The 112,016-nt window shown below is 59.7% G+C and carries 119 protein-coding genes and 1 pseudogene (1 of these 120 running past the window's edge); 35 read left to right on the top strand and 85 right to left on the bottom strand.

The annotated features are described in order from the left end of the window. Both groL and LZG00_16805 read right to left on the bottom strand, forming a co-directional pair. On the bottom strand, nt 1-189 hold the start of the coding sequence (groL, locus tag LZG00_16810; GenBank protein ID MCF3595655.1) for a chaperonin GroEL. 1,464 nt of this gene lie to the left of the window's left edge; the window shows 189 of its 1,653 coding nt (coding positions 1-189); the start codon lies at nt 187-189; its stop codon lies beyond the left edge, outside the window. Nucleotides 190-255: 66 nt separating this feature from the next. Further along, entirely contained in the window at nt 256-543 is a 288-nt protein-coding gene (locus tag LZG00_16805) for a co-chaperone GroES (protein ID MCF3595654.1), read from the bottom strand. A 381-nt stretch (nt 544-924) separates the two neighbouring features. Here LZG00_16805 and LZG00_16800 point away from each other — a divergent pair, with 381 nt between their 5' ends. After that, entirely contained in the window at nt 925-1,905 is a 981-nt protein-coding gene (locus LZG00_16800) for a TraB/GumN family protein (GenBank protein MCF3595653.1), read from the top strand. 117 nt (nt 1,906-2,022) lie between these two features. After that, on the top strand, nt 2,023-2,904 hold the full coding sequence (locus LZG00_16795; GenBank protein MCF3595652.1) for an alpha/beta fold hydrolase: 882 nt from the start codon (nt 2,023-2,025) through the stop codon (nt 2,902-2,904). A gap of 10 nt (nt 2,905-2,914) precedes the next feature. Here the strand turns inward: LZG00_16795 and LZG00_16790 are convergent, their stop codons facing one another. Continuing rightward, complete coding sequence (locus tag LZG00_16790; GenBank protein ID MCF3595651.1) at nt 2,915-3,373, bottom strand: PACE efflux transporter; 459 nt, start codon at nt 3,371-3,373, stop codon at nt 2,915-2,917. 124 nt (nt 3,374-3,497) lie between these two features. Next, entirely contained in the window at nt 3,498-4,148 is a 651-nt protein-coding gene (locus LZG00_16785; protein MCF3595650.1) for a DUF2161 family putative PD-(D/E)XK-type phosphodiesterase, read from the bottom strand. Nucleotides 4,149-4,448: 300 nt separating this feature from the next. On the opposite strand from LZG00_16785, the gene LZG00_16780 reads away from it, so the two are divergent. The 7 genes from LZG00_16780 to LZG00_16750 all read left to right on the top strand — a co-directional run bounded on the left by LZG00_16780 (nt 4,449) and on the right by LZG00_16750 (nt 10,307). Next, nucleotides 4,449-5,369, top strand: a complete 921-nt coding sequence (locus LZG00_16780; GenBank protein ID MCF3595649.1) for a manganese-dependent inorganic pyrophosphatase — start codon at nt 4,449-4,451, stop codon at nt 5,367-5,369. Between the two features lie 126 nt (nt 5,370-5,495). After that, a complete protein-coding gene (locus LZG00_16775) occupies nt 5,496-6,194 on the top strand; it encodes an SGNH/GDSL hydrolase family protein (GenBank protein ID MCF3595648.1) in 699 nt (232 codons plus the stop codon). Between the two features lie 98 nt (nt 6,195-6,292). Beyond that, the gene (locus tag LZG00_16770) at nt 6,293-7,168 is read left to right on the top strand and encodes a TIGR01459 family HAD-type hydrolase (GenBank protein MCF3595647.1); all 876 of its coding nucleotides are present in this window, start codon (nt 6,293-6,295) and stop codon (nt 7,166-7,168) included. A gap of 103 nt (nt 7,169-7,271) precedes the next feature. Next, a complete protein-coding gene (locus LZG00_16765) occupies nt 7,272-7,715 on the top strand; it encodes a MaoC family dehydratase (protein MCF3595646.1) in 444 nt (147 codons plus the stop codon). Between the two features lie 82 nt (nt 7,716-7,797). Further along, the gene (locus LZG00_16760; protein MCF3595645.1) at nt 7,798-8,736 is read left to right on the top strand and encodes a bifunctional riboflavin kinase/FAD synthetase; all 939 of its coding nucleotides are present in this window, start codon (nt 7,798-7,800) and stop codon (nt 8,734-8,736) included. Further along, nucleotides 8,733-9,203: a YcgN family cysteine cluster protein gene (locus LZG00_16755; GenBank protein ID MCF3595644.1), complete on the top strand. Its 471-nt coding sequence runs from the start codon at nt 8,733-8,735 to the stop codon at nt 9,201-9,203. The genes LZG00_16760 and LZG00_16755 overlap by 4 nt, the downstream gene beginning before the upstream one ends. Before the next feature lie 57 nt (nt 9,204-9,260). Continuing rightward, nucleotides 9,261-10,307, top strand: coding sequence for a low specificity L-threonine aldolase (locus LZG00_16750; protein MCF3595643.1), 1,047 nt, complete (start codon nt 9,261-9,263; stop codon nt 10,305-10,307). Nucleotides 10,308-10,411: 104 nt separating this feature from the next. Here the strand turns inward: LZG00_16750 and LZG00_16745 are convergent, their stop codons facing one another. Beyond that, nucleotides 10,412-11,260 (bottom strand): alpha/beta hydrolase, encoded by an 849-nt coding sequence (locus LZG00_16745; GenBank protein MCF3595642.1) that lies wholly within the window; start codon nt 11,258-11,260, stop codon nt 10,412-10,414. After that, nucleotides 11,232-11,834 (bottom strand): 2-hydroxychromene-2-carboxylate isomerase, encoded by a 603-nt coding sequence (locus tag LZG00_16740; protein MCF3595641.1) that lies wholly within the window; start codon nt 11,832-11,834, stop codon nt 11,232-11,234. Before LZG00_16740 ends, LZG00_16745 begins: the two co-directional genes overlap by 29 nt. A 131-nt stretch (nt 11,835-11,965) precedes the next feature. Between LZG00_16740 and LZG00_16735 the strand changes: the two genes are divergently transcribed. Then, on the top strand, nt 11,966-12,976 hold the full coding sequence (locus LZG00_16735; protein MCF3595640.1) for a ribose-phosphate pyrophosphokinase: 1,011 nt from the start codon (nt 11,966-11,968) through the stop codon (nt 12,974-12,976). 169 nt (nt 12,977-13,145) lie between these two features. Here the strand turns inward: LZG00_16735 and LZG00_16730 are convergent, their stop codons facing one another. The 6 genes from LZG00_16730 to LZG00_16705 all read right to left on the bottom strand — a co-directional run bounded on the left by LZG00_16730 (nt 13,146) and on the right by LZG00_16705 (nt 18,513). Then, nucleotides 13,146-13,496, bottom strand: coding sequence for an H-type lectin domain-containing protein (locus tag LZG00_16730; protein MCF3595639.1), 351 nt, complete (start codon nt 13,494-13,496; stop codon nt 13,146-13,148). 129 nt (nt 13,497-13,625) lie between these two features. Further along, nucleotides 13,626-14,021: a F0F1 ATP synthase subunit epsilon gene (locus tag LZG00_16725; GenBank protein ID MCF3595638.1), complete on the bottom strand. Its 396-nt coding sequence runs from the start codon at nt 14,019-14,021 to the stop codon at nt 13,626-13,628. Between the two features lie 65 nt (nt 14,022-14,086). Further along, nucleotides 14,087-15,511: a F0F1 ATP synthase subunit beta gene (gene atpD, locus LZG00_16720; protein MCF3595637.1), complete on the bottom strand. Its 1,425-nt coding sequence runs from the start codon at nt 15,509-15,511 to the stop codon at nt 14,087-14,089. 20 nt (nt 15,512-15,531) lie between these two features. Continuing rightward, nucleotides 15,532-16,401, bottom strand: a complete 870-nt coding sequence (locus tag LZG00_16715) for a F0F1 ATP synthase subunit gamma (protein ID MCF3595636.1) — start codon at nt 16,399-16,401, stop codon at nt 15,532-15,534. Nucleotides 16,402-16,413: 12 nt separating this feature from the next. Further along, nucleotides 16,414-17,952: a F0F1 ATP synthase subunit alpha gene (atpA, locus tag LZG00_16710; GenBank protein MCF3595635.1), complete on the bottom strand. Its 1,539-nt coding sequence runs from the start codon at nt 17,950-17,952 to the stop codon at nt 16,414-16,416. Beyond that, nucleotides 17,953-18,513, bottom strand: coding sequence for a F0F1 ATP synthase subunit delta (locus LZG00_16705; protein MCF3595634.1), 561 nt, complete (start codon nt 18,511-18,513; stop codon nt 17,953-17,955). 541 nt (nt 18,514-19,054) lie between these two features. On the opposite strand from LZG00_16705, the gene LZG00_16700 reads away from it, so the two are divergent. Further along, nucleotides 19,055-19,864, top strand: coding sequence for a hypothetical protein (locus tag LZG00_16700; protein ID MCF3595633.1), 810 nt, complete (start codon nt 19,055-19,057; stop codon nt 19,862-19,864). Nucleotides 19,865-19,940: 76 nt separating this feature from the next. Here LZG00_16700 and LZG00_16695 read toward each other — a convergent pair whose 3' ends face one another. Beyond that, a complete protein-coding gene (locus LZG00_16695) occupies nt 19,941-20,678 on the bottom strand; it encodes a class I SAM-dependent methyltransferase (GenBank protein MCF3595632.1) in 738 nt (245 codons plus the stop codon). Between the two features lie 63 nt (nt 20,679-20,741). Here LZG00_16695 and gloB point away from each other — a divergent pair, with 63 nt between their 5' ends. The 4 genes from gloB (at nt 20,742) to LZG00_16675 (ending at nt 25,734) form a co-directional block, all read left to right on the top strand. Continuing rightward, complete coding sequence (gene gloB, locus LZG00_16690; GenBank protein ID MCF3595631.1) at nt 20,742-21,512, top strand: hydroxyacylglutathione hydrolase; 771 nt, start codon at nt 20,742-20,744, stop codon at nt 21,510-21,512. A 7-nt stretch (nt 21,513-21,519) separates the two neighbouring features. Next, complete coding sequence (locus LZG00_16685) at nt 21,520-22,125, top strand: DNA-3-methyladenine glycosylase I (GenBank protein MCF3595630.1); 606 nt, start codon at nt 21,520-21,522, stop codon at nt 22,123-22,125. Nucleotides 22,126-22,331: 206 nt separating this feature from the next. Then, on the top strand, nt 22,332-24,650 hold the full coding sequence (clpA, locus tag LZG00_16680; GenBank protein MCF3595629.1) for an ATP-dependent Clp protease ATP-binding subunit ClpA: 2,319 nt from the start codon (nt 22,332-22,334) through the stop codon (nt 24,648-24,650). Between the two features lie 13 nt (nt 24,651-24,663). Continuing rightward, nucleotides 24,664-25,734 (top strand): M23 family metallopeptidase, encoded by a 1,071-nt coding sequence (locus LZG00_16675; protein MCF3595628.1) that lies wholly within the window; start codon nt 24,664-24,666, stop codon nt 25,732-25,734. 130 nt (nt 25,735-25,864) lie between these two features. Here the strand turns inward: LZG00_16675 and LZG00_16670 are convergent, their stop codons facing one another. The 12 genes from LZG00_16670 to LZG00_16615 all read right to left on the bottom strand — a co-directional run bounded on the left by LZG00_16670 (nt 25,865) and on the right by LZG00_16615 (nt 38,667). Then, nucleotides 25,865-26,644: a methyltransferase domain-containing protein gene (locus tag LZG00_16670; protein MCF3595627.1), complete on the bottom strand. Its 780-nt coding sequence runs from the start codon at nt 26,642-26,644 to the stop codon at nt 25,865-25,867. After that, nucleotides 26,641-28,569 (bottom strand): ATP-dependent zinc metalloprotease FtsH, encoded by a 1,929-nt coding sequence (ftsH, locus tag LZG00_16665; protein ID MCF3595626.1) that lies wholly within the window; start codon nt 28,567-28,569, stop codon nt 26,641-26,643. Before ftsH ends, LZG00_16670 begins: the two co-directional genes overlap by 4 nt. A gap of 79 nt (nt 28,570-28,648) precedes the next feature. Then, nucleotides 28,649-29,896 (bottom strand): tRNA lysidine(34) synthetase TilS, encoded by a 1,248-nt coding sequence (gene tilS, locus LZG00_16660; protein MCF3595625.1) that lies wholly within the window; start codon nt 29,894-29,896, stop codon nt 28,649-28,651. Further along, complete coding sequence (gene ybgF / locus LZG00_16655) at nt 29,893-30,729, bottom strand: tol-pal system protein YbgF (protein ID MCF3595624.1); 837 nt, start codon at nt 30,727-30,729, stop codon at nt 29,893-29,895. The genes tilS and ybgF overlap by 4 nt, the downstream gene beginning before the upstream one ends. Before the next feature lie 24 nt (nt 30,730-30,753). Then, on the bottom strand, nt 30,754-31,266 hold the full coding sequence (pal, locus tag LZG00_16650) for a peptidoglycan-associated lipoprotein Pal (protein MCF3595623.1): 513 nt from the start codon (nt 31,264-31,266) through the stop codon (nt 30,754-30,756). Nucleotides 31,267-31,392: 126 nt separating this feature from the next. Further along, on the bottom strand, nt 31,393-32,715 hold the full coding sequence (gene tolB, locus LZG00_16645) for a Tol-Pal system beta propeller repeat protein TolB (protein ID MCF3595622.1): 1,323 nt from the start codon (nt 32,713-32,715) through the stop codon (nt 31,393-31,395). After that, nucleotides 32,712-33,839 (bottom strand): energy transducer TonB, encoded by a 1,128-nt coding sequence (locus LZG00_16640; protein ID MCF3595621.1) that lies wholly within the window; start codon nt 33,837-33,839, stop codon nt 32,712-32,714. Before LZG00_16640 ends, tolB begins: the two co-directional genes overlap by 4 nt. A 7-nt stretch (nt 33,840-33,846) precedes the next feature. Continuing rightward, the gene (tolR, locus tag LZG00_16635) at nt 33,847-34,326 is read right to left on the bottom strand and encodes a protein TolR (GenBank protein MCF3595620.1); all 480 of its coding nucleotides are present in this window, start codon (nt 34,324-34,326) and stop codon (nt 33,847-33,849) included. A gap of 3 nt (nt 34,327-34,329) precedes the next feature. Beyond that, the gene (gene tolQ / locus LZG00_16630; protein MCF3595619.1) at nt 34,330-35,025 is read right to left on the bottom strand and encodes a protein TolQ; all 696 of its coding nucleotides are present in this window, start codon (nt 35,023-35,025) and stop codon (nt 34,330-34,332) included. A gap of 170 nt (nt 35,026-35,195) precedes the next feature. Further along, the gene (gene ybgC, locus LZG00_16625) at nt 35,196-35,579 is read right to left on the bottom strand and encodes a tol-pal system-associated acyl-CoA thioesterase (protein ID MCF3595618.1); all 384 of its coding nucleotides are present in this window, start codon (nt 35,577-35,579) and stop codon (nt 35,196-35,198) included. A gap of 383 nt (nt 35,580-35,962) precedes the next feature. After that, nucleotides 35,963-38,206: a molybdopterin-dependent oxidoreductase gene (locus LZG00_16620; GenBank protein ID MCF3595617.1), complete on the bottom strand. Its 2,244-nt coding sequence runs from the start codon at nt 38,204-38,206 to the stop codon at nt 35,963-35,965. Then, nucleotides 38,203-38,667: a (2Fe-2S)-binding protein gene (locus tag LZG00_16615; GenBank protein MCF3595616.1), complete on the bottom strand. Its 465-nt coding sequence runs from the start codon at nt 38,665-38,667 to the stop codon at nt 38,203-38,205. The genes LZG00_16620 and LZG00_16615 overlap by 4 nt, the downstream gene beginning before the upstream one ends. Nucleotides 38,668-38,865: 198 nt before the next feature. Between LZG00_16615 and LZG00_16610 the strand changes: the two genes are divergently transcribed. Both LZG00_16610 and LZG00_16605 read left to right on the top strand, forming a co-directional pair. Further along, a complete protein-coding gene (locus LZG00_16610) occupies nt 38,866-39,852 on the top strand; it encodes an AraC family transcriptional regulator (GenBank protein MCF3595615.1) in 987 nt (328 codons plus the stop codon). Then, nucleotides 39,849-40,499, top strand: a complete 651-nt coding sequence (locus LZG00_16605) for a M50 family metallopeptidase (GenBank protein MCF3595614.1) — start codon at nt 39,849-39,851, stop codon at nt 40,497-40,499. The genes LZG00_16610 and LZG00_16605 overlap by 4 nt, the downstream gene beginning before the upstream one ends. A 274-nt stretch (nt 40,500-40,773) precedes the next feature. On the opposite strand, the gene LZG00_16600 is transcribed toward LZG00_16605, so the two are convergent. Together LZG00_16600 and LZG00_16595 are read right to left on the bottom strand one after the other, a co-directional pair. Beyond that, on the bottom strand, nt 40,774-42,024 hold the full coding sequence (locus LZG00_16600; protein MCF3595613.1) for an aminotransferase class V-fold PLP-dependent enzyme: 1,251 nt from the start codon (nt 42,022-42,024) through the stop codon (nt 40,774-40,776). 101 nt (nt 42,025-42,125) lie between these two features. Continuing rightward, on the bottom strand, nt 42,126-43,409 hold the full coding sequence (locus tag LZG00_16595) for a serine hydroxymethyltransferase (GenBank protein MCF3595612.1): 1,284 nt from the start codon (nt 43,407-43,409) through the stop codon (nt 42,126-42,128). Nucleotides 43,410-43,603: 194 nt separating this feature from the next. Here LZG00_16595 and LZG00_16590 point away from each other — a divergent pair, with 194 nt between their 5' ends. Continuing rightward, nucleotides 43,604-44,365 carry an NAD kinase gene (locus LZG00_16590; protein MCF3595611.1) on the top strand — a complete coding sequence of 254 codons (762 nt, stop codon included), beginning with the start codon at nt 43,604-43,606 and terminating at the stop codon, nt 44,363-44,365. A 521-nt stretch (nt 44,366-44,886) separates the two neighbouring features. Here the strand turns inward: LZG00_16590 and LZG00_16585 are convergent. The 3 genes from LZG00_16585 to LZG00_16575 form a co-directional block, all read right to left on the bottom strand. Further along, on the bottom strand, nt 44,887-46,122 hold the full coding sequence (locus LZG00_16585; protein MCF3595610.1) for a hydroxymethylglutaryl-CoA reductase, degradative: 1,236 nt from the start codon (nt 46,120-46,122) through the stop codon (nt 44,887-44,889). A gap of 176 nt (nt 46,123-46,298) precedes the next feature. Next, nucleotides 46,299-48,188 (bottom strand): propionate-CoA ligase PrpE, encoded by a 1,890-nt coding sequence (gene prpE, locus LZG00_16580; GenBank protein ID MCF3595609.1) that lies wholly within the window; start codon nt 48,186-48,188, stop codon nt 46,299-46,301. Nucleotides 48,189-48,414: 226 nt separating this feature from the next. Further along, complete coding sequence (locus tag LZG00_16575; GenBank protein MCF3595608.1) at nt 48,415-50,694, bottom strand: NADP-dependent malic enzyme; 2,280 nt, start codon at nt 50,692-50,694, stop codon at nt 48,415-48,417. A gap of 144 nt (nt 50,695-50,838) precedes the next feature. On the opposite strand from LZG00_16575, the gene LZG00_16570 reads away from it, so the two are divergent. From LZG00_16570 to LZG00_16540, 7 genes are all read left to right on the top strand, one after another. After that, nucleotides 50,839-51,930 carry a cupin domain-containing protein gene (locus tag LZG00_16570; protein ID MCF3595607.1) on the top strand — a complete coding sequence of 364 codons (1,092 nt, stop codon included), beginning with the start codon at nt 50,839-50,841 and terminating at the stop codon, nt 51,928-51,930. Then, entirely contained in the window at nt 51,930-52,337 is a 408-nt protein-coding gene (locus LZG00_16565; protein MCF3595606.1) for a cytidine deaminase, read from the top strand. Before LZG00_16570 ends, LZG00_16565 begins: the two co-directional genes overlap by 1 nt. Then, nucleotides 52,337-53,641 (top strand): thymidine phosphorylase, encoded by a 1,305-nt coding sequence (locus LZG00_16560; GenBank protein ID MCF3595605.1) that lies wholly within the window; start codon nt 52,337-52,339, stop codon nt 53,639-53,641. The genes LZG00_16565 and LZG00_16560 overlap by 1 nt, the downstream gene beginning before the upstream one ends. Next, a complete protein-coding gene (locus LZG00_16555) occupies nt 53,641-54,846 on the top strand; it encodes a phosphopentomutase (GenBank protein MCF3595604.1) in 1,206 nt (401 codons plus the stop codon). The genes LZG00_16560 and LZG00_16555 overlap by 1 nt, the downstream gene beginning before the upstream one ends. Further along, the gene (locus LZG00_16550; GenBank protein MCF3595603.1) at nt 54,843-55,841 is read left to right on the top strand and encodes an adenosine deaminase; all 999 of its coding nucleotides are present in this window, start codon (nt 54,843-54,845) and stop codon (nt 55,839-55,841) included. Before LZG00_16555 ends, LZG00_16550 begins: the two co-directional genes overlap by 4 nt. Nucleotides 55,842-55,849: 8 nt before the next feature. Continuing rightward, a complete protein-coding gene (gene upp / locus LZG00_16545) occupies nt 55,850-56,482 on the top strand; it encodes a uracil phosphoribosyltransferase (GenBank protein ID MCF3595602.1) in 633 nt (210 codons plus the stop codon). A gap of 105 nt (nt 56,483-56,587) precedes the next feature. Further along, nucleotides 56,588-57,994, top strand: coding sequence for an SPOR domain-containing protein (locus tag LZG00_16540; protein MCF3595601.1), 1,407 nt, complete (start codon nt 56,588-56,590; stop codon nt 57,992-57,994). A gap of 94 nt (nt 57,995-58,088) precedes the next feature. Here LZG00_16540 and LZG00_16535 read toward each other — a convergent pair whose 3' ends face one another. Further along, nucleotides 58,089-58,463: a hypothetical protein gene (locus LZG00_16535; GenBank protein MCF3595600.1), complete on the bottom strand. Its 375-nt coding sequence runs from the start codon at nt 58,461-58,463 to the stop codon at nt 58,089-58,091. A gap of 89 nt (nt 58,464-58,552) precedes the next feature. On the opposite strand from LZG00_16535, the gene LZG00_16530 reads away from it, so the two are divergent. Then, a complete protein-coding gene (locus LZG00_16530; GenBank protein MCF3595599.1) occupies nt 58,553-59,314 on the top strand; it encodes an alpha/beta fold hydrolase in 762 nt (253 codons plus the stop codon). A 78-nt stretch (nt 59,315-59,392) separates the two neighbouring features. On the opposite strand, the gene LZG00_16525 is transcribed toward LZG00_16530, so the two are convergent. The 13 genes from LZG00_16525 to LZG00_16465 all read right to left on the bottom strand — a co-directional run bounded on the left by LZG00_16525 (nt 59,393) and on the right by LZG00_16465 (nt 72,660). After that, nucleotides 59,393-59,575 (bottom strand): CTP synthetase, encoded by a 183-nt coding sequence (locus LZG00_16525; protein ID MCF3595598.1) that lies wholly within the window; start codon nt 59,573-59,575, stop codon nt 59,393-59,395. Between the two features lie 132 nt (nt 59,576-59,707). Then, the gene (locus LZG00_16520) at nt 59,708-60,127 is read right to left on the bottom strand and encodes a MarR family transcriptional regulator (GenBank protein ID MCF3595597.1); all 420 of its coding nucleotides are present in this window, start codon (nt 60,125-60,127) and stop codon (nt 59,708-59,710) included. A gap of 2 nt (nt 60,128-60,129) precedes the next feature. Next, nucleotides 60,130-60,831: an ABC transporter ATP-binding protein gene (locus LZG00_16515; GenBank protein MCF3595596.1), complete on the bottom strand. Its 702-nt coding sequence runs from the start codon at nt 60,829-60,831 to the stop codon at nt 60,130-60,132. Then, the gene (locus LZG00_16510) at nt 60,824-61,597 is read right to left on the bottom strand and encodes an ABC transporter ATP-binding protein (protein ID MCF3595595.1); all 774 of its coding nucleotides are present in this window, start codon (nt 61,595-61,597) and stop codon (nt 60,824-60,826) included. The genes LZG00_16515 and LZG00_16510 overlap by 8 nt, the downstream gene beginning before the upstream one ends. Then, on the bottom strand, nt 61,594-63,453 hold the full coding sequence (locus LZG00_16505; GenBank protein MCF3595594.1) for an ABC transporter permease: 1,860 nt from the start codon (nt 63,451-63,453) through the stop codon (nt 61,594-61,596). The genes LZG00_16510 and LZG00_16505 overlap by 4 nt, the downstream gene beginning before the upstream one ends. Nucleotides 63,454-63,549: 96 nt before the next feature. Continuing rightward, nucleotides 63,550-64,764, bottom strand: coding sequence for an ABC transporter substrate-binding protein (locus LZG00_16500; GenBank protein ID MCF3595593.1), 1,215 nt, complete (start codon nt 64,762-64,764; stop codon nt 63,550-63,552). A 109-nt stretch (nt 64,765-64,873) separates the two neighbouring features. Next, entirely contained in the window at nt 64,874-65,458 is a 585-nt protein-coding gene (locus LZG00_16495) for an amino acid synthesis family protein (protein ID MCF3595592.1), read from the bottom strand. Further along, complete coding sequence (locus tag LZG00_16490) at nt 65,455-66,042, bottom strand: amino acid synthesis family protein (GenBank protein MCF3595591.1); 588 nt, start codon at nt 66,040-66,042, stop codon at nt 65,455-65,457. The genes LZG00_16495 and LZG00_16490 overlap by 4 nt, the downstream gene beginning before the upstream one ends. Next, nucleotides 66,035-66,880 carry a UPF0280 family protein gene (locus tag LZG00_16485; protein MCF3595590.1) on the bottom strand — a complete coding sequence of 282 codons (846 nt, stop codon included), beginning with the start codon at nt 66,878-66,880 and terminating at the stop codon, nt 66,035-66,037. Before LZG00_16485 ends, LZG00_16490 begins: the two co-directional genes overlap by 8 nt. Next, nucleotides 66,877-68,361, bottom strand: coding sequence for a 6-hydroxynicotinate reductase (locus LZG00_16480; GenBank protein MCF3595589.1), 1,485 nt, complete (start codon nt 68,359-68,361; stop codon nt 66,877-66,879). The genes LZG00_16485 and LZG00_16480 overlap by 4 nt, the downstream gene beginning before the upstream one ends. 62 nt (nt 68,362-68,423) lie before the next feature. Continuing rightward, on the bottom strand, nt 68,424-71,162 hold the full coding sequence (locus LZG00_16475) for a molybdopterin-dependent oxidoreductase (GenBank protein MCF3595588.1): 2,739 nt from the start codon (nt 71,160-71,162) through the stop codon (nt 68,424-68,426). Continuing rightward, on the bottom strand, nt 71,155-71,982 hold the full coding sequence (locus tag LZG00_16470) for an FAD binding domain-containing protein (GenBank protein ID MCF3595587.1): 828 nt from the start codon (nt 71,980-71,982) through the stop codon (nt 71,155-71,157). The genes LZG00_16475 and LZG00_16470 overlap by 8 nt, the downstream gene beginning before the upstream one ends. Nucleotides 71,983-72,159: 177 nt before the next feature. After that, the gene (locus LZG00_16465; GenBank protein ID MCF3595586.1) at nt 72,160-72,660 is read right to left on the bottom strand and encodes an Lrp/AsnC family transcriptional regulator; all 501 of its coding nucleotides are present in this window, start codon (nt 72,658-72,660) and stop codon (nt 72,160-72,162) included. Between the two features lie 222 nt (nt 72,661-72,882). Between LZG00_16465 and trxB the strand changes: the two genes are divergently transcribed. Further along, complete coding sequence (gene trxB / locus LZG00_16460) at nt 72,883-73,827, top strand: thioredoxin-disulfide reductase (protein MCF3595585.1); 945 nt, start codon at nt 72,883-72,885, stop codon at nt 73,825-73,827. Nucleotides 73,828-74,006: 179 nt separating this feature from the next. Beyond that, the gene (locus tag LZG00_16455) at nt 74,007-76,085 is read left to right on the top strand and encodes a bifunctional sulfate adenylyltransferase/adenylylsulfate kinase (protein ID MCF3595584.1); all 2,079 of its coding nucleotides are present in this window, start codon (nt 74,007-74,009) and stop codon (nt 76,083-76,085) included. Nucleotides 76,086-76,149: 64 nt separating this feature from the next. On the opposite strand, the gene LZG00_16450 is transcribed toward LZG00_16455, so the two are convergent. Then, a complete protein-coding gene (locus LZG00_16450) occupies nt 76,150-77,118 on the bottom strand; it encodes a threonine dehydratase (GenBank protein ID MCF3595583.1) in 969 nt (322 codons plus the stop codon). 290 nt (nt 77,119-77,408) lie between these two features. On the opposite strand from LZG00_16450, the gene gdhA reads away from it, so the two are divergent. Continuing rightward, nucleotides 77,409-78,749: an NADP-specific glutamate dehydrogenase gene (gene gdhA / locus LZG00_16445; GenBank protein ID MCF3595582.1), complete on the top strand. Its 1,341-nt coding sequence runs from the start codon at nt 77,409-77,411 to the stop codon at nt 78,747-78,749. Between the two features lie 76 nt (nt 78,750-78,825). On the opposite strand, the gene LZG00_16440 is transcribed toward gdhA, so the two are convergent. Both LZG00_16440 and LZG00_16435 read right to left on the bottom strand, forming a co-directional pair. Further along, nucleotides 78,826-79,053, bottom strand: coding sequence for a DUF1150 domain-containing protein (locus LZG00_16440; GenBank protein MCF3595581.1), 228 nt, complete (start codon nt 79,051-79,053; stop codon nt 78,826-78,828). A 5-nt stretch (nt 79,054-79,058) separates the two neighbouring features. Beyond that, nucleotides 79,059-79,472 carry an Hsp20 family protein gene (locus LZG00_16435; GenBank protein MCF3595580.1) on the bottom strand — a complete coding sequence of 138 codons (414 nt, stop codon included), beginning with the start codon at nt 79,470-79,472 and terminating at the stop codon, nt 79,059-79,061. A gap of 164 nt (nt 79,473-79,636) precedes the next feature. On the opposite strand from LZG00_16435, the gene LZG00_16430 reads away from it, so the two are divergent. The 4 genes from LZG00_16430 to LZG00_16415 are packed head-to-tail and all read left to right on the top strand — an operon-like array spanning nt 79,637 to nt 82,748. Then, nucleotides 79,637-79,861 (top strand): DUF465 domain-containing protein, encoded by a 225-nt coding sequence (locus tag LZG00_16430; GenBank protein ID MCF3595579.1) that lies wholly within the window; start codon nt 79,637-79,639, stop codon nt 79,859-79,861. A 59-nt stretch (nt 79,862-79,920) separates the two neighbouring features. Next, nucleotides 79,921-80,409 (top strand): 5-(carboxyamino)imidazole ribonucleotide mutase, encoded by a 489-nt coding sequence (purE, locus tag LZG00_16425; GenBank protein MCF3595578.1) that lies wholly within the window; start codon nt 79,921-79,923, stop codon nt 80,407-80,409. Beyond that, the gene (locus LZG00_16420) at nt 80,402-81,478 is read left to right on the top strand and encodes a 5-(carboxyamino)imidazole ribonucleotide synthase (GenBank protein ID MCF3595577.1); all 1,077 of its coding nucleotides are present in this window, start codon (nt 80,402-80,404) and stop codon (nt 81,476-81,478) included. Before purE ends, LZG00_16420 begins: the two co-directional genes overlap by 8 nt. Before the next feature lie 55 nt (nt 81,479-81,533). Next, nucleotides 81,534-82,748 carry a site-specific DNA-methyltransferase gene (locus tag LZG00_16415; GenBank protein ID MCF3595576.1) on the top strand — a complete coding sequence of 405 codons (1,215 nt, stop codon included), beginning with the start codon at nt 81,534-81,536 and terminating at the stop codon, nt 82,746-82,748. Between the two features lie 75 nt (nt 82,749-82,823). Here LZG00_16415 and LZG00_16410 read toward each other — a convergent pair whose 3' ends face one another. From LZG00_16410 to rpmC, 28 genes and pseudogenes are all read right to left on the bottom strand, one after another. Next, entirely contained in the window at nt 82,824-83,573 is a 750-nt protein-coding gene (locus tag LZG00_16410) for an amino acid ABC transporter ATP-binding protein (GenBank protein MCF3595575.1), read from the bottom strand. A gap of 52 nt (nt 83,574-83,625) precedes the next feature. Next, a pseudogene (locus tag LZG00_16405) lies at nt 83,626-84,270 on the bottom strand (amino acid ABC transporter permease). 1,207 nt (nt 84,271-85,477) lie between these two features. Beyond that, the gene (locus LZG00_16400; protein ID MCF3595574.1) at nt 85,478-87,181 is read right to left on the bottom strand and encodes an ABC transporter permease subunit; all 1,704 of its coding nucleotides are present in this window, start codon (nt 87,179-87,181) and stop codon (nt 85,478-85,480) included. Nucleotides 87,182-87,302: 121 nt separating this feature from the next. Further along, on the bottom strand, nt 87,303-88,322 hold the full coding sequence (locus LZG00_16395) for an amino acid ABC transporter substrate-binding protein (protein MCF3595573.1): 1,020 nt from the start codon (nt 88,320-88,322) through the stop codon (nt 87,303-87,305). A gap of 219 nt (nt 88,323-88,541) precedes the next feature. Next, a complete protein-coding gene (locus LZG00_16390) occupies nt 88,542-89,255 on the bottom strand; it encodes an ATPase (GenBank protein ID MCF3595572.1) in 714 nt (237 codons plus the stop codon). Continuing rightward, nucleotides 89,252-89,935, bottom strand: coding sequence for an HAD-IA family hydrolase (locus LZG00_16385; GenBank protein ID MCF3595571.1), 684 nt, complete (start codon nt 89,933-89,935; stop codon nt 89,252-89,254). The genes LZG00_16390 and LZG00_16385 overlap by 4 nt, the downstream gene beginning before the upstream one ends. Beyond that, the gene (locus LZG00_16380; protein MCF3595570.1) at nt 89,932-90,981 is read right to left on the bottom strand and encodes an RluA family pseudouridine synthase; all 1,050 of its coding nucleotides are present in this window, start codon (nt 90,979-90,981) and stop codon (nt 89,932-89,934) included. The genes LZG00_16385 and LZG00_16380 overlap by 4 nt, the downstream gene beginning before the upstream one ends. Beyond that, a complete protein-coding gene (gene crcB, locus LZG00_16375; protein MCF3595569.1) occupies nt 90,978-91,358 on the bottom strand; it encodes a fluoride efflux transporter CrcB in 381 nt (126 codons plus the stop codon). Before crcB ends, LZG00_16380 begins: the two co-directional genes overlap by 4 nt. A gap of 171 nt (nt 91,359-91,529) precedes the next feature. After that, nucleotides 91,530-92,846 (bottom strand): replication-associated recombination protein A, encoded by a 1,317-nt coding sequence (locus LZG00_16370; GenBank protein ID MCF3595568.1) that lies wholly within the window; start codon nt 92,844-92,846, stop codon nt 91,530-91,532. An 87-nt stretch (nt 92,847-92,933) separates the two neighbouring features. Next, a complete protein-coding gene (locus LZG00_16365) occupies nt 92,934-94,316 on the bottom strand; it encodes a trypsin-like peptidase domain-containing protein (GenBank protein ID MCF3595567.1) in 1,383 nt (460 codons plus the stop codon). A 143-nt stretch (nt 94,317-94,459) separates the two neighbouring features. Continuing rightward, nucleotides 94,460-94,888, bottom strand: coding sequence for a 50S ribosomal protein L17 (rplQ, locus tag LZG00_16360; GenBank protein ID MCF3595566.1), 429 nt, complete (start codon nt 94,886-94,888; stop codon nt 94,460-94,462). A 130-nt stretch (nt 94,889-95,018) separates the two neighbouring features. Further along, nucleotides 95,019-96,035 carry a DNA-directed RNA polymerase subunit alpha gene (locus tag LZG00_16355; protein MCF3595565.1) on the bottom strand — a complete coding sequence of 339 codons (1,017 nt, stop codon included), beginning with the start codon at nt 96,033-96,035 and terminating at the stop codon, nt 95,019-95,021. Between the two features lie 113 nt (nt 96,036-96,148). Continuing rightward, the gene (gene rpsK, locus LZG00_16350) at nt 96,149-96,538 is read right to left on the bottom strand and encodes a 30S ribosomal protein S11 (GenBank protein MCF3595564.1); all 390 of its coding nucleotides are present in this window, start codon (nt 96,536-96,538) and stop codon (nt 96,149-96,151) included. A gap of 14 nt (nt 96,539-96,552) precedes the next feature. Next, complete coding sequence (gene rpsM, locus LZG00_16345; protein ID MCF3595563.1) at nt 96,553-96,921, bottom strand: 30S ribosomal protein S13; 369 nt, start codon at nt 96,919-96,921, stop codon at nt 96,553-96,555. Nucleotides 96,922-97,269: 348 nt separating this feature from the next. Then, the gene (locus tag LZG00_16340) at nt 97,270-97,914 is read right to left on the bottom strand and encodes an adenylate kinase (GenBank protein ID MCF3595562.1); all 645 of its coding nucleotides are present in this window, start codon (nt 97,912-97,914) and stop codon (nt 97,270-97,272) included. Further along, entirely contained in the window at nt 97,911-99,272 is a 1,362-nt protein-coding gene (gene secY, locus LZG00_16335; protein MCF3595561.1) for a preprotein translocase subunit SecY, read from the bottom strand. The genes LZG00_16340 and secY overlap by 4 nt, the downstream gene beginning before the upstream one ends. Before the next feature lie 105 nt (nt 99,273-99,377). Next, nucleotides 99,378-99,851 carry a 50S ribosomal protein L15 gene (gene rplO, locus LZG00_16330; GenBank protein ID MCF3595560.1) on the bottom strand — a complete coding sequence of 158 codons (474 nt, stop codon included), beginning with the start codon at nt 99,849-99,851 and terminating at the stop codon, nt 99,378-99,380. Between the two features lie 589 nt (nt 99,852-100,440). Then, nucleotides 100,441-100,629 carry a 50S ribosomal protein L30 gene (rpmD, locus tag LZG00_16325; GenBank protein ID MCF3595559.1) on the bottom strand — a complete coding sequence of 63 codons (189 nt, stop codon included), beginning with the start codon at nt 100,627-100,629 and terminating at the stop codon, nt 100,441-100,443. Nucleotides 100,630-100,641: 12 nt separating this feature from the next. Next, the gene (rpsE, locus tag LZG00_16320) at nt 100,642-101,214 is read right to left on the bottom strand and encodes a 30S ribosomal protein S5 (GenBank protein MCF3595558.1); all 573 of its coding nucleotides are present in this window, start codon (nt 101,212-101,214) and stop codon (nt 100,642-100,644) included. Nucleotides 101,215-101,333: 119 nt separating this feature from the next. Then, nucleotides 101,334-101,693, bottom strand: a complete 360-nt coding sequence (gene rplR / locus LZG00_16315; GenBank protein ID MCF3595557.1) for a 50S ribosomal protein L18 — start codon at nt 101,691-101,693, stop codon at nt 101,334-101,336. A gap of 11 nt (nt 101,694-101,704) precedes the next feature. Then, nucleotides 101,705-102,238, bottom strand: coding sequence for a 50S ribosomal protein L6 (rplF, locus tag LZG00_16310; GenBank protein MCF3595556.1), 534 nt, complete (start codon nt 102,236-102,238; stop codon nt 101,705-101,707). 10 nt (nt 102,239-102,248) lie between these two features. Then, on the bottom strand, nt 102,249-102,641 hold the full coding sequence (gene rpsH, locus LZG00_16305; protein ID MCF3595555.1) for a 30S ribosomal protein S8: 393 nt from the start codon (nt 102,639-102,641) through the stop codon (nt 102,249-102,251). A gap of 10 nt (nt 102,642-102,651) precedes the next feature. Next, nucleotides 102,652-102,957 carry a 30S ribosomal protein S14 gene (gene rpsN / locus LZG00_16300; GenBank protein MCF3595554.1) on the bottom strand — a complete coding sequence of 102 codons (306 nt, stop codon included), beginning with the start codon at nt 102,955-102,957 and terminating at the stop codon, nt 102,652-102,654. Nucleotides 102,958-102,978: 21 nt separating this feature from the next. After that, on the bottom strand, nt 102,979-103,542 hold the full coding sequence (gene rplE, locus LZG00_16295) for a 50S ribosomal protein L5 (GenBank protein ID MCF3595553.1): 564 nt from the start codon (nt 103,540-103,542) through the stop codon (nt 102,979-102,981). Beyond that, complete coding sequence (gene rplX / locus LZG00_16290; protein MCF3595552.1) at nt 103,535-103,846, bottom strand: 50S ribosomal protein L24; 312 nt, start codon at nt 103,844-103,846, stop codon at nt 103,535-103,537. The genes rplE and rplX overlap by 8 nt, the downstream gene beginning before the upstream one ends. A 1-nt stretch (nt 103,847) precedes the next feature. Beyond that, complete coding sequence (gene rplN / locus LZG00_16285; GenBank protein MCF3595551.1) at nt 103,848-104,216, bottom strand: 50S ribosomal protein L14; 369 nt, start codon at nt 104,214-104,216, stop codon at nt 103,848-103,850. A gap of 79 nt (nt 104,217-104,295) precedes the next feature. After that, nucleotides 104,296-104,526, bottom strand: coding sequence for a 30S ribosomal protein S17 (gene rpsQ, locus LZG00_16280; protein MCF3595550.1), 231 nt, complete (start codon nt 104,524-104,526; stop codon nt 104,296-104,298). Nucleotides 104,527-104,538: 12 nt separating this feature from the next. Continuing rightward, on the bottom strand, nt 104,539-104,742 hold the full coding sequence (gene rpmC, locus LZG00_16275; protein ID MCF3595549.1) for a 50S ribosomal protein L29: 204 nt from the start codon (nt 104,740-104,742) through the stop codon (nt 104,539-104,541). Between the two features lie 198 nt (nt 104,743-104,940). On the opposite strand from rpmC, the gene LZG00_16270 reads away from it, so the two are divergent. Both LZG00_16270 and LZG00_16265 read left to right on the top strand, forming a co-directional pair. Next, nucleotides 104,941-105,561, top strand: coding sequence for a 2OG-Fe(II) oxygenase family protein (locus LZG00_16270; protein MCF3595548.1), 621 nt, complete (start codon nt 104,941-104,943; stop codon nt 105,559-105,561). Nucleotides 105,562-105,563: 2 nt separating this feature from the next. Continuing rightward, entirely contained in the window at nt 105,564-106,448 is an 885-nt protein-coding gene (locus LZG00_16265) for a hypothetical protein (protein ID MCF3595547.1), read from the top strand. A 189-nt stretch (nt 106,449-106,637) separates the two neighbouring features. Here LZG00_16265 and rplP read toward each other — a convergent pair whose 3' ends face one another. The 10 genes from rplP to tuf form a co-directional block, all read right to left on the bottom strand. Further along, the gene (rplP, locus tag LZG00_16260; protein ID MCF3595546.1) at nt 106,638-107,051 is read right to left on the bottom strand and encodes a 50S ribosomal protein L16; all 414 of its coding nucleotides are present in this window, start codon (nt 107,049-107,051) and stop codon (nt 106,638-106,640) included. 12 nt (nt 107,052-107,063) lie between these two features. After that, entirely contained in the window at nt 107,064-107,771 is a 708-nt protein-coding gene (rpsC, locus tag LZG00_16255) for a 30S ribosomal protein S3 (GenBank protein MCF3595545.1), read from the bottom strand. Beyond that, nucleotides 107,771-108,151 carry a 50S ribosomal protein L22 gene (gene rplV, locus LZG00_16250; protein ID MCF3595544.1) on the bottom strand — a complete coding sequence of 127 codons (381 nt, stop codon included), beginning with the start codon at nt 108,149-108,151 and terminating at the stop codon, nt 107,771-107,773. The genes rpsC and rplV overlap by 1 nt, the downstream gene beginning before the upstream one ends. Before the next feature lie 3 nt (nt 108,152-108,154). Next, entirely contained in the window at nt 108,155-108,433 is a 279-nt protein-coding gene (rpsS, locus tag LZG00_16245) for a 30S ribosomal protein S19 (GenBank protein ID MCF3595543.1), read from the bottom strand. A gap of 3 nt (nt 108,434-108,436) precedes the next feature. Continuing rightward, nucleotides 108,437-109,279, bottom strand: coding sequence for a 50S ribosomal protein L2 (rplB, locus tag LZG00_16240; protein ID MCF3595542.1), 843 nt, complete (start codon nt 109,277-109,279; stop codon nt 108,437-108,439). A gap of 188 nt (nt 109,280-109,467) precedes the next feature. Beyond that, a complete protein-coding gene (locus tag LZG00_16235) occupies nt 109,468-109,764 on the bottom strand; it encodes a 50S ribosomal protein L23 (protein ID MCF3595541.1) in 297 nt (98 codons plus the stop codon). Beyond that, nucleotides 109,761-110,378 (bottom strand): 50S ribosomal protein L4, encoded by a 618-nt coding sequence (gene rplD / locus LZG00_16230; GenBank protein MCF3595540.1) that lies wholly within the window; start codon nt 110,376-110,378, stop codon nt 109,761-109,763. The genes LZG00_16235 and rplD overlap by 4 nt, the downstream gene beginning before the upstream one ends. After that, nucleotides 110,375-111,241, bottom strand: a complete 867-nt coding sequence (gene rplC, locus LZG00_16225) for a 50S ribosomal protein L3 (GenBank protein ID MCF3595539.1) — start codon at nt 111,239-111,241, stop codon at nt 110,375-110,377. The genes rplD and rplC overlap by 4 nt, the downstream gene beginning before the upstream one ends. A 14-nt stretch (nt 111,242-111,255) precedes the next feature. Then, nucleotides 111,256-111,564 carry a 30S ribosomal protein S10 gene (gene rpsJ, locus LZG00_16220; protein ID MCF3595538.1) on the bottom strand — a complete coding sequence of 103 codons (309 nt, stop codon included), beginning with the start codon at nt 111,562-111,564 and terminating at the stop codon, nt 111,256-111,258. Nucleotides 111,565-111,665: 101 nt separating this feature from the next. Continuing rightward, nucleotides 111,666-112,016: elongation factor Tu (tuf, locus tag LZG00_16215; GenBank protein MCF3595537.1), on the bottom strand; the 351-nt coding region annotated here is incomplete at its 5' end.

The raw sequence follows: 112,016 nt of genomic DNA, 5'->3' as shown, positions 1-112,016 counted from the left end.
TTCAAGCTCGATCTCTTTGGCGACAGTAACACCGTCTTTTGTGATGCGCGGGGCACCGAAGGATTTGTCGATCACCACGTTGCGGCCTTTGGGGCCCAGCGTGACTTTAACCGCGTCGGCGAGAATGTTCACGCCTTTCAGCATACGGTTGCGGGCATCGGTGTCGAATTTGACGTCCTTAGCAGCCATTTTTCTTGCTCCTAACTTGAAATTTCAGATGCGTAAGATGGGCGATTTGCCCACCGTCACAGCAGCTCAGGCAATAATGCCCATGATGTCGGATTCTTTCATGATCAGCAGCTCTTCGCCGTCGATCGTGATCTCCGTGCCCGACCATCTGCCGAACAGAATCCGGTCGCCAGCTTTGACGTCCATTTTTACCCGGTCGCCGTCATCGTCGCGTGCGCCTGCGCCCACAGCAATAACTTCGCCTTCCGCGGGTTTTTCCTTGGCGCTGTCGGGAATGATCAGCCCACCCTTGGTTTTTTCGTCGCCTTCCACGCGGCGGATAAGCACGCGGTCATGAAGCGGTGTAAATGCCATTTTTATGGCTCCTCTGAGACTATCGTTTCTCCCAAGACCTGCCCGCCTGAAAGCACGGGCACGGCCATTAGCACTCAGCAGTCACGAGTGCTAACGGCGTGTAGTTAAGGACCACACCAGAGCGAGTCAAGCGTCGTGCAGCAAGTTTTTCGTCCTTGCCGGACAATCCTCGCTCCTGCACTTCGCGGCCACGGCACGAACGGCCCTGGATTTGCCTGACATAGCCCGCTCAGGCACGACAAAACCCGGGCAAACGTCACCTTCCGTCCTCTTCCGCGACACGAAAGCGCACCCGCCACGCGCCATGCCAACAAATCCGTTGGCCCGCCCCGTGAAACTCACTACCTATACGTCAACACCGTTCATTCGAAAGACCTGCCCTTGCGCTTCCTTACGCTTCTTCTTCTCCTGCTGGCCGCTCCGCTGCACGCGTTTGAGTGCGGCGGCACCAACCTGCTAACCACGTTAGAGCCGACCAAACTCCGCGCGCTTGAACAAAAGGCCGAAAACACCCCGTTTCACACCGGCATCTTCTGGCGCGCCACCAAGGGCGAAACCGAGCTTACCATCTTTGGCACCTACCATTTCCGACACGCCCAAACCGACCAGCAGATCGCCGCGCTGCTGCCCTTTGCCCGCGCCGCCGATACCGTCTGGTTCGAAATGAACCATGATGATCTCAACCGCTTTGAGAAACTCGGCACGAGCGATCCCTCGCTCATGTTCATCACCGATGGCCCGACGATCCCCGAAATAATGGACGAGGCCGATTGGCAACGCCTGCTTACCCGCGCGGCTGCGCTTGGCATTCCCTCCTTCATGGCGGCCAAGTTTAAACCGATCTTCCTCGCCATGATGCTCGGCTCCAGCCCCTGTCAGATGCGCGCCCAGGCATTGGGCGACAAAGGCATCGACGCAAAACTCGCCCGCCTGCTCGATGCCGAAGGGCTCGATACCCGCTCGATCGAAGACGCCACCACCCTGATGACATTGCTCGACAGCTTCAGCCCAGCAGAGCAGGTGGCAATGATCAAACTCTCGCTTGATCTGCCGCAAGACCCGGATGATCTCCAAGCCACGTTGCTCGCCCTCTACCAAGAGGGCAAGGTCGCGCTCCTTTGGGAATATGGCCGCATGCTTTCGCTCGAACATGGCGGGCCATCGGCCGAAAGCGATTTCGACCGTTTTGAGCAAGCCCTGCTCACCGGTCGCAACCGCAACTGGGTCGAAACGGTCACCACCGAAATGACCGGCACACATGCCTTCATCGCCGTCGGCGCCGGGCATCTGCCTGGACATAACGGCCTCTTGAATCTTCTGGCCGAGCATGGCTTTACAATCCAGCGGCTTACGCTCAATTGACCCCAAAAGGTCAAGGCGCATGGCAATCCGTTGTCGCGTCCCTCGACCCCTCCACAGTTTTCCCGATATTCCCGATGGCCTGCCCGCCATCGCGGCGTCTCCCCAAAAGGTAATCTCATGCAAATTCAGGCCAACGGCATCACCCTCGAAGTTCAAGACCACGGCAATCCAGACGATCCCGCGCTGATCCTGATCCGCGGCCTCGGTACGCAATTGGTGCACTGGCCCGGCACCCTGATTCAGGGGCTCGTCAAATCCGGGCTGCGCGTCATCACCTTTGATAACCGTGATGTCGGCCTCAGCCAGCGTTGCCCGGCACCCGATGTGCCCGACGACCCCGATGCGATCAAAACCCGCATCGAGTCCGGCCAAGACATCGCCCCCGCCTATACGCTCGAAGATATGGCGAATGACGTGATCGGCCTGCTGGACGCGCTTGAGATCGTGCGCGCCCATATCTTTGGCATTTCCATGGGCGGCGCCATCGCCCAGATCCTCGCCATCCACCATGGCGACCGCCTGCTTACCGACACCATCGTGATGACCGCCTGCCGCCCGCTCATCGCGCGCGCCAACCGCGCCGCCTTCCTGCCCAGCCTTCTCGCCTACCCCGCAACTCTGGAGCAGGCGCAAGACAACCTCGTCGGGGAATATGCCGCTTTTGGCTCGCCCGCCTACCCCATGCCCGAGAAAGATATCCGTGGCCTTGCCCGTCTCGTCTGGTCGCGCGGCTCGGATGTGGCGGGCGTCAACCGACAGCTTCTGGCCACCATGGCGTCGCCTGACCGACGCCCCGATCTCGGGGCCGTCACCACCCCCTGCCTCGTGATCCACGGCGTCGATGACGCATTGATCCCCGAGGAACACGGCGCCGAAATCGCCGCCCATATCCCCGGTTCCGAATATCACGCGATCAAGGGCATGGGGCACATCATCACGCCGCTTCTCGCGCCCGAGATCATCTCGCTGGTCAGCGATTTCATCCGCCGCCAGAGTTAACCCATCTGCGTTAACCCATCTGCCCTTCGCTGCGCGCGCCATCTTCGGCGCGTGCCTGCGTCGGCACGGGGAAAACCATGTCATACGCCCAGTTATAGACAAACGCATAAACGAAATAGAATACCGCGAAGGACACATCCATCACGAAGGCTGCAAACCACGTAATCTGAAGATACCAGGCGATGAACGGCATCAGAACAAGCAACAGCCCGATCTCAAACAACGCCGCATGAAATACCCGCAACACCAGCGTCTTTCGCACACTCCCGCGCCAGCGCAGCATCGCGCGATCAAACAAGACGTTGAACGCATAATTCCACAAAGTTGCCAGCGTCGCGCTGCCAATGGCCACCACCCCTAGATGCTCAATCGGTGTCTCAAACACCCACGCGCCCAGGGGCATGATGATGATCAACCCGATGATCTCAAACGAAATGGCGTGGCGAATTCGGTCTTTTCTGGTGCGCATGACGGCCCCCTGTAAATCGTCGGGTCGTCCCGCATGCATGGCCCGTATCGGGGGAGGTCGTCCTCACTTGCCCTGAGAAATAGCACCTTCATGGCAAGTTTCAACCACCCGCTTCAAAGACGCGTCAAACCGCCTCTCGCCCTGCCGGGCTCAGGGCGTAAACACCCTTCTCCACCTTCTCGAACCAGCCATAGTGATTGTCGCGCATCATCGTCGTGGCCCGCGCCACCCCCGTCGCCTTGGCCACCGCCGCGCCCCGGCTTGCGCCATGCTCGGCCAGATACACGGCACAGCGCAGCGCGCCCTGTCGATACGCCGTCACAATCGTTTCACGCTTCATCCCGCCCAGGTTCGGATCGCCCTCGCGGCCCGCGAACTCCTTGAGCAACGCCGCCTTGCGCCGCTTTGATTTGCGCGGCTGAAACGGCAGCGGATCGCAATGCGCCTTCACTTCCCCGGTTTTCATCTGCACCGAAAGAACGCCAACCCCAAGCCGCTTGCACAGGCCCACGTTGCCCTTGAAAGCACGCCAACCCGACTTGCCCTTCCAACGCGGCACGGCGACATAGACGGTATCGCTCACCGCTTGGCGCGCCACCGCCTGCTGCAACAGGGTTAGCGAAAAGCCGGTTTTCAACTCGACAATCAACGGCTCTTCGTCACCGCGCAGCGCTACAACATCCGCTGCGCCGACCTCGCCCTTGACGACATAGCCCAGCGTTTCAAGCCAGGCTTTCACCGGCGGATAGAGATCAGTTTCGCTCATACGGCTCATGGCCGCACTCTACCCGGATTTGGCGCTGCGAAAACCCTTGTCGGGCGCATCCCCGACCGCAGCGTTAACCATTTTCGCGCCAAGTCAGCCTGAGTCAGACGGCAGCCGCCCGGCAGACACAAAACAGCCGCGAGTCACCCCCCGATTTTGCACCCCACAGAGGCCTTCATCTGTCTTACCGTTGAGTTAAGGACACAGATGCTGCGCTGCGGCAATTTTGTAGTTTCCGCCGCGTGACAAGCCGTTTCTACGCGCCTATAAGGCGCGCAAACGCCATTTTTTCGAAGGATTAAACCTCTCATGACCTGCCTTGTCTTCGGCCACAAATCACCCGATACCGACAGCACCGGCTCACCCATCATCTGGGCCTGGTATCTCAACGAAATCAAAGGTATAGAAGCCAAACCCGTCCTCCTCGGAGAACCCAATACCGAGGCCGCCTTCATGCTCACCCGCTGGGCGCTGGACAAGCCCGAAATCATTTCCGAGCTGGCCGACGGTCAGGACTGCGTTGTCGTTGATACCAACAATCCCGCCGAGCTCCCGGCCAATATCAACGCCGCAAACGTGATCGAAATCATCGACCACCACAAGCTGGTGGGCGGCTTGGAGACCGCTGGCCCGATCGACATCACCATTCGCCCCCTGGCGTGCACCGCGACCATCATGATTGATAAAATCGGAAGTGATTTCAACAAGATGCCCGACGCCATCAAAGGCGCTGCGCTGACCTGCATCCTCTCGGATACGCTTGAATTCCGCTCGCCCACCACCACCGACCACGACCGCGAAGTGGCCGAAATGCTGGCCGCCGACCTGGAAATCTCGATCCCTGAATTCGCCGCCGAGATGTTCGCCGCCAAATCCGATGTGTCGGCCTTTTCCGATGCCGAACTGCTGCGCATGGACTCCAAGGAATACGCCGTCGGCGCCACCAAATTCCGCGTTTCGGTTCTGGAAACAACCGCCCCCGCAATCATCCTCGATCGCAAGGCCAGCATCATGGACACCATGAGCACCGTCGCCGCCGAAGATGGTGTTGATCAGGTGCTCTTGTTCGTGGTCGATATCCTCAACGAGGAAGCCACCCTTCTGGTGCCAAACGATCTCGTCAAAACCCTTGCAAAAAAGAGCTTTGACGCCGATGCAACGGGCGATACCGTCGTTCTTCCGGGCATCATGTCGCGCAAGAAACAGATCATTCCGAACCTCACCGTCTAAGCGTTCGAACGCTCTCGAAAACCCCAAAGGGCGCCCCGCATTCGGGCGCCCTTTTTTCAATCTTGATACGCCGGGTAAAGCCACGTCACCCCTTTACCCCACCTGCCAAAACAGCACTCTGCCCCGATGGCCATTTCGCTCGACTCCTCTGCCAAGATCGCCCTTGCGCCCCTGCTTCTGGCGCAGGCTTTGCATGTGCGACGCAAAGCCCTGATCCTGCCCGAACCGCCCGGCCCCCGCTCTGGCGAAACCGGCAACGGCCGCCCCCTGCGCCTTCTGATCCTTGGCGACAGTTCCGCCGCCGGCGTCGGCGCCACCCACCAATCCCGCGCCATCTCAGGGCAACTCGTCCGCGCCCTCGCGCCGCGCTTTTCGCTCCACTGGCAACTCGAGGCACGCACCGGCGCCACCTCGGCAAGCACTCGAAAACACCTTGAAAATATGAAAGTTCAGTCTTTCGATGCAGCCATCGTCGTCCTCGGCGTCAACGATGTTACCGGCATGGCACCACTCTCGCGATGGCTCACCGACCGGCGTGCGATCCACACCCATCTGCGCGAAAAACTCGGCGTCACCCGCATCATCGCCTCGGGCGTTCCTCCGATGCGCCACTTCCCTCTCTTGCCGCAACCCCTACGCTGGACTTTGGGCCGCACCGCCGCCCGTTTTGATGCTGCGCTGGCCAAACTCTGCACCTGCGAACCCAACACCCGCCACCTGCCCCTAAACCTGCCCTACGAGCCGCATTTCGTCGCAGAGGACGGCTTTCATCCGTCCGAGGCCGCTTATGCCCAATGGGCCGATTTACTCGCCGCCGAATTCTAAGGCCTGCCGCAGCGCGACGAAAACCCGCCCGCACGTTCACTCTGGCAATTCTTAACACCCCCTGCCATATCCTAAAGATCACCTGCAGGAGCGCGAAAATGACCCGCATCATCGAAAACCTCGCCGAAGTCGCCACCAAATACGACGCACTTTTTATCGATCTCTGGGGCTGTGTGCACGACGGAGTGCGTGCGCTCCCTGAAGCGGTCACGGCATTGCAGACCTACCGCGCCAATGGCGGCAAGGTGGTGTTGGTCACCAACTCGCCCAAACCCCGCGCCGGGGTGGCGACACAGCTCGACAGCTTCGGCGTCGCCCGCGACAGTTGGGACACGATTGCCTCCTCGGGCGATAGCGCGCGCGCCGCTATGTTTCGTGGAGTGGTCGGGCAAAAGGTGCATTTCATGGGCGAATGGGAACGCGACGAGGGGTTCTTTGAACCGATCCATGTCGTTGAAAACCCCGTCAGCATTGAAATCGTGCCCCTGGATCAAGCCGAGGGCATCGTTTGCTGTGGCCCCGATGACCCCCAAGCCGACCCGGAGATGAACCGCCCCGCCTTCCTTTATGCCAAGCAAAAGGGGCTGAAACTGCTCTGCGCCAATCCCGATATCGTGGTCGATCGGGGCGACGTGCGCGAATGGTGCGCCGGCGCTCTGGCCCGGCTTTATACCGAAATGGGCGGTGAAAGCCTCTATTTCGGCAAGCCCCACCCGCCGATCTACGATCTCGCCCGCCGCCGCCTGTCCGAACTTGGCCTGCTGCCCGCAGATTCGCGCATCCTGGCCATAGGCGACGGCCTGCATACCGACATCCAGGGCGCACAGGGCGAAGATATCGATTCCCTCTACATCACCGGCGGCCTTGCGCGCGGCATTACCAAAACCGCACAGCAACCTGACGAAACGGCGCTAAACACCTATCTTCAAAAGGAAATGATCAATCCCACCTATGCCATCGGACAGTTGCGCTGAGATAAATTAGGGCTTGATTTTCTGCACTTGCGAAGTAATAAAGTTGCGAATGACGGCCATTTTACGCCCGATAGTTACCTGATGACTGCCCGAGGAGGGCGAAATGTTGGACAATCTGCCGCGCGGAACCATCACAATTGAAGAGATCGAGATGGGCATGGTGCGCCACCTGCGCAAAGTGATCACCGACGAAGATATCGAGATGTTCGCGAAGGTGTCCACCGACCACAACCCGGTCCATCTTGATGATGATTATGCCCGCGACACCATCTTCGAGGGTCGCATCGCCCATGGCATGTTGACCGCCGGCTTGATTTCCGCGGTGATCGGCGAACAACTTCCCGGCCACGGCACGATCTACATGGGACAGTCGCTCAAATTCCTCGCCCCCGTGCGCCCCGGCGATACCGTGGTGGCCGAGGTCGAGGTAATCGGCATCGAACACGCCAAGCGCCGTGTTCAGCTTGACTGCCGCTGCATGGTGGATGGCAAGAAGGTGCTGGTGGGCGAAGCCACCGTTCTGGCGCCTTCGGGCAAGTTCGACTAGCGCGCGCGCTGCGCAAAAAGTGCAGCTCTCATGTGCCACGTCACGGCTTGCACCCGCGTGCATCGGGCGTTAACCCTGCGAAATGCAAATCATCCGCGACTATCATTTCGTGAACGATGAAGACCGTGGCGCCGCTGCGGCCATCGGTAATTTCGACGGTGTGCATCTCGGCCACCAGTCGGTCATCGACATCGCGCGTCGCGAAGGCGCGCGCATCGGCGCCCCCCTCGGAATCATGACGTTCGAGCCGCACCCGCGTCAGTATTTCGCCCCCACCGCCCCGCCATTTCGCCTGATGAGCGCAAAGGCGCGCGCGCACCGGCTGGAAAAACTCGGCGTCGAGCGTCTCTACGAGTTGAACTTCAACGCTGCGCTATCCGGCCTCACACCCCGTGAATTTGCTCGCAATGTCATTGTCGATGGGCTTGGTCTGCGCCATGTCGTCATCGGGTCCGATTTCTGCTTTGGCAAGGGCCGCGCCGGGTCCGCCGCCGATCTGCAAGACTTTGGTGCCGAAATGGGCTTCGGCGTCTCCATCGCCGAATTGCTGAGCGGCGCTCAGGGCCAGGTCTCCTCTACCGCCATCCGCAACGCCCTCACCGAGGGGCGCCCGCGTGACGCTGCCGCAATGCTGGGTCATTGGCACCGCATCGAATCCTCCGTGATTGGCGGCGATCAGCGCGGACGCGTGCTCGGCTTTCCCACCGCCAACATGAGCATCGACGGGTTGCACCCGCCGAAATTCGGCGTCTACGCCGTGTTGGCCGACGTGTTGGAAGGCCCCCACAAGGGCAGCTATCACGGCGCCGCCTCGATGGGCGTGCGACCGATGTTTGGCGAAAACAAGCCCAACCTCGAAACGTACCTGTTTGATTTCTCCGGCGATCTTTACGGCACGGCAATGTCCGTGGGATTGGTCGCCTACCTGCGCCCGGAAGAGAAATTCGATAGCCTGGATGACCTGATCGTCCAGATGGACGCCGACTGCGCTCGCGCGCGCGAAATCCTCTCGGCACTATGAGCGATCCGATCGACAGATCCGGCCTCGCGCCGCGTTTCTGGGAGACCAAGCCGCTCGACCGGATGACGCGCAAGGAATGGGAGGCGCTCTGCGACGGTTGCGGCAAATGCTGCCTCAACAAGCTTGAGGAGGAAGACAGCGGCGAAGTCGCCCTCACCCGCGTCGCCTGTCGTCTGTTCAACGATGAAACCTGTCGTTGCGCACAGTACGAGATCCGCCACAAGTTCGTCCCCGAATGTATCACGCTCGATCCGACGACCATTGCCAAACACGCCTATTGGCTGCCCCAGACCTGCGCCTATCGCCGCCTCTGGGCCAACGAACCCCTACCCGATTGGCACCCGCTGATCACCGGCAGCGCCCAATCGGTGCACGACGCAGGCGTATCCATGCAGAACCGCACCGTTTCGGAATTCGACATCGACGAAGACGACTGGGAAGACCACATCATCGAGGAACCGATTTGAACGTCGCCAACCAGATGGCCCGACCCGCACGCCCCTTCTGACAGAAAGGCCCCTACCATGTATCTTGCGTCCGACAACGCCGGCCCCGCCCACCCCCGGGTGATCGAAGCATTGAGCAAAGCCAACGAGGGCTATGCCATGGGATATGGCGCCGACCCGATCATGGAGCGCGTGCGCACCCAACTGCGCCAGCTTTTCGAGGCCCCCCAGGCCGAGGTCTTTCTCGTCGCCACTGGCACCGCCGCCAACTCGCTTGCGTTGGCCACGCTGACGCAACCGTGGGAGACGATCTTCTGCACCCCCACCGCGCATATCCACGAAGATGAATGCAACGCCCCCGAATTCTACACCGGCGGCGCCAAGCTCACCCTCGTCGGGCGCGACGACAAGATGACCGCCGAAACCCTGCGCGCCACGATATCCGCCGAAGAAACCCGTGGCTTACACGGCCCCCAGCGTGGCCCGGTATCCATCACCCAGGTTACCGAACGCGGCCAAATCTACACCCTGGATGAGCTTTCTGCCCTCACCACCGCCGCCCATGAATTCGGCCTCAAATGCCATCTCGATGGTGCGCGCTTTGCCAATGCCCTCGTCGAACTTGGCTGCACGCCTGCCGAAATGACCTGGAAACTCGGCATTGACGCACTCTCGTTCGGGGGCACCAAGAATGGCTGCCTCGGGGTCGAAGCGGTGATATTCTTCGATCCTGCCCACGCTTGGGAGTTTGAGTTGCGCCGCAAACGCGGCGGACATCTCTTCTCGAAAAACCGCTTCCTCGCGACCCAGGTCGAGGCTTATCTCTCAGAGGATCTCTGGCTCGACAACGCACGCCGCGCCAACGCGTCCTGCATCCGCCTTGCCGAGGGCCTTCGCGACCTGCCCGGCGTCACGTTTGATTTTGAACCCCAGGCCAATATCATTTTCCTGCACATGCCACGCGCCATGCATCAAAGGCTGCACGCCGGTGGCGCCGTCTATTACGTGCTGGCCGGGGACATGGAAAACGGCGCCCCAGACGCGCCCCTGCCCGCCCGCCTGGTCACGGATTGGTCGATCAGCGAGCATGATATCGACCACTTCATCAAACTCGCCAAAGGCTGAACCTTTCGCTCCCAACCCCTTCATCTTGCCTGAAATATTCCGGGGAGCGCGAGGGGCTGGCCCCTCGTTCCCGTCCTCACCCACTTCAACCCGCGCCGGAAAACCTATTCCGGCACCTCGTCTAGGAACGCCTTGACCTGCGTCGCCACTACCTTGGGGTGGCTGATCGGTGCCATATGCCCAGCCCCCTCAATCGCAACACTGCGCGCGTTCTTCATCCGCCGTGCAATGGCCGCATGGATCGGCTCAACCAAGGATGATGTCTCTGACCCCCGGATCAATAGTGCAGGCACCGCGACCTTCTCGATCATGTGATTTTTCAAAAGACCCGGTTCGTCCTTGAAGACCGTTGCATCATTGGCCTCGATCAGATGAATCCGCTCGGTCAGAAAGGCGCGCTGTTCGACGGGCAAACTGTCCCAGGGCTGCCCGTCTCCCCATTCGCTCATAAACGCCTTTGCCGCCCCCGCATGGTCGTCCCGGCGCACAGCGTCCTGATAGTCCCCCATCAAAGGCGGTTGTCCTTCCAGCAATTCGGGATGGTCGGCCAGTGCCGCCGCCACGAACACGCTTTCAATCATTACCAGGCTGCGCACCAACTCAGGATGTTCAACCGCCAGCCTAAGCGCCACCGTCGCACCAAAGGAATGACCTATAATGTCCATTGGCCCGTCTTCGCCAATCACATCCACAGCCATCTGCATCGACTGTTCCTGAATGTCGCGTTCGCCAGACCAGTCATCACTTCGTCCATGTCCCGGCAAATCGAACGCGCGCATTTGCAAGCGCTCTTCCAACAGCCGCGCCACACCATTCCACGCCCCGGAATGTGCCAGCGAGCAATGGATCAGCAATGCCTTGCGCGCCCCGTTGCCAAACGTGGTCCAATAAGTCGGGTGTCCACCCCGCAAATCCTTGGGCATATCAGGCAGTATCTCCGCCAAGATGCGCATCCAGATCGCCAAGTCGGTCCTGCCCCCAGAACTTCTCGCCATCTTCGCAAACATAGAACGGCGAGCCAAAAACCCCCGCCTCCACAGCCGCATCGGTATTGCGCGCATAGGTTTCGGCCCCAGACAGCATCCCGCTCATGGTCAGACCGGGATCAAACCCCGCCGCGCGCAGGCATTCCTGCACCACCGCTTCATCGGCAATATCCTTTTCCTCGACGAAACAGGCCCTCAGCACCGATTGCACCAATGCGCCCACATCACCACCCCCGGCATCCTGCGCGGCGATGATCGCATAAGACGACGGCGCCGGATTGGTCGGCCAGAAAGCAGGCTTGGGGTTCAGCGGCAGGCCCGTGTTCTTAGCCTGACGGCGCAACTCTTGCGCACGATACTCCATGCGCGAAGGGTGTCGATCACCCGGCGCCGTGCCCCCGGTGCGCGCAAAAAGCGCCATTATGTCCATAGGTTTATAACGAAGCTCTGCGCCGTGGCGCGCCGCGATTTCCTCGGCCCGCTGCCCCGCAAGATAGGCAAAAGGGCTCAGCGTCGAGAAATAATAGTCAATACGTTGCAAAAAGTGCCTCCTTGGGCGCATTCCTTGGCCCGATGTCTTTGCCAGAAACTAGAGAGATGTTAAGCGGTGTCAACGTCACGATTCTGTCATACCAGCGCATGATGGAACATCTCCGGGGGTCCCGCTAAATCATGTCGCAAACCAATGAACCAAAGCTGATTTCTGGCAACGCCAACATGCCTCTCGCCAAGGCCATCGCGCGCCGCATGTCGATTCACCGCGGAATCAACACACAGCTTGTCGACGCCCGTGTCGAACGTTTCAATGATGGCGAGATTTTCGTCGAAGTCTTTGAAAATGTCCGTGGCGAAGACATGTTCATTATTCAGCCGATATCGAACCCGGCTAATGACAACCTGATGGAACTTCTGATCATGGCCGATGCGCTGCGCCGCTCTTCGGCCCGCCGCACCACCGCCGTGATCCCCTATTTCGGCTATGCCCGCCAGGATCGCCGCACCAAAGCACGCACGCCAATTTCTGCCAAACTGGTGGCCAACATGATCGTTGGCTCCGGCATTGAACGGGTGCTGACAATGGATCTACACGCCGCCCAGATTCAAGGCTTCTTCGACATTCCGGTCGATAACCTCTACGCTTCGCCCCTCTTTGCGCTCGACATCAAGAACCAGTTCAAGGAACAAATGAGCGACGTGATGATCATCTCGCCGGATGTCGGCGGCGTGGCACGCGCCCGCGAGTTGGCCAAGCGGATCAACGCGCCGCTTGCCATCGTCGACAAACGCCGCGAAAAACCCGGCGAGATTGCCGAAATGACCATCATCGGCGACGTGAAAGACAAATGCTGTATCATTGTCGATGACATCTGCGATACCGCCGGCACGCTCTGCAAGGCCGCCGAAGTGATCATGGAAAACGGCGCCAAAGAGGTGCACTCCTATATCACCCATGGCGTTTTGTCGGGGCCTGCGGTCGACCGGATCACCAAATCGGTGATGAAATCACTGGTGATCACCGATTCAATCAAACCAACCGATACGGCACAAGCAGCGCCCAACATCCGAATTGTGCCCACCGCCCCGATGTTTGCCCAAGCCATCCTCAACATCTGGAACGGCACGTCCGTATCGTCGCTGTTTGATACCGAAATGCTCGAACCGATTTATGAGGGCATGTTCTGACGCGAACTGGCGGGTTTCATCGAACGCCATTGCCCATCGACCATGGCTACTGCAACGCCGACTTGATCTGTCGTTTCGCAAAAACACCGGTGAGAGATCATTTCAACCCGTAAACGCCGCGACTGGGCCGATCGGTTAAACGAAGGGCTCAAAGGTCCGCGAGGCAGACTCAATAAAGCTCCCAGTCATCCTCGCCCTTTGTCTCGCCAATCGCCATCCAGCCGATACGCACGCGCGCGACCTTGGTGTCACCCCAAGTCCGAAATACCAGGTCAAACCCTTCCGTGCCGATATTCTCGGCCTCGATATCGGCGCGCACGTTGGTGGCGCTGTCTACATCCCACAACGTCATCGAACAATGCACCACGGGCAAGTCGCTAAACGGCTCCTTGAAGGCAACCCATTTGCGGCATTCCCGATGGCCGGTGCCGGTCCACATTTCGCCACCGTCTTCGAAATCCTCGAAAAGCACGTCATTGCCTTGGGCAATCGCGATGGTCTGAGCTGAAAATTTCTTCATGCGTGTATATATATCCGTGCCGGTGTCCGGCCCCCAGAATTCCCGCAATCACCCGAAATTGCAAAAGAAAAAGGCCCGCACAGCATAAACTGCCCGGGCCTTCTTATACCATCATACAGAAGATCACCCTCAGGCGATCACCTCACGCAGCGCCTCAAGGTCGGCCAGCTGCTTGTCAGCCGCGTCGCGCGCCGCGCCAGTGGCTTCCGAAGCCGCCGTCTGCGCCGCTTCGATCATCGGTTCCAGATCGGCCCGTTTGGCATCTGCCACAGGCGTCGCCTTCTCTGCCAGGACCGACGTGCCCTCGGCGTTCACTTCCGCGAAACCGCCGGTGACCAGATAATCCTTCGCGCCTTCCGGCCCGTTGACCTTCAAAATTCCGGGCCGCAACGTGGTGATCACCGGCGCGTGGCCGGGCATCGCCGTCAAGTCGCCATCGGCGCCGGGAATCTGCACTTCGGCCACCTGCATCGAGGCAAGAAGCCGCTCTGGGCTCACCAGATCGAACTGCATCGTATCAGCCATGTTTCTCTCCTTTGTGAGAGCCTAAGCACCCGCCCTCAAGCATGAGAGCGGGCAAGAGGCCGAGATCAAGCGGCTGCGGCAGCCAGTTTTTCGGCCTTGGCAAGCACTTCGTCAATACCGCCAACCATATAGAACGCGCCTTCAGGCAGGTGGTCATACTCACCGGCAACAACCGCCTTGAACGAAGCGATAGTGTCTTCCAGCGAAACCTGCACACCCGGCGAACCGGTGAACACTTCGGCCACGTCGAACGGCTGGCTCAGGAAACGCTGGATTTTCCGGGCACGTGCCACGGCCAGTTTGTCTTCTTCGCTCAATTCGTCCATGCCGAGGATCGCAATGATATCCTGAAGCGATTTGTAACGCTGAAGGATTTCCTGAACGTCCGACGCCACTTTGTAGTGCTCTTCACCCACAACAGCAGGGTCAAGCAGGCGCGAGGTCGAAGCCAGCGGATCAACCGCCGGATAGATGCCCAATTCCGAGATGGCACGGTCAAGAACCGTGGTCGCATCAAGGTGCGCAAACGACGTTGCCGGCGCGGGGTCGGTAAGGTCATCCGCAGGCACATAAACGGCTTGCACCGAAGTAATCGAGCCCGATTTTGTCGAAGTGATCCGCTCCTGCATGGCGCCCATATCGGTAGCCAGCGTCGGCTGATAGCCCACAGCCGAAGGAATACGACCCAGCAGGGCCGAAACTTCCGAACCGGCTTGGGTAAAGCGGAAGATGTTGTCGACGAAGAACAGAACGTCCGCACCGGTTTCGTCGCGGAACTGTTCGGCCAGCGTCAGGCCGGACAAAGCAACCCGCATACGCGCACCCGGAGGCTCGTTCATCTGACCATAAACCAGTGCAATTTTCGATTTCTCCAGATCGTCGGGAACGATAACGCCGGATTCAATCATCTCGTGGTAAAGGTCATTGCCTTCACGGGTCCGCTCGCCGACACCGGCGAACACCGACACACCCGAGTGCACCTTGGCGATGTTGTTGATCAGTTCCATGATGAGAACCGTCTTGCCCACACCGGCACCGCCGAAGAGGCCAATTTTACCGCCCTTGGCATAAGGTGCCAGAAGGTCGATCACCTTGATCCCAGTGGTGAGAACAACCGACTCGGTTGCCTGATCTTCAAAGGCCGGCGCTTCCTGGTGGATGGAACGGCGGGTCTTGGATTTGACCGGTCCCTTTTCATCCACAGGTTCGCCGATCACGTTCATGATCCGCCCCAATGTCGCCGTGCCAACGGGAACCGAAATCGGTTCGCCCATGTCGGTCACTTCCGCGCCACGAACCAGACCTTCGGTCGCGTCCATTGCAACGGTCCGCACGGTGTTTTCCCCGAGGTGCTGCGCAACCTCAAGCACCAGACGGTTGCCATTGTTGTCGGTTTCAAGAGCGTTAAGAATCGCAGGAAGTTCATCTTCGAAGTGAACGTCCACAACGGCCCCAATCACCTGTGTGACCTTGCCTTTTGCATTTGCCATGTTTCGTCTCCGGTTGTCTCTTAGAGCGCCTCAGCGCCCGAAATAATCTCAATCAGCTCGTTGGTGATCACGGCCTGACGCGAGCGGTTGTACTGGATGGTCAACTTGTCGATCATCTCACCCGCGTTGCGCGTTGCGTTGTCCATTGCAGACATCCGCGCACCCTGCTCGCTTGCCCCGTTTTCCAGCAGACCGCTGAAAATCGCCGTGGCGACACCTCCAGGAAGCAACTCGGCCAGAATTTCGTCCTGATCGGGTTCGTAATCATAAACCGTGCCTGCCCCCGCGTCTTCCGGGATCGGCGTCGGAATGATCTGCTGTGCCGTCGGCACTTGGCTGATCACCGATTCAAAGCGCGAGAAGAATATCGTCGCTACATCGAATTCGCCGACGTCAAAGCGCGCTAGAAGATCGTTCGCGATATCCTTGGCGTTGGCATAGCCAAGCCGCTTCACTTCGCTCAGATCGACATGACCAACAGACAGATGCGAATAGTCCCGCTTCAGCTGTTCACGCCCTTTTTTGCCAACCGTGAGAGTTTTCACGGTCTTGCCCTTGGCCTGCAACTCTTCGATCTTGGCTTTCGCCAGTTTCACGATCGACGAGTTGAAGCCACCGCACAAGCCACGTTCAGCCGTCATCACCACCAGAAGGTGGGTCTGATCTTGCCCCGTGCCCTTCAGCAGAAGCGGCGCGTCGTCCGACCCGGCCGCGCTTGAGGCCACAGCCGTCAAGACGGCTGCGAAACGCTCGGTATAGGGGCGGCTTTCCTCAGCCGCCTCCTGAGCGCGGCGTAGCTTTGCCGCGGCGACCATCTGCATGGCCTTGGTGATCTTGCGGGTCGATTTGACCGACTCGATCCTGGTCTTAAGGTCCTTGAGATTGGGCATTGCCTATCTCCCTTATGCGAAGTCAGCGGCGAATTCGTCCAGCGCGGCCTTGATCTTGTCTGCCAGCTCGTCTTTCACCTTGCGGTCGTTCTGGGAGATATCGTCCAGCAGATCTTTGTGCTTGCTGCGCAGATGCGCCAAAAGCCCGTCTTCAAAGCGGCTTACTTCCCGCACCGGCAGCTTGTCGAGATAACCGTTGGTGCCGGCATAGATGACACAGACGATCTCGGCATTGGTCAGCGGCGAATACTGCGGCTGCTTCATCAGTTCCGTCAGACGGGCACCACGCGCCAGCAACTGCTGGGTCGATGCGTCAAGGTCAGAACCAAACTGCGCGAAGGCAGCCATCTCACGATACTGAGCCAGCGACAGTTTAACCGGACCGGCAACAGACGACATCGCCTTGGTTTGTGCCGAAGAGCCAACCCGCGAAACAGACAGACCGGTGTTCACAGCAGGACGGATGCCCTGATAGAACAATTCGGTTTCAAGGAAGATCTGACCGTCGGTGATCGAAATCACGTTAGTCGGAATAAACGCCGAAACGTCGCCACCCTGGGTTTCAATGATCGGCAGAGCCGTCAGCGAGCCCGAGCCGTTGTCTTCGTTCAGCTTGGCCGAACGTTCCAGCAGGCGCGAGTGGAGATAGAAAACGTCACCCGGATAGGCTTCACGTCCCGGCGGACGACGCAGAAGAAGCGACATCTGGCGATACGAAACGGCCTGTTTAGAAAGGTCATCATAGATGATCAGCGCATGGCGACCATTGTCGCGGAAATGCTCGGCCATCGCGGTGGCGGCATAAGGCGCAAGGAACTGCATCGGCGCCGGGTCAGACGCGGTTGCCGCAACGACGATCGAATACTCAATCGCGCCGCTTTCTTCCAGCTTCTTCACCAACTGCGCAACGGTCGAACGTTTCTGACCAATCGCGACATAGACACAATAGAGCTTCTTGCTCTCATCGTCGCCCGCCGCGTCGTTGTAATTCTTCTGGTTCAGAATAGTATCAAGCGCCACAGCGGTTTTACCGGTCTGACGGTCACCAATGATCAACTCACGCTGGCCACGGCCAATCGGGATCATCGAGTCAACGGCCTTGAGGCCAGTCGCCATCGGCTCATGAACCGATTTACGCGGGATGATGCCCGGCGCCTTGACGTCGGCAATGCCGCGGTTCTTGGTTTTGATCGCGCCCTTGCCGTCAATCGGGTTACCCAACCCGTCAACAACACGACCCAGCAGCTCGTCACCGATCGGCACGTCCACGATGGACTTGGTGCGCTTGACGGTGTCGCCTTCCTTGATGTCCCGGTCAGAGCCGAAGATCACGACGCCGACGTTGTCGGCTTCGAGGTTCAGCGCCATGCCGCGGATACCGCCGGGGAACTCGACCATCTCACCAGCCTGACAGTTGTCGAGGCCATGCACACGGGCAATCCCGTCCCCGACGCTGAGCACGCGGCCCACTTCGGCGACTTCGGCGTCCTGACCGAAGTTCTTGATCTGGTCCTTCAGGATCGCAGAAATTTCTGCTGCTTGGATACCCATTTATCCGACCTCTTTCATTGCGTTCTGGAGAGAGTTGAGGCGCGAACGGATCGACGTGTCGATCATCTTCGAACCCACTTTGACAACAAGACCGCCGATGAGGCTTTCATCAACGGTCGCTTTAATTTTCACATCCTTGCCAATACTCGCTTTCAGCGATTTGGCAAGCTTGTCGCTCTGCGCCTTGGTCAGCGCCTTGGCACTCACGACCTCGGCAGTCACCTCGCCCTTGTCATCGGCAACAGCCGCGCGCAGCGCGGTGGTCAGTTGCGGCAGAACAAAGAGGCGGCGCTTGCTCGCCATAAGGCCCAGAGTATTGGCCATCATCGGCGACAGCGCCAATTTTTTGGCAATGGCCGCGATGGCCGTCGCCTGTTCGGCTCGCGAATAGACCGGCGAATGGATCAGAGCGTTGAAATCCGCGCTCTCGGCCATGGCGCCGTCAAGCGCGTCGATATCGGCCTCAAGGGCCTTCACGATCTTGTCTTCCTTGGCCAGGTCAAACACGGCGGTGGCATAGCGCGCAGCAATGCCGGAGGAGATCGAAGCTGGTTCGGACACGTCCACCCTTTCGATTTTTTTGGCCCGGGTGGTCGCAAACCCCTCTCGGCGCAGAAGCGTTAACCGCTTGTGCCGGAGGGGACGGCCCGGGGGCGTGAGGCAGCCTTGCATTCACAAAGCGACGAAAATCGAGGCGGGTGTAGCAGAGCCTCAGCGCCCAAGCAACCTGCTATGAAGAATCAGGCCCAAGATGTATATTGTTATATTTCAACAACTTAGCCCAAGTGCGACCGTTTGCGCCCGCCCTTTTTGCAAAAAAGCCCTCTCCCGACGCGCTTTTTGTCGAATCCTGCGCACCAACCCGGGGTCAACCGTTAACGCTATCACACTGACACACCCCCGGCTGGCCCCGCCAAAAGCCCCCATGACGGCGCATAATTCGGCTCACCTGGCCTCGGACCCGGCGTCACGCATCAACCAGTAGCAGCCTATTTCTTGCCCTTCGACGAATGTGCGTTGCGCGTGTTTCGGATTCGAGTTGTAATCCAACCTGAACTCGGAACGCTTTAGCAAAAGGCGCAATTGGCATGGCCGCAAATACATGACAGATATTCTCGTCTCAGAACAAACCGTGTGTGAAATCCCCGGCTTCGACCCGCTCGAAGACATGCTGGTGATTGCCCTGCCCGAAGACCGCGACGGTGGGTTGGATCACGCGCTGTCGTTTCGTCGCATCGCGGCGCGTCCCGGCGCACAGCCTACACTGGAAGTCGGACTGACGCATACCGCCAGCGGCGCGAAGTTTCGCGTGCAACTGCCCGGCGTGACGCAACTCTCGCCCGACGCCATCGCGGTCTTGTCCCTCTCCGATGCCGGATACATCACTCTGCCTCCTCGCCCCAAGAAAGGCGCCACACTCACCGACCAAAGGCGCTCCCCACCTGAGACATCCCTCGGCACCGCCAAGAAAGGCGCTGCGCGCAAACTCGCTTTCGTGCATGGTCACAACTGGCATTTTGACGGCCCCCCGTCCGAGCGTTTCTTCGACCTGTCAAACCCGGCTTCCGAACTATCTGTTACATTGCACGAAGAAACCGGCGGCCCGATCTATGCCATCCGCCTTACCGAAACCCGCAGGGACAACCCCGACAGCACCGACATTCACCGCTCGATCATTCTGGCCCAGACCGCGCCGGGTACGCCGCGGCTCAAGTCCTCGCTTCTCGGTCAATGGGCCGTCAACCGGCTGGGCAGCGTCCGGTTCCGTGCGATCGCCCGGATCTGGCTCGGCAACGAAGGTCATACGACCGACCCCGCCACCGGTCAGCGCACGCCCTTCGGACAAATCAACCGCAACCCACAGCTTGCCATTCACGGATCTATCGCAGGGTCGGTCGCCATCAAACGCTGACTCCGGCCAAGCAAGCCCACCCTCAAGCCAGACCGCCAAAACACCGACGATGCCATTGTCGGCGCAAGACCCGCACTTACGCCGGGGTCGGTTTGGGCTTGGGCGACAGGATCGAGATCGGCTTGCGCACCCGCACACCCAAACCTCCGGTAGGAGCAGGCACCCGTTTGCTGGCCTCCACCATCAAGACCCCACCCGTCGCGATCACCGGAATGGTGCGCCCCATGCGCTCCCAGAACCCCGCCGTCTTGCGCCAGAAGCGCCGCGCACTCGGGGGTTGAAACAAGGTCGTGCGCTGCTCTTCGGTCAGAAATCCGTGCTGTTTGAGCTGCGCATCAAGCTGGCCAAGCGAATAGGGTCGGCCATATCCAAACGGCGTGGCATCGTTCCGGCTCCAAAGCCCCGCCCGGTTGGGCACTATAAACAACACTTTGCCGCCCGGCCCCAACACCCGGCGGCACTCCTCCAGAACCGCACCCGGCATTTCGCTTGTTTCAAGCCCGTGCAGCACGACCAGCTTGTCGACGCGTCCCGTCTCGATCGGCCACATCGTCTCATCACTGAGAACGCTTACATTCGGCGCCCCTGCGGGCCAGGGCATCACCCCCTGCGGCCCCGGCATCAGCGCAATCACCCGCCGCGCATCGGCAAGATACGGCCTGAGCAACGGCACGGCAAAGCCAAAACCAACCACGGTCTGGCCATGCGCTTCGGGCCACATGGCCAACATCTCGTCGCGGATCACCTTCTGCGCCGCACGCCCCATTGTGCTGCGGTAATAAAAGTTACGAAGGTCCTGCACGTCCAAGTGCATTGCAGCCCGGCTCCCGATCAGTCACTCTGGGGGCGAATAAACAACACTACCTGGGAAAAATCCATGTCTCTTGAACTCGTCACCCTGCCCTGCCTCTCAGATAACTACTGTTTTCTCATGCATTGCGCTGAATCCGGCGATACCGCCGTGATCGACGTGCCCGACGCCGCCCCCGTCGCTGCCGAGTTGAAAAAGCGTGGCTGGGATCTCACCCATGTGCTGCTGACTCATCACCACCCAGATCACATCCAAGGCCTTGAAGACCTTCAAAAAGACTGGCCCGACGCCGTGGTGATCGGTGCCGAAGCCGATGCAGGCCGCCTGCCGCCGCTCGATCTCAAGGTCAAGGAAGGCGCGACCATCACCGTCGGCATCGAATGGGTGCGTGTGCTCGAAGTACCGGGCCATACCGTCGGCCATATCGCCTATCACTTCCCCGAAAGCGAAGTGGTGTTCACCGGCGATAGCCTGATGGCGCTTGGTTGTGGTCGCCTGTTTGAAGGCACCCCGCAACAGATGTTCGAAAGCCTGCAAAAGCTCGCCGCGCTCGCCCCGCAAACGGTGGTTTGCTCGGGCCATGAATACACCGCCGCCAACGCCAACTTCGCGCTCACCATCGAGCCGGGCAACACCGCCCTGCAACAACGCGCCAAGGATACCGAAAACCTGCGCGCCGCCGGAAAATTCACCGTGCCTTCCAAGCTGCAACTCGAACTCGATACCAACCCGTTCCTGCGCAGCCATAGTCCCGAGGTGCAGCAATCGGTCGATCTGCCCGGTGGCGATCCGGTCGCCGTCTTCACCGCCGTGCGCAAGGCCAAGGATAATTTCTGAGGTACAGATGACCCAGACAGCCCCCGGCCCGGACAATAAACCACGCTGCACCTGGTGCATCGGCTATGACCCGTTCATCCCCTATCACGATACCGAATGGGGATTTCCGGTCGCCGATGACATCCGACTGTTCGAAAAGCTCTGCCTCGAATCGTTTCAATCCGGCCTCAGCTGGCGCACCATTCTCGACAAACGCGAAAACTTCCGCACCGCCTTCGCGGGTTTCGATTTCAACATCATGGCCGATTTCACCGAAACCGACGTTGAGCGCCTGTTGCAGAATGCGGGCATCATCCGCCACCGTGGCAAGATCGAAGCGGTGATCAACAACGCCGCCCGCGCGCAAGAAATCATCGCCGAATTCGGCTCTCTCGCCCGCTTCATCTGGAGCTATGAGCCGCCAGAAGGCGAAATCGACCCGCCACAATCGCTCACCACTTCGCCCGCTTCGCACGCCTTGTCGAAGGAAATGAAGAAACGGGGCTGGAAATTCGTCGGCCCCACCACCATCTTTGCCTTCATGCAGTCGATGGGCCTGTTCAACGATCATGCTCCCGGTTGCGCCATCCGCCCCGCCGTCACTGCCGCGCGCCAGAACTTTGTGCGCCCCTGACGTGTTTTTTTCCTCCAACCCCCGAAAAACCCGGCAAAATCACAAGATCTTGCTATATTAGGTCTCACTTTCCGGAATTGTGATCTAGAATTCCGAGAAAAACCTTGAAGACTGGCCTCAATCGACCAAACTTTAAGATAATGGGGCCATGATCGTGCGGAGAGTCTTTTTCGCATGGCACAGCAGAAGAAAGGAGCATGGGGAACATGCCTTCATTCTCGACAACGCTTGAGCAGGCAATTCACGGCGCGCTGGCGCTGGCCAATGCCCGCCGACACGAATTCGCAACGCTGGAGCATTTGCTTCTGGCCCTTCTGGACGAGCCTGACGCAATCCGCGTGATGCAGGCCTGCTCGGTCGATCTCGACGAGTTGCGCCAGACATTGGTAGAGTTCATCGAAGAAGATCTGTCCAACCTCGTCACCGAAATAGACGGCTCCGAAGCGGTGCCCACCGCCGCGTTTCAGCGCGTGATCCAACGCGCTGCGATTCATGTTCAGTCCTCCGGGCGCACCGAAGTGACCGGTGCCAACGTGCTGGTCGCCATATTTGCCGAGCGCGAATCAAACGCCGCCTATTTCCTGCAAGAACAGGACATGACCCGCTATGACGCGGTGAATTTCATCGCTCATGGCGTTGCCAAAGACCCCGAATTTGGCGAATCCCGCCCCGTGCAGGGCGCCGACATCGAGGAAGAGGCCCAGATTCCCCCCGAGTCTGATGGCAAGGACAGCGCGCTTGGCAAATACTGCGTTGATCTCAACGACAAGGCGCGCAAGGGCGATGTCGATCCGCTGATCGGACGCAGCCACGAGGTTGAGCGTTGCATTCAGGTGCTTTGTCGCCGTCGCAAGAACAACCCCCTTCTGGTGGGTGATCCCGGCGTTGGCAAAACCGCCATCGCAGAAGGGTTGGCCTATAAGATCGTCAAAGGCGAAACCCCCGAAGTTCTCTCCGAAACCACGATCTATTCGCTCGACATGGGCGCGCTTCTGGCCGGCACACGTTATCGCGGTGACTTTGAGGAACGCCTCAAGGCCGTGATGAACGAGCTTGAAGAGCATCCCGATGCAGTGCTGTTTATCGACGAAATCCATACGGTGATCGGCGCGGGTGCCACATCGGGCGGCGCGATGGACGCGTCCAACCTGCTCAAACCCGCCTTGCAGGGCGGCAAGCTGCGCTGCATGGGCTCGACCACCTACAAGGAATTCCGCCAGCACTTCGAGAAAGACCGCGCGCTATCGCGCCGGTTTCAGAAGATCGACGTCAACGAACCTTCGGTCGATGACACGGTGAAGATCCTCAAGGGCCTCAAGCCCTATTTCGAAGAGCATCACGGCGTCAGATACACCGCCGAGGCGATCAAAACCGCTGTCGAGCTTTCGGCGCGTTACATCAACGACCGCAAGCTGCCCGACAAGGCAATTGACGTGATCGACGAAGCAGGTGCCGCGCAACATCTCGTGGCCAAGGCCAAACGGCGCAAATCCATTGGCGTCAAGGAGATCGAAGATATCGTGGCAAAACTCGCCCGCATCCCACCGAAAACCGTCTCCAAGGATGATAGCGCGGTGCTGAAAGATCTCGAAAAATCGCTCAAACGGGTGGTTTTCGGGCAAGATGCGGCAATCGAAAACCTGTCTTCGGCCATCAAGCTGGCCCGTGCGGGCCTGCGCGAGCCGGAAAAACCCATCGGCAACTATCTCTTCACCGGTCCCACCGGTGTCGGCAAAACCGAAGTGGCGCGCCAATTGGCCGACACACTCGGGGTCGAGTTGATCCGCTTTGACATGTCGGAATACATGGAGAAACACGCAGTTTCGCGCCTGATCGGCGCGCCTCCGGGCTATGTCGGTTTTGATCAGGGTGGCATGCTCACCGATAGTATCGATCAAAACCCGCATTGCGTGCTGCTGCTTGATGAAATCGAAAAGGCGCACCCGGATGTCTACAACATCCTGTTGCAGGTGATGGACCACGGCAAGCTGACCGATCACAACGGGCGCACCACCGATTTCCGAAATGTCATCCTGATCATGACCTCGAACGCGGGCGCCTCGGAAATGGCCAAGGCCGCCATTGGCTTTGGGCGTGACCGTCGCACCGGCGAAGATACCGCCGCGATCGAACGTGCCTTTACGCCCGAGTTCCGCAACCGCCTTGATGCCGTGGTGTCCTTTGCACCGCTCGGCAAAGAGGTGATCCTGCAAGTGGTCGAGAAATTCGTGCTTCAACTCGAAGCTCAACTGCTCGACCGTGGCGTCGCCATCGAACTCTCGCGCAAGGCCGCCGAGTGGTTGGCCGACAAGGGCTATGACGACAAGATGGGTGCGCGCCCATTGGCCCGCGTGATCCAGGAATACATCAAGAAGCCTCTGGCAGAAGAACTCCTGTTCGGCCAACTCACCAAGGGCGGCCTCGTCAAGGTCGGCGTCAAGCGCGGCGAGATCGAGCTTTCCATTGAAGGGCCGCAAAACCGGCGGATCAAGGGCGACAAGCCGCCTTTGCTCACCGCAGATTGAGCGAGGCTCAAAATTGAGCCTGACGCCCGACATTCAGCAAGGCAATCTGGCGCGCATCCCCTGGGTGCGCGCCTTTCTTCTGACAGCCCTGGCTGCGGCAACCATGCTTGTCGGCCTCCCCGCCCGCGCCGACCTTCCTGCGCCCAAGCCCCCCTTGCCCACGCAATCGAACCCGCCGCAACTGGCCCAACCGGTCGGCTGCACCATTGGCGAAACCTGTTACATCCAGAACTACTTCGATGCTGATCCCGGCCCCGCCGCGCGCGACTTTCGCTGTAACCCGCACAGCTATGATGGCCACAAAGGCACCGATTTCGCCGTCGCCACACTGGCCGACATGGCCCGCGGCGTCACCGTCATGGCCGCCGCCCCGGGTCGTGTGCGCGGCACACGAGACGGCATGCAAGACGGCGCCTTCCTCGCCAAACCCGACAGCGTCAAGGATATTGAATGTGGCAATGGGCTGGTGATTGATCACGGGCAAGGCTGGGTGACGCAATATTGCCACCTGCGCAAAGGCAGCCTGCTGGTAAAGCCCGGCCAACAGGTCGAGACCGGCACGCCGCTTGGCCTCGTCGGGCAATCCGGGCTGGCCGAATTCCCGCACCTTCATTTCTCCGTGCGCTATCTGCAAAAGCCGGTCGACCCGTTCAACCCCGATGGGCTTGATGCATGCGCCCTGCCTCCGCCGCGCACACTCTGGCAGGACCACCCTCCAACCTACACCCCCGGCGGCGTGCTTCTGGCCGGTTTCGCCCCGCGCATGCCCGCACTCGAAATCATCCAGAGCGGCGGCGGCACCCACGCCACCCTTCCCGCCGACAGCGCGCAACTTCTGCTCTGGGGATACGTCTTTGGTGCCCGCGCAGGCGACGAAGTGCGGATCGAAATCTCAGGCTCCAACGGCCTTAACTATAGCCGCAAACACATCGTCCCGCGCAATATGGCCATCCTGTCGCGCGGCGCGGCCTGGCGTCGCGCCGGCGCTGCCTGGCCCGCTGGCACTTATACTGGCCGCGTCACCCTTTTGCGCGGCGGTCAGAGCCACAGCCAGAAAATCACCACGGTTGAAATCGCACCCTAAGTCGCACTTCATCTTTCCTGAAATACTCAAATTTGCCATACCCGCCGCACAAACTCCCCTCTCATCCCCTGCTCGACAGAGCCGCGCGAAGGCAGCGGGGAGGCGGGCGGGAGTTGCCCGAGCGTGGCTCTCAAACCGTCAGGGTGAAAAACATCCGCCGGAATGGAAACAAAACCGTCCCATCCTTGCCCCGAGGATAGGCCTTCTCCATGACCTCCTCATAGCGTCTGATCAAATCCGCCTGCTCAACAGGCTCCAGCACGTCGAGAATTGGCCGCGCAAAGGTACTCTCTGTAAAACGGCGTACCGGATGACCGCTCTCATCCGCCCCCAGAACCTGATAATATTCCGTCTCCCACAGCGAAAAACGGCCCAAACCAGCCAGCAAATGAAAATAATACGACGGCTTCATCACAGCCGGAGAGGCCGCCATATCCACCCGGCCGGGAAACATCTCCTCGACAAGCGAATTCCACACCCGATGCGATGGCGCGTTGTTTTGATGCGGCATCTGCACCGCCAGCGTGCCACCCATCGCCAACATCCCTGCAAGCCGCGGGAAAAGCGCCTCGTGCCCCCCCAGCCAGTGCAACGCTGCATTCGAAAAGATAAGCCCCGCGCGTTCGCTCTCCCAGTCGGCGATATCGGCCTCGATCAGAGTGTCATAGGCCCCGCCTTGCCGCGCCTGAGACAGCATCGCCGGGCTCGCATCCACCCCAATAAGGCTGTGTCCGGCAAATCGCTCTTTCAGGCTTGCGCCCATCGCGCCATTGCCACAACCAAGATCAATAACATCCCCGCCGCCCACCGAACGCACCGCCAGCATCAGGTCAAGCGCCGGGCGCGCACGCAAATCCCGGAACCTTGCATAGGCCCCGGGATTCCAGTCTTTTCTGCCGTTCGAACTCATGCCGACGGCTCAGGCTCCATACCACCATCCGCAGGTTTGGCCTTGGCCTTAGGCTTGGTCTTGGGAATTGCCGTGACCGAAGGCGCGCTTCCCGCATCGGGCGTGTCGTCTTCATCCTCACCCTTGTGCGGCGGCTCACCCTTGATCACGCGATTGATTTCCTCGCCGGTCAGGGTCTCGTATTCCAACAGCCCTTCCGCAAGCCGTTCCCATTCCTCGCGGTTGTCATCGATGATCTTCACGGCGCGTTCATAGCCTTCATCGATGATCCGCTTGACCTCTTCTTCGATCAATTCCTTGGTATGGGCCGAAATCGAGAAGCCACCGGCACCACCATTGGGTTGATAGCCCGCCGCCGCTTCCTGATAGTCGATATTGCCAACCTTGTCGGACATGCCATAGCGCATCACCATCGCCCGGGCGAGCGCACTGGCCTGTTGAATATCGCCCACCGGACCGGACGAGACCGAATCAGGACCGTATTTGATGATCTCCGCCGCCTTGCCCGCCATGGTCATGGCCACGCGCTGTTCGGCTTCGTCCTTGAACATCTGAAGCTTGTCCATCTCCGGCAGGCTCATCACCATCCCCAACGCACCACCGCGCGGAATGATCGTCGCCTTGTAAACCGGATCGCATTTATCAAGCTTCAGCCCGACAATCGCGTGGCCCGCTTCGTGATAGGCAGTCTTTTCCTTCTGGTCCTTGGTCAACACCATGCTTCGGCGCTCTGCACCCATCATGATCTTGTCCTTGGCAAACTCGAAGTCTTCCATGGTGACAAACCGCCGCCCGATCCTTGCCGCGGTCAGCGCCGCCTCGTTCACCAGGTTGGCCAGATCCGCGCCCGAAAAGCCCGGCGAGCCGCGCGCGATGATGCGCAGGTCAACATCCGGCCCCAACGGCGTCTTGCGTGCATGCACACCCAGGATCTTCTCGCGGCCCTTGATGTCGGGGTTGTCCACCGTGATCTGGCGGTCAAATCGACCCGGACGCAGCAGCGCAGGGTCCAGAACATCCTTGCGGTTGGTCGCCGCGATGATGATCACCCCTTCATTGGCCTCAAACCCATCCATCTCGACCAGCAGTTGGTTGAGCGTCTGTTCACGCTCGTCATTGCCGCCGCCATATCCGGCCCCACGATGGCGGCCCACGGCGTCAATCTCGTCGATAAAGACGATACAGGGCGCGTTCTTCTTGGCCTGCTCGAACATGTCGCGCACCCGGCTTGCACCTACGCCGACAAACATTTCCACGAAATCCGAGCCCGAAATGGTGAAGAACGGCACACCGGCTTCACCCGCAATCGCGCGCGCCAGAAGCGTTTTACCCGTGCCCGGAGGTCCAACCAACAGCGCACCTTTCGGAATCTTGCCGCCAAGGCGCGAGAATTTCTGCGGGTTTCGCAGGAATTCAACGATTTCTTCCAACTCTTCCTTGGCTTCGTCGATCCCCGCCACATCGTCAAACGTGACACGCCCATGTTTTTCGGTCAGCATCTTGGCCTTGGATTTACCAAAGCCCATTGCACCGCCTTTGCCGCCACCCTGCATCCGGTTCATGAAATAAATCCACACACCGATCAGCAACAGGAAGGGCAGAAGACTCAAAATGAAGGTCTGAAAGCCCGATTGCTCCTGACTTTCGGCCCTCACGGGGATGTTCTTGTCGATCAAAAGATCGGTCACTTTGGCGTCATCCGGGCGGATCGCTACATAATCGTTACCATCTTCGCCACGGAACCGTACCTGTTCGCCATCCAGCGTTACCTGGCTGACCCGGTCATCATTCACCGCTGCGACAAACTCGGAATAGCTTATCTCGCGGCTTTGCAATGTGTTGCCGCCACCTGAAAACAGGTTGAACAATGCCAGGATCAGTAAAAACAGAACGACCCAAAAGGCGATATTGCGTGCATTACCCAAGGACTGTCTCCCATGAAAACTTTGGCCCTGCGCCTAGCACAGTTGCCCTTGGACTAAAATAGAGATCATCGCGGCGCGTTCAATGCGTCATCAGGAATTCTCGGAAATTGGTGCGCTCAGGAACCAAATGAGCGGAATATCCCGCTGCAAACCCTGCCAATGGCGCCGAAATAAGCGTTTCTCCCCACCAAATCGCCGGGCTGGCCTCCAAACTTGCGCGCGCCAAGCCGGTTTCCCGCCACTTCGGGCAGGCGCCCAGCCCATCGCCAAGCTTTCGCGTCTCGCCGCCTTCCACATCCGGGCCAATCACCTGCCAGCGCCCGTCCCACACCCCGCCAATGCCACAAACCTCATCATTCACGGCGCGCGCCTCGCGACAAATCCGCAAGACCCCTGCCTCGGGAATCAGATGACAGCCATGCAACTGGCGCACCTCTCCCGCCGCCACCGCCGCAAGCGCGTCCTCCAGCTGGCTCAGCCGGGGCCGATACGGCGCCGAAGCCACAAATCGAAGCGCCCCGGAGATCAGCCGCAACCGGGTTTCGCGCGGCGCCACGCCGCAAGCCGCAAGGTCGAGCACCACATCGCCGCCTTGCTGTACCGCCGCCTTGTCCGCCAATTGCGCCGCTGCCCAGTTAAGCGCCGTCCGCGCCTCGCCCATCATCCGCGCCGTCCCGCCCAAACGGTCGCGCGTTATCCCCAATTCAGCCAGCCCGCCCAAAAGCTGGCGCGCCTTCACGCGGTCAAACCGCGAATCGTCATTACTCGGATCATCGGCCCAGCCGATCTGCTCGCTGCGCAGGAACGCGCGCAAGTCTTCGCGCGAAAACTCCAGCAAAGGGCGAAGCCAAACCACATCGTCGCGCTTGGTCGTACCCCGCATCGCCGCCAGTCCATCCACACCAGACCCGCGCGCCAGCCGCATCAAGAACGTCTCGGCCACATCATCCGCCGTATGGCCCAGCGCGACGGCATCAAGATCATGCCGCGCCGCCCATTCTCCCAACAAATGATATCGAGCCGCGCGCGCCTCGGCCTGCAAATTGCCGCTGCCATCCCAATCCTGCCAGCGCAGAATATCATGCCTGAGACCAAGCGCACGGGCCGCATCGCCCACCATCGCCGCCTCATCTGCCGCTGCCGCACGCAACCCATGATCGACCGTCGCTACGAACAACAGACACCCTCGCGCCGCGGCCCAGCCATGCACCAGCGTCATCAACGCCATGCTGTCGCCACCGCCCGAAACGGCAACGCCCAGCTTGCGTGGCACGTCTTGTTGTAACAGATCGTCAAATGCGGCGGCAAAGCGCCCGGCAAGACTCACGAACAGCCCAGCCGGGACATTTCCTCGCGCGCCTTGGCTTCCGCCGGATTACCCGGAAAGCGCGTGCCAACTTCGCCCAATGTCACACAGGCCTCGTTGGTCTGATCCAACCGGCCCAGCCCACGACCCAGGTGAAACAACGCTTCGGGTGCCGTCGCGCCGTTGGGTTCCAGACTGAACGCCTCCAGATAGGCGCGCGCCGCCTCGGTCAATTCTCCATCGGCTTCCAGCGCCTGACCCCGGCCCAGATTGGCGGCCGCTGCCATCGGGCTACCGGGGTAGGTTTCGTTGAACGTGGCAAATTTCAACGCCGCATCGGTGTTGTTACCTGCCTCCAACGCCGCCTTGGCCGCATCAAAATCGGCCTGCTCGTTCACCGCCAACTGCGGCGCCGAACTCGGCGTTTGTGTCACCGGCGCGCTCGCCGTGCTGCCCGAAGAACTCGCCCCGGCCGCACCACCAAGCGTCGTGGTTTCCTTCAGCTTGCTTACGTCGCCGCCTTCCGCCTCAACCAGACGGAATTCCAGATCGGCAATCCGGTTGGTGCCATCCTTGACGATGGCATCGACCCGAATTTCAAGCTCCTCCGTCTTGGCCGTCAGGCGCGACAGCTCGCTCTCGATCGCCCCCACCCGGTCCAGAACCGACGACCCGCTTGCCACCCCCGGCGCACTGCCAGAGGTGCTGAGTTCCCGTTTGAGCTTCTGAATCTCCACGAAAAGCACGGTCAGCTCCTGGCGGATATCCGCCAGAGTTTCCTTGTCCTGCGCCAAAACGGGAGCAGCACCGAAACACAGCCCCACAATGGCTGCAATCCCCAAGAGCCTGCGCATCATATCGTCCTTCTCCCGCTCCGCTTATCCGCTCAGACCCGCCGACAGCACAGTGACCGCCCTGCGGTTCTGCTTATAGCAGGCTTCTTCCGAACACACCTCAATCGGGCGTTCCTTACCATAGCTCAAGGTCTTCAGCCGACTCGCCGGAAGGCCGCGCGACATCAGATATTCACGCACCGCATTGGCGCGGCGCGCGCCCAGCGCGAGGTTGTATTCGCGTGTGCCCTGTTCGTCGGCATGGCCTTCGATCACGGCGTTATATTCAACGTTGCTGGTCAGCCAGCTCGCCTGCCCGTCCAGAACCTGCTTTGAAGACTCTTCCAGAGTGTGCCGGTCGACTTCAAAGAGCACCCGGTCGCCGATGGCCTGCTGGAAATAGAGCGGCGATTTGGGATCATTCGCACTGCCTTCGATGATTCCGCCCGTGCCCGCGCCTGCCGCCGTGGCATCGTCGTTTCCGAACCGCCCCGCATCGGTACAGCCTGCAAGGGCAAGAGCCGCCACAATCATCAGCGGTTTAGCAAGATAGGTCATTGTCTCGTGCCTCGTTCTTGTTTTCTTTATCACTATCTACCACAGCGCGCGCGGCATGGGAATCTCCTCCGCGCGTCTGCGCAAATCAATGCCGGTGTAAAATCCCTCAACACACCGCGCGCTCCCTCATTTCTGCAACGGGCTCCACGACGGATCAGAAGCCCCGCCCGGCGTGCGGACCTTTTTCAGCGTCCGTCCGGTAATATCCACGCGATAGAGGCTGGCGACGCCGCCCGACCCTTCTGTTTCGCGGGTAAACATGATGACCCGCCCGTTGGGCGACCAGGTCGGCCCCTCTTCGCGAAAAGATGCGGTCAACAAACGCTCGGCGCTGCCATCGGGTTTCATAACCCCGATATGAAACCGCCCATCAACCTGTTTGGTAAAGGCGATCAGATCACCACGCGGGCTCCAAACAGGCGTGCCATAGTTGCCTTTTCCAGTGCTGATCCGCTGCGAATCTCCACCATCCGCACTCATCACATAAATCTGTCCCGGACCCGAACGATCAGATTCAAAGACGATCTTGCTGCCGTCCGGTGAATAGCTCGGCGCAGTCTCAATCGAAGGCGCTGAATTCAACCGGGTCTCGACACCGCTGGCAATATCCATCGAATAGATATCAGTATTACCACCCGCCTCCAGCGAAAAGACGACCTTCTGCCCATCGGGGCTGAAACGCGGGCCGAAACTCATCGTTCCCTCGCGGCTTTGCAACACGCGACGCCCGACATTGGCCACATCCAGCACATGGATTTTCGGCGATCCGCTCTCGAAACTGGTGTAAAGCACCCGGTCACCCGTAGGCGAGAAGCGCGGCGTCAGCACGATGGCGCTCGAATCAGTAAGATACTGCACATTCGCCCCGTCGTAATCCATGATCGCCAACCGCTTCTTGCGATCATCCTTGGGGCCGTCCTCACTGACAAATACCACCCGGCTGTCAAAATAGCCGCCCTCGCCGGTGATCCGCTCATAAACCGCGTCAGCCACCTTGTGCGCCATCCGCCGCCAGCCGTCGGCTGTGCCGGCAAATTGCAGCCCCGCACCCATTTCCTGTCCCGAGAACACATCCCAGACCCGGAATTTCACCGTCAGGTTTTGCCCCGCCACGCTAACCGCGCCAGTGATCAGCGCCTGCGCGTTAATCGCCTTCCAGTCGGCAAATTCAACCGGCGACGAGAAACTGGTGATCTGGCTGATGAAAGCCTCGCTGCCAATCTCGCGAAACAGTCCCGTGCCACTCAGATCCTCGGCCACCACGCGGGCAATATCCTTGGCCATCTGCGCCGAGCCGCCGTTCTCCGGCACAAAATCCGGCACTGCAAAAGGCAGCGGTTCCTGCACCCCGTCGGTTATCTCGATTCGAAGCGGTCCCTGCTGGCTCAGCGCGGGCAAACCCCAAGCGAGCAACATCACCAAAACAGCACTTAAAAACCTGGTGTTCATCTCAGCCTCATTTCCTCTGGGTTGAACGTTATCTCAATTTCACGCCAATTCTCGTATTTCTCTTCGGGCAGATCAAACCCGCCACGCCCACACGAGATCACCGCCGTGCGCGCATTGCGAAAGGCCACATCAATCGCCCGCTGATCGCCACCCCGCGCCGATACAAACTTCGGGCTCGCCGCCAGCGTTCCATCACGGTTAAGCGCAACCGACACCACCACCGTCACCTTACCCGATGCCGCGCCAAGGTCGACTGTCCAGCATTCTGAAATGGCGTCAATCAGCCCATTTTCTTCGCCTTTCGTCAACGGATCGGCGCCGCTCTGCCCCGTGGTGCCGCTCTGTGACGCCTCGCTTTCTCCGCCCGCCATGGCTTCCGCCAGCGCCGAGTTCACCGCGCTTGCGGTGCTACTACTGGCTGTCTCTGTCTCTGTCTCTGTCTCTGGCTTAGGCGCAGGTGCCGCCCGTTGGGGCCGCGTTTGCGGACGTTTGGAAGTCTTGGGCGCCGAACTCACCTCATCCTTGGCTTCCGGCACGATCTCGCTCACCGCCTCTTGGGGCGCCGTGGCCTTCTCATCGGGTTGCGGTGTTTCGCTGGTCTGGCTCTGGTCGGCCTCCTGACGCACCACGGGATCCACCTGCGCATCCGGCTCAGGCGGTTTGGCCACCGGCTTTGGCGCCACCCGCTCGGCGGGGCGCGCCTTGGGTCGCGCGCTTTCCTGTGGCACCAACACAGCCACGTCCTCGCTTGGTGGAGGCGTAATTTCTGGCGGGCGATCCTGCACCTCTGCAGGCTCGGGCGCGCGTGTCACCGGCTCGGGTGTAATATCAGGTTCTGGAGTTTCGGCCACCTCTGGTTCGCTCTGCTCGGGCGGCGTGTCTTCGCTCTGGCTCACATCCGGTGCGGCCGGGCTATCAGGCGCAGGTGCCTCGGGCATGGCCACCTCGGTCACGGTTTCCGGCGCGCCCTGTGTCGCCAGCATCGCCTCGAAATCCTCTGTGCTGATCACTGCCACATCGGTCACCTCAAACGGCAAGGGTTCAGACAGGAAGTTGCCGCCAAACAACATCCACCCGATGAGACCCACATGCCCCACACCCGATATGATCTGGCCCAGCTGCATCGGAGCCTCAGTTTCCGCCCTCGTTGAGCTCTGGTCCGCCCGCGTCCGTCACCAGGCCGATATTGCTGAACCCGCCGCGATTGAGCGCGCCCATGACCTGCACCACCTCGCCGTAAGACACGGCCCCATCAGCGCGCAGGAAAACACGATCACTGGCGCGTTCCGCCGCAATCGCCCTGAGCTTGCCCAGCAACTCCTCGCGTGCAACCTCGGTGCGCTGCACCATCACCGCGCCCTCGGCGGTGATCGTCACTGTCAACGGCTCTTCGGCTTCGCTCGGCAACGCGTTGGCCGCGGTCTTCGGCAATTCCACTGGCACGCCCACCGTCATCAGCGGCGCCGCCACCATGAAGATGATCAACAGCACCAGCATGACATCAACGAAGGGCGTGACGTTGATCTCGCTCATCGGCGTGGCGCGCCCACCGCGGCGACGGCGGCGTGATCCGCCCCCGGCACCGCTCGATTTGATAACACCTGCTCCCATGGCTCAACTGTCCAACTGACGGCTGAGAATGGTGGCAAACTCGTCGGCAAACGCCTCGTAACCGGCAATGATCCGATCACTGTCCGCGCTCAGCTTGTTATAAAAGATCACCGCCGGAATAGCAGCCAGTAGGCCAAGCGCCGTGGCCAGCAATGCCTCGGCAATCCCCGGCGCAACAACCGCAAGATTGGTGTTTTGCTGCTGTGCGATTTCAACAAAGGCGTTCATGATCCCGACAACCGTACCGAACAGGCCGACAAAGGGCGCCGTCGACCCCACGGTGGCCAGCACCGGCAGACCGCGCTGCAAACCTTCGGCTTGCTTGGCGATGGCCACATCCATGCTGCGATCAATCCGCGCCTGCGCGCCCGCGATCAACTCACCTCCGGGTTTATGCGAGCGCCGCCACTCGATCATACCCGCAGCAAACACCTTTTCGGATTGCCCCTTTGGGTCGGCACCGATCTGCTCGAACAGCTGATCAAGCGGCTCGCCGGACCAAAAGGCGCGGTCGAACTTGGCCGCCTCGGCATGGGCCTTGCGATAGTTGATCAGCTTTTGAATAATGATCGACCACGACCAGAACGAAGCGACAATCAGCAGGATCATCACAAGTTTTACGGTAATCGTGGCGCGCGCGAATAGGGCCCATAAAGAGAAATCAATCTCCTGCACCAGGGCAAGTGTTTCTGTTTCCATCTGCCTGCTCTTCTTGTTGTCCGGATCGTCGCCGGTGACCGTTTTCGGCCTTCTTTACAGGCAAACTAGACGATCTGAAGGGGAAAACCAACAAGATCGGCCTCACTTCCGCTTGATTTCGCTATCGTGGCGTCTTGCCCAAGCGGAAAACCGCCTTTCCGATCACAATTTCAGCCCGGTTCATGCCACTTTGGCAACCGCACCGGCTTGCCGCCTGTGGTCATGCAGATCACGGTGACCATGGCCCGAAACAACACCTGATCGCCGCGTTTGACCTCCTGGCCCATGACCATGCGCACGGGCTTGAGGCTCTCGATCCAGGTCTCGACCACCAACTCATCATCAAGCTTTGCGGGAGCAAGGTAATCCGCCTCGATCCGGCGCACGGCAAAGACAATCCCGTCGCGCTCTTTCATGACGTTCTGATCAAGACCCACCTCGCGCACCCACTCGCTACGGCCCCGCTCAATATAGCGCAAGTAATTGGCATAATAGACAATACCGGCCATGTCGGTATCTTCATAATAAACGCGGATCGGAAGCTTGTAGATCATGAACCGAGCCTAAGCCGGGCGCGGCGCGGCTTCAAGCACTGTCGCGAATGCGCAGAGGTTTTGCGCCACCTTCGGTGTCGCCCGGGGGCGCCTCGCTTCGCTCGGCGCCAGCGCATTGAAACCGCAGTCAAAGATCTGTGACGGCTGCGCATAAACCACGGTCTGGAAGTGGATATTTTTTGCAAGATGAAAAGGCAGGGCGCTCCAGAACTTCCTCTGACCATAAATATCCGATCCCCGCGCCACCTCGCACAGGAACGCATTAGGAAAAACGCCCCCGATTCGCCCCTTCAGTACACACCGATCAGTGCGCAGGCTGACCGCTCCCTTTTCGGTGGCGGGGCGGGTGGGTGGGCGCCGCCGAAAAGGGAGCGGCGCTCAACTCAGATGAAACTGACGAATTTAGAGAACGGCATCTCGCGCAGACGCTCGCCTGTCGCGGCAAAGATCGCATTGGCCAGGGCGGGCGCGGCGGGCGGCACCGGGGGTTCGCCGATCCCGCGGATTTTCGCGCCATTTTCCAAGCCACGCACTTCGATCTGCGGGCATTGGTTGATCCGCATCGCCTCGAAGCTGTCAAAGTTCTCCTGTTCTCTCATGCCATCGGCAAAACTGATCTCTCCCAGCATCGCGTGGCCAAGCCCAAACACCACACCGCCCTTGACCAGCCCGTCAAAATTGATCGGATCGACCACGCGGCCCACTTCTGCGGCAACCCAGACGTTTTCGATCTTCAACCCGTCTTCAGTCACACGAACTTCGACCACTTCAGCGCAGGCCACCCCGAACGAAAGGCTCATCGCGACGCCACGCCCGACACCCTCTTGCGGGTTCGGCCCTGACCATCCGCTCATCTCGGCCACGGCCTCCAGAACCTTGCGCGACGGTTCGTGCGAACAAAGCCGAATGCGCTCCGCCATCGGATCGGCCCCGGCGGCATGGATCAGCTCATCAAGAAATCCTTCATGGAAAAACCCGTTGATCGAAGCACCAACCGAGCGCCAAGAACTCACCGGTGCCAACCCCGGCACACGGTATCCCGTCACCCGGTAATCGGGAATGGCATAGGGCTGATCCCAAGCCGCCTGAATGATCGCTGTATCCGGCCCCGGTATGCTCAAACCCTGACGCTCGCCCATCTGGCTGTCCATGACCGAGGGTGCGGCAACGTGATAATCAAGCGCGCGCACATGACCATCAACTGCGCTGCCCTGCAGCCGTGCCATGCTAATCGGGCGCAGGAAATCCTGCCGCATATCCTCTTCGCGCGAATAGGTCAGCTTGACCGGCGTGCCTTTCATCTGGACCGCAATCTCGGCGCAGCGTTTGACCACGTCATCTTCCAGACGATGCCCGAAACTGCCTCCCATCATCAGCGCATGAACATGCACGTTGTCGGCATCAACCCCGGTGATCTTGGCCACGTTGCTCTGCACCATCCGCGGGATTTGTGTGCCGGTCCAGACATCGACCCGGTCCTCGCCCACCAGAACTGTAGCATTGATCGGCTCAAGCGGAGCATGTGCGAGGTAGGGCGCGCGGTATTCGGCTTGCAGCGCACCGTCCCCCAATGCCGTCTCGACGTCACCGTCATCACGCTGGCGACTGTCATGGTCACCGCCATCAATCGCATCGCCCAGCGCTTGCCAGTGGCCCGCCATCTCAGCCGGAAAAGGCGCAGGCCCCCAACCGCAAACCACCGCATCGGCGCCGCGGAACGCACGCCACGTGTTATCGGCAATCACGCCCACACCGCCAGTGAGTTGCAAGACATCGCTCACCCCGCGTAACTTCATGGCTTCTGATGCATCAAACGACTTCATCTCACCGCCCTGACGCGGGTTCAGCTTGACCGCCGCATAGACCATTCCGTCAAGTTCAAAATCAATGCCATAGCGCTGCATGCCTGTCGATTTTGCAACAATATCAATCCGCTGCATCGGCTTTCCGATTAACCGCCATTCCGACGGCTCGCGCAGCTTCACGCTTGTAACCGGATCAATGCGTGCGGCAATCGGTGCCAACTCCTGATAGGTCAACGCGCTGCCATCGGGCAGGATAACCCGGCCACGTTCGGTCTTGAGCGCGGTCGTGTTGATCCCCGTCTTCTCGGCCGCCGCCGCCTTCAGCGTCTCGCGCGCCACTGCCCCCGCCACACGCAGCTTCTCCCATCCGTCCGGCACAGTGGTCGAGCCACCCGTCACCTGCATCCCGAGAAACTTCATCGGCGCATCCATCACGCCGCGTAGGGTTTCGGCCATAAATCCATCATCGGTCGATGCAAACGGCACCGCCTCGCCACTCAGCGCCGTGTTGTAATAGGCCGCACTCGGCGGGCCGGGATCAACCTTGATCTGATCGAGATCAACATCCAGTTCTTCGGCAATCAACACCGCCTGAACGTGATAAACCCCCTGCCCCTTGTCACCACGCGGCGTGATCAAGGTGATCCCCTCCGCGTCAATCCTGACATAGGGCGTCAGCGCCGCCTCGCCCTCGCCAAGCCCCTCCAACAAGGGGTTCGCCGCAGGGCGCTTATACATTACATAGCCAAAGGCCACGCCGCCCACGATAGCAGCAGATCCAAACAGAAACGTGCGGCGGGCGATTTTTCCAGCGCGGCTCATTGTGTGCTCTCCCTCAAACGGGTCGCAGCGGATTTCACCGCCTCGCGGATGCGCGGATACGTGCCACAGCGGCAGAGATTGGCGCTCATCGCCTCATCAATCTCGGCGTCCGTCGGCTCGGGTGTCTCGGCCAGAAACCCGGCAGCCAACATGATCTGGCCGCTCTGGCAATAGCCACATTGCGCCACCTGATGTTCGATCCAGGCTTCTTGCACAGCATGAAGCGCGGCCCCGGCTCCCAACCCTTCGATGGTTGTCACCTCGCCTGTCACATCCTCGGCAAACACCTGACAGGACTTCACTGCCTCACCATCAATATGCACCGTGCAGGCACCGCATTGCGCGATACCACAACCATATTTGACACCCTTGATGCCCAACTCGTCCCGCAGCACCCACAAAAGCGGCATGTCGCCTTCGACATCCACCTCATGCATTGTGCCGTCCACTTTGATCTGCATCTCTCACCCTCATTCACACCTTGGCCCTGCTCTTACTATCTAGGGCAATTCAGCGCGCAAAAAACTTGCAATTTGCGCCAAAGCACATTCAATTGGCGCCAGCCCGCGATATGCATCTGGTTCTCTGAGACATTCGCTCCCCTTTATACGTCCGACACTTCGCCCCACAATCGTCTTTGAACTCCAACAAGGCCCGATATGACCACGCCCGAGACCTACCCTATCGGCCCCCAGATAGCCCAGACAGCTCAGGTGCTCGGCCTCGACATCGCCCGAATTCTGGCGCGGGCCGGGCTGCCCGCAGATTACTTCGATTACGATCAGCGCGGCGTAACCGCCGAGCGATTCTTCGCGATTCTGCGCGCCGTCGAAGCCGAGGCAAAACACCCCGACCTTTCGCTCTATCTGGGGCGGATCATGGCGCGAGGACCAATGCTGCCGGCGATTCATGGCTTTGCCTCAAGCCCAGATATCGCAACCGGTTTCGACCGGTTGGCGGTGTTCAAACCGCTCGTGGCCCCTATTCGGCTCAACTCGAAACGTGACAACGTCGGCCTCACGCTAAGTTGGAACCCACCGCCCGGCATCGCTTTTTCAGCCGGTTTTGCATTTTTCGAGCTGGTCTATTTCCTGGAACTCTGCCGCAGTTTCACCGGCGAACATATCGTGCCTTTGTCGATTGGCGCACCATCGCACGATACACCGACGCTGCGCGATTATTTTGGTGTCGCTTCCCATATCGCTCCGACACCGGAACTGCGCCTCTCAAATGCCGATGCGAACCGGCGAATGATTTTTGCCAACAACGCACAGTACCAGATGATCGCAGCCGATCTGCACCAACAGCTCAAAGCCCGCACCCACCCCCTGCCGATGACCACACGGGTGCAACGAACGCTGGTCGACATCCTACCCGCAGGGGCAGCAACGGTTGATGCAGTCTGCACGCATCTGGCGATGTCACGCCGATCACTCCAGCGCAAGCTGAAGGAAGAGGGCGAAAACTTCCAATCCGTTCTCGAGGCGACGCGTTCCGAACTATCAATGCACTATCTCAAACGCGCAGATCTGAGTGTTCAGGAGATCTCCTATCTGCTGGCGTATCGCGATCCCAATTCCTTCTATCGCGCCTTTCAGGGCTGGACCGGAATGACCCCCGGTCAGGCCCGAGCGAGTCTGGAATGATCGCGGCTCTGCAACGCCACTGGCCGCTTCTGGCCCTGACGGTTGTCGTGGTGGCGCTCTGGTCGACGCCGGTGCTCTTGCCGCTAAAAATTCTCGTCGTCTTCCTGCACGAATTATCACATCTTATCGCGGTTCTTCTAACGGGTGGCAGTGTCGAAACCCTGTCGATCACCCCGCACCAGGGCGGTGCCGTTCTATCGCGCGGCGGCAACCGGTTTCTCACGCTGTCGTCGGGTTATCTCGGCTCGCTCCTCATTGGACTAGGTCTGATTTGGGCCGCACTGCAAAGTCGAGCCGACCGCTGGGTGGTGGCCGGGTTGGGTACATTGCTCCTCGTCGTCGCGGCAATTTATGTGCGCGAACCCTTTGCTTTGATATTCTGTCTCGGCGCGGGTGCGCTCCTGCTTGGAATAGCGCGTTTCCTGCCACACGGGCCCAATGACTTTGCATTGCGACTGATTGGCCTCACGTCGATAATCTATGTCCCGCTCGACATCTTCTCGGACACCTTGGCACGCGCCCACCTGCGCTCGGACGCGCGGATCCTGGCCGAAGAATTCGGCGGGGCCACTGTGCTCTGGGGCGCAATCTGGCTCGGGCTGAGCGTGGTGGCAATCGCAATCGCCCTGCGCGCACTCTTACGGTGAAGTTTTGCGCCGCCTTCGGCGTCGCCCGGGGCGCCTCGCTCCGCTCGGCGCCGATGGTGGAGAGCGTCGTTTCAATTTAGCAGACGCAGCGATCTCGGCGCGGTCAGGATTTGAGTATTTTGGGAAAAATGAAGGGTAAAGAGCGCGCGCTCTGTTAACTCAATTTCGCGGGTTACCATACGGCCCCGTATGTCATACACATAGCAGCCGGACATCAGCCGGAGATCACCCCCCCGCAAATTTGCACCCTGCGCGCGTTAACCTGCCGGGGCGTTCAGTTTACCATTTCTTTCATCACCGCCAGGAACCGGGCCACCTCGGCACGGCTGTTGTAGTGACAAAGCGAAACCCGGATGCAGCCATCAAGCCCCAGCGGATCAAGCACATTCCCAGAGTAATGATCGGCTTTGCGAACATGGGTGCGGATACCCTCATTGTTCAGACGTGCCACCACGTCGGTTGAGGCAACCCCTTGAACATGAAAGGAAACCAGACCTTCACGCGCCGGGTTGTCGATGCCCCCGATAATCTGCACACCGGGCATTTGCGCCAGCCCGGGCAGGTTGTTCAACCCATGCAACATGGCATCAGTGAGGCGTTTCTCGTGACCATGTATCGCGGCCCCCGCAGCCTTGATGCGCGCGACGCGGTCTTGGGCGTTGGACACTTCGCCGCCAAGCCAATCCAGATAGTCCACCACATCGGAAAACGTCGCATATGCGCCCGTATCCCGGGTACCCATCTCCCAGTTTTTCTCCGGTCCTTTCAAGAGGTTATTATGCGGCAGTGCGGCCAACCTATCAGATATCCACGCCAACCCGTAACCATGGCGCGAGAACATTTTATAGGGCGAAATCACATACCCATCGACGTCCAGTTCCGTCAGGTCGATCCGCCCATGGGCGGCGTGCTGGATACCATCAACGATTATAAGGCATTCAGGCGACTCGGCCCGAATCGCCGCTACGATTTTGGCCGCGTCCACGCTCATCCCGGTAACCGGAGAGGTATGCAGAATCGTTGCGACAACCGTATCCTCAGTGATCTCAGGAAGGTAATGCTCAACACCAACCGTACCAGTAGAATCGTCATGTTTTACAAGCACATGCGTCTGCCCGGCGATCCCGGCCCAGCGCGCGGCGGCACTGCGTGAAGCGGGATGTTCAAGCGTTGAGCCCAGAACACGCCCCGGCCCGCGGCCCAGACAAGCGGCTGAAATAAGGCGGAAAAGAAGTTCGGTCCCGCTTTCGCCGACAAAGAACTGCCCACTGCGCACATTCATCAGTTCGGCCATATCCGCGCGGGCCTTTTCGATCACCTTTACCAGCGCATGGCTGGCAACGTTGTCGCGTCCCTGATTGTCGGGAATAGCGGCGTAAAAGGCTGAGGTTTCTACCACGGCTTTCAACGTCAGCGCACCGCCAGCATTCTCAAAAAATACCCGCTCGCCCTGAAAGGGATCGCTGTCGACATGTGCAAACCGCGACCGGATCGCCTCAAGAAGATCGTCTGAAATCATAGGCATAGGCTTTCCCCTTGCAGTCTGCCCAAAACGCTACCGTCAAGAATCCGACAAGGCCACCGCAGATTGCGGTGGCCCTTCGGGATGCACATTTTGCACGGTATTCACAGTTCGGGATAAAGCGGGAAGCGCGCGCAGAGCTGCGCCACCTCGGTCTTTACCCTGGCCTCCACTGCGCCATTTCCCTCTTCGCCATTCTCCGCCAGCCCATCGACCACTTCAATGATCCAATCGGCAATCTGACGGAACTCGGTCGTTCCAAAGCCGCGCGTCGTGCCTGCGGGCGAGCCTAGCCGCACACCACTTGTCACGGTGGGTTTCTCCGGGTCAAACGGAACGCCATTCTTGTTGCAAGTGATGTGCGCGCGCTCCAGAGCCTTTTCGGTGGCATTGCCCTTGACCCCTTTGGGCCGCAGATCAACCAACAAAACATGGGTGTCGGTGCCGCCGGTGACGAGATCAAGCCCGCCTTTCATCAACTGATCACCCATTGCCTGCGCATTGGCGATCACCGCCTTGGCGTAATCCTTGAAATCGGGGCGCAGCGCCTCGCCAAAGGCCACGGCCTTGGCGGCGATCACATGCATCAGGGGACCGCCCTGAATACCGGGGAAAATCGCCGAATTCACCTTCTTGGCGATATCCGCGTCATTGGTAAGGATCATACCGCCGCGTGGGCCGCGCAGCGTCTTGTGCGTTGTCGTTGTGACAACATGGGCATGCGGGAATGGGCTGGGGTGTTCGCCCGCCGCCACAAGACCCGCGAAATGTGCCATATCGACATGCAAAAGCGCACCGACCATATCAGCAATCTCGCGCATCCGGGCAAAATCAATCTGACGCGGAATGGCCGACCCGCCGGCGATAATCAGTTTGGGAGAATGTTCTTTGGCCAGCGCTTCGACCTGATCGTAATCCAGCAGATTGTCCTGCCTGCGCACGCCATATTGCACAGCGTTGAACCACTTGCCCGACTGGTTGGGGCGCGCACCATGGGTCAGGTGCCCACCTGCATCAAGGCTCATCCCGAGGATCGTGTCACCGGGCTGCAAGAGCGCCTGATAGACGCCCTGATTTGCCTGACTTCCCGAGTTGGGTTGCACATTGGCAAAGTCACAGCCAAACAACGCCTTTGCCCGCTCAATCGCCAAATTCTCTGCAATATCAACGAATTCACAGCCACCATAGTAGCGCCGCCCGGGATAACCTTCGGCGTATTTGTTGGTCATCACCGACCCTTGCGCCTGCATCACGGCGGAGGAGACGATGTTCTCGCTGGCGATCAGTTCGATCTCGTCGCGTTGGCGGCCCAGTTCCTTCTCGATTGCGTCGAAAATTTCGGGGTCGCGGCTGGCAAGCTCTTCGGTAAAAAAGCCGGGGTTGGACATGGGGGTATCTCTCCGTCGCTGATGTGGCGGGTGGGCGTTGGGCGTTGGGCGTTGGGCGTTGTCCTAAGCCATTGCGCATGGGCTTGAAAGCCCCGATTCCGACCAATGGGCTTGCCAGCGCGTCAATCATCGTGCAGGTGAGGAGGCGCCGGAGCCCATCCGACCCGGTCGCCGCCTTTTGGAAACTTTCAAGAATGAGCCTGAAAATCGCCTTTGTCGCCTCGGACGCGCCCGTCGCCCAAACCGCCCGCGCGGCGTTGATAGGGCGCTATGGCAATTGCGACGAGGCCGAGGCGGATGTGATCGTGGCACTGGGCGGTGATGGGTTCATGCTACACACGTTACACCGCACGCAGAATATGGATGCCTCGGTCTATGGAATGAACCGCGGCACCGTTGGCTTCTTGATGAATGAATACGCCGAAGCCAACCTGCCTGAACGGCTGGCAGCGGCAGAAGAAGCCGTGATCAATCCGCTGTCGATGCGCGCCACCCGCAGCGATGGGTCGGTGCATGAGGCTTTGGCGATCAACGAGGTTTCGCTTTTGAGAATGGGGCCGCAGACGGCCAAGCTGAAGATCATCGTGGATGGGCGGCTTCGGATGGAAGAATTGGTCTGCGATGGTGCGCTGGTGTCTACGCCAGCAGGTTCCACAGCCTATAATTATTCGGCACACGGTCCTATTCTGCCAATCGGCTCGGAGGTTCTGGCGCTCACCGCGATTGCGCCGTTTCGGCCGCGGCGCTGGCGTGGGGCGCTGTTACCCAAGACGGCGGAGGTGCGCATCGAAGTGCAAGACCCGGAAAAACGCCCGGTGATGGCACATGCGGATTCGCGCGCGGTGCTTTACGTGCAGACCGTGCAGATCCGCTCGGAGCCGTCCATCTCTCACCATTTGCTGTTTGATCCCGGCCACGGGCTGGAAGAGCGTCTGCTTCGCGAACAATTCGTCTGATCACGGCACCGGCATTTGCACAGCACACCGACCCACATATATTTTTCACAATTAATTCAATGTGTTAGGCGCTGTTCGCGCTGAGATTCCTCGACGGTTGGGGTGGCGGTGCATTTTGTTGGGCGGGTTCTGGAGTTTGGCAGACATTTTCGGCGCAATTGGGTTTAAGGATCATATGAACCCAGTATGGGGTGATGTGGGTTAGCAACCTCTTATCGTGTGGCGCGCGGGGTTGGTGACGGTTCGACAATATGGGTATTTTACCTGCCCTATCAACTACTTATATTGCATTTCACAGAGGTATCCAGATGGATTCCGGGCAGAATTCTCAGCGGTTGAAGCCCCATCACACTTCTGATCGGGGCCAGCGCTCGTTCGGGTAAGGATTGCCCGGAACCGCCGGTTTTGGGGGGTGACTCCCGGCTGCCGTCTGGCTGACTTCCGGCTGCCGGGGACTCCGGGGAATGGCGTTAAGGGACGTTAATAAGTCATTGAATTGATCAGGGCGTATGACCTCTAAGTCAGCCGTCGAGCAGCACGCGCGCCGCATCTTCGCGGATCTCGCCTGCTTCGATCATCGCCGCGGCAACCCGGTCAATCTCCTTGCCGCGCGCTCCGGCGGCGATGGCGACATTGCGGGCATGCAGGCCCATATGGCCGCGCTGAATGCCTTCGCCCGCCAGCGCGCGCAGGGCCGAGAAGTTCTGGATCAGCCCGACCGCCGCCGTCACCCGCGCCAGACGGTCGCCGGTCGTGGCCCCCATGATCCTGAGACAGGCCTGTGCCGTCGGATGTACCCGCGTGGCGCCGCCGACAATTCCGACCGGCATGGGCAATTCGATTTCGCCCAACAAATCGCCTTCGGGTGTTTTGGAGTAGCGGGTGAGCGGCCCGTAGCCGTCCTTGGCGGCAAAGGCATGCGCCCCGGCTTCGAGCGCGCGGCTGTCATTGCCGGTGGCCAGCGCCACGGCAGAGATGCCATTCATGATGCCCTTGTTATGGGTTGCGGCGCGATAGGGATCGTGGGCGGCAAATTCCCAAGCCGACAGGATGCCATCGACCATGTCGGCGCCGATCTCATCAGCGCGCCAGAGCGCGTGGGCGCGCACCAGCCGACGGTCGGCGAGGTTTGACAGGATGCGCAGACCCGCCTTGCCACCGGTCCAGGCTTCGAGCTTGGGAGCGAGCTTTTCCGCCATAGTGTTGACCGTGTTGGCGCCCATTGCGTCACGCACATCGATAATCAGATGCACCACGACGAATGGCCCGGCGATGCGCACCTCAAGATCGCGAAAACCGCCGCCGAGTTTCAACAGCATGGGGTCGCAGCCGTTGCAGAGATCGGTGATTTCGTCGCGGTGTGTCAGCACTTCGGACTGGGCCGTTTCGAGATTGGCAAGGCCCGTGATCTGGACCTGAGCAATCATCTGCGGTTCGTCGGCCTCTGTTGTCACGCCGTCGGTGTTGCGACAGGCCAGCGCGCCGTTGCAAACGGCGGCGATGACCGAGCTTTCCTCGGTTGCCATTGGCACCAGAACATCGCGCCCGTCGACGATCATGTTAGTTGCCACGCCCAAGGGAACGGCCATGACCGAGATGACATTTTCGCTCAGATTATCGGCGAGATCACCGTCATGGGCGGCGCTGGCTTCGAGATGAGCGAGATCATCGGTCGTGAGACCGGACGTCTCGGCCAGGCGCGCGAGCCGGTCAGCGCGTGAAAGATTGTGAAAGCCGGGAATGCGGGATGATGCCATGGGATGCCTCCTGTCCGACAGGGGACAGGGGTTCTGAATTCAGGTCAAGAAAAAATGGGAGCGGAGGTCAAGTGCGCGTGCAACAAGGGGCAGCGCCCTCCTCCCCAAAAGGGAGGGAGGGCGCGGCCTCTGTCGGCAATGGGCGGCTTTGCGCGCCTTGTTTCCGGGCGGGTGCGCTAGGTCGCGTAACCGATGCCTTGCAGCGCCTCGGCGATCTCTTCCAACACTGCCGGGTCGTCGATCGTTGCGGGCATTTTCCAGTCCGAGCCGTCGGCGATTGACACCATCGTGGCGCGCAGGATCTTGCCCGAGCGTGTTTTGGGCAGGCGATCCACCACCACGACCAGCTTGAAGGCGGCCACCGGGCCGATCTTGTCACGGACCATTTTCACCACTTCGGCCTTGATCTCGTCATGCGGGCGATCAACCCCCGAGGTGAGACAGATGAAACCGACCGGCAATTGGCCCTTGAGCTGATCTGTCACGCCGATGACGGCGCATTCGGCCACGTCGGGGTGATCGGCCAAAACCTCTTCCATGCCGCCAGTCGAGAGGCGATGCCCGGCGACGTTGATCACATCGTCGGTGCGCGCCATGATGTAGAGATAACCGTCTTCGTCGATCATCCCGGCATCACCGGTTTCATAGTAGCCTGGGAAATGGCTGAGATAGCTTTTCTGGAAGCGGTCCTCGGCATTCCACAGGTTGGGCAGCGTGCCGGGCGGTAGCGGCAGCTTGACCGCAATCGCGCCAAGTTCGCCCGGTTTCATCGGGTGGCCGCCTTCGTCCAAGATCTGCACATCATAGCCGGGCATCGCCACGGTTGGGCTTCCGAGTTTGACCGGCAGGGGTTCGATCCCCACAGGGTTGCCCGCGATGGTCCAGCCGGTTTCGGTCTGCCACCAGTGGTCATAGACCGGTTTGCCGGTCATTTTCTGGGTCCAGACGATGGTATCGGGGTCGGCACGCTCGCCCGCGAGATAGATCGCGTTGAGATCGCTCAGATCATATTTCTGGATAAATTCGCCCTTGGGGTCTTCGCGTTTCACGGCGCGGAAGGCGGTGGGTGCGGTGAAGAAGCTCTTGACCTTATGTTCAGAGATCACCCGCCAGAAGGTGCCCGCATCGGGGGTGCCGACGGGCTTGCCTTCGAACACGATGGTGGTGTTGCCGTGGATCAGCGGCGCGTAGGCGATATAACTGTGCCCGACGACCCAACCGACATCGGAGGCGGCCCAGAACACATCGCCGGGATCGACGTTGTAGATGCTCTTCATCGTCCAGTTCAGCGCGACGAGTTGCCCCGCGGTATGGCGGATCACCCCCTTGGGTGCGCCGGTGGTGCCGGAGGTGTAGAGGATATAGGAGGGGTGATTGCCCTCGACGGGAAGGCAATCGGCGGGTGTGACGCCTTCTTGCGCCGCATACCAATCGAAATCGCGGCCCTCGATCAGCTCGGCGCGCTCTTCCTCGCGTTGCAGGATCAGGGTGAATTCGGGTTTGTGCTTGGCGAGATCAATGGCACCGTCGATCAGCGGTTTGTATTTCACCACGCGACCCGGCTCTAGCCCGCAGGAGGCGGCTATGATCGCCTTGGGCTTGGCGTCGTCGATCCGAACGGCCAGCTCGTTGGCGGCAAAGCCGCCGAACACCACGGAATGGATTGCGCCGATACGCCCACAGGCCAGCATCGCCTCAAGCGCCTGGGGCACCATCGGCATATAGATCACCACGCGGTCGCCTTTTTCAACGCCTTTGGCGCGAAGTGCTCCGGCAAGGTTTGCGACGCGGGTTTTCAGCTCGGCGAAGGTGATGTGTTCCTTGCGGCCGGTGATCGGGCTGTCATAGATAACCGCTGTTTGCTCGGCGCGGCCATTTTCAACGTGGCGGTCAACCGCGTTCCAGCAGGTGTTACACTTGGCGTCGGCGAACCATTCGTAAAGGTTGTTGCCCTTGTCAAAGAGCGCCTTTGTTGGTGCTACGTCCCAATCAATCGCCTTGGCCTGCTCCAGCCAGAACGATTCAGGGTCGGCTTTCCAGGCGGCATAGATTTCGCGGTATCCCATGGTATACTCCTCCTCAGCTTTGTAGGGAGTTACGCCTTCAGGATGGCGTCGGGCAAGCCCTTAGGCAACCCTGTGGGACAATACCGCTCAATATTTGCAAGAAGCGACAAAATGACCCTGCAAACTTTTGCAAAGCCCTGTGGTTTATAAATTTCACCTGCATATCCCAGCATTTTTGCAAACTTGCAAACTTAGAGATGCAAAATGGTACAGCCAAAGAATCACCTCAGCCGTAGTGTTCGACCGGGGTGCCGGCCACGGCGGCCATGTTGAGCAATCCGCGCGGGGTGACGCCGGGGGTGATGATGTGGGCGCGGTTGCCCATGCCCATCAGGATCGGTCCGACTTCGAGCCCGCCGCCCTTCATCTTGAGGATGTTTCGCACGCCAGAGGCGGCATCGGCATGGGCGAAGATCAGAACGTTGGCCGCGCCGTCGAGCCGCCCTTCGGGCAGCAAACGCGCGCGCAGATCAGGGTCGAGCGCGGCATCGACATTCATTTCGCCCTCATAGGCAAAATCACGCGGCTCGGCATCCAGCAGCGCCAGTGCATCGCGCAGGCGTTTGCCGGAGCCTTCGGCCTGATTGCCGAATTGCGACTGTGAACAAAAGGCCAGTTTCGGCTCGATCCCGAAACGGCGCACATGGCGGGCCGCGCCGAGTGCCACCTCGGCCAGTTGCTCGGGGCTTGGCCTGCTCCAGACATGGGTATCGGCAATGAAAAGCGGGCCGTCTTCGAGGATCATCATCGACAGCGCGCCATGCGGGCGCAGCGTCTCGCTGCCCAAAACCTGAGTGATGTAGTTCAGGTGCCAGCGATATTCGCCGAACGTGCCGCAGATCAGGCTGTCGGCTTCGCCACGATGCACCATGATCGCGCCGATGGCCGTGGTGTTGGTGCGCATGATCGCGCGGGCGATATCGGGCGAAACGCCGCGCCGCGCCATGATCTGATGATAGCTGCCCCAATAATCGCGGTAGCGCGGATCGTTTTCGGGGTTCACCACCTGAAAATCGCGCCCCGGACGAATGGTCAGCCCGTCGCGCACGCAACGCGCCTCAAGCACTTCGGGGCGGCCGATCAGGATTGGCTTCTCGGTGGTTTCTTCGAGAATCGCCTGTGCGGCGCGCAGCACGCGGTCATCCTCGCCTTCGGCAAAGACGATCCGGCGCGAGGCCGTGCGCGAGGCCTCGAATACCGGGCGCATCAACAGCGCGGATTTGAACACTGACTGATTCAGCTTTTCACGGTATTCCTGAAGGTTTTCGATTTCGCGGGTGGCCACACCGCTTTTCATTGCCGCTTCGGCCACGGCGGAAGAGACTATGGCCACAAGGCGCGGGTCAAACGGTTTGGGAATCAGGTAGTCCGGCCCAAAGGTCAGGTGTTCGCCCTGATAGGCGGCGGCAGCTTCGGCGCTGGTGGTGGTGCGGGCCAGTTCGGCAATGCCTTCGATACAGGCAATCTGCATTTCATCGTTGATTTCGGTCGCGCCGACATCCAATGCCCCGCGAAAGATGAACGGAAAACATAGTACGTTGTTGACCTGATTGGGATAGTCGCTGCGCCCGGTGGCGATGATCGCATCGGGGGCAACTTCCTTGACCTCTTCGGGCAGGATTTCGGGCGTGGGGTTGGCCAGCGCGAAGATGATCGGCTGTTTGGTCATCTTCGCGACCATATCGGTGTTGAGCACGCCGGGACCGGACAGGCCGAGAAACAGGTCGGCGCCGTCTATCACCTGATCCAGCGTACGCAGATCGGATTCTTGCGCGAAGGCGGCCTTTTGCGGATTCATATCTTCGGCACGGCCCGCGTAAACAAGGCCGTGAATATCGCAGAGCCAGACGTTTTCGCGCTTTACCCCGAGCTTTAGCAGCATGTTGAGACAGGCGATGCCCGCAGCACCGCCGCCGGTGGAAACGACCTTGATCTCGTCAAATTTCTTGTCCGCAACAAAGAGCGCGTTGGTGGCGGCAGCACCGACAACGATGGCCGTGCCATGTTGGTCATCATGGAAAACCGGGATGTTCATCCGCTCGCGGCAGAGCTTCTCGACGATGAAACAGTCGGGGGCCTTGATGTCTTCGAGGTTGATCGCGCCGAATGTCGGCTCAAGCGCGCAGACGATATCGGCGAGGCGTTCGGGGTCGGATTCGTTGAGTTCAATGTCAAAGCAGTCAATCCCCGCGAAGGTCTTGAAGAGCACCGCCTTGCCCTCCATCACCGGCTTGGAGGCCAGCGCGCCGATATTGCCAAGGCCGAGCACCGCCGTGCCGTTTGTGACCACCGCCACTAGGTTGCCGCGCGCGGTAAAGCGGCGGGCATTGGCCGGGTCGGATTGGATTTCAAGGCTGGCATCCGCCACACCGGGAGAATAGGCGCGCGCCAGATCGCGGCCATTCGCCAAGGGCTTGGTGGCGCGGACCTCAAGCTTTCCGGGTTTGGGAAATTCGTGATAGAATAATGCTGCCTGACGCAGGGTTTCCTTGGGGTCTCTGGACATGGTGCGGCCTCGTGGGATTCATGATTGTTTAATGTTAAACTACTTTTTCAGTCGGGGGAAGGCGGGGATTTACCCGGCGTCATGATGCCTCATCTTGCAATTGAGTGTATCCCCGCGCAGACTTGGGCGTCGAGGGGATATGACATGAGTGAAACGCGCGCCGAAATTCGCCTTCCAACGCAGCAATTAGGGGATGATATCGCGTTTTTCACGGGCGTTCTGGGGATGCGAATGGACATGATCTTTCCCGCCGATTCCCCGCGCGTGGCGGTATTTTCCGGCCATGGGCTGCGTCTGCGGCTTGAACAGGGGGCAGAGGAATCGCCCGGAACGATCCGTATTCTTACCGATGATCCTGATGATTTCGCCGATGGGCAGCGCGCCCTTGTCGCGCCCAATGGCACGCGGGTGGAAATCGAAGCGCTGAACCCTGCGCTGGTGTTGCCTGAAACACAACATGCCTATGTCGTGCGCCGACTGGCCGATGAGGCGCCGTGGGTCATCGGGCGCGCCGGAATGCAGTATCGCGATCTTATTCCCGACCGGCTGGGCGGGTCGATCATCGCCAGCCATATCCGCATCCCCGATGCCGGGCCGGTGCCTGACATGGTGCATTATCACAAGGTCGGGTTTCAGCTGATCTTTTGCGTCTCCGGCTGGGTCGATGTGCTTTACGAGGATCAAGGCGGGATGCGTCGCCTTACCCCTGGCGATTGCTTTATCCAGCCGCCCGAAATTCGCCATCGAGTGATGGAAGCCAGCGAGAATTTGCAGGTGATCGAGATCGGGGTTCCGGCCGATCATGTGACCGAGATTGATCACGAGATGAGCCTGCCGACGCCCGAGCTGCGCCCCGAGAGGGAATGGAGCGGGCAGCGGTTTGTCCATGATATCGGGGCCAAGGCCAAATGGGGCGCACATCGCCTGCCCGGCTTTGAGGCGCGCGACACAACGATTGCGTGCAACACCGGCAATGTGGCCGGAGTCTGGGTGGTGCGACCCGGCGAAGGCGAGCCGGTCTGGGCGCGTCACGATGCAGATATCCTGTTCGGTTATGTTATGGCGGGCGCGGTGACGCTGAGCGGTGAAGGCCAGCCCACACATGCGCTTGAAAAGGGCGATGCCTTTGTCATTCCGCCGGAGATGAAGACCCGGCTGAGCGGCGCATCGAGCGATTTGCAGTTGCTTGAGGTGGCGCTGCCCGGTGATTTTGCAACCACAGTGGAGGGCCGATGATGCCGCTTCTCGATGCCGCGCGGGCCGTGCGGGAAAATGCCTATGTTCCCTATTCGCACTTCAAGGTGGGCGCGGCGGTGCGGGGGAAATCCGGGACGATCTATGTCGGCTGCAATGTCGAGAACGCCGCCTATCCCGAGGGCACCTGCGCCGAAGCGGGGGCGATTGCGGCGATGGTGGCGGCGGGGGAAACCGAGCTGATCGACGTGGCCGTGATCGCCGACAGCCCGCATCCCGTGCCACCCTGTGGCGGCTGCCGTCAGAAGTTGGCGGAGTTTGGCGCGGGGCATGTTGTGGTGACTCTGGCCACGACGGGCGGGGCCGAGAGCAGGCATAGTATTTCCGAGCTTTTGCCCGGCGCGTTTGCGCTGGATCATATGAGCCATGCCGAGGGTGGCGATAGCTGATGGATGCACGCCGGATCATTGCCCATCTGCGCGATGGCGTAACCCCAACGCGCGAAGAATTAAGGTGGTTTGCCAATGGGTTGGCCGATCATTCCGTCTCTGACGCACAGGCCGGGGCATTCGCCATGGCGGCGCTTTTGAAAGGCCTAGGAGTGGAGGGCCGTGTGGCGTTGACACTGGCGATGCGCGATAGCGGCGATGTTTTGCACTGGGGTCTCGACAAGCCGATTTTGGACAAGCATTCAACCGGTGGGGTGGGCGATTGTGTGAGCCTTGTTCTGGCCCCGGCGCTGGCGGCTTGTGGGGCCTATGTGCCGATGATTTCGGGCCGGGGGCTGGGTCATACCGGCGGCACGCTGGACAAGATCGAGGCAATCCCCGGCGTGCGCACCGATCTCGATGAGGCGCAATTTCGTGCGGTGGTGCGCGACGCGGGGGCGGCGATTGTTTCGGCTTCGGCCCATATCGCGCCGGCCGACAAGCGGCTCTATGCAATCCGCGATGTGACGGCGACGGTGGAGAGCCTTGATCTGATCACCGCTTCGATCCTGTCTAAAAAGCTGGCTGCCGGGCTTGATGGGTTGGTGTTGGATGTGAAGGTTGGCACGGGGGCGTTCATGAAAACGCCGCAGAAGGCGCGAACGCTGGCAAGATCGTTGGTGGAAACGGCCAATGCGGCCGGATGCCCGACGACAGCGATCATTTCGGACATGAACCAGCCTCTCGTGCCAAGCCTTGGGAATGCCCTGGAAGTCACCGAGGTGATGCAGGTCCTGACCGGAGGCAAGGGCGGACGGATGGCGGAATTGGCCGCGGCGTTGGGGGGCGTGGTTCTGGCCAATGCCGGGCTTGCCGAGGATGTGGAAGCCGGAGCCAAGGCAATTGCCGACTGTATCAATGATGGCCGCGCCGCCGAAGGATTTGGGCGGATGATCGCGGCGCAGGGCGGGCCGGTGCGGTTTGTCGAAACATGGGCGCGGTTCTTGCCCGAGGCGACGGTGATCCGCGAGGTTGTGGCGCGCGAAGACGGCTATATCGCCGGGTATGACGGCGAGGCGTTGGGGCTGTGTGTGGTGGGGCTTGGCGGCGGGCGACAGGTGGAGGGCGATGTGATCGACCCGTCTGTGGGCCTGTCCGACCTATTGCCGTTGGGCACCAAGGTCAGCAAGGGGCAGGCCATCGCCCGGATTCACGCGGCGCGCGAGGATGCGGCCGCGCGCGCAGAAGCCGAATTGCGCGCTGCGGTGACGATCGGGCGGGAGGCGCCGGAGGTGGCGCCGCTGATCCATGAGAGGGTTGGGTGATGGGCCGCGCGTTCCTGATCGTGATGGATTCCGTGGGCATCGGCGGCGCGCCGGATGCAGAGCAGTTTTTCAACGGCACCCTGCCCGACACCGGCGCCTGCACGGTGGGCCATATTGCACAGGCTTGTGCGGCGGGTGAGGCCGAGGATGGGCGCAGCGGGCCGCTTGAAATTCCCAACCTTGCAGCGCTGGGGATGGGTGAAGCCGTGCGGCTGGCCAGTGGTGTGGAAACGGGGCTTCCAGCTGTCACCAAAGGGCGCTGGGGGGCCGCGACGGAAATCTCGAAAGGCAAGGATACGCCGTCGGGACATTGGGAGATTGCAGGCGTGCCGGTGCCTTGGGACTGGCATTTCTTTCCCGACGAACAGCCGGCGATTCCCGATGATCTGTTGGCGGTGATCCGAACGGCAGCGGGAGTGGATGGCACGCTTTGCAATGCGCATGCCTCGGGCACCGAAGTGATTGAACAATTGGGACAGGCGAGTGTCGATACCGGCTGGCCTATCGTTTACACCTCGGCCGATAGCGTGGTGCAGATCGCGGCGCATGAGGGACATTTCGGGCGTGAGCGGCTCATTGAACTCTGCAAAGCGGTCGCACCTGCGTTTCATGCGGTAAAGGTGGGGCGGGTCATTGCGCGGCCATTTGAAGGTAAAGAGGGCGATTTCAGGCGCACCGGGAACCGCAGGGATTTCGCGATTGCGCCCCCTGCCCCGACGTTGCTGGATTGGGCGCATGGCGCGGGGCGCGCGACCCATGCGATTGGCAAAATCGGTGATATTTTCTCGATGCGCGGAATCAGCGATCATGTGAAAGGCCCCGACAGCGTGCTTATGGAACACCTTGGTCGGCTGGTGGACGAGGCGGAAGACGGCGCGCTAACCTTTGCCAATTTCGTTGAATTCGACACGCAATATGGCCATCGGCGCGATGTCTCGGGTTATGCAAGGGCGCTGGAATGGTTTGACGCCGAGTTGGGCAAATTGCTGCCCCGGTTGCGGACAGACGATATATTGGTGATCACCGCCGATCACGGCAATGATCCGACATGGAGCGGTACCGATCACACCCGCGAACGGGTGCCTGTTCTGGTGGCAGGCAAAGGAGTGGGACGCCTGGGGCTGATCGGGTTTGCCGACATCGGGGCCAGTGTCGCGCATCATCTGGGGCTGGCCGAGCGCGGCGCGGGGGAGAGTTTTCTATGAGGTGGCGGGATTATCCCAAGATTGAATTGCACCTGCATCTGGAAGGCGCTGCGCCGCCAGTGTTCATTCGCGGTTTGGCCAAGGAAAAGAACATTGATATTTCGGGGATATTTACCGAGGACGGCTCTTATGCCTTTCGCGATTTCGGGCATTTCCTGCAAGTCTATGAGGCGGCGACCAGCGTCTTGACCACTCCGCGCGACTTTGGGCGGCTGACGCAAGCGATCTTGGAGGAATTGGCGCAAAATGGCGTGATCTATGCCGAAACGTTCCTGTCGCCGGATTTTTGCGGCGGAGGCGATGTCTCGGCTTGGCGCGATTATCTGGCCGAGATCGAAGATGCAGCGATACGGGCCGAAAAGGCGCATGGCATCATCCTCAAGGGGATCATCACGAATATCCGCCATTTTGGCCCCGACGCGGCGCGCCCGATTGCGGTCTGTGCCGCCGAGACGGCGGGCGATTTCATTCGCGGTTATGGCATGGGCGGCGACGAAAGCGTTGGAAAACAGGGCGATTACGCCTGGGCGTTTGATTGCGCGCGCGAGGCGGGGCTGCGCCTGACCACACATGCCGGGGAATGGGGCGGGGCAGAAAGCGTGCGCCAGGCGCTGGACGATCTTGGGGTGGAACGGATCGGCCACGGCATAGGGGCGGCAAGCGATCCGGCGCTGGTTGAGCGGCTGGTTGAAGATGGTGTCACTCTGGAAGTTTGCCCCGGATCGAACGTGGCGCTGGGTATTTTTTCATCTATCGCCGCGCACCCTCTGGCTAATCTGCGCGAGGCCGGGGTAAAGGTGTGTGTAAGCACCGACGATCCGCCGTTCTTTCACACCACGATGACGCGGGAATATGAGGAACTGGCGCGCGCCTATGGCTGGGGCGAGGCGGATTTTGGCGAACTGAACGATACTGCGCTGGCGGCGGCCTTTTGCGACGAGGCGACCCGCACGCGTCTGAAAGATACCCTTAAAGACAAGCTGGAGGCCCTATGAACCCCAACCTGAATGACCATCTGACCGTTGTGAAACACCCGCTGGTGCAACACAAACTTACCCTGATGCGCGAGAAGGACACCTCGACCGCCGTTTTTCGTCAGCTGCTGCGCGAGATCAGTCAGCTTCTGGCGTATGAGGTGACGCGCAACTTGCCGATGACGACGAAATCCATCGACACGCCGCTTTGCGAGATGGACGCGCCGACACTGGCCGGGCGCAAGCTGGCGCTGATCTCGATCCTGCGGGCGGGGAACGGGCTTTTGGACGGGATGCTTGAGCTGGTGCCGTCGGCGAGGGTCGGCTTTGTCGGGCTATATCGCGACGAGGCAACGCTGCAACCGGTGCAATACTATTTCAAGGTGCCTTCGCAGCTTGACGAGCGGTTGGTGATCGCGGTCGATCCGATGCTGGCCACTGGCAACAGTTCGGTCGCGGCGATTGACCTTTTGAAAGAGGCGGGGGCCAAGAATATCCGCTTTCTCTGCCTGCTGGCAGCGCCCGAAGGGGTGGCACGGATGAAAGAGGCACACCCGGATGTGCCGATTGTCACTGCCGCGCTCGACAAGCAGCTGAACGAAAAAGGCTATATTGTGCCGGGATTGGGTGATGCAGGTGACAGGATGTTCGGCACCAAGTAACCAAGCGTAAATAAATTGTGGATAGATTGCTGATTGAGCGGTGAAGCGGGTTTACTCACTAGTCGCAATGGGGCAATCTACCCCTACATCTTGTGGGGGCAAGGCATGAAATTTACGAGAGTTCTTGCGGTTAGTGTAATCGCTGTATCCATGGGCCTGATAACCGCCGAGGCCAAAACGCTGCGCGAGGCCGAAATACCGGCTGAATATCCGCCAGCATCTTACACCGGTAAGCAATACGTCGACAGCCGTGGCTGCGTGTATATCCGCGCCGGCATCGATGGGATGACCAACTGGGTGCCGCGCGTGACGCGCGACCGTGGGGTACTGTGCGGCTATCAGCCGAGCCTGGCCAAGAGCGCGACGCCGCCGGTGCAGGCGCCCGCCAAACCCGTCCCGGTGATCGAACCGAAACCGGCGCCCAAACCAGCGGTCAAACCGGTTGCAAAACCGGTTCAGGTTGTCACCCAAGCGCCCAAGGCCGCGCCTGTTCGCGTGGCGCCCAAGGCGGCCCCTGTGAAGGCGAAACCCGTCGCGCCGACACCGCGACCCGCCCGCAAGGTGGTGCAGGTCACTCCGGCGAAGCCGGTGCAACCCGCAGCTGTCAAACCGGTGGTGAAAGCCGCGCCGACACCTGTCTCGGGCAACGCGCGACGTCTCGCACCGCCGACCAAGGTGACATCTTGCGAGGGAGTCACCGGGATCAGCCGCTATTACGCCGGTGTCAGCACCGACGGCATGCCGGTGCGCTGTGGTCCGCAGAGCGACCCGCATGTCACGGTGATCCGTCGTGAACCTGTGACGGTCATGCGCGGCGGTGAGCCGGTTCGTGTCCAGCGCCGCGTTGTGCACCAAAGCCCAGCAGCGCCTGCCCCGATTGGCGGTCAGGTGCGCGTGGCGCCGCGTCATGTCTGGGAGCAGCAACAGGCGTCCAAGGTGGAAAGCCCGATTCCCGATGGCTATCGCCCGGTCTGGAAAGACGACCGGCTGAACGAGCAACGTGGCCACCAGACGTTTGACGGTATTTATGCTTCGGGGCTCGCCTGGACGCGAACCGTGCCGCGCAAGCTCTATGTCCGCTCGACCGGGTTGGTGGTGACGCACAAGTATCCCGGCCTCATGTATCCGTATCACAGCTATGACGAAATGCGCGCCGCCGGGTATGACGCGGCCATCAGCGACACGGCGATGGCACCCCAGACGGCCCAAAAAGTGGTGCGCAGATCGGCGCCGAAAAAGGCCATAGTGGCGACCAAATCGGTCAAACGCACGGCCCCCGCCGCTCCTGCAAAGGGCCGGTTCGTGCAGGTTGGCACCTTTGGGGTAGAAGCCAATGCCCAGCGCACAGCGTCACGGCTGAAAAGTATGGGCATGCCCGCGCGGTTGGGGCGGCTGACCAAAGGCGGCAAGACCTATCGTATCGTTCTGGCCGGACCATTTGCCCCCAATCAATTGGGTGCCGCGCTGAACAAGGCGCGCAGTGCCGGGTTTAGCGACGCCTTTGTGCGCTAGAGCGGAATTAGCGATAATTTGAGAATGACGCAGGGCGGGGGCTTTCCCCGCCCTTTGCTTTGCAGGAGCAAGATTTGGATCTTCGTTTTCGCGCTCAGATCAACCCGCGCCATTTCAACACCAGAACCACCAGCGCCACGATTGCAAGGATATTGAAGGCCATGCTGCCCGCCAGGCCAAGCCAGAAATCCTTGCGTTTCTCATGCAGGTTGATCCCGTCGAGATGGCGCAAGATCCGGTCATGCGCCGCCTTTACGGCCGCACCATCCACCCGCTTGCGCAATTTGGGGTGACTGTCGAGTTCGACCGCCTGGCCAATCAGAACCGCATCGCGCACCAGCCATTTTGGCACGCCGCCACCCGCCCGGCGCAGGCGTTTGACAAGCGTGCCACGCCGCCGCCCGAAGCCTTTCTCTAGCCGCGTGTCGATATCGGCGGCAAGGCGGGGAATGTCGGTCGATTCGCTCATGAGCGGCACACTACCGGCTTTCAGCGCGCCGTGAAATGCGCAGTTTTCCTCTGGTTGCTCAGGGGCGCGGCGGGCGCTATTGCTTGGTCATGCTCAATACGATCCACCATGGCACCATCACCGACACAGCCCCGCTGCTGATTGCGCATGGCCTTTTTGGTTCGGCCCGCAACTGGGGTGTCATTTCAAAACGGCTCTCCGACGTGCGCCCCGTGATCGCGGCGGATATGCGCAATCATGGCACCTCGCCCTGGTTTGACAGCCACGGCTATGATGACATGGCGGGTGATCTGGCCGAAGTGATTGCGGCCAATGGCGGGGCGATGGATGTGATGGGCCATTCGATGGGCGGCAAAGCGGCCATGATGCTGGCGCTTGCGCATCCCGAGCGGGTCAACCGGCTGATCGTGGCCGATATCGCGCCAGTGCCTTACACCCATCAACAGAGCCACAACATCGAAGCGATGCGCGCTGTTGACCTGTCGGCGATCAAAAGCCGCTCGGACGCGGGTGCGCAGCTTGAACCACGGCTGGAAGACCCGGCGCTGGCCGCGTTTTTCCTGCAATCGCTTGACGTGGCGGGCAAGCGCTGGCGGCTTAATCTCGACACGCTGGACCGCGAGATGCCCAAGATCCTGTCATTTCCGCAAATCGAAGCGCAATTCGACAAACCGGTGCTGTTTCTCTCGGGAGGCGAGAGCCAATATGTCAGTGCCGAACATCGCCCGCGGATCAAGGCGCTGTTTCCGCAGGCGCGGTTCATGAAAATTCCGGGGGCGGGCCATTGGTTGCACGCCGAAAAGCCACGCGAATTTGAAGCGGCCGTGCGCGGATGGCTCGATCACACCTGATCCGGCGACCGCTTGCAGCAGAGATTTGTCGTGCATGCCCCGGCGTTTCAGCGTGTTAAAGCGCCCCGAGAAGATGCTTTAGAGGCTCTCGATCTTTCGCGCCAGAACCCAGCTTGTCGGGATGGACAGCAGCCAGCCGACAAATGCGGCGATCACCAGCGGTTGCAACGTGTCCCAGCCGGCCACCAGCGCAACAATCATGGCGCTCCCGGCGAGCGTCGAGCCGACAAACAGATGCACGATCAGAGCAAGTCGCAACATGGGCAGTCCCTTCCTTCAAGACCAGATCACTTTCAACCGTAGTGTCTTTGAAGGCGCTGGCGTTGTCCTTGATCTGAGTCAGGCCAAAGCTGCGCACCAGACGTATCTTTTGATCTGGCGTAGGACACGCCGTCACGTCAGCTTCTTGAGAAGCTCCATGAAAGTGATGCGTTCGGCTTTTGTCAGCGGAGCCAATGTCTCGTTGCTGATCTCAAAGCCCACGTCACACATCCGCTTGAGCAACGCGCGGCCTTCTTGTGACAGCGTGATCAGCATACGGCGCTTGTCGTCGGGATCGGGTGCGACGCATGTCAGGCCCTTCAGTCTGAGCCGGTCGGCCACGCCCTTGATCGTGGCGACATCCATCGCCGCCAACCGCCCCAACCGGTTCTGCGAGACCTCTCCTTCCTCGCCGATCCGCACCAGCGCCGCGAATTGCTGCGCCGTCAGCCCTTCGAGCGTGTGGGCCTGAAAGATCGCCGCATGACGTTGATAGGCCAGCCGGAGCAGATATCCGACTTGCTCATCAAGGATATAGCGCGCGTCAGCCATCCTCAGACCGCGAGGTATTGCTGGCTGATTTCGGGCTTGGCATCAAGCTCGGCAAAGCTTCCTTCAAAGCGCAGCGAACCCTTCTCGATGATGATCGCACGGTCAGAAACGGCTCGCGCAAAATGCAGGTTCTGTTCGCTCAGCAGTACCGACAGGCCTTCGCTTTTCAACTCGCCAATTACCCGCGCCATTTGTTCCACGATCACCGGCGCGATGCCCTCGGAAGGCTCGTCAAGCAGCACCGCCTTCGGATTTCCCATCAGCGTGCGCGCAATGCTCAGCATTTGCTGTTCGCCGCCCGACATCTGTTTGCCGAGGTTGCTGCGCCGCTCGGCCAGATTGGGAAACAGCTCATAGAGATGCTCGATCGTCCATTCCGGCGCACCTTCGCGCGGCGGGCGGCGACCAACTTCGAGGTTTTCCTCAACCGTCAGGTCGGGGAAAATCCGCCGCTCCTCGGGGACATAGCCGATACCAGCGCGGCAGATCATATGCGGCGGCAGCTTCATCAGCGATTGCCCGTCATAACGGATCGTGCCCGCCTTGGTGACGACCAGCCCCATGATGCATTTCATCGTCGTTGTCTTGCCCGCGCCATTGCGGCCCAGAAGCGCCACAACTTCCTGCCCGGCCAGATCAAGGCTCATTCCGTTCAGGATCTGCGCCCGCCCGTATCGCGCCGTCAGGTCTTTTACCTCAAGCATCTGCACCCTCCGCCTTTTCAAACAGCGTCCCACCGCCGAGGTAGACCTCCTGCACCATCGCATTTTCGCGAATTTCAGGCCCGGTGCCTTCGGCGATCAACATGCCGCGGTTCAGCACCAGGATACGATGCGCATGGGCAAAAACCACATCCATGTCATGCTCGGTAAACAGCACGCTGACGCCGCGCTCTGCCACAATCCCCGCGGTCAACTCCATCAGCGCAATCCGCTCGGAAGGCGCCATGCCCGCCGTCGGTTCATCCATCAGCAAAAGCGCCGGGTCATGCGCAAGGGCAATCGCCAATTCCAGCCGCTTGAGGTCACCATACGCCAGTTCGGAACACGCCCGCCCGCCCTGCGCCCTCATTGACACCAAGTCCAGCAGTGCATCGGCCTCGTCGACATAGGCCTTTGTCGCGCGGCTGAGCAGATCGAACATCCGCCGGTGATGCGACAGAAGCGCCATCTGCACATTCTCGCGCACCGTCATCGACAGAAACGTGCGGGTGATTTGAAACGTCCGCCCCACCCCCATACGCCAGATCTTGCGCGGCCGCTTGCCAGTCAGTTCCGCCCCCTCCAGCTTCACCGACCCGCGATCCGGCTTGAGATAACCGTTAAGCATGTTGAAACAGGTGGTCTTGCCCGCCCCGTTGGGACCGATCAGCGCCAGAAACTCGCCCTTCCCCAGGTCGAAGGACACATCCGAGACCGCTACAAGGCCGCCAAAACTCTTGGACAGACCGCGCACTTCCAGAACATTCATGCCACGCCCTCCTCATCCCGTCGAAGCCTTAGAACGCGCAACAACCGATCCACCCCACCTGCGATACCATCAGGCGCAATCAACACCACAACGAGAATGATCGCACCGAAAATGAAGCGCCAGTAGTCTAGTCGGCTCACCCAATCTTCGATCATCACAAAGGCAACCGCGCCAAAAATCGGTCCGGCCAGCGCGTGAATACCGCCCAGAAGCACCATGATCAGCCCATCTACCGATTGCCCGATCCCAAGTGCATCGGGGAAAACAGATCCCTTGGAAAAGGCAAAGACACTGCCCGCAATACCGGCCACCGCACCGGCAAGCGCAAACCCCATCCATTGATGCAGCTTTACATCCATGCCGATCGCCTCGGCGCGAATATCGCTGTCGCGGATACCGCGCAGGCCATAGCCGAAGGGCGAATGGGCGACCCGGCGCAAGAACAGGATGCCGCCGATACAAAGCACGAAGGCAATATAGAAGAATACCTGATCCGAATTGGCCCATGCTGCCGGCCAGACACCGAGGATGCCATCATCGCCGCCGGTGAATTCCTGCCACTGGAAGGTGACCCCCCAAAGAATCTGTGCCGCCGCAAGCGTTAGCATGGCGAGATATACGCCGGAAAGCCGCACGCAGAACCAGCCAAAGAACAGCGCCGCAAGTGCGGCGGCCAGCGGCCCCAGCAGCATTGCGGGCAGCATCGAAAGGCCGAAGAATTTCACCGCCATTGCCGTGCCATAGGCGCCAACACCGAAATAGGCTGCGTGACCAAAGGACACCATCCCGCCCAGCCCCATCATGAAGTGCAGCGACACCGCAAAAAGCGTCGCCACCATGACATCAACCAGCAGGATCGTGGAAAAGTCGCTGAGCACCGCCGGGCTGAGCGCCAGTGTGAAGATCAACGCCATCAGCACCATCGCGGCGCGGGGCGACAGAAGGCGCAGGGGCGCTTCCGGGTCGACGGGTGAACCATGTTCGCTGCCCGGTTTGCCAAACAGGCCATGCGGGCGCAGGATCAGCACCACGGCCATGACGATGAAAGGCAGAACGATCGAAATCTGCGGAAAGACAAGAATGGCAAAGGCGTTGAGCACCGAAATCAGGATGGCGGCGACAAACGCGCCCGAGACCGACCCCATACCGCCGATCACCACGACCACAAAAGCTTCGCCAATGACCGACAGGTCCATGTGCAGGTTTGCCGCTTCGCGCGGGATTTGCAGCGCACCGCCGAGACCTGCAAGCGCGGCCCCCAGCATGAAGACACCCGAGAACAGCCACGCCTGATTGACGCCGAGTGCGTCAACCATGTCGCGGTCTTGTGTCGCGGCGCGCACCAAAATCCCCCAGCGCGTGCGATGGAACAACAGCCAGATCGCGCCCAGTACCAGCGGACCGATGAAAATCAGTGCCAGATCATATTCCGGGATCGGCTCGCCTATTATGCGCACCGCCCGATCAAGCCCGGGAGCGCGCGGACCAAGCAGGTCTTCCGCTCCCCAGATCGCCAGCGTTGCATCCTGAAAGATCAGCACCACGCCGAAGGTGGCGACCAGTTGGAACAGTTCCGGCGCATGATAAATCCGTCGCAGGATGGTCATTTCGATGATCAGCCCGACCACCCCCACGATTACCGCCGCCGCCAGCACCGCAAACCAGAAACCGAAGACGCCGCCATCAAGCGTGGTGACCAGCGTATAGGCCAGATAGGCCCCGACCATGTAGAACGAGCCATGGGCGAAATTGACGATCCGCGTGACGCCAAAAATAATCGACAGCCCGCAGGCAATCAGAAAGAGCGACGACGCATTCGCCAGCCCCGTCAGCAATTGTGCAAAATAAAAACCCATTTCGCCCGTCCCTGTTCATTTCGCGTTAGGTCGCGATTTTTTTACGAATACGAATAACCGGGGCAGTCTGCACCGCCCCGGTATGGTGTTTGAAGATTATTCCGCCGGACGCATTTTGGCCGCTTCTTCTTCGCTGGGAAGATAGGCCGCGCCATCAGCGTAGGACCAATCGGTCATCACACCCATGCCGTCTTTCTTGGCGGTGAGACCGACATAGGCACCCATGGTTGATTGATGATCCGCCGCGCGGAACATGAACGGACCGGTGGGCGAGCTTGGCACTTCGAGCCCTTCCATCGCTTCGCGCAGGGCTTCTGTTTCGGTCGATCCGGCTTTTTCCAGCGCCGCCTTGATTGCCAGCACCGAGTTATAACCAACGATCGAGCCGGTTTTCGGCACTTCGCCCCAGCGCGCTTCATAGGCGGTCAGGAAGGCTTTGTGCTCCGGGGTGTCGATCTGGGCCGCCGGATAGCCGGTGACGATCCAACCCTCGGGGGTTTCTTCGCCGAGCGGGTCGAGATATTCCGGCTCGCCCGTGAGAAGCGATACGACGGTGCGGTCTTCAAAGAGGAAGCGCAAGCTGCCTTCGCGCACGAATTTCGACAGATCACCGCCGAAGGTCACGTTGTAGATCGCGTCGGGCTTGGCCTGTTCCAGCGCGCGCACGGTTGAACCGGCGTCGATCTTGAACACTGGCGGCCATTGTTCGGCCACCCATTCCACATCCGGTTGCAGCTTGGTCAGTTCGGTTTTGAAGGCCTTTACCGCATCCGTTCCATAGGCATAGTTTGGCGCGATGGTGGCCCATTTCTTCTTGTTCAGCTTGGCCGCCTGTTCAGCCAGCATTGCCGCCTGCATGTGTGTTGATGGGCGCAGACGGTAAGTATATTTGTTGCCTTTGGACCAGACGAGCGCATCGGTCAGCGGTTCGGAAGCGAGGAACAGCACTTCTTTCTGTTTGGCAAAATCCGCGACAGCGAGGCCAATGTTGGAAAGGAACGTGCCAAACAGCATCACCGCGCCGTCTTTGGAAACCAATTCTTCCGCGATGCGGATCGCGGTGGCGGGATCGCCGGTGTCGTCGCGGCTGATCACTTCGAGCATCTTGCCGTTGACGCCACCTGCGGCGTTGATCTCTTCGACCGCGAGTTCCCAGCCCTTCTTGTAAGGCTCGGTAAAGGCGGCCATGCGGGTATAGGAATTGATCTCACCGATGATGATCGTGTCCTGTGCCATGGCTGCGCCGGGCATAAGACCCAGCATCGGCAGGGCGGCCAATGCGCCCAATAGTTTGCGTTTGGTTAGTTTCATGTCACGTCTCCCTGTGGTCATGTTGGTTGGTTTCATTGTTTTAATGTTTTTCAGGCTCTTACCAGCCCATTATTGTGTTTTGGCCGTGTTAGGCCAAAAGGATTGCGCCTCAGCGCAACCCGTCTTTACCCTCCGCATCTTTTGCTTCGAGTCCGCCGACACGCGGCAAAGGACGCCCGCTATCAGTGACAGCAACAGCCACCATGATTTCGTTAGCGCGCGGTGCGTCGTTTATGGTCACTTCGATTCCGTCAAAATGGCTGCGCACATAGGCCGCATCCTTGTGCCCCAGAGGCACATCAAGCACCTGGCCGGGGCTGCCCATTTTTTTGGAGGACGGAACCAGCGCGGCGCCCTTCTCGACGGCCTTCCTGAGCGGTGCACCCAACTTGGGGTGCAGGATTGCGGCGGCATGTTCAAGTTCGCCATTTTCGCCAACCATGGCGGATTTGCCGTAGGATTCGGCTTCTTCGGGCGTGATGCCAAGTGCCTGAACGCAGCGTTCACCTAAGATACCGCCAAGTTCGGCACCGATTTCCATCAGGTTGCTGAGGTCTTCTTCGTAACGTCCGGCGAAGGGGTTTTCAATCACGGCAACGGCCACGGCCTTGCGCGTGGGCGGTGTGATCTCGCGGCCCATTTCGCGCAGTGTTTCTTCTACCGTTACGACGATTTTTCTGATCTTCGCCTTCATTTCAACCCATCCTCTCCCTTGATCGCACCCGCTTCCAGACCACCAGCGCGGTTATGAACCCGCGCGCCATTGGTCATCACCAGCACCAGTGCCATTTCATCGGCGCGCGGTGCGTCGTTGCAGCCCACTTCGATAGAATCAAAGTGCGAGCGCACATAAGAGGCGGTGATATGGGTCACGGGCACATCGAGACGCGCGCCAACGCCGCCAACCTTCTTGGTCGAAGGCACGATGGCTTTGGAACGCTCTTCTCCCAACAATTCGCGCATCGCATAGCCGCCCGGCGCATGCCAGAGCGCGCCATGTTCAACCTCGCCTGCGCTGCCGACGATTGCGCCTTTGCCATAACCTTCGACCTTCTCGGCCCCGCCCATCAATTCGATCAGCCGGGTGGCCAGTTGGAGGCCCAAAGGTTTCAACTCTTCCATGAAGGGCTGAATATCGGGCGCATATTTTCCGGCAAAGGGGTTGGCAATCACCGCCATGGCCCAGGCCCGGCGGTAAGGGGTTTTCACCGGCTCACCGCCCTCGTGCCAAATCTCTTCAAGACTCTCGATGGTTTTTCTCAATTTGAGTTCAGGCATATTCTGTTTCCTTTAGTTCTACTCGTCCGATTGGCCCTACAACCCGGTTCTGCCCACGCAGGAACAGCGCCGCAGCATGGATCAAACCGGCTTGTCGCATGGTATTGGCTGCCTTGGCCCCGCGCATCAGGGCTTGGTCAACATCATTATCGCTTAGTGGCCCGACATGAGCGACCACCAAACGTTCGCCGAGATCGCTGTCGGGGCGAAGCTCGGTGGCTGGCGCGCGTGAAATCGCGCCGTGATCGGGCAGATCGACCGCATTGGCAATCAGCGTTGCCGCTACATCTGCGGCGGCGGCGTCGCATGCCAAAACCGTCACGCTTTCGGCGATGCCGAAAGACAGGCTGCGCCCGCCCTGCCCGCTGGTGGCGATCCCTGCAATGCCTTGGTTCGGGGTAATCTCGATCGCGCCAAGCCCGGCACCATCGAGCCCGGCCATGGCGAGGCGAAACCTCTCGTTAGCGGCCAGATACAGCGCAATATCTCCGCCATTGTTCACATAGGCGCGCCGCAAGCCGCCCGCCGCGACCATCGCCGCCAGCATATGGTCGGCCACGGCGCCCGCAACAGACGCCATTGGCGTAACAAAACCGCGATGGCGCGCCACCGCCTGCGTCATGCGTCTTGCCACGGGGCCATGGGGTGCGCTGTCGGCGCTCAATGGCTGGCGCAACACGTCCAGTTCATCCACCAGGGCTTCGAGCAGGCCATCAAACGCGGCTTCAGCCGCCGCAAAAGCCCGCTCTCGCGCGCCGTCTGCGCCGATTACCAGATCAATCGGCCCATGCTGCAAATGCAGCCGATCACCGGAGAGGCGCGCGCTGGAAAAGCTCATTTGTCCTCCCAGCGGTAATGGCCGCGTGCGTTGGGGTCATGGCCTGCTGCGCTTGGACCAACCTTGCGGGTTGCGTCGCTCACCACTGTGTCGACGGCCCTGATTTCCTTGGTGTGACCGCCCAGGGCCGCGTAGTCGCTGACCCGCATGGTGAATTCGATCGGGGCGACGATGGCGGGTGTGGGCACATAACCGAAAGCGTTGGAGGGCATCTCCATAACATCCGCCATCACCGTGATGCCGCCGCCGGGCCAAACGTAGGCTTCGGCTCCGCCACAGCTGACCCGGGTGAGGGCCTGGCGCACAGAGCGGGTAAGGCGCACGGGGTTTTCGGTTACACCCGCACGCAAGCTGCCGCCTGCACCGCCCATGAAGAGCACCGAACAAATCGAGGGTTCACAGTTCTCGGCAATGCGTTCTGCGCTGGCGCGCACGGCTTCGGGGGCAGATTTTGGCTGTGGCACAAGGTCGGCGTCAAGCTCGAAATAGGCCCATTGTTCGCCCGTTGTGGAAACCATGAAGAGGCGCAGCCCCTCCCAAGCCACGTTGGGTTTCCAATCACCCAGAATGGTCAACGGGTCTTCGATATCGGTGCCGCCCCAGCCAAGGCCCGGCTCGGCCACCTGAAAATAGCGTCCGGGGGTCGAACGGCGGCCTTTGATCTTGATGCCGGTGGGCGGCACGCCGAGGACCTGGCCCGCCGAATGTTCGCTGAGCACGCCGGTGATGTGGTCATCGACGACGACGACTTCGTCGACAATGTCGCACCATTGCTTGGCAAACATCCCGATGGCGGCCGAGCCACAGCCGACGCGCATCAGTTTTTCGGGCACACCGTTTACGATGGGTGGCTGGCCAGCTTGCACAACAACTTCAATCGAGTGGCCTTCTTCGCCGATCACCATGGTGACGGGCTCCCGATTGCACAGCTGCATCAATGCATCACAGGTCACGCGGCCTTCTTTCTTGGAGCCGCCAGTGAGGTGTTCGACCCCGCCCAGCGACAGCATTTTCGAGCCGTATTCCGAGGTCATCACATGGCCGATGGGTTCGCCATCTACCCGCACAACGTCGCGTTCATCGCCGAGATGGCGGTCGGTGTCGATTTTCACCTTAGCGCCGCAATAAGAGAAGATGCCTTCGGTCACGACCGTGACCATATCGACGCCTTCGACCTCCTGAGAGACGATGAAAGGGGCGGGTTTGTAATCGGGATAGGTGGTGCCCGCGCCGACAGCGGTGACAAAGCGGCGCTGGCCCTTGACGATATCGCCGTCCCAATCGCCCGCCTCATCGCCCTGAAGAAACGGCACCAGCTTCTCGGAGGTCATTTCGATCACGGTCAGCGGATCAAGGCGCACCAATTCGCCTGCGTGATTGGCATAGCGGTCGCAGGCGCCGGATTTACCCTCGGCGATGAAACACATCACCGGGCAGGCATCGCAGCGGATCTTTTCGACTTTCGCTCTCTCACTTGTCATGGAAGCCTCCCTTGCCGATTTCGGTCGCCGAAATCGGTTTGAAACATGCGCCGGAATTCGACTCAGACATCCGTGATCTCCCTCAGGGCAGCACGGAGCCGCGATGGCGTCACCGGCAGACGCGTGACCTGCACCCCGGTCGCATCGCGGATTGCGTTCAGGATCGCGGGCGCGGTCGGGATCAGGACATGTTCGCCCAATCCCTTGGCGCCATAAGGTCCGTGCGCGTCGGGATCCTCGATAATCAGCGTTTCGACCGGGGGCATGTCGCCCACCGTCGGGATCAGGTAATCATGCAGGTTCTCTGTGCGTCCGGGCAGGTATTCCTCCATCAAGGCCATGCCGAGACCCTGCGCGATACCGCCTTCCACCTGGCCCTCGACCAGAAGCGGGTTGATGGCCTTGCCCAGATCATGGGCCGCAACGAATTTCAGCGGTTTGACAGTGCCGAGCGCGGTGTCGACCTCCAAAACACAAAGATGCGCGGCATAGCCGAACTGGGCATATGGAATGCCCTGACCATTGGCATCGAGCGGTTTGGTCGGGGGGTCATAGGATTCCTGCGCGCGCAGCACATAGCCTTCGTCGTCTGGTGACAGCGCGGAAAGGTCGATTTCATGCACTCGGCCGCCATCGCGCACCGTCAACCCGCCTGCGCGGGGTATGATCTCGGCCCCCTCGCCTGCATTAGCGCGTTGCAGGATTTCGGTGCGCAAAGCTTCGCCGGTCAGTCGCGCGGCGTTGCCCGAAACAAAGGTCTGACGCGAGGCCGAAGTTTTGCCGGCGTCGGGTGTCACATCGGTATCACCGCCGATCAGCGCAAGCGCGCCCACAGGCACGCCCAGCGCGGTGGCGAAAATCTGAGCGATTACGGTGTTGGAGCCCTGCCCGATATCTGCCGCACCCTGATGCAACACGATCTGCCCATCGGCGCGCAGCCCGGCCTTGATCGTCGAGGGGTTGGGCAGCGACGTGTTGCCACATCCGTACCAGCCCGCCGCCAGACCGACACCGCGGCGAATGGTGCCGCCATCAGCGTTGAACTTTGCCGCCTCGGCGCGCTCTGCCTGCCAAGCCGGGCGTAGTGCCTCAAGGCAGGCCTTGATGCCGACGCCTTGCTCAAACACCTGTCCACAGACGGTCGGGGTGCCGTTTTCGAGCGCGTTGAGGATGCGGAATTCGAGCCGGTCGATGTTCAGTTGATCGGCCAGCGCATCATAAAGGCTTTCCTGCGCAACCGCCGCCTGCGGCACGCCAAAGCCGCGAAACGCCCCGGAAGGCGGGCAATGGGTGTGAATGCCTTTTGCCTCGGCCCGGTAATCGGCCACGGCGTAAGGTCCCGAGGCATGCACCGGCACACGATTGGCCACTGTCGGCCCCCAACTGGCGTAGGCACCGGTATTGAAGAGACCATCAAAGCGCATGCCACAGATGCGACCCGTCGCATCGGCGCCAATCTTGACGCTCATCTCTGCCGGGTGGCGCTTGGTGGTCGATTGCATCGATTCACGACGTTCATACGTCAGCCGCACGGGCCGCCCGGTTTTCAGCGCAGCAAGTGCCAGATAGGGCTGAACCGAAACGTCGAGCTTGGAGCCAAATCCGCCGCCCGTTGCGGTAGGCACAACGCGGATGCGGGAGCGGTCCATGCCGAGCACCATCTCGAGCGTATCAAGATCCATCACCGGCGCTTGTGTGCAGGCGTGGACTTCGACGCGGTCATTGACGATTTGGGCGAACCCGGCTTCGGGCTCGATATAGGCGTGCTCGACAAAGCTGGTGGTGAAATGCCCCTCGGCCAGCACGGCGGCGCGGGCCAGCGCAGACTCGGCATCGCCATGAGCGACAAAACCGCCGCACATCACATTGCCTTCGCGGGTTTCGTGCAGGCGGGGCGCATCCTCTGCCATCGCCGCCGGGACGCTTTGGGTGTCGGGCAATTGCGTCCAGACAATCGGGAAATCTTCGGCATCAAATTGGGCCATCACATCGGCCTCGCCCACAACGGCGGCCACGGCCTCGCCACGAAAGCGGGTCTCTTCAACGGCGAAAACCGGCTGATCTATGAAGGCGGGGATCACCCCGAAGAGGTTGGTTCCCGGAATGTCGTCTGCGCTCAGAACCGCTTTGATGCCGGGCCGCGCGGCGAAACCATCGAGATCCCCGAAAGCAAAGCGTGCGTGGGCGTGGGGGCTACGGATGATCTTGATCACCAGCGCATCAGGCGGGGCGACATCATCGCCGAACTGTTCGGTGCCGCGCACCTTCGGGCCGCTGTCGAGCTTGGCAATCGCCGCTCCGGCGTGGCCTTGGGCATCGGCCCCGGCGGCAAACCCACGATCCATCACAGCGTCGATGATCTTGGCATAGCCGGTGCAGCGACAAAGCACACCGCCCAGCGCATCCTTGACGGCGGTTTCATCGGGTGCGGGCGATGTGCGCAAGAGCGCCACAGCCGAGACCATCATGCCCGGCGTGCAGATGCCGCATTGCGCCGCGCCGCGCGCTTCGAACCTTGCGGCAAGACTGCGCGCCAGTGGCTCGTCGGCGTAAAGCCCGGCCAGAGTCTCAACCTTGCTCCCTGCCGCCTGTTGCGCGGGCATCAGGCAGGAACAGACCGGCGCGCCATCGACCAGAACGGTGCAGGCGCCGCAATCGCCCGCGTTACAGCCGATTTTCACGTCACGCGCACCGAGGCGTTCGCGCAGGCTTTCCGACAAACGCTCGCCGACGCGGGGCGCGACGCTGACGCGGTGACCATTGAGGGTGAAGGTTGTTTCAGGTGTCACGCGGCTATCCATTCCAGCCCTCGCAGATCAGTCGCGCCAACATCTCGCGTGCAGATTCAAGACGGTAGCCCGCCGTGCCGCGCACATCGTCGATCGGCGAAAGCGGCGCGAGATGCTCTTGGGTTATGTCAACATCACCGGGCTTTTGCCCGATAAGTGCGGCCTCCAAAGCGGCAAGCCTAAGCGCCACCGGCGAGCAAGCCCCCACGGCGATGCGCGCTATATCAAACCTGCCCTTGGAATCGAGACGCAGCAGAGCAGCCGTCATAGCGATTGAAATCACCAGATACCGGCGGCTGCCGAGCTTGGAAAACCGCCCCAAAGCGCCCTCGGGGGGATTGGGAAGATAAAGGCCGATCATCAGCTCGTCCGGCGCAAGTGCTGTCTGTCGCACGCCCGTGAGGAAATCGGTGAGTGGCATGCGGCGCGTTCCGGCGGCGCATGCCAGTTCGACTTCGGCGTCAAGCACCAACAGGGGCGGCACGCCATCCGCCGCCGGGGAGGCATTGCAGAGGTTGCCCGCCACCGTGCCGGCATTCTGGATCTGCACGCTGCCGACCTCGCGTGCGGCGGCTTTCAACCCATCGAAAGCCGCTGGCAAGTCGGCCTGCAGGATGTCGCTCCAGCGGGTTGCGGCACCGATACGCCATTGGTCGCCATCGCGCACGATGCCGCGCAGGTATTTGACTCGCGTGAGATCAAGCAGGCTTTGACGCGGCCCGCCCGACCCCATCGCGGGATAGAAATCGGTTCCACCCGCCACTGGAGTCACCCCGCCAAGGGCCATGATCTCGAGTGCCTCGTCCAGGTTATCCGGCGCATGATAGTTCAATATCGTCCCCCTGCGGACCTGTTCGTTAACTGTTTGTACACGAATGATATGGAGGGAAAGCGAGTCGTGTCAAAAGGTTTTAGTAAGCCCACGTCGGATTCGGCATGAAGCAGCGCCATGAAGCGCAAAGAATGAGCATGCAATCAGAGTGATAAACGCCGCGCCGGGGTGGCAGGCTCAGGCAGAGCGCGACAGGCGGTCTTCCATCACGTCAAAGGGAACGCCGGGTTCGTCCTTGGCGCAGCGGATCACCAGAGAGGTTTTTACCGAGGCAACGTTGTCCGCTGCGGTCAATTCCTCGGTAAGGAAGCTTTGAAAGGTCGATAGGTCCGGTGCCACGCATTTGAGGATGAAATCCACCTCGCCGTTGAGCATGTGACACTCGCGCACCAGCGGCCAATCACGGCAGCGCGCTTCGAACCTCGTAAGGTCCGCCTCGGCTTGGCTGACCAGCCCGACCATGGCGAAAACCTGAACCTCAAAGCCCAATGAGCGCGGATCGACTTCGGCATGGTAGCCACGGATGAAACCCTGCTCTTCCAGTGTACGGACCCGGCGCAGGCAGGGCGGCGCGGAAATGCCCACCCGCTTGGCCAACTCGACATTGGTCATGCGCCCGTCTGCCTGAAGCTCGGCGAGAATCTTGCGATCAATCGGATCAAGGCGGGAACCAGCCATGCGACGCTCTCTTTCTTGGATTTGCAGATGTTATAGCACCGCGTTATTTACGCGCAATAATGTTTCGCGCAAGGGTAATTTTCTGAGGTGCAAGCATATTCCACCAAGATGGCGGCACCATTTCGGTGACGCGGCTGCGCGCAGGTCTGTGGGCAGGGGTTTCATGTGCCGGGGTCGAACGCTATATCGCTTGCGATAGAGATTCCAGCACGAGGGCAAGAGATGGGCGAGACACGGCACACTAAGGTTCTGATCATCGGGTCGGGGCCCGCGGGCTATACGGCGGCAGTCTATGCCAGCCGCGCCATGCTGGAACCGATCCTGGTGCAGGGGATCGAGCCGGGCGGGCAGTTGACCACCACGACCGAGGTTGAAAACTGGCCCGGCGATACCGAGGTGCAGGGCCCCGATCTGATGGTGCGGATGGAGGCACATGCGCGCGCCGTTGGCACCGAGATCATCGGCGACATCATCACCGATCTCGACCTGTCCAAGCGCCCCTTCACCGCCAAGGGCGACAGCGGCACCACCTATAACTGCGATGCCGTGATCCTTGCGACGGGCGCGCGCGCCAAATGGCTTGGGCTGGAGAGCGAAGAAGCGTTCAAAGGGTTTGGAGTGAGCGCCTGTGCAACCTGTGATGGTTTCTTTTACCGGGGCCAGGAGATTGTTGTCATTGGCGGCGGTAACACGGCGGTGGAAGAGGCTTTGTTCCTGACCAATTTCGCAAGCAAGGTAACGCTGATTCATCGCCGCGATGAGCTGCGTAGCGAGAAGATCTTGCAAGACCGGCTGTTCAAGAACCCCAAGATCGAAACGCTTTGGTTCCACCAACTGGAAGAAGTGGTTGGCGACGATAACCCAAAGGGTGTGACTGGCGTAAAGGTCAAACACGTCGAGACTGGTGAGATCAAGGAAATCCCTTGCACGGGCGTTTTCATCGCCATCGGCCATGCGCCTGCCAGCGAACTGGTCAAGGATGTTCTGGAAACTCATATGGGCGGCTATGTCGTGACCAAGCCCGATAGCACCGAAACGTCAATTCCGGGCGTATTTGCCGCAGGTGATCTGACCGATCACAAATATCGCCAAGCGGTGACCAGCGCTGGAATGGGCTGTATGGCAGCGCTTGAGGCTGAAAGGTTTCTGGCCGAACAGGGCGCGTGAACCCACCGCCCTGAAAACAGGACATTAAAGTATCGACCAACGCCCCGCGTATAACGCGGGGCGTTTTGCGTTGCCGAATGGTCACGCCGCATAGTTTCGCGAAATCAAGCATTGCCCGAAGGCGGGAATTGCAAGATACGGAGTGCGTTCACGAATGAACACACTTTGAGCAGACCCGAATGACCCCGACCGACCCAAAATCGCCGATGCTGGAAGACGACCTGCGCTTCCGCCTGTTGCGCCAGCTTGATCTGGCGCCGGACGCGTCGCAGCGCCAGACCGCCACGGCGCTTGGCATCAGCCTGGGACGGCTCAACGCGCAACTGCGCGCCGCGATCGAGGCTGGTTTTGTCAGGACCAGCCAACGATCGGGGCCGGATCAGCGCCAGCGATATGCCTATGCCCTGACCGTCAAGGGCGCGGCGGAAAAGACCCGCCTGACCGACCAATTCCTTGCCAGGAAACTGGCAGAATACGACGCACTGCATGCCGAACTGACCGGCACAACCAGCAATTTGACGAATTTCAACCACAGGACCCAAATCATGCAAAACCAACTTGCTCCCATTCCGGAACTCTTTGTTTCCGCCGAAAGCGCCCAGAAGCTCAAGCGCGATGCGGCCGATCTCGTCTCCTGGGATCTGACGCCGCGCCAGATCTGCGATCTGGAACTGCTGATGAATGGTGGCTTCCATCCGCTCAAAGGCTTTCTGACGGAAAAGGACTATGATGGTGTGGTCGAGAACATGCGGCTGGCCGATGGCCGTCTTTGGCCGATGCCCATCACGCTGGATGTGAACGAAGAGTTTGCTGAGAAAATCGAAGTTGGACAGGATATTGCGCTGCGCGATCAGGAAGGTGTGATCCTTGCCACAATGACCCTGACCGACCGTTGGACCCCGGATAAAGCACGCGAGGCGGAAAAGGTGTTTGGCGCCGATGACAGCGCGCATCCGGCGGTGAACTATCTGCATAACACGGCGGGCAACGTATATCTGGGCGGGCCGGTCGTTGGCATTCAACAGCCGGTGCATTACGATTTTCGCGGACGGCGCGACACGCCGAACGAATTGCGCGCCTATTTCCGCAAGCTGGGCTGGCGCAAGGTGGTGGCGTTCCAAACTCGCAACCCGCTGCACCGCGCGCACCAGGAGTTGACCTTTCGCGCCGCGCGCGAGGCGCAGGCCAACCTGCTGATCCATCCGGTTGTCGGTATGACCAAACCGGGTGATGTCGATCACTTCACCCGTGTGCGTTGTTACGAGGCGGTGCTGGACAAATACCCATCCTCAACCACTTCGATGAGCCTGCTGAACCTGGCGATGCGCATGGCTGGTCCACGCGAAGCCGTTTGGCATGGGCTGATCCGCGCCAACCATGGCTGCACCCATTTCATTGTCGGGCGCGACCATGCCGGGCCGGGCAAAAACTCGAAGGGCGAGGATTTTTACGGTCCCTATGACGCGCAGGATCTGTTTCGCGAGCATCAAGCGGAAATCGGCTGTGAGATGGTCGATTTCAAACATATGGTCTATGTGCAGGAGCGCGCGCAATACGAGCCCGCCGATGAAATCGTGGACAAGGATAAGGTGACAATCCTGAACATTTCAGGCACCGAGTTGCGTCGCCGCCTTCAGGAAGGGTTGGAGATTCCGGAGTGGTTCTCGTTTCCCGAAGTGGTCAAGGAATTGCGCAAGACACGCCCGCCGCGCAGCCAGCAGGGCTTTACCGTTTTCTTCACCGGCTTCTCGGGATCGGGAAAATCGACCATTGCCAATGCGTTGATGGTCAAGCTGATGGAGATGGGCGGGCGCCCGGTGACGCTTCTGGATGGCGATGTCGTGCGTAAGAATCTCAGCTCGGAGTTGGGCTTTTCCAAGGAGCACCGCGATCTCAACATTCGCCGCATCGGTTATGTCGCCAGTGAGATCACCAAGAATGGCGGCATTGCGCTCTGTGCGCCGATTGCCCCCTATGCCACCACGCGGCGCGCGGTGCGCGAGGATATCGAAGCCTTCGGAGCCTTTATCGAAGTGCATGTGGCGACCACGATCGAGGAATGCGAACGGCGCGACCGCAAGGGGCTTTACAAGCTGGCCCGCGAAGGAAAGATCAAGGAATTCACAGGGATTTCAGACCCTTATGATGTTCCCGAAAATCCGGAACTGCGGGTTGAAACCGAGAATGTGGATGTCGACAATTGCGCCCATCAAGTCATTCTCAAACTTGAGAGCATGGGGCTGATTGCAGCGCAATAAGCCCTTTGGAACGACGTTTGGCAAAGCCCCCGGCCCCTTTCAAGGTTCGGGGGCTTTCGTTTGTTCAGGCGTGTGGTGTGCCACCGGCGAGCACGATTTGATAGAGCGGCCGGTCAATATTGCCGCCCGACAGGACCACGCCCACCTTGCGGCCCCTGAGGCTGTCTTTTTCCTTGAGAGCGAGCGCCAGCGCTGCCGCCCCTGCCCCTTCGGCCAGATTGTGCGTGGCGCTGTAATAGAGGCGGATGGCGGCGGCGATCTCGTCATCCGAGACTGCGCCGATGTGGTGGGCTTTCTCTGAATAGATATCAAACGCCGCCTGCACCGGGATGCGCACCGCCATGCCATCGGCAAAGGTATCGGCACTGTTGGTTTCAACCAGATGCCCAGCCTGGAGCGATAGCTTGGCGCCTGCCGCTCCCTCGGCCACGACACCGACGATTTCAGCCCGCGCGCCCAGCGCATCGCGCGCCGCGATGGTGCCGCACAGCCCCGAGCCACAGCCGATCGGCACATAGACCACATCGAGATCAGGGTGCGCGTTGAACAACTCATAGCCATAGGTGGCCACGCCGCGCACAAGCTCGGTATGGAATGGGGGAACCGGGAAAAGGGGCTCGGACTCGGCCATGCGCATGGCTTCTTCGCGCGCTTCGTCAAAATCGGCGCCATGTTCGATCAACTCGGCCCCGAAGGCGCGCATGGCGGCGTTTTTCTCGGCGGAATTGCCGTGCGGCACGACGATTTTCGCGCGCAGCCCCATGGCGACCGCCGCGCGCGCCTGTGATTGGCCATGATTGCCGCGAGTCGCGGTCACGATGCCCTGCATCTCGGGGTGGGTGCGTTTGAGCCAGTCCAGAAACGTAATCCCGCCACGCACCTTGAAGGCACCGGTGGGCGCGTGATTCTCATGTTTGACAATGCATGTCGCTCCCAATGCCTCGGCCAGAAGCGGCCAGTCATGCGCCGGGGTGGGCGCCATGAAACGGGAAACGAGTGCATGCGCGTCTTCAAGCTCGGATTTGGTGAACATGTTTTGTCCTTCGTTAAACCAATTTTGAGAGTGGCAGCCAAGGACTACGGGGTAAACCCCGCCTTCTGTTTGGGAAATTGACCGCCTGAGACGCGCCGCGGCGCGACAATTGGTCACAAGCGATCGGTGACGGTTCAACCCCATGAGGCAAATAAGCGCAGGAATGCGAAGGGGAAATCCGTGCCATCGCGTAAGCGCCTATTGTCCTCGGTTTATAAAACGCCCTAAAAAGCGGCGATCTGATCGAAAAAACAGCAATCTTGTCAAAGGTAGAGGTTCAAGCATAAATCATGGACGAAAAACTCGAACTGGTACTTTCCGAAATCGAACGCCGTAATGCCGGTGAAGCCGAGTTTCATCAGGCCGCCCGCGAAGTGCTGGAAAGCCTCGGGCCGGTTATCGCCCGCCATCCCGGGTATCTCAAAGATTCTCTGCTTGAGCGCATTTGCGAGCCTGAACGCCAGATCATCTTTCGCGTGCCTTGGGTTGACGACAAGGGCAATGTGCAGATGAACCGTGGTTTCCGGGTCGAGTTTAATTCCGCACTTGGCCCTTACAAGGGCGGCCTTCGGTTTCACCCAAGCGTCAACATCAGCATCGTCAAGTTTCTCGGCTTTGAGCAGATCTTCAAGAACGCGCTGACCGGGCTGCCAATCGGTGGCGGCAAGGGCGGGTCAGATTTCGACCCACGTGGTCGTTCAGAAGGCGAAATCATGCGGTTTTGCCAGTCGTTCATGACCGAGCTTTATCGTCATATCGGCGAATACACCGATGTGCCGGCAGGCGATATCGGTGTGGGTCAGCGCGAACTCGGCTTCATGTTCGGGCAATACAAGCGCATCACCAACCGCTATGAATCCGGTGTATTGACCGGCAAGGGCCTGCGCTGGGGCGGCAGCCGCGTGCGCACCGAAGCGACGGGTTATGGCACGGTCTATTTCCTCGAGCGCATGATGGCGGGCCAAAAACTCGGAATCGAAGGGCGTCGGGTCGTGGTTTCGGGCTCGGGCAATGTGGCGATCTATGCGATTGAAAAGCTGCAAATGCTTGGCGCGACCGTGGTCGCCTGCTCGGATTCCGATGGCTATATCGTGGACGATAACGGGATCGACCTTGAGATGATCAAGGAGATCAAGGAGCGTCGGCGCGAACGGCTCTCGGCCTATCCGAAAATGCGTGGTGACAGCGCGCACCATGTTGTAGACGGTAGCATCTGGGATGTGCCTTGCGACCTCGCCCTGCCCTGTGCCACTCAGAATGAGTTGAACGGAAAAGCGGCACGCAAGTTGATTGGCAACGGACTGCTTGCGCTGGCCGAAGGGGCGAACATGCCCTGCACAGCCGAGGCTGTGCGGTTGTTTCGTGACGCGAAAGTGCTCTATGCGCCGGGCAAGGCCAGCAATGCGGGCGGCGTGGCGACTAGCGCGCTTGAAATGCAACAGAACGCCTCGCGCGATAGCTGGACCTTTGAGCAGACCGAAACCCGGTTGGCCACCATCATGCACAAAATTCATGACCGTTGTGCATCGACTGCGGAAGATTACGGAATGCCCGGCAACTATGTCGCGGGTGCCAATATCGCAGGCTTCTTGCGGGTTGCGGAAGCGATGCGTGCGCTCGGCGTGATCTGAGTCTGACCGTTCAGCGCAGGGGCCGGGAGCTATTCCGGCCCGGCGCGCCCCGATCCAAATACCCGCAGATCAGTGATCAGTGCACCGTAACCGGGGCGAGATCGTTCTGGCGGGCCAACACGAAGGCCAACGCACGGTCACGCACCAGCGCGAGTTGTTCACCATCGGCGCGGTGGACCGCATAGAGGCTATCAAGCCCGCCCACTTGCTCGCGCACCTCGGCTGGTAGATCTTTCACCGCGACCTTGCGGACATAGACGATCCGATTGTCCTGCACGTCCTGGAATTCATATTTGGTATGCATGAGCGTTACCCCTTTCTAATCTGCACCGTTTGCACCACCGCATCGGGTTTCGCGCGGGTGAGATCGACGTGCAGGAGCCCATTCTCCATCACGGCCTCGCCCACTTCGACACCATCGGCCAAAACGAAGCTACGCTGAAACTGGCGTCCGGCAATCCCGCGATGCAGGAAGACGCGACCTTCGTAGTCGTCAGATTGGCGTCCGCGGATGACCAACTGGCGGTCCTCGACGGTGATCGCCAGATCATCCTCTCCAAACCCGGCCACGGCCAGCGTGATACGATAAGAATTCTCCGAGGTTTGTTCGATATTGAAGGGCGGATAGCCCTCGTTACCGGATTTGGCATTGCGCTCAAGCAGACGCTCAAGCTGATCGAAGCCAAGGAGATAGGGGTGTGACCCCAAGGTAAGTTTCGTCATCGACACGGGCCCTTTTACGGTTCAAGCGACACATGTATTCGCGGCCCCGTTATGGCAGCCGCCTAAGAGGAATATGGGAGTGTCGGCGGGCATGCGCAAGGGCTTTGCCTAATCTCGGTAAATCAGTATCTTAGATACAGCCGAAGAGAAGGAATCATGCCGGTATGAACGCGCCCAGCGATATCTCGATGAAAAACGATGACGTGCTGCGTGTGGAACTGGAAGTGTTCCGTTGTGAGCACCGCGATCTGGACGAAGCAATCCGGGCGCTGGAGGAAAAGGGCACGGCAGATCAGCTGACTGTCAGGCGGTTGAAGAAGCAGAAATTGCGACTGAAAGACGTGATCGCCATCCTCGAAGATCGTCTGACCCCGGATATCATTGCCTGAGCCGGATTAATCCCTATAGTGCGGTTTTTCCCGAAAACGAGCCTTTGCAGGGACAGATCATGAGCGACGTGAAAGTGGGCATCATTATGGGCAGCCAATCGGATTGGCCCACGATGAAACAAGCGGCCGATATTCTGGACGAGTTGGGCATTGCCTATGAGACACGGATCGTCTCGGCGCATCGCACGCCTGACCGGTTGTGGGAGTATGGGCGCAGCGCAGTTGAGCGCGGTTTGCATGTGATTATCGCGGGTGCTGGCGGGGCGGCGCATCTGCCCGGCATGATGGCGTCCAAGACCCGCGTGCCTGTGATCGGCGTGCCGGTGCAGACCAAGGCGCTTTCGGGTGTCGATAGCCTCTATTCCATCGTGCAGATGCCCAAAGGTTTTCCCGTGGCCACCATGGCGATCGGCGCGGCCGGCGCGGCCAATGCCGGGCTGATGGCGGCGGGTATTCTGGCGGTGAGCGATGCCGCGCTGGCAGGGCGGCTGGATGCATGGCGCGCGGATTTGGCAGCCTCGATCCCCGAGGTTCCAAGCGATGAGTAACGCGTTGGCGCAGGGATCTGTGATTGGCATATTGGGCGGCGGGCAACTGGGGCGGATGCTGTCGGTGGCGGCGGCGCGACTGGGCCTCAAGACCGTGATATTTGAGCCGGGCGCCGATTGCCCGGCCAGTCATGTAGCCGATCAACATGTGCACGCCGACTATAACGACCAAGCAGCGCTGCGCCGGTTTGGCGAAAGCGTCGATGTGATCACCTATGAGTTTGAGAACATCCCGACTTCGGCCCTCGATATCCTTGAAAAGATGAAACCCATTCGCCCCGGCCGCGAGGCGCTGCGGGTGAGTCAGGACCGCATCATCGAGAAGGATTTCCTGAGTAAGCTGGGCCTTAAACTGGCCCCCTATAGGGCGGTGAATTCCCAAGCCGATCTGGAGGCCGCTCTTGGCGATATCGGCGCACCTGCGATTCTGAAAACCTGCCGCATGGGCTATGACGGCAAGGGACAGGCGCGACTCTCGGCTGCGGGCGATGTGGCCGAGGCATGGGCCGCGATGCAAGGCGCGCCGTCAGTTCTGGAAGGGTTCGTGGAATTCTCGCACGAGGTTTCGGTCATCGCGGCAAGAGGCGTAAGCGGCGAAGTTGCGTGTTTTGATCCCGGCGAGAACGTGCACCGGGATGGAATTTTGCGCACGACGACGGTACCTGCGCGGCTGTCGCCAAGCCAGCGCAGCGATGCGGTGTTGATTGCTGCGGGAATTCTTAACGCGCTTGATTATGTCGGGGTATTGGGGGTTGAGCTTTTCGTCACACCGCAGGGGCTGATCGTCAACGAAATCGCGCCGAGGGTGCATAATTCCGGCCATTGGACGCAACAGGGCTGCACTGTGGATCAGTTCGAGCAGCATATCCGCGCGGTTGCTGGCTGGTCTCTGGGTGATGGCGGGCGGTATTGCGATGTGGTGATGGAGAACCTGATTGGCGACGATATGGCACAGGTGCCAGAGCTTGCACGTGCACCAAATTGCGCGCTTCACCTCTATGGCAAAGCGGACGTGAAACCCGGGCGAAAGATGGGGCATGTAAATCGCGTGGTGACCGCAAAAATTTGAGCCACTTCTACAACCATACTGTAGAAGTGAGTCTCGCGTAATCGGAGTCTTATGGATGCAGCATCCCCTGTCGAAAGCGAACGAAACGCAGGTGGATTTTCTGGATAAATTACGCGGGTTTTCGGAGTTTGGCCGCCAGACGGAAGAACTCTTGGATGGCGACATCCCATATTTCGTCAACGAGTATTGGACATCGGAGCAGCGCCGTTCGCATGCGCTGCACGAGATTTCCTATCGCGCCTGTTTCAAGGCACAACTGCCGGCATTTTTCATCCAGCGCCTGACGCGGCCGGGCGACACGGTGCATGACCCCTTCATGGGGCGCGGCACCACGCCGATTGAAGCGGCGCTCTTGGGGCGCGATGTGATCGGCAATGACGTGAACCCGCTTTCGACCATGTTGGCGCGCCCCCGCACCGTGCCGATGAGTGTCGAGAAGTTGCAAGAAACCCTTGCCGAAATCGACTGGCAGGAGCGCGCCCCGCTACAGCCCGAATTGGAGGCATTTTATCACCCGGTGACGCTGAGCCATCTGGAGCAGTTGAAGGAATGGATCGCCGGGCGGGTTGCGGCGGACGGGAGCCTTGATCCGACAACCGACTGGATCCGTATGATCGCGCTGAACCGGCTAAGTGGGCATTCGCCGGGTTTTTTCTCGGGCCGATCCATGCCACCTAATCAAGCGGTCTCGCTCAAATCGCAACTTCGGATCAACGCAAAGCTGGGCGTGACGCCGCCGCAAAAGGATGTGGCGGCCATCATCCTGAAGAAGGCCAAATCGCTCTTGCGGCAGGGCGCGGCAGAAAACGGCGTGCGCGCGCAGTTTTTCACCGGTGCGGCCGACGAGACGCACGGGATTGATGGCGGGTCCGTCGATCTGGTCGTTACCTCGCCGCCGTTTCTGGATGTGGTGAATTACGCCGCCGACAACTGGCTGCGCTGTTGGTTTGCCGGGATCGACCCCGCCGGGGTAAATATTGCGATGCTGCGCACGCAGGATGCCTGGAGCGAAATGGTGCATGAGGTGCTGCGCGAACAGGCCCGCATTCTGCGCCCCGGCGGGCATGTCGCGTTCGAGGTCGGCGAGGTGCGTGGCGGCAAGGTTTTGCTTGAGCGGCTGGTCTGGGCGGCGGCGGCGGGGCTGCCGTTTGAGCGGCTCGGCGTGATGGTGAATGATCAGGATTTCACCAAGACGGCCAATTGCTGGGGCATCTCGAATGGAACCAAGGGCACCAACACCAATCGGATCGTGCTCTTGCGGCGGAGTTAGCTTGGCAAAACCCTGCTCGAAATAGAAAACGGGCAGGGAAACGCCCCTGCCCGTTTCGCTGCGATAGTCCCGCGTTCAGTGACCCAGAATCTGGCTGAGGAACAGCTTGGTGCGTTCGCTCTGCGGGTTGTTGAAGAACTCTTCCGGCTCGTTCTGTTCGATGATTTGGCCAGCATCCATAAAAATCACGCGGTTGGCGACCTGACGGGCAAAACCCATCTCGTGGGTCACGCAGAGCATGGTCATGCCTTCTTCCGCCAGCTCGATCATCGTGTCGAGAACTTCCTTGATCATCTCGGGGTCAAGCGCCGAGGTGGGTTCGTCAAACAGCATGATCCGGGGCTGCATACACAGGCTGCGGGCAATCGCCACCCGCTGTTGCTGACCACCCGAGAGTTGGCCGGGGAATTTGTCGGCCTGTTCGGGGATCTTGACCTTTTCGAGATAGTGCATCGCGGTTTCCTCGGCCTCGCGACGGGGGATCTTGCGCACCCAGATCGGCGCGAGAGTCAGATTGTCGAGAATGCTGAGATGCGGGAAGAGGTTGAAATGCTGGAACACCATGCCGACCTCGCGGCGGATCTTGTCGATGTTCTTGAGATCGTTCGAAAGCACCGTGCCATCGACCACGATCTTGCCCTGCTGATGTTCTTCCAGCGCGTTGATGCAGCGGATCAGCGTCGATTTACCCGAGCCTGACGGACCCGCGATAACGATCCGTTCGCCCTGCTGCACGGTAAGGTTGATGTCGCGCAGCACATGGAATGTGCCATACCACTTGTTCATATTGGTGATTTCGATGGCGACTTCGTCGCTCACCTGCATCTTCGAGCGGTCGATTTCACGTTCGGTTGCAAGTTGTGACATAGGGGCCTCCTTAGCGACCGGTATGGAGCTTGCGCTCCAGATACATGGAATAGCGGGACATGGAGAAACAGAAGATGAAGAACATCAGCGCGATGAACCCGTAGATCTCCCAGACGATACCGTTCCAGGCCGAATCAGCCCGAATCGCGGTGCTGAGCCCGAGCGGATCGAGCAGACCAATGATCGACACCAGCGTGGTATCCTTGAACAGCCCGATGAATGTGGAAACGATGCCTGGGATCGAGATTTTCAACGCCTGCGGCATTATGATCAGGCGCTGTGCCTGCCAATAGTTGAGGCCAAGACTATCGGCCCCTTCGTACTGACCCGTGGGCAGAGCAGCAAGGCCGCCGCGGATCACTTCGGCCATATAGGCAGAGGCAAACAGCGTGGCCATGATGATCACCCGCAGGATGATATCAAAGCTCGTGCCTGGCGGCAGGAAGATGTTCAAAAGCGTCGAGGCGACGAACAGCAGCGTGATCAGCGGCACACCGCGAATGAACTCGATAAAGCCAACACAGAGCGACTTCAGAAGCGGCAGATCGGATTGCCGACCCAGCGCCAGAAGAATCCCCAGCGGTAGAGATATGGCGATGGCCACGACCCCGATAGTAAGCGACAGCATCATTCCCCCGAAATCGCGACTTTGCACGGGCCGCAGCCCGATGCGGGCGACGTCGGCATAGGTCATGTCGATGGTCGACTGCGTCGATTTCGCATCGCTTTCGAGCTTGAGCGCTTCTTCCAAGGCATCGACATCGCCGGCCGGAATATCGAGGTCTTCCGCAACAATCCGAACCTTGAACGCCTTGAGACCGTTTTCGGTATGTATGTGTGAGACAGTATCGGGCAAAGCTGCCCGAGCTTGTGCTGCGGCGTCGCGCAGGGCGGGTAGTTTTTCTTCAAGCGCGGGCATATCGAGGATTCGCCGCTTGAGCGTTTCCATATCCGAAAGCTGCGTATCGACCACGTTTTTCTCAGTGCGCAGGTTTGCCAGCGTAACACGCTCCGGTTTGACCTTGTCGATCAGCGCAGCATAAGCACCTTCACCGGATGCGAGGGCATCGTCTCCGACTTTCAGGGCTTCATTAATGCTGGCCTGAGTTTCTTTGATTTCAGCATCCAAGCGCGTGGAGTCAGCGCTCAGAGCTTCGATATCGGAATTCAGCTGCACAAGCCTGCTATCAATCCGAGCTGTGCCGACGGCAGTGTTTGTCGCCCCCGAAACCGCCGCGAGCCCCCAGACAAACCAAGCCGCAACAAAGATCGTCGCAACGATGATCGCCATCAACGAAGAAGTCCGGCTCTCGACCAGTTTGTAGATTGCAAAAGCCAGAACCAAACCGAGAAGCACCAAAAGCGGCACCCAGACCGCGCCCCCCCAAAGAAGCCATGGGAAGATCAGCGGATAGACCGCCGTGAACCACAGCAGCTTTGCCGGAACCTTGTCAGAAAACAGGACCGGCGCCAGAGCTACGGCGAGAAGCAGAAAGGCCAGAATTGGGCGCCAATAGAGGTCCGCAGGGTAAAAACCAAAGAAAAGCTGAACCCAACGATCCCGGATCACCCCCCAGCAAGCTCCGCTAAAATGCCCTTCGCGGCCAATTTCAAGCAAGAGCGCGCGGCATTCAGTCAGCGACGCTGCGTTCCATGTCGGCGACATGATCCAAGGTAATACCGTCGCAAGCACATAGAGAACGAACAACAGCGACAGCACCGTCAGCGCAGAGTTCAAAACGCCGGAAAACAGATTCTGGCGCATCCACCCAACGGCCCCGGTCGTCGACGCAGGAGGCTCGCGTTCGGGAAGCATAGTGTCGCGCACAAAGGCGACAGTTTCGGCATGTGTGTCGCTCATATTACCGCTCCACCAATTTCATTCGGTTGTTATACCAGTTCATCACCGCTGAGATGCTAAGCGAGATGGTGAGATAGATCAGCATGCCCAACAGCACCGTTTCCAGTTCTCGACCTGTCTGGTTGAGCGTGATGCCCATCAGAGTGCCTGTAATGTCCATATACCCTACGGCAATTGCCAAAGAGCTGTTCTTGGTCAGGTTCAGGTATTGAGAAATCAATGGCGGAATAATCACCCGGAGCGCCTGGGGCAGAACCACAAGGCTCATGATACGCTTGGAGCGCAATCCAAGCGCCGCTGCCGCTTCGGTCTGACCGGAGCTGATTGCCATGATCCCCGCGCGCACGATTTCAGCGATGAAGGCCGCCGTATAGAGCGAAAGGGCGATCCAGAGCGCGATCAGTGAGTTGCGCAGATGAGTGCCGCCCTCAAACCGCGGAATACCTTTTTCGGTAATCGCAGGGAGTTCAACTTCAATCGCCTTGCCTTCGGTGAAATCAGCGGGAAGCACTGAAAGCGGCATGGCTTCACAGGTTTCACGGGCCCTGATGATCAGCTTTGAGTTGGTTTCAATCTGGGCGCGCGCCTTGTCGACATCCTTGCCACCAGCGGCAATGACTTCACGTGCCTTTTCGCTCACACGATCAAGATGTGCGGTGGACGTGGCAAAGCAGCGTTCTTTGATGTCGTTCAGAGTGGCGTCGATGCGGTTTGCACTCACGACCATCAGATCGCATTTCCCCTCTGCCATCGCATTAAGCGAAGCATTTGGGCTGAAGTATTGGCGTCGCCGCTGCGGCACTTCGGACGCCACAAGATATCGCAGCCCGTTCAGCGAGGCCGCGTCACCACCAGAGTGGCAATAAGAGATAGCGCCCTTTTCTTCCGCAAAGGCCGACAGGGTATCAACCCCTGCAACGCCCCCGGCGATATAGGCCTGTTGACGCTGTGTGGTGACGGCCGAGACCGCCAGGAAAGCCAAACCAAAAGGGACAATGACAAGACCCAGCGAAGCCAGCAACGTTTTAGGGCGTTGGCCGGTCTGCTCCTGAATCCGAGCAGCACGTTTTCGCAAATAACGGATGCCCAGTAGTGAACAGATCACGGCCAGAATCAGAACCCAGAAATAACTGGCCGGGACGATGCGCGGGATAAACACACCCTGATTGGAAAACGCCAGCGAATCAAACAGCCACATCGAAGAATTGGGCGGATCGCCTCGGAATTCTTTGGGATGCGGTAAGCTTTCAATCAGAATCGCCATGATGAAAACGATCCAGAGCAGCACGGGCACATTGCGGAAGATTTCAACATAGATCGCCATCAGCCGCGACACGAGCCAGTTCTTGGAAAGACGCAGGACGCCGATCAGCACACCAAGCACAGTGGCCGCGATACAACCAAGGGCCGCCACCAGAAGGGTGTTGAGGATACCGGCAATGGCGGCACGGAAATGCGAGTGCTGGTTGTTGTAGTCGATCAGACGCTGGTTAATGTCATAACCTGCGGGCTCACTCAGAAACCGAAACGACGGTTCCTTGCCGAGATCAGAAAGATTCTGCGCCGTGTTGGATATCAGCCAGCCAATTAGTAAAAGAAAACCGATCAGCGCGACAACCTGGATCGTCATGGATCGGTAGCGCGTGTCATAGATGAGTTGCGATAGCCGAAATCCCTCGCTCGGAGGGTCGGTAAGCGTTGTCATAGGCGACGTCCCTGTCTGTTGCCCGGACCCTATCATCGGCGAGGTTTGCCCCGCTCGAAAAAGCCCGCTTCTTTGGTTTGGAAAAGGGCGCGGAAGTGATCCGCGCCCTTTCCCTCAAGTCTTAGCGGAACGGCGGTGCGTAGATCAGCCCGCCATTGGTCCACTGTGCGTTGAGACCACGCGAGATGCCGATCGGTGTCGATTCACCGATGTTCTTCTCGAAAAGCTCGCCATAGTTGCCACCGGCCATGATCGCATTCTTGGCCCAATCAGCACTGAGGCCGAGCATCTCGCCGAGGTTGCCTTCGGTGCCGAGCAGACGGTTGATCTCGGGGTTGTTGCCCGCAGCCGCCGACATCTCGCCGATATTGGCCGATGTGATGCCGAGCTCTTCGGCTGCGATCAGCGCGTTCAGCGTCCAGCGCGCCACGTCGCCCCATTCGTCGTCCCCATGACGCACGAGCGGGCCAAGCGGCTCTTTCGAGATGATTTCGGGCAGAACGATGTGATCGCCCGGATTTTCGAAAGTTGCACGCGTTGCGGCCAGGCCGGATGCGTCGGTGGTGTAAACGTCGCAAGCGCCAGCGAGATACTGCTGTTGTGCTTCGGCGTTGGTTTCAATCGGAACCGGCTCATAGCTGATGTTATTCGTGCGGAAGAAATCCGCGAGGTTCAACTCGGTCGTGGTGCCGGTCTGAATGCAGACGGTCGAGCCATCAAGCTCTTTCGCCGAGCTGACGCCGAGCGATTTTGGCACCATGAAGCCTTGGCCGTCATAGTAGTTCACGCCAATGAAGGTGAACTTGAGATCGACATCGCGCGAGAAAGTCCAGGTTGTGTTACGAGCCAACAGGTCGATCTCGCCAGAGGCGAGCGCGGTGAACCGGGTTTTGCCAGTTGTCGGCACGAACTCAACTGCCTTGGAGTCGCCAAGAACGGCAGCCGCAACAGCGCGGCACACATCAACGTCAAAACCTTTCCATTCGCCATTGGCGTCAGGCAGGGAGAAACCGGCAAGGCCAGTTGAAACACCACAGTTCAGCTTGCCACGGGCTTTTACGTCATCAAGCGTACCAGCAGCAGCGACTCCGGCGGTCAAACCTGCTACTGTTAGTGCGCCGAGAAATACGGTTCTTTTCATTTTTACCTCTTCCTGATTGTCCGCCGTTTTGCAGGCGATATTCTCCGGCTGTCCCAGCCGGGTTCGAATTTCGAAGGGTTGCTGCCCCTTCAATGCAGACAAGTCTGGTCGGATTCATCGCAAAACGTCAAGCGTTTCATCAGCAGAAAGAATGATTGCAATCGGGGAGTTTGGACTTTCAGCTCGCTTTTCAAGCAATTTACCAAAGGTAAACCTCGATCAGCTCTGGGACGCGATCCGAAACAGATCTGCCGCGTGCAAGAAAGCGGTGCGTTTGATCGCGGCCATGGCCGTGGCTTCTTCGTCGGCGCCCCATTGCTCCTCCTGCCAGGTCTCGTCGATGCGCGACAAATCCCAGAGCGCCGTCGCTGGTTGCTGCCTGCGCGCCGCAGCCAGACCAAGCACATACGAGCCGCTGAGGCTGACCAGGTCATGAAATGCGGTCAATTCATAGGCATCCATTGCCCGCGTCAGGGCCGCAATGCGGCCCAAAGCCTCGGAGCTTTGCGGTTGGTGTATGACACCGGAAAAATACCTGAGATCAATCCCTTGATCATCACGCGCCCATTCAAGAAGCGGATCCCACCCGGCTTGCTGTCGCGCCACAAGCTCTTGAGGCGTTTCGGCGCGATAGCATAGGAGATCAGCGTCGCCATAGGCGGCTATAAGGTCGGCCACTTCTGCATGCTGCACGCGCACCTTGTCGATGGCCGCATTGGCCGACCGGGTGAACGGCATGGCCATCGGGTCAACCTCACCCTCCTGAGCGTCCCATTCGGCCGCAATCCGTGCCGCCAGCGCATCCATCGGCACCACCAAAGGTTGCTTGGCCGGGGTTTGCAGCGCGCGCCCGTCAAGCAGAACGGTAAATCCGTCGTCCAGGGGCGCGACGGTGGCTTCTTTCCAAAACCGCTTGATTTTCTTTACACTCATAGACGATTCTCCGCTTTCAAGGGCAGAACGGTATCTATCGCTCGCGGCAATTGCGAAAACCCCGAGATCACCAGCGCCGCATCGAGCGATTCAGCCGGGTGGTAGCCCCAGTTGACCCCGATTGCACAGGTCCCCGCCGCGCGCGCCATTTCCATGTCAAACGTGGTGTCGCCGATCATCACCGCGTCAGAGGCCCCTACCCCGGCCTCATCAAGGGCCGCCTGTAGCATTGCGGGGTGCGGTTTGGACGGGTGGAAATCTGCCACCTGTCGGGTGACAAAGAACCGCGTCAGATCATGCGCTTCGATCAGCGCATCAAGGCCACGTTTCGATTTGCCGGTGGCCACACCCATAAGCAGGAACGGATCGCGGGCAAGTGTTTCCAGCGCGTCGAGCGCACCATCATAGAGCGGTGACGCGCCCTGCATCTGGCGCTGGTGAAAATAGGCGGATCGATAACCCGCAACAAGCGCAGTCCGGCGCGCCTCGGGAAGATCGGGCGCCAAGCGGGCCATTGCCTGATCCAGCGACAGGCCGACGATTGCGAGGATTTCGGCGCGCAAGGGTGCGGGCAGGTTTTCACCCTCAAAGGCGGCGGTCATGGCAGAGACGATTTCGCTCTGACTATCGGCCAGGGTGCCATCGACATCAAAAACCGCCAGCCGCAGTTGCGTGCTCATGGCATCGCCTCGAACGGGTCTTCGGCGGCCATGTCAGGCGCCCAACCCAGATTGTCGAACGTGGCGGCCATATGGTCGGGTAGCGGTGCCGTGATGGTGATCAACTTGCGCGTGACCGGATGTTCGAAACGCATCATCCGGGCGTGCAGGTGCAGCTTGTTCGAGATGATCCCGCCCAGTTGCGCGCCCCAGCCATCGCCCATGTTTTCCTGGCCCGAGCCGCCATATTTGCCGTCACCGATGATCGGGTGTCCGATTTCGGCCATATGTGCACGCAGTTGGTGGGTGCGCCCCGTAATCGGCTCCATCGCCACCCAGGCGGCACGGCTGGCCACCCTGTAGAGCGTGGCATACTGGGTGATCGCACGCTTGGCGCCATAGGTCTTCTCGACGTCGCGCGGATGCAGGCAAAGCATCTTTTCACCCTCGCCCTTGGCACCGTGGCCCGGCGCCTTGACCAGCCCATATTTGATTTCACCAAGATAGGGATGCGGCACACCGGCCACCACGGCCCAATAGATCTTGCGCGTTTCACGATGGCGCATCGCGGCCGTCAGGGCGGCGGCCATCGCCCGCGTGCGGGCCAAAAGGAGCACGCCCGAAGTGTCCTTGTCGAGCCGATGCACCAGGCGGGGTTTTTCATCGACGTCAAAACGCAGCGCCTCGGAGAGGCCATCGACATGACGGGTCTGTTTCGACCCCCCCTGAGACGGCAGGCCGGGAGGCTTGTTGATCGCGATGATATGATCGTCGCGCCAGAGCACGGCATCCTGCATCATTCTGGCGTCGGCGGCGGAGACATGCACGTTTTGCGCAGGGTTTCTCGGGATTTCGCCGGGCTCGGGCAGCGGCGGGATGCGCACATTCTGGCCTTCCTCGACACGAGTCGAGGTTTTCACCCGCGCGCCATCAACCCGCAAATCGCCCTTGCGGCACATTTTTTCGATACGCCCCTGGGGCACATGCGGGAAGCGACGGCGAAACCAGCGATCAAGCCTCTGGTCGCCTTCTCCGGCCTCGATCGTCACGTTTTGAACTTTGCTCATGTGTAAAACCCCCGTGTCAGATACATCGCCAGCACAATTGCCCCGAGCGATAACAGGACTGAGGCCACCACATAGAAACAGGCCAGCACCACTTCTCCACGCTCAAAGATTGCAATCGTATCAAGCGAAAAGGCCGAGAAAGTGGTAAAGCCACCCAGGATCCCTGTCATCAAGAAGGGGGCCAGCCGCGTGCTGCCGTCCTTGTAAGCCAGTGCTACGACCAGAACACCCATCAGGAATGAGCCGATCACGTTTACCGCCAGCGTTCCCCACGGGAAACCCGGACCCATCAGCCGCATCGCGCCGATTGACGTAAGATAGCGGGCAGAAGCGCCAATAGCGCCGCCAAGGGCGACCTGAAGAAGGGTTGTGACCATGGGCTGGTCTGTCTCAGGGGGCGGGCGGTTTGTCAAGCTGGCAAGGGCGGGGCGCAGGGTCGGTGACGCGCGCCAGACGTAACGGCGGGGGGGCCAGCCCCCCGCACCACAGGTAAAAGCGGGGGGCCAGCCCCCCGCACCCCCCGGGATACTTTTGGCAAGATGAAGGGGTCAACTGCCCCGCTCAAGCCGTTGCTTGGTGAACCAGTCAAGGCGCTTCTTGAGTTCGCGTTCAAAGCCGCGCTCGACCGGCTGGTAAAGTACCGGGCGCTTGACCCCATCGGGGAAGTAGTTCTGTCCGGAAAAACCATCCTTGGCGTCATGGTCATAGGCATAGCCCGCGCCATACCCTTCGTCTTTCATCAACTTGGTGGGGGCGTTGAGGATGTGTTTGGGGGGCGGCTCGGAGCCGGTTTTCTTCGCCTGCACCATTGCTGCTTTGTAGGCGGCGTAGCCAGCGTTGGATTTGGGGGCGAGGGCAAGATAGATCACCGCCTGCGCCAGCGCCAATTCGCCTTCGGGGCTGCCGAGGCGTTCAAAAACTTCCCAGGCATGCAGACAATGGGTTTGGGCCTGTGGGTCGGCCAGCCCGATGTCTTCCACCGCCATGCGGGTAATGCGGCGGGCAAGATAGCGCGGGTCTTCGCCGCCTGTGAGCATGCGCGCCAGCCAATAGAGCGCCGCATCGGGATCGGAGCCGCGCACCGATTTATGCAGCGCCGACATCAGATTGTAATGTTCCTCGCCGGATTTGTCGTATTTCGCCGCCCGTCGCATCAGGCGGGTGGAAAGTGCATCGCGGTCGAGCTTGCCCGAGACCTTCCATGCCGCAACCTGTTCGACCAGGTTGAGAATTGTGCGGCCATCGCCATCAGCCATCTCAAGCAGCGCCTCGCGCGCTGACCCGTCTAGCGGCAGGGCTTTGCCAAGCACCTTTTCCGCGCGTTGTGCCAACCGTTCAAGCGCCGCGAGATCGAGACGTTTGAGGGTGAGCACCTGGGCGCGCGAGAGCAGAGCGGCGTTGAGTTCAAAGCTGGGGTTTTCCGTGGTGGCGCCGACCAGAAGGATGGTACCGTCTTCCATATGGGGCAGAAAGCCGTCCTGTTGCGCCTTGTTGAAGCGGTGAATTTCATCAACGAAAAGCAGCGTGCCCTGACCGTTGGAGCGACGGTGTTTGGCGGCCTCAAAGACGCGGCGCAACTCGGGCACACCGGTAAAAATAGCGCTGATCTGGACGAAGTGCAGATCCGTCTCAGCGGCCAGAAGCCGCGCGATGGTGGTCTTGCCAACACCCGGCGGCCCCCAGAGGATCAGCGACGACAGTGAGCCGGACTCGAGCATGACGCCCAACGGCCCCTCCGCTCCGAGGATATGATCCTGGCCGATCACCTCGGCCAGCGTGGCAGGGCGCAGACGATCCGCCAGAGGACGCGGCCCCTTGGCCGGAGCGCCATCAGGCGCAGGTGCGGTATCAAAAAGATCGGTCATCTAAAGCAGGTCCTGGCAGCTATGAGCCACTCTTGCATAGCGCGTTTGTGCTGGCGGGGAAATGCGCCGCCTTGGGCTTGGGTGCGCTCAGAGGCGGAAACGCAGCACATGGCGTTGATTGCCGCGCTGCACCTCAAGTGACAGCCAGCGTGATGTCTTGCCCAGCAGCGCTTCGGCCTGTGCCGTATCTGTTAGCGCCACGTCGTTGATGGCGCGCAACACATCGCCACGTGCCAAGCCGGCGCGCGGCCCCGCCGGGCCGGGATCGGTGATCACCACCCCCGAAGCATTGAGCGGCAGACCGAATTCGGCCAACACGGCGGGGTTGATATTGGCGATCTCAAGCTCTGGTATTGCGGCGCGGCGCGATGTGCGCAACGTGTTGCGCGGTGGCTCATCAGGGGCGGCGATCAGGTTGACGGCGATCTCGCTGGCCTCGCCATCGCGCACGCGGGTGATGGAAACGGTATTTCCAAGCCCCGCGACCGTCATGCGAAAGACCATCTCATCAGGGGTGTTCACCGTCTGCCCGTTAACCGCGGTAATCACATCGCCGGGACGCAAACCCGCGGCCAGAAACGGGCTGACGGCGTGCAGATCGGAGATCACGATGCCCTGAGGGACCGCCAGCCCAAGGCTGTTGGCGATATCGGGATCGACCGGTTGTCCATTCATCCCGGCCCAAGGGCGGATGAAGCGGGACTCGCCCTTGTGTGCCTGCTCAACGAACCGCTGAACGAGAGCCGACGGGATGGCAAAGCCGATGCCGTTGGAGCCGCCAGAATGCGACAGAATACGGGTGTTGATGCCGATAAGCGCGCCGTTCACATCAATCAGCGCGCCGCCGGAGTTGCCCGGATTGATCGCCGCGTCAGTCTGAATGAAATAGCCGCGCGCGCTTCCTGTGGCGGTGCCGGAACGCGCCAGCCCCGAGACGATGCCACTGGTCACGGTCTGGCCAACGCCAAAGGGGTTGCCGATGGCCAACACCAGCTCGCCCACTTCGAGCGTTTCGCTGTCACGCAGGGCCAAGAAGGGCAAATCAGGCGCGTCTTCGATCTGCAGGATGGCCAGATCGCTTTCCTTGTCGGCCAAAAGGATGCTGGCGTCATACTCGCGACGGTCATTGAGCACGACGCGGATATCGGTGGCCTGCCCGACGACATGGTAATTTGACACTGCAATGCCTTCTTCGGTCAGGATCACGCCCGAGCCGAGGCTGTTTTGCACCTGCGGCCGCGGCGTTCCAAAGCCCTGAAAGAAATCATTGAAGAAGGGATCATTGATAAACGGATTTGATTGGCGCACCTGCACAACGCGCTTGGCATAAATATTAACCACAGCAGGCGCGGCCTGTTTCACCAGAGGCGCGAAGCCGAGTGTGATTTCAGCTTGCGAGGCCGGCACTCGGGTCTCGGCGGCCAACGGCGCGGCCAGAAAGGCAAGGATCAGGATCAGGATGCGAACCATGAGGGTCTCCAATGTCTTGCGTTCTGATATGCGGAGCGGAAGGTAGAAATGCAAGCAGACCGAGGGTGTCACACAACGAGCGTCAACGCAAAACCCCCGCCGGTTGGGGCGGGGGCTTCGGAAATTCGCGGTGAAAGCGGGGCTTAGCCCTCGTTCATCTCGGCTTCAGCTTCTGCTTCGACACGGGCCTTGTCGGCAGCGCCTTTGGCAGCAGGGTCGCGATCGACCAGTTCGATGATTGCCATCGGCGCCATGTCACCATAGCGGAAACCCGCTTTGAGCACGCGGGTGTAGCCACCCTGACGCTCTTTGTAGCGCGGGCCGAGAACTTCGAACAGCTTGGCGACGTCTTTGTCTTGCTTGAGCTGAGACGCGGCCTGACGGCGGGCGTGCAGGTCGCCGCGTTTGCCGAGCGTGATCAGCTTGTCCATGATCCGCTTGAGTTCTTTGGCTTTGGGCAGGGTCGTCTTGATCTGTTCGTGCTCGATCAGCGAGCCGGACATGTTCGAGAAAAGCGCCTTGCGGTGCTCGTGGGTGCGGTTGAGGCGGCGATAGCCTTTTGCGTGACGCATGTGTCTTACTCCTTATGCCCTCTACGGGCGGTTTTGCTTTGTCTGGCTGCCGATGCGTGTCAGCAACTCTCCTTGGGGCAGTGTGCCCGGATGGTGATGTAGGCCGAGGGCAACCCCGGCCTACGAATTCTTAGAACGCGTCTTCGAATTTCTTGGCCAGATCTTCGATGTTGTCTGGCGGCCAATCTTCGACGTCCATCCCGAGATGCAGACCCATGCCCGAGAGCACTTCCTTGATCTCGTTCAGCGACTTGCGACCGAAGTTCGGAGTGCGCAGCATCTCGGCTTCGGTTTTCTGGATCAGATCGCCGATGTAAACGATGTTGTCGTTCTTGAGGCAGTTGGCCGAACGGACCGACAGTTCCAACTCGTCGACTTTCTTGAGCAGAAGCGGGTTGAATTCCAGTCCGTCGTCTTCTTCCTGACGGCCGGCTGCTTCGGGCTCTTCAAAGTTCACGAAGATCGACAGTTGATCCTGCAGAATGCGCGCGGCAAACGCCAGCGCATCATCCGGCGTGATCGAACCATCGGTATCGATCTTCATGGTCAGCTTGTCATAGTCGAGAACCTGACCTTCGCGGGTCGGCTGCACGTCATAGGAAACACGCTTGACCGGCGAATAGATCGCGTCGATCGGAATCAGACCGATGGGCGCATCTTCAGGCTTGTTCTTGTCGGCCGCGACATAACCGTTACCGGTATTAACCGTCAGTTCCATGTAGAGATCGGCACCCTCATCGAGGTGGCAGATCACATGGTCGCGGTTCAAAATCTCGATGCCAGCACTGTCGGAGATGTCACCAGCGGTAACAACACCCGGCCCCTTGGCATTGACCGAAAGCCGTTTCGGGCCTTCGACATCCATGCGCACAGAGACACCCTTGAGGTTCAACACGATGTCGGTCACGTCTTCGCGCACACCGGCCACGCTGCTGAACTCGTGCAGCACGTTGTCGATCTGCACCGAAGTGATTGCGGCACCTTGCAGCGAGCTCATCAGAACCCGGCGCAGCGCGTTGCCCAGCGTGAGACCAAAGCCGCGTTCCAGCGGTTCGGCCACGATGGTCGCCTGACGGGTCGGGTCATTGCCCGGCTTGACGTCAAGCTGCGTGGGTTTGATCAGTTCCTGCCAATTCTTATGGATCATGCGTCCCTCCATTCCTGTCTTCTGCCCCATGTCCGTAGGCAAAAGACGCCCGAGGTTAAAATGACGTCACGAGGCCCGGCATGTTTGCCAGGCCCCGTGGTATTCTCAAACGATCAGACCCGACGGCGTTTCGGCGGGCGACAGCCGTTGTGGGCCATCGGGGTCACATCACGGATCGAGGTGATGTTGAAACCAACAGCGGCCAATGCGCGCAATGCGCTCTCGCGGCCAGAGCCGGGGCCCTGCACTTCGACTTCAAGGGTTTTCACACCGTGTTCCTGTGCCTTGCGACCGGCATCTTCAGCGGCCATCTGCGCCGCGTAAGGCGTCGACTTGCGCGAGCCTTTGAAGCCCATGGTGCCCGACGAGGACCAGGCAATTGCGTTGCCTTGGACGTCCGAAATCAGGATCTTGGTGTTGTTGAAAGAAGAGTTCACATGCGCCACACCTGCGGCGATGTTCTTGGAGACCTTCTTCTTGGTGCGTTTGGTATCGCGTGCCATTGTTCAGCCCTCCCTTATTTCTTCTTGCCGGCAATGGCCCGTGCGGGGCCTTTGCGGGTGCGTGCGTTGGTGTGAGTGCGCTGACCGCGAACCGGCAGGTTGCGACGGTGGCGCAGGCCACGATAGCAGCCAAGGTCCATCAGACGCTTGATGTTCATCTGGGTCTCGCGGCGAAGATCGCCTTCGACCGCAAAATTGGCGTCGATATGTTCGCGAATGGCGAGAACTTCGGCATCGCTGAGCTCGTTCACGCGACGCGCGGCGTCGATGTTCACGGCTTCACAGATAGCCTTGGCCGAAGTATGGCCAATTCCGGTGATATAAGTCAGGGCGATCGGGACCCGTTTGTGGGTCGGGATGTTTACGCCGGCAATACGTGCCACGTGTCACTTTCCTTTGCGTTGCGGGTCCGTAATGCCAGACCCTTTTTTCACAACGTAAGCCCGAGGCGTTTTTTTCGCTCCGGGCCGCAGCTGAATTCGAGGTTGTCATTCCTTCCGGGTGCGACCCAAAAAGAATCGGTTTCTCATGCGAGATAGCGCTGGTTAGGAGGTATTGCGTGAGGCGTCAAGGGGGAAGTACTTCGCACCCGATTTGACCCTTGAATCTTCGCATAGACACAGCGGCGGAGAAGCGCGGCGCAGCTATGTTCAGGAAGCGGGAGCAAAGACAAACCACCGCCATTCGCGAGGTTTCACCTTTTCCCACGCCTCGGGGAAAAGGTGATCAAGTCAGCTATCCAACGCCGCAGAAATCGCGTTTTGCACGTCGGCAATCTCGCCAAGACCATCAACCGAACTCAGTTGCCCCTTGGCATAGTAATAGCCGATCAGCGGCGAGGTCTTCTTGTAGTATTCCATCAGCCGGGTGCGCAGCGACTCTTCGTTGTCATCTGCGCGGCGCTGCATATCCGAGGCACCGCATTTGTCGCAGGTGCCGCTCACCGCCTCGGGCTTCGTGGTCTTGTGATAGACTTCGCCACAATTGCCGCAGGTGTAGCGCCCGGTGATGCGATCGACGAGCGCATCGTCATCAACCCGCATTTCGATCACGGCATCGAGGCCTTCGCCGGTCTCGCTCAGAAGTTCGGCCAAAGCATCCGCCTGGGCCAATGTGCGTGGAAAACCGTCAAAGATGACGCCGCCCTTCTTGTCGCCTTCCAGCTTTTCACGGATCAGGCCGATCACGATCTCATCCGTCACCAACTCGCCCCGGGCCATCACTTCGGCCACGCGTTTGCCCATCTCGGTGCCGCTGTCCTTGGCTTCGCGCAGCATATCGCCGGTTGAAAGCTGGATCATATTGCGGGTCTCAACAAGATGCCGCGCCTGGGTGCCTTTTCCGGCGCCCGGCGGTCCGAGCAGAATGATGTTCATCGGCGGGCCGGTCCTTTCTTCTTGCGCCGCCGCCCCTTGCCGGACAACTGCGACTTTTCAATCAAGCCTTCATATTGATGCGCCAGAAGGTGGCTTTGCACCTGCTGGATCGTGTCCATCGTAACCGAGACCACGATCAGCACCGAGGTGCCGCCAAAATAGAACGGAATCGCCATCTGGCTGCGCAGGATTTCGGGCAGCAGACAGACCGCCGCAAGATAGGCCGAGCCAAGCACCAACACGCGGTTGACCACAAATTCCAGATATTCGGCGGTCTTCTTGCCGGGGCGGATACCAGGAACAAAGCCGTTCTGATTCTTCAGATTGTCGGCGACTTCGTCAGGTTTGAAGCTGACGTTGAACGTATAGAAGTAGGTGAAGAACACGATCATCCCGACGAAGAACGCCAGATAAAGCGGCTGTCCGGGGCCGAAATAGGCCAGCAGCGTGGACATGATCGGGCCGGTCTGATTGCCCGAGAAGGTGCTGATCGTAACCGGCAGCAAAAGCAGGGAGCTGGCAAAGATCGCCGGGATCACGCCCGCCGGGTTGACCTTGACCGGAAGATGGCTTGAGCCGCCATCATAAACCTTCATGCCGACCTGACGGCGCGGGTATTGAATATGGATCTTGCGAAGCGCACGCTCCATGAACACGACAAAGGCAATGGTGGCGATCACCATGATGATGACGCCAACGATCACGGCAGGGCTGATGATGCCCGAACGCCCCTGGCTGAAGAACTGTGCCAGCGCGGCGGGAACTTCTGCGATGATACCAACAAAGATGATGAGCGAGATACCGTTGCCGATGCCGCGCGCGGTGATCTGTTCGCCCAGCCACATCAGGAACATCGTGCCGCCGATCAGCGTGATCATGGTGGACGCGACAAAGAAGAAGCCCGGATCAGTGGCGAGATCACCCGCTTCAAGGCTTTTGGCAAGGCCGTAGGACTGCAAGGTGGCCAGAAAGACCGTGCCATAGCGGGTCCACTGGTTCATCTTCTTGCGGCCTTGTTCGCCCTCTTTCTTCATCTGTTCCAGCGCAGGCACCATCGAGGCCAGCAGTTGAACAATGATCGAGGCCGAGATGTAGGGCATGATGCCGAGGGCAAAAATCCCCATCCGGCCAAGCGCACCACCGGTAAACATCGTCAGGATGCCACCGATCCCCTGCCCTGCGCCTTCCATGAAGTCGCGCAGCGCCTGGCCGTCGATTCCCGGCACGGGAATGAACGTGCCCAGCCGGTAAACGATCAGAAGTCCCAGCGTGAACAGGATGCGATTGCGCAGGTCGCTGGCTTTGCCCAGCGCCGCCCAGCTCGTGTTGGCGGCCATTTGTTCGGCAGCAGATACCATTCTCGGTCTCTTTCATGCATGCGCCGCCAAGGCGGTTTCCCGGCCCGGCGGCGCTTTTGGAAAACTGGAGGTTATGTAAGGCCCGCGAGGGCCGGGAACAACCTCTTATTCAGCAGCTTGCGCAGCTGTGACCTTGAGCGACCCACCGGCTTTCTCTACCGCTTCGACAGCGGCTTTCGACGCGCCGGTCACTTCGAGGTTCAGTTTGGCGCTGATCTCACCCTTGGCCAGCACGCGCACACCGTCAAGTTTGCGACGCACGACACCGGTTTCGACGAGCACGTCTTCGGTGATGGCTTTGGACGCGTCGAGCGTTTTGGCATCGACGAATTTCTGGATCAGGCCGAGGTTGATCACGGCAAATTTCTTGCGGTTCGGCTTGTTGAAGCCACGCTTGGGCAGGCGTTGATAGAGCGGCATTTGCCCGCCTTCAAAACCCTTGATCGCCACACCCGAACGGGATTTCTGACCTTTGATACCGCGACCGGCGGTCTTACCCATGCCAGAGCCGGGGCCACGGCCAACACGCTTGCGGGATTTGGTTGCGCCGGGATTGTCGCGCAGTTCATTAAGTTTCATATCGCTTCTCCTTTGCCGGAATTGGCCCATGAAGCGAAGGGAGCCAAACGCGGCGTTTCTTGGTTGATTGAGTCGTGTGGCACTGGGCCACCCGGGGGCTATAGACGGGATGAAGAGAGGGATCAAGGGGTGGCAGTGATGTGGTTTCGGAGGGCAGCGCCCGAACCGAGGGGCTGGTGCTGAAAGCGCCCGCCCCGTGGGGGCGGTTCGGGCGCTGCCCGCGCGAAGCACGGGCTGGAATAACTTCAGGCATCGCGCCCACGCAAAGCCGTTTTCTTTTCGTGAATATCGCCAAAAACCGACAGGCGCCTGTCGTGACAGCATTTATCCAGCATGGAGGAATTGCCGCTGCGTTATGTATCAAAATGGTGATGACGCGTCGTTTTCCCTCATAGGTTCACCCTCTGCAATTGGGAATTGTATAGCTAACTTTTGAAAATGGCTCGACGCCCTCGGCCCAGGAAGGTCTGTTAAATTTCAGGCTTAGCGGTTCAAATTTTTCGTTGCAGACGAAATAGCGAACGCCCCGCAGCTTCCTGCGGGGCGCTCTCAAATCTCACGCAGCGTGGGCCCTAGCCCACCACCACACTCAACCTTTTTCTTCGATGATCTCAACCATATGCGGGATCTTGGCGACCATGCCGCGCACGGAAGGGGTATCTTCCAGCTCGCGGGTCTTGTGCATCTTGTTGAGGCCCAGCCCGATCAGCGTCTGGCGCTGTTTGGCGGGGCGGCGGATCGGAGAACCGATCTGTTTTACAACGATGGTTTTAGCCATAACTCGCGCTCCTTATGCGTCAGCGTCGGCAGGCTGAGCGGCAGGTGCATCACCTTTGCCCAGAATGTCGGCCACTTTTTTGCCGCGACGTTGGGCCACCATGCGGGGGCTGCTTTCTTTTTGCAGGCCGTCAATGGTGGCGCGGATCATGTTATAGGGGTTCTGCGAACCGAGCGATTTTGACACAACGTCCTTGATGCCCAGCATCTCGAACACGGCGCGCATCGGACCACCGGCGATGATCCCGGTGCCCTCAGGGGCGGTCCGCATCACGACTTTACCGGCGCCGTGGCGACCTTCCATATCGTGGTGCAGCGTGCGACCTTCGCGCAGCGGCACGCGGATCATCTGGCGCTTGGCTTGCTCCGTGGCTTTGCGAATGGCCTCGGGGACCTCTTTCGCCTTGCCTTTGCCGAAACCGACGCGACCTTTTTGATCACCAACCACCACGAGAGCAGCAAAGCCAAAGCGTTTACCACCTTTCACGGTTTTGCTGACCCGGTTGATCGCGACCAGGCGGTCGGCGAATTCGGGGGTTTCCTCACGACGTGGGCCACGGCCCCGTTGTTGTCCTTCTCGTGCCATCAGGCATCTCCATAGTCCTGGCGCGGGTCAGCGCCGTAGTTTGCCAATCCTGGTGCTGGGCATAGATCACCCAAAGCCCGGATCATCGGGGCGTCACCTCTGGCGACGCCCGCAGTCTCTTAGATTTTCAGTCCGCCTTCACGCGCAGCGTCGGCCAGAGCCTTCACCTTGCCATGATAGAGGAAGCCACCACGGTCGAAATAGCACTCGCTTACACCCGCCTTTTTGGCGCGTTCTGCGATGGCTGATCCCACCTTGGCTGCTGCTTCGACGTTGTTCTTGCCCGTCACGCCGAGATCTTTTTCGAGCGAGGAGGCAGAGGCCAGGGTAACACCCTGAACATCGTCGATCAGCTGACAGCTGATATTCTTGTTCGAACGGTGAACGGAAAGGCGCATCTTGCCCGCGTTCACCTTGCGAAGCTTGTTCCGGACGCGCAGGCGGCGCTTGAGGAACAGGGTCCGTTTGCTGTTTGCCATCTGTCTGGTCCTTACTTCTTCTTGCCTTCCTTGCGGAAGATATACTCGTCTTTGTATTTGATGCCTTTGCCTTTGTAGGGCTCGGGCTTGCGCCATTCGCGGATATTCGCCGCAACCTGACCAACGAGTTGGATGTCGGTGCCTTCAACAACGATTTCGGTCTGCTTGGGGCAGGTTACCGTCACACCATCAGGCACTTCAAAGTTCACATCATGGCTGAGGCCAAGCGCGAGTTTCAGAGTGTTGCCCTGCATTTGCGCACGATAGCCAACGCCGTTGATTTCAAGCTCTTTCTTGAAACCTTCCGAACAGCCCTGCACCATGTTGGCGACAACAGAGCGGCTCATGCCCCATTGCTGGCGTGCCCGCTTGGACTTGCCACGTGGAATGATCGAGATGGTGTTGTCTTCGACGCGAAGCGTAATATCATCAGTGGCCGTGAAAGTCTGTGTGTCTTTAGGACCCTTGATTTCGATGGTCTGACCGGAGACTGCGGCGCTGACGCCCGAGGGCAGACCGACTGGTTTTTTACCAATACGAGACATATCGCTCTCCTTAGAACACCGTGCAGAGCACTTCGCCGCCAACATTGGCTGCGCGTGCGCTTGCATCCGACATCACACCCTTGGATGTGCTGACAATCGATACCCCGAGACCCTGACGGACCGAAGGGACATCCTTGACGCCCATGTAAACGCGACGACCGGGTTTGGAGACCCGCTTCAGTTCGCGAATGACAGGAGTGCCATCAAAGTATTTCAGGCTGATTTCCAGGGTCGGGTGACCCAGGGCATCGGTGCCTTTTTCATAACCGCGGATGTAGCCTTCGTCGGCCAGCACATCCAGAACCCAGGCGCGGATCTTTGACGCCGGAGTGGAAACGGTTGATTTGCCACGCATCTGCGAGTTGCGGATACGGGTGAGCATATCGCCGATAGGATCGTTCATATCTCTCTCCTTACCAGCTCGATTTCACCAGGCCGGGGATCTGACCAGCAGACCCCAGCTCGCGCAGCGCGATCCGGCTGACCTTGAGCTTACGGTAGTAAGCATGCGGACGCCCGGTGAGCTGGCAGCGGTTGTGAAGGCGGGTTGCCGAGCTGTTGCGCGGCAGTTTCGCCAGTTTCAGAGAAGCGCGGAAGCGATCCTCCATCGGCTTTTCCTGGTCGTTGATGATTGCTTTGAGCTCGGCGCGTTTGGCGGCATACTTCTCCACCAGCTTTTGGCGCTTTGCTTCGCGTTCGATCATGGATTTCTTGGCCATATCTCTAATTCCTCCCGCGGATCAGCTGTTGAAGGGCATGTTGAAGGCTTTCAACAGGCTCTTGGCTTCCGCGTCGGTTTTCGCGGTGGTTGCGATCACGATGTCCAGACCCCAGTTCTCTTCGATTTTGTCGAAGTTGATCTCGGGGAAGACGAGGTGTTCTTTCAGGCCCATGGCATAGTTGCCACGTCCATCAAAGCTCTTGCCCGAAACGCCGCGGAAGTCGCGAACGCGAGGCATTGCAATGGTGATCAGCCGGTCGAGGAATTCATACATCCGGTTGCCGCGCAGCGTGACCTTGGCACCCATCGGCATGCCTTCGCGAACGCGAAAACCGGCGATGGAATTTTTGGCAATGGTCATCAACGCCTTTTGACCGGCGATCAGCGTCAGATCCTCAACAGCCGATTTGGCTTTCTTGGAGTCTTTCACAGCCGCACGGCCACAGCCGATGTTCAGCACGATCTTTTCCAGCCGCGGGATCATCATGTCGTTGCCGTAGCTGAATTCTTCTTTCAGCGCGGGACGAATGGTGTCGTTGTAAGCGGCCTTCAGACGTGGGGTATAAGTTGCAGCATCAAGCATCGATCACGTCCCCCGTGGTCTTGGCGTAACGCACTTTCTTGTCGCCTTCGATCTTGAAGCCAACGCGGGTGGGTTTGCCGTTCTTGTCAAGCAGGGCCAGATTGCTGAGGGCAATCGGCATCGCTTTGGGGATGCGCCCGCCCTGGGCTGTCTGGCTCTGACGGGTGTGACGGATGGCCATGTTGATGCCCTCCACCACGGCCTTACCGGCAGACGGATCAACCGAGGTGATAGACCCCTGCTTGCCCTTGTCCTTGCCGGTCAGCACGACGACCTTGTCGCCTTTTTTCAATTTAGCAGCCATGTCACAGCACCTCCGGCGCAAGCGAGATGATCTTCATGAAGTTCTTCGCGCGCAACTCACGAACCACTGGCCCGAAGATACGGGTGCCGACTGGCTCCATGTTGTTTCCGAGGATCACGGCGGCGTTGCGATCAAAACGGATCGCGGTGCCGTCGTCACGACGAACTTCCTTGGCGGTGCGCACGACGACGGCTTTGCGCACGTCGCCTTTTTTCACGCGACCGCGCGGGATGGCTTCCTTTACGGATACTACGATAATGTCACCGACACTCGCGTATTTCCGCTTGGAACCACCCAGAACCTTGATGCACTGAACGCGGCGAGCGCCGCTGTTGTCAGCAACATCCAGGTTGGTCTGCATCTGGATCATTTGGTTTCTCCCGACCTATGGGGCGCCGATCCGTGGCGATTTCCCCAGGGTTTCGAATATGCCAAAAGGCTCTGTCGGCTTACGCCTCCAGAACCTCCCAACGTTTCGTTTTCGATTTCGGTGCGCATTCGATGATGCGAACTTTGTCACCGACCTTGAAAGCGTTCTGTTCATCGTGCGCCCGGTATTTCTTGGACTTACGAATGGTTTTCTTGAGAACCGGGTGCGTGAAGCGGCGCTCGACCGACACGGTTACGGTTTGGGCGTTGGCGTCGCTGGTCACGGTGCCTGTGAGAATTCGCTTGGGCATCTGTCAGGCTCCTTATTCAGCGGCCGCTTGCGCGGCTTTCTGGTTGAGAATGGTCAACACGCGCGCGGTCTCGCGCTTTACAATGCGCATACGCGCAGTATTTTCCAGCTGGCTCGTAGCTTGCTGAAAACGCAGGTTGAAGCTCTCTTTTTTAAGATTGGCCAGTTCCTCGCGGAGCTGATCCGGCGTCTTGTCACGCAGGTCTTTGGCGGTCATGCCTTATATTCCTTTTCAACATCACTGGAGGGCCCCGAAAGGTCACCCTGATTCCAGTGGAGTTCTGGGGTGAAGGCTGCGCAATACACCGGGGGTCGGCATGTGGCAAGCCCTTTCGGGGAAAACTTCGCAAGGTGGGCAATCTGCCCACCATTCTGCCTCTCGCCCTAGAGCTAACACTAAGGTAAATACACCGCTATGGCACAAATAGATTCCCTCTTCGTCACCCGTCTCTACCGCGCTGCCCTCAGCGAGCTTGGCAAGCCTATAGATCCGGAAGAACTGGAAACATCCTGCTGGGCGATTGCCGAGGAGGATGAGGCCGGTCAGACGTGGTGCGACGACAATGGCTATCCCGGCTATACGTCCTATGCTTCGCTCACCGATCTGCCCTGGCGCTTTCCGATCTTCAAGGATCTGAAAAAGGTGCTGAACAAGCATGTCGCGGCCTTTGCCGAGGATCTGGAGTTCGATCTCGACGGACGCAAGCTCAAACTTGAAGACCTATGGATCAACATCCTGCCCGAAGGCGGCACCCATTCCTCGCATATCCACCCACATTCGGTGATTTCCGGTACCACATATGTGGCGATGCCTGACGGTGCGTCGGCCTTGAAGCTGGAGGACCCCCGCTCGGCCCGGATGATGGCCTCCCCCACCCGGAAGAAGGACGCACGGCAGGAGTTGCGGCAGTTCATCTATGTCACCCCCAAGGTGGGGGATGTGCTGCTCTGGGAAAGCTGGCTACGCCACGAGGTACCAATGAACGGCGCACAAGAAGATCGGATTTCGGTGAGCTTCAATTATCGGTGGGGGTGAGAGTGCGCCGTCTTTTTCGCCGCACCGTTGAAGAACCAACACCGCGCCGCAGCGGGCCGAAACCGCCGGAAGGTATCGACGCTGATCACCCGTTGATGGCTGGCGCCCGGCCTTTGATCGCCACAGGGGCGCCACTGGTTGTTTCATGGTCTCCGAAATCGGCGTGCACACAGGTTCTCTTGTGGTTTCTCTATCAGGAGGGGCTGCTGGAAGCGTCACAGTATTTCAGCCGCTGGCCACATGATTTTCGCGGCCGCGTGTATTACCACAGCGCAACCTACCACCACGCCGCCAGACAGGTTGCCAAGAGCAATGGCGCAGGGTTCACCCTTCTGCGCGTCACCCGCGATCCGACGGCGCGTTTCGTGTCAATTTTCCGCCATGTCCTGCGTCGGAAGGTCATGCGCGCAGAGATCAACGCGTTTGTCGGGCGTGATATTGGCGCTGAAGGTATGTCCATCGCAGAGTTGGGTGCGTTTCTGGATGGCAAGCCGCTTCTTCTTCCCTCACCGATTGATCAACATCTCTGCGCTCAAACCCACCCCGCTTGGGCAATGAATTTTGAACGGGTGATCACATTGAACGTCGATACCGATGATTTGTTTCGCGGGCTGAACGGCTTGGCCAAAGATCTCGATCTGGTCCAGACACCGTTCAACCAATTGCCCGCTTTTGAAATGATCGCCGAGCGACATCATGCAACAGACACAACATCGCCAGAGCGCGACATCCTGAACGCAGTATTGAGCGTGTCGGATAACTCCACCTTCCCCATCAAGGCGCTGCGGGCGGATGCGCGGGTACAAGCCTTGGCGACGCGGCTTTATGCTGTCGACGTCGCGGAAACCGCATCAGGGGATAGCCTTGGGCGTTTGAAATTTGAGTGAGACCTTGTCGCCCCGGATGGGCAGATTTCAATCACCGTAACTCACTACGAAAACGAACCACCAAATCAAAAGCCCCCGCGCGATCTCTCGCACGGGGGGCCATTTTTCTTCACCGGGGTGCGGCCCGGACAGCTTCTGCGAAACTGCCTGCACCGCACTGGTCCAAAAGCGCGTAGGCGCTTTCGGCCTTTACCAGTCTTCGCGAACGACGATGCGTGTCTTGATCGGAAGTTTCATCGCGGCAAGGCGCAGAGCCTCGCGTGCGACGTCTTCGTCAACACCGTCAATCTCGAACATCACACGGCCAGGTTTGACCTTGCAGGCCCAGAAGTCGACCGAGCCTTTACCCTTACCCATCCGAACTTCGGTGGGTTTGGAGGAGACCGGCACATCCGGGAAAATCCGGATCCAGACACGACCCTGACGTTTCATGTGGCGCGTCATCGCGCGGCGGGCCGCTTCGATCTGACGGGCTGTCACACGCTCGGGTTGGGTCGCCTTGAGGCCAAAAGAGCCGAAGTTCAGATCGGAACCGCCTTTGGCGAGTCCCTTGATCCGGCCTTTGTGCTGCTTGCGGAATTTAGTGCGCTTTGGTTGAAGCATCTCTTTATCTCCTTAGCGGCGGCCACCGGCGCCACGTGGGGCCGGACCGTCCTGGAGTTCCTGTGCCTTGCGGTCACGCGCTTGGGGGTCATGCTCCATGATCTCGCCTTTGAAGATCCAGACCTTGATCCCGATGATGCCATAAGCCGTCATCGCTTCGGCGCCGGCATAGTCGATGTCGGCACGCAGCGTATGCAACGGCACACGGCCTTCGCGATACCATTCGGTCCGGGCAATCTCGGCGCCGCCAAGGCGACCCGCGACGTTTACCCGGATGCCGAGGGCACCCATACGCATGGCGTTCTGCACGCTCCGTTTCATCGCACGGCGGAAGCTGACCCGACGCTCAAGCTGTTGGGCGATGCTCTCGGCCACCAATTGCGCGTCAAGCTCGGGCTTGCGGACTTCGACGATGTTGAGGTGCAACTCGCTGTCGGTCATCGCGGCCAGTTTCTTGCGCAGAACTTCAATGTCTGCACCTTTCTTGCCGATGATGACACCCGGACGCGCAGTGTGGATCGTAACGCGGCACTTCTTGTGCGGACGCTCGATGATCACACGGGCAACACCCGCCTGCTTGCACTCTTTCTTGATGAACTCGCGGATCGCCAGGTCTTCCAGCAGAAGATCGCCGTAATCCTTGGTATTCGCGAACCAGCGGCTGTCCCAGGTGCGGTTGACCTGAAGGCGCATGCCGATCGGATTGACTTTGTTACCCATCAGGCTTGCTCCTCATTTTGACGCACTTTGATCGTCAGTTCCGCAAACGGCTTCATGATCTTGCCAAACCGGCCACGGGCCCGCGGGCGACCGCGTTTCATGGTCAGGTTCTTGCCCACCCATGCCTCGGCCACGACGAGTTCGTCGACATCAAGGTTATGGTTGTTTTCGGCGTTGGCAATCGCGGATTGAAGGCATTTCTTCACGTCCTGTGCGATCCGCTTCTTGGAGAACGTCAGGTCCGTAAGGGCCTTGTCCACCTTCTTGCCACGGATCATCTGTGCGACCAGATTCAGCTTTTGCGGGGAAGTACGGAGCATGCGGGTTTTCGCCATTGCTTCGTTATCGGCCACGCGGCGGGGATTTTTATCCTTGCTCATGACTTACTTCCGTTTCGCTTTTTTGTCGGCTGCGTGACCGTAATAGGTCCGCGTCGGCGAATACTCACCGAACTTCTGGCCGATCATATCTTCGGACACGTTGACCGGGATATGTTTCTTGCCATTGTAGACGCCGAAAGTGAGGCCCACGAACTGGGGCAGGATGGTGGAGCGACGCGACCAGATCTTGATAACGTCGTTGCGGCCCGACTCGCGCGCAGCTTCGGCTTTCTTGAGCACGTAGCTGTCGACAAATGGGCCTTTCCAAACAGAGCGAGACATCTATCAGCGTCCCTTCTTCTTGGCGTGCCGCGAGCGGATGATCAGCTTGCTGGACGCTTTGTTCTTGTTCCGAGTGCGCGCACCCTTGGTCGGCTTGCCCCACGGTGTCACCGGGTGACGACCACCAGACGTGCGACCCTCACCACCACCATGCGGGTGATCGATCGGGTTCATCACAACACCACGAACGCTCGGGCGGATGCCCTTGTGGCGCATGCGACCGGCCTTGCCGTAGTTCTGGTTGCTGTTGTCGGGGTTGGACACGGCACCAACGGTGGCCATGCATTCCTGACGCACCAGACGCAGTTCGCCCGAGCTGAGCCGGATTTGCGCATAACCGCCATCACGACCAACAAACTGGGCATAGGTGCCAGCGGCGCGTGCGATCTGTCCGCCCTTGCCGGGTTTCAACTCGATGTTGTGAACGATCGTGCCGATCGGCATGCCCGAAAACGGCATCGCGTTACCCGGCTTGATATCGGCCTTGGCCGACGCGATCACCTGATCGCCAATCGCCAGACGCTGCGGCGCCAGGATATAGGACTGTTCACCATCTTCATACCGTACCAGCGCGATAAAGGCTGTCCGGTTGGGATCGTATTCGATCCGCTCGACGACCGCCGAAGAGTCACGTCTGTTACGTTTGAAATCGACGATACGATAGAGACGCTTTGCCCCGCCGCCTGTGCGGCGCATCGTGATCCGTCCGGTGTTGTTCCGACCGCCCGATTTGGTCAAACCCTCAGTGAGTGATTTGACCGGACGACCTTTCCAAAGCTCCGAACGGTCGATCAGCACCAGCCCACGCTGGCCCGGCGTCGTCGGCTTATACGACTTGAGTGCCATGCTTTCTGTCTTCCGTTTGCTTGTGACGGGCCCGATATTGGGAAAGCCCCGCCTATGTTAAGCCCCCCGAGGCGGATTTCGTAGAAATCGCCATGGGTGACCGAGATATAGGGCCCCTAAGGTCCCCGACTTAAAAAGCTATGGCCCCGGTGAAACCCGGGGCCATGAGCCAGATTCGCGGCTTCCTATCAGAGTCCTGTGGACACGTCGATAGTGTTTCCCTCTTCCAGGGTAACGTAGGCCTTCTTGACGTCTTTCCGCTTGCCCAGTTGGCCGCGGAACCGCTTGACCTTGCCCTTGGTGATCGTGGTGTTGACCGCTTTCACCTTCACCCCAAAGAGCGTTTCAACCGCCTCTTTGATCTGGGGTTTGTTGGCTGCGATATCGACCTCGAACACAACCGCACCGTTTTCCGACGCCATGGTCGATTTCTCGGTGATGATCGGCTTGCGGATCACGTCGTAATGTTGAGCTTTCGCACTCATTTCAAACGAGCCTCCAGTGCTTCGATACCCGCTTTGGTGATCACCAGAGTGTCACGCTTGAGGATATCATAGACGTTTGCGCCCATCGACGGCAGGATATCCAGACCTTCGATGTTACGGGCCGCTTGCAGGAAGCCTTCGTTGACTTCCGCGCCATCGATGATCAGCGCACGTTTCCAACCAAGGTTTTTCACCTGCTTGGCCAGCGCACTGGTTTTACCTTCTGACTCGGCATTCTCGATGATCACCAGCTCACCCGCTTTGAATTTTGCGGACAGAGCGTGCATCAGCCCCAGCTTGCGAAATTTCTTCGGCAGATCGTGGCCATGGCTGCGAACAACCGGGCCCTTATAGACACCACCACCGCGAAAGATCGGTGCCGAGCGGGCGCCGTGGCGTGCGCCACCGGTGCCTTTTTGGCGATAGATCTTCTTGGTCGAATATTTCACTTCCGAGCGCGTCTTGACCTTGTGAGTGCCAGCTTGCGCATTGTTGCGCTGCCAGCGGACAACACGATGCAGGATATCGGCGCGTGGCTCGAGCCCGAACAGGGCCTCGTCCAGTTCGACCGAACCGGCTTTGTTGCCGTCCAGTTTGATCACGTCGAGTTTCATTCCTCGCCTTCCTTCTTCTCGGCTTCAGCTGCTTGAGCTTCGGCAACGATGTCGACCTTGGCCTCCGCGGCTTCTGCAGCATCCAGAGCGGCCTGTTCGGCCTCTGCGGCGGCGGCTGCGGCGGCCTCGGCTTCAGCGGCTGCGGCAGCAGCGGCTTCTTCGGCGGCCTTGGCGGCAGCTTCAGCATCCGATTTCAAAGCAGCGGGCAGGATCGCATTTTCAGGGAACGGCTTTTTCACCGCATCCTTGACCGTAACCCAACCACCTTTGGAGCCGGGAACGGCGCCTTTGATCATGATAAGACCACGATCGGCGTCGGTGCGAACGACCTGCAGGTTCTGCGTGGTGACACGGGCAGCGCCCATGTGACCGGCCATTTTCTTGCCTTTGAAGACTTTGCCCGGGTCCTGACACTGCCCTGTCGAGCCGTGCGAACGGTGGCTGATCGACACACCGTGGCTGGCCCGGAGACCACCAAAGTTGTGACGCTTCATGGCACCCTGAAAGCCTTTACCAATCGACGTGCCGGACACATCGACATACTGGCCTTCAAAGTAGTGATTCGCCGTGATCTCTTCGCCAATGGCGATGAGAGCTTCGGGCGTGACACGGAACTCTGCGACTTTGCGTTTCGGTTCAACCTTGGCAGCCGCGAAGTGGCCGCGCATGGCTTGGCTGGTGCGCTTGACCTTGGCTGTACCTGCGCCGAGTTGGACGGCGGTATAGCCATCTCGTTCAGCGGTACGCTGGTCCACGACCTGCAGTTTGTCCAATTGAAGAACGGTCACAGGAATCTGTTTTCCGTCTTCCATGAAAAGCCGGGTCATGCCGACTTTCTTTGCGATAACGCCTGAGCGCAACATCTCTACTGCCCCCCTCAAACTGAAATCTGAACGTCCACGCCCGCGGCGAGGTCGAGCTTCATCAGCGCGTCAACGGTCTGCGGGGTGGGGTCGACGATGTCCAAGAGACGCTTGTGCGTGCGGATCTCGAACTGGTCGCGCGATTTCTTGTTCACGTGCGGACTACGCAGAACGGTGAATTTTTCGATCTTGTTCGGCAGCGGGATCGGCCCGCGCACCTGGGCACCTGTGCGCTTGGCGGTATTGACGATTTCCTGCGTGCTGGCGTCCAGTACGCGGTAGTCAAAGGCCTTGAGCCGGATGCGGATATTTTGCGATTGCATATTTTTGCCTTTCGCGGCGTTGGAGTTGATAGGAGGAAGGCCGGATCATCCGGCCCCCCTCGTCGAACCCGCAGGGTGGGTCTTGCAACCCACCCTACAAATTATTCGATGACTTTGGATACGACGCCGGCACCAACGGTGCGGCCGCCTTCACGGATGGCGAAACGCAGACCGTCTTCCATCGCGATCGGAGCGATCAGTTCAACCTCAAACTTCAGGTTGTCGCCCGGCATCACCATTTCAGTGCCTTCCGGCAGCGTTACCGTTCCGGTCACGTCGGTCGTGCGGAAGTAGAACTGCGGACGATAGTTGGCGAAGAACGGCGTGTGACGACCACCTTCATCCTTGGTCAGGATATAGGCTTCGGCTTCGAATTTCGTGTGCGGGGTCACCGAACCGGGCTTGCAGAGAACCTGCCCACGCTCAACACCTTCACGGTCGATGCCGCGCAG

The organism is Rhodobacteraceae bacterium LMO-JJ12, assembly GCA_021555075.1.
Classification (GTDB): domain Bacteria; phylum Pseudomonadota; class Alphaproteobacteria; order Rhodobacterales; family Rhodobacteraceae; genus JAKGBX01.
This window is presented reverse-complemented; position numbering and strand designations above follow the sequence as displayed.

Excerpts from the sequence above, each read along its gene's own strand:
- LZG00_16805 (MCF3595654.1), bottom strand. The coding sequence starts at position 543 with ATGGCATTTACACCGCTTCATGACCGCGTGCTTATCCGCCGCGTGGAA.
- LZG00_16795 (MCF3595652.1), top strand. The coding sequence starts at position 2,023 with ATGCAAATTCAGGCCAACGGCATCACCCTCGAAGTTCAAGACCACGGC.
- LZG00_16790 (MCF3595651.1), bottom strand. The coding sequence starts at position 3,373 with ATGCGCACCAGAAAAGACCGAATTCGCCACGCCATTTCGTTTGAGATC.
- LZG00_16785 (MCF3595650.1), bottom strand. The coding sequence starts at position 4,148 with ATGAGCCGTATGAGCGAAACTGATCTCTATCCGCCGGTGAAAGCCTGG.
- LZG00_16780 (MCF3595649.1), top strand. The coding sequence starts at position 4,449 with ATGACCTGCCTTGTCTTCGGCCACAAATCACCCGATACCGACAGCACC.
- LZG00_16775 (MCF3595648.1), top strand. The coding sequence starts at position 5,496 with ATGGCCATTTCGCTCGACTCCTCTGCCAAGATCGCCCTTGCGCCCCTG.
- LZG00_16770 (MCF3595647.1), top strand. The coding sequence starts at position 6,293 with ATGACCCGCATCATCGAAAACCTCGCCGAAGTCGCCACCAAATACGAC.
- LZG00_16765 (MCF3595646.1), top strand. The coding sequence starts at position 7,272 with ATGTTGGACAATCTGCCGCGCGGAACCATCACAATTGAAGAGATCGAG.
- LZG00_16760 (MCF3595645.1), top strand. The coding sequence starts at position 7,798 with ATGCAAATCATCCGCGACTATCATTTCGTGAACGATGAAGACCGTGGC.
- LZG00_16755 (MCF3595644.1), top strand. The coding sequence starts at position 8,733 with ATGAGCGATCCGATCGACAGATCCGGCCTCGCGCCGCGTTTCTGGGAG.
- LZG00_16750 (MCF3595643.1), top strand. The coding sequence starts at position 9,261 with ATGTATCTTGCGTCCGACAACGCCGGCCCCGCCCACCCCCGGGTGATC.
- LZG00_16745 (MCF3595642.1), bottom strand. The coding sequence starts at position 11,260 with ATGCGCATCTTGGCGGAGATACTGCCTGATATGCCCAAGGATTTGCGG.
- LZG00_16735 (MCF3595640.1), top strand. The coding sequence starts at position 11,966 with ATGTCGCAAACCAATGAACCAAAGCTGATTTCTGGCAACGCCAACATG.
- LZG00_16730 (MCF3595639.1), bottom strand. The coding sequence starts at position 13,496 with ATGAAGAAATTTTCAGCTCAGACCATCGCGATTGCCCAAGGCAATGAC.
- LZG00_16725 (MCF3595638.1), bottom strand. The coding sequence starts at position 14,021 with ATGGCTGATACGATGCAGTTCGATCTGGTGAGCCCAGAGCGGCTTCTT.
- atpD (MCF3595637.1), bottom strand. The coding sequence starts at position 15,511 with ATGGCAAATGCAAAAGGCAAGGTCACACAGGTGATTGGGGCCGTTGTG.
- LZG00_16715 (MCF3595636.1), bottom strand. The coding sequence starts at position 16,401 with ATGCCCAATCTCAAGGACCTTAAGACCAGGATCGAGTCGGTCAAATCG.
- atpA (MCF3595635.1), bottom strand. The coding sequence starts at position 17,952 with ATGGGTATCCAAGCAGCAGAAATTTCTGCGATCCTGAAGGACCAGATC.
- LZG00_16700 (MCF3595633.1), top strand. The coding sequence starts at position 19,055 with ATGACAGATATTCTCGTCTCAGAACAAACCGTGTGTGAAATCCCCGGC.
- LZG00_16695 (MCF3595632.1), bottom strand. The coding sequence starts at position 20,678 with ATGCACTTGGACGTGCAGGACCTTCGTAACTTTTATTACCGCAGCACA.
- gloB (MCF3595631.1), top strand. The coding sequence starts at position 20,742 with ATGTCTCTTGAACTCGTCACCCTGCCCTGCCTCTCAGATAACTACTGT.
- LZG00_16685 (MCF3595630.1), top strand. The coding sequence starts at position 21,520 with ATGACCCAGACAGCCCCCGGCCCGGACAATAAACCACGCTGCACCTGG.
- clpA (MCF3595629.1), top strand. The coding sequence starts at position 22,332 with ATGCCTTCATTCTCGACAACGCTTGAGCAGGCAATTCACGGCGCGCTG.
- LZG00_16670 (MCF3595627.1), bottom strand. The coding sequence starts at position 26,644 with ATGAGTTCGAACGGCAGAAAAGACTGGAATCCCGGGGCCTATGCAAGG.
- ybgF (MCF3595624.1), bottom strand. The coding sequence starts at position 30,729 with ATGCGCAGGCTCTTGGGGATTGCAGCCATTGTGGGGCTGTGTTTCGGT.
- pal (MCF3595623.1), bottom strand. The coding sequence starts at position 31,266 with ATGACCTATCTTGCTAAACCGCTGATGATTGTGGCGGCTCTTGCCCTT.
- tolB (MCF3595622.1), bottom strand. The coding sequence starts at position 32,715 with ATGAACACCAGGTTTTTAAGTGCTGTTTTGGTGATGTTGCTCGCTTGG.
- LZG00_16640 (MCF3595621.1), bottom strand. The coding sequence starts at position 33,839 with ATGCAGCTGGGCCAGATCATATCGGGTGTGGGGCATGTGGGTCTCATC.
- tolR (MCF3595620.1), bottom strand. The coding sequence starts at position 34,326 with ATGGGAGCAGGTGTTATCAAATCGAGCGGTGCCGGGGGCGGATCACGC.
- tolQ (MCF3595619.1), bottom strand. The coding sequence starts at position 35,025 with ATGGAAACAGAAACACTTGCCCTGGTGCAGGAGATTGATTTCTCTTTA.
- ybgC (MCF3595618.1), bottom strand. The coding sequence starts at position 35,579 with ATGATCTACAAGCTTCCGATCCGCGTTTATTATGAAGATACCGACATG.
- LZG00_16620 (MCF3595617.1), bottom strand. The coding sequence starts at position 38,206 with ATGAGCCGCGCTGGAAAAATCGCCCGCCGCACGTTTCTGTTTGGATCT.
- LZG00_16615 (MCF3595616.1), bottom strand. The coding sequence starts at position 38,667 with ATGCAGATCAAAGTGGACGGCACAATGCATGAGGTGGATGTCGAAGGC.
- LZG00_16610 (MCF3595615.1), top strand. The coding sequence starts at position 38,866 with ATGACCACGCCCGAGACCTACCCTATCGGCCCCCAGATAGCCCAGACA.
- LZG00_16605 (MCF3595614.1), top strand. The coding sequence starts at position 39,849 with ATGATCGCGGCTCTGCAACGCCACTGGCCGCTTCTGGCCCTGACGGTT.
- LZG00_16600 (MCF3595613.1), bottom strand. The coding sequence starts at position 42,024 with ATGCCTATGATTTCAGACGATCTTCTTGAGGCGATCCGGTCGCGGTTT.
- LZG00_16595 (MCF3595612.1), bottom strand. The coding sequence starts at position 43,409 with ATGTCCAACCCCGGCTTTTTTACCGAAGAGCTTGCCAGCCGCGACCCC.
- LZG00_16590 (MCF3595611.1), top strand. The coding sequence starts at position 43,604 with ATGAGCCTGAAAATCGCCTTTGTCGCCTCGGACGCGCCCGTCGCCCAA.
- LZG00_16585 (MCF3595610.1), bottom strand. The coding sequence starts at position 46,122 with ATGGCATCATCCCGCATTCCCGGCTTTCACAATCTTTCACGCGCTGAC.
- prpE (MCF3595609.1), bottom strand. The coding sequence starts at position 48,188 with ATGGGATACCGCGAAATCTATGCCGCCTGGAAAGCCGACCCTGAATCG.
- LZG00_16575 (MCF3595608.1), bottom strand. The coding sequence starts at position 50,694 with ATGTCCAGAGACCCCAAGGAAACCCTGCGTCAGGCAGCATTATTCTAT.
- LZG00_16570 (MCF3595607.1), top strand. The coding sequence starts at position 50,839 with ATGAGTGAAACGCGCGCCGAAATTCGCCTTCCAACGCAGCAATTAGGG.
- LZG00_16565 (MCF3595606.1), top strand. The coding sequence starts at position 51,930 with ATGCCGCTTCTCGATGCCGCGCGGGCCGTGCGGGAAAATGCCTATGTT.
- LZG00_16560 (MCF3595605.1), top strand. The coding sequence starts at position 52,337 with ATGGATGCACGCCGGATCATTGCCCATCTGCGCGATGGCGTAACCCCA.
- LZG00_16555 (MCF3595604.1), top strand. The coding sequence starts at position 53,641 with ATGGGCCGCGCGTTCCTGATCGTGATGGATTCCGTGGGCATCGGCGGC.
- LZG00_16550 (MCF3595603.1), top strand. The coding sequence starts at position 54,843 with ATGAGGTGGCGGGATTATCCCAAGATTGAATTGCACCTGCATCTGGAA.
- LZG00_16540 (MCF3595601.1), top strand. The coding sequence starts at position 56,588 with ATGAAATTTACGAGAGTTCTTGCGGTTAGTGTAATCGCTGTATCCATG.
- LZG00_16535 (MCF3595600.1), bottom strand. The coding sequence starts at position 58,463 with ATGAGCGAATCGACCGACATTCCCCGCCTTGCCGCCGATATCGACACG.
- LZG00_16530 (MCF3595599.1), top strand. The coding sequence starts at position 58,553 with ATGCTCAATACGATCCACCATGGCACCATCACCGACACAGCCCCGCTG.
- LZG00_16525 (MCF3595598.1), bottom strand. The coding sequence starts at position 59,575 with ATGTTGCGACTTGCTCTGATCGTGCATCTGTTTGTCGGCTCGACGCTC.
- LZG00_16520 (MCF3595597.1), bottom strand. The coding sequence starts at position 60,127 with ATGGCTGACGCGCGCTATATCCTTGATGAGCAAGTCGGATATCTGCTC.
- LZG00_16515 (MCF3595596.1), bottom strand. The coding sequence starts at position 60,831 with ATGCTTGAGGTAAAAGACCTGACGGCGCGATACGGGCGGGCGCAGATC.
- LZG00_16510 (MCF3595595.1), bottom strand. The coding sequence starts at position 61,597 with ATGAATGTTCTGGAAGTGCGCGGTCTGTCCAAGAGTTTTGGCGGCCTT.
- LZG00_16505 (MCF3595594.1), bottom strand. The coding sequence starts at position 63,453 with ATGGGTTTTTATTTTGCACAATTGCTGACGGGGCTGGCGAATGCGTCG.
- LZG00_16500 (MCF3595593.1), bottom strand. The coding sequence starts at position 64,764 with ATGAAACTAACCAAACGCAAACTATTGGGCGCATTGGCCGCCCTGCCG.
- LZG00_16495 (MCF3595592.1), bottom strand. The coding sequence starts at position 65,458 with ATGAAGGCGAAGATCAGAAAAATCGTCGTAACGGTAGAAGAAACACTG.
- LZG00_16490 (MCF3595591.1), bottom strand. The coding sequence starts at position 66,042 with ATGCCTGAACTCAAATTGAGAAAAACCATCGAGAGTCTTGAAGAGATT.
- LZG00_16485 (MCF3595590.1), bottom strand. The coding sequence starts at position 66,880 with ATGAGCTTTTCCAGCGCGCGCCTCTCCGGTGATCGGCTGCATTTGCAG.
- LZG00_16480 (MCF3595589.1), bottom strand. The coding sequence starts at position 68,361 with ATGACAAGTGAGAGAGCGAAAGTCGAAAAGATCCGCTGCGATGCCTGC.
- LZG00_16475 (MCF3595588.1), bottom strand. The coding sequence starts at position 71,162 with ATGGATAGCCGCGTGACACCTGAAACAACCTTCACCCTCAATGGTCAC.
- LZG00_16465 (MCF3595586.1), bottom strand. The coding sequence starts at position 72,660 with ATGGCTGGTTCCCGCCTTGATCCGATTGATCGCAAGATTCTCGCCGAG.
- trxB (MCF3595585.1), top strand. The coding sequence starts at position 72,883 with ATGGGCGAGACACGGCACACTAAGGTTCTGATCATCGGGTCGGGGCCC.
- LZG00_16455 (MCF3595584.1), top strand. The coding sequence starts at position 74,007 with ATGACCCCGACCGACCCAAAATCGCCGATGCTGGAAGACGACCTGCGC.
- LZG00_16450 (MCF3595583.1), bottom strand. The coding sequence starts at position 77,118 with ATGTTCACCAAATCCGAGCTTGAAGACGCGCATGCACTCGTTTCCCGT.
- gdhA (MCF3595582.1), top strand. The coding sequence starts at position 77,409 with ATGGACGAAAAACTCGAACTGGTACTTTCCGAAATCGAACGCCGTAAT.
- LZG00_16440 (MCF3595581.1), bottom strand. The coding sequence starts at position 79,053 with ATGCATACCAAATATGAATTCCAGGACGTGCAGGACAATCGGATCGTC.
- LZG00_16435 (MCF3595580.1), bottom strand. The coding sequence starts at position 79,472 with ATGACGAAACTTACCTTGGGGTCACACCCCTATCTCCTTGGCTTCGAT.
- LZG00_16430 (MCF3595579.1), top strand. The coding sequence starts at position 79,637 with ATGAACGCGCCCAGCGATATCTCGATGAAAAACGATGACGTGCTGCGT.
- purE (MCF3595578.1), top strand. The coding sequence starts at position 79,921 with ATGAGCGACGTGAAAGTGGGCATCATTATGGGCAGCCAATCGGATTGG.
- LZG00_16420 (MCF3595577.1), top strand. The coding sequence starts at position 80,402 with ATGAGTAACGCGTTGGCGCAGGGATCTGTGATTGGCATATTGGGCGGC.
- LZG00_16415 (MCF3595576.1), top strand. The coding sequence starts at position 81,534 with ATGCAGCATCCCCTGTCGAAAGCGAACGAAACGCAGGTGGATTTTCTG.
- LZG00_16410 (MCF3595575.1), bottom strand. The coding sequence starts at position 83,573 with ATGCAGGTGAGCGACGAAGTCGCCATCGAAATCACCAATATGAACAAG.
- LZG00_16400 (MCF3595574.1), bottom strand. The coding sequence starts at position 87,181 with ATGACAACGCTTACCGACCCTCCGAGCGAGGGATTTCGGCTATCGCAA.
- LZG00_16395 (MCF3595573.1), bottom strand. The coding sequence starts at position 88,322 with ATGAAAAGAACCGTATTTCTCGGCGCACTAACAGTAGCAGGTTTGACC.
- LZG00_16390 (MCF3595572.1), bottom strand. The coding sequence starts at position 89,255 with ATGAGTGTAAAGAAAATCAAGCGGTTTTGGAAAGAAGCCACCGTCGCG.
- LZG00_16385 (MCF3595571.1), bottom strand. The coding sequence starts at position 89,935 with ATGAGCACGCAACTGCGGCTGGCGGTTTTTGATGTCGATGGCACCCTG.
- LZG00_16380 (MCF3595570.1), bottom strand. The coding sequence starts at position 90,981 with ATGAGCAAAGTTCAAAACGTGACGATCGAGGCCGGAGAAGGCGACCAG.
- crcB (MCF3595569.1), bottom strand. The coding sequence starts at position 91,358 with ATGGTCACAACCCTTCTTCAGGTCGCCCTTGGCGGCGCTATTGGCGCT.
- LZG00_16370 (MCF3595568.1), bottom strand. The coding sequence starts at position 92,846 with ATGACCGATCTTTTTGATACCGCACCTGCGCCTGATGGCGCTCCGGCC.
- LZG00_16365 (MCF3595567.1), bottom strand. The coding sequence starts at position 94,316 with ATGGTTCGCATCCTGATCCTGATCCTTGCCTTTCTGGCCGCGCCGTTG.
- rplQ (MCF3595566.1), bottom strand. The coding sequence starts at position 94,888 with ATGCGTCACGCAAAAGGCTATCGCCGCCTCAACCGCACCCACGAGCAC.
- LZG00_16355 (MCF3595565.1), bottom strand. The coding sequence starts at position 96,035 with ATGATCCATAAGAATTGGCAGGAACTGATCAAACCCACGCAGCTTGAC.
- rpsK (MCF3595564.1), bottom strand. The coding sequence starts at position 96,538 with ATGGCACGCGATACCAAACGCACCAAGAAGAAGGTCTCCAAGAACATC.
- LZG00_16340 (MCF3595562.1), bottom strand. The coding sequence starts at position 97,914 with ATGAACATCATTCTGCTCGGACCGCCGGGCGCCGGAAAAGGCACCCAG.
- secY (MCF3595561.1), bottom strand. The coding sequence starts at position 99,272 with ATGGTATCTGCTGCCGAACAAATGGCCGCCAACACGAGCTGGGCGGCG.
- rplO (MCF3595560.1), bottom strand. The coding sequence starts at position 99,851 with ATGAAACTTAATGAACTGCGCGACAATCCCGGCGCAACCAAATCCCGC.
- rpmD (MCF3595559.1), bottom strand. The coding sequence starts at position 100,629 with ATGGCTAAAACCATCGTTGTAAAACAGATCGGTTCTCCGATCCGCCGC.
- rpsE (MCF3595558.1), bottom strand. The coding sequence starts at position 101,214 with ATGGCACGAGAAGGACAACAACGGGGCCGTGGCCCACGTCGTGAGGAA.
- rplR (MCF3595557.1), bottom strand. The coding sequence starts at position 101,693 with ATGGCAAACAGCAAACGGACCCTGTTCCTCAAGCGCCGCCTGCGCGTC.
- rplF (MCF3595556.1), bottom strand. The coding sequence starts at position 102,238 with ATGTCTCGTATTGGTAAAAAACCAGTCGGTCTGCCCTCGGGCGTCAGC.
- rpsH (MCF3595555.1), bottom strand. The coding sequence starts at position 102,641 with ATGAACGATCCTATCGGCGATATGCTCACCCGTATCCGCAACTCGCAG.
- rpsN (MCF3595554.1), bottom strand. The coding sequence starts at position 102,957 with ATGGCCAAGAAATCCATGATCGAACGCGAAGCAAAGCGCCAAAAGCTG.
- rplE (MCF3595553.1), bottom strand. The coding sequence starts at position 103,542 with ATGCTTGATGCTGCAACTTATACCCCACGTCTGAAGGCCGCTTACAAC.
- rplX (MCF3595552.1), bottom strand. The coding sequence starts at position 103,846 with ATGGCTGCTAAATTGAAAAAAGGCGACAAGGTCGTCGTGCTGACCGGC.
- rplN (MCF3595551.1), bottom strand. The coding sequence starts at position 104,216 with ATGATCCAGATGCAGACCAACCTGGATGTTGCTGACAACAGCGGCGCT.
- rpsQ (MCF3595550.1), bottom strand. The coding sequence starts at position 104,526 with ATGCCCAAGCGAATTCTCACAGGCACCGTGACCAGCGACGCCAACGCC.
- rpmC (MCF3595549.1), bottom strand. The coding sequence starts at position 104,742 with ATGACCGCCAAAGACCTGCGTGACAAGACGCCGGATCAGCTCCGCGAG.
- LZG00_16270 (MCF3595548.1), top strand. The coding sequence starts at position 104,941 with ATGGCACAAATAGATTCCCTCTTCGTCACCCGTCTCTACCGCGCTGCC.
- rplP (MCF3595546.1), bottom strand. The coding sequence starts at position 107,051 with ATGCTTCAACCAAAGCGCACTAAATTCCGCAAGCAGCACAAAGGCCGG.
- rpsC (MCF3595545.1), bottom strand. The coding sequence starts at position 107,771 with ATGGGTAACAAAGTCAATCCGATCGGCATGCGCCTTCAGGTCAACCGC.
- rplV (MCF3595544.1), bottom strand. The coding sequence starts at position 108,151 with ATGAGCAAGGATAAAAATCCCCGCCGCGTGGCCGATAACGAAGCAATG.
- rpsS (MCF3595543.1), bottom strand. The coding sequence starts at position 108,433 with ATGTCTCGCTCTGTTTGGAAAGGCCCATTTGTCGACAGCTACGTGCTC.
- rplB (MCF3595542.1), bottom strand. The coding sequence starts at position 109,279 with ATGGCACTCAAGTCGTATAAGCCGACGACGCCGGGCCAGCGTGGGCTG.
- LZG00_16235 (MCF3595541.1), bottom strand. The coding sequence starts at position 109,764 with ATGAGTGCGAAAGCTCAACATTACGACGTGATCCGCAAGCCGATCATC.
- rplD (MCF3595540.1), bottom strand. The coding sequence starts at position 110,378 with ATGAAACTCGACGTGATCAAACTGGACGGCAACAAAGCCGGTTCGGTC.
- rplC (MCF3595539.1), bottom strand. The coding sequence starts at position 111,241 with ATGTTGCGCTCAGGCGTTATCGCAAAGAAAGTCGGCATGACCCGGCTT.
- rpsJ (MCF3595538.1), bottom strand. The coding sequence starts at position 111,564 with ATGCAATCGCAAAATATCCGCATCCGGCTCAAGGCCTTTGACTACCGC.